Raw genomic sequence first — 108,057 nt, 5'->3', positions numbered from 1 at the left:
AAGGGCATCGGTCAGATCCTTGAAGCCCTCGAAGTCGATCATCGCCACATGGTCGATGCGCTGGTGGAACAGCGACTCGACGGTCTGCACCATGAGGGGTACACCGCCGTAGGCCAGGGCTGCATTGATCTTGGCCGTCCCGTATCCCGGGATTCCAACCCAAAGGTCGCGCATCAGGGAGACGGCATAGATCCGGGACCGGTCGGCGGGGATGTGGACCAGCATCAGGGTGTCCGCCCGCTGGTTGGAGTTGGTGCCGGACAGCGCTTCGCCGGGGGTCGCCCCGCGGCTGTCGCTGCCCATCACCAGGATGTTGAGTGCCCCGGCCGCTGCCGGCCCGCCCGCCGGAGTGCCGCCCTCAGCGGTGGTCCCACCGGCCGCCGGACCGGAACCGGGTGCCGCGCCTGTCACGTCCCCCGGAGCCCCGCCGGCCAATGGCTGGGCAGGCCGGGCGTTGGGGAGCGGACGCAGGGATTCATCGGGGAACGGGTTCTCGATGGTGGTGCTCTGGCTGTCAAAGTTCCGGCCCAGCGAGAACAGGAACGCCCCTCCGGCGGCCGGAATCAGGACCGCCACAGCCAGCAGCACGAGGAGGATCCGCCGCAGCCGGTGCCGGGGAGGCTTCCCGGGAGGGCCGGGAGCGGCGTTGCCTGAATAGGTCTGCTGGGTGCCCATCGCCGAAAATTACTGCGGCATGGGAGACGTTTCATCGGGGGAATCCGCAGGAAGCCCGCACAAAAATCCACACTCTACGGGCCTGCACCAGCCCTGCCGCGGGTCCGGGCCCGCGGCCGGGCTGCTTCGCGGGCGGTGCTAGGCGGAGGGTGCGTTCAGCCGGGCGTGGCGCAGGATGGACACGATGGCCGGGGCGAGCTGGTCCTCCATCTGCCGGTACACCGAGGGGTCGCGCCGGTACGGGTCCACGATGTCGTTCTCGCTCGAATCCGCCGGCAGGGACAGATGCCGGACCCCGGCCGCACGGGCGGGCAATCCGCGCCAATAGGCGGCGTTGGCAGCGAAGGGGGTGCCGCCGTCGTCCGCGTCTGCAGTGGAACGCCCGACGCCGGCCCCTCCTCCCGCGGCAGGCCCGCCGGCGTGCGGGTCAGCACCGGCGGAAGCGCGCTCGTCCAGCACGTCCAGCATCCGCGCGAACTCCCGGATGGTGAACGTTCGCTTCAAGAGGGAAGCATCCAGTTGGAGGACTTCGCCCCGATGGCCGGAGGTCATGGTGAGCACCAGGTCCACGCCGCGGAGGATCTTCGGCGAGAGCTGGCGGGCGGCGAAGTGGTCCGGGCTGCCGCCGAAAGTGCGCACGATGTCGACCGAGATGGGCTGCATCGGGTCGCCCACCATGGCCCGCGTGCCGGCGCTGGCCACCTCGAACCCGCCCGGCACCACCTGGTCCAGCCCTGCCTGCAGCAGCCTCTCGGCCACGGGCGACCTGCAGATGTTGCCCGTGCAGACGGTGAGGATTCTTACTGGTGCGGACGTGTCCAAGGAGTTCTCTTTCCAGCCGGCGCGCGGACCGTGCAGTCCGCGCATTTCAACTTAACACGGCCGCCCCGCGACCCTCTCTCACTTAACGCACCCCCTCCCGCGTTGCTCTATCAGTTGTGGTCCTTAAAACCCGGGTTTAGCGACCAAATCTGATAGAGCAACGGGAGGGAGGAGAAGCTACAGCTCGGCCAGCAGCTGCTTCATTTCCGCGATCTCAGCCTGCTGCGCGGCGACGATGTCGCGGCCCAACTGCACGGCGTCGGCGTTTTTGCCCGCGCCGATCTCCTGCTGGGCCATCTCCACGGCGCCCTCGTGGTGCATGATCATCTGCTCGAGGAACAGCTTGGCGGCTTCGGGACCGGGGGCGGCCTTCAGCTTCTCCATGCCGTCCGCGTCCACCATGCCGGACATGCCGTGGCCGGAATCGGTGGGCATCATGGTGGGCTGGCCCCAGCTCTCCAGCCACCCCGTCATCTTCTCGATCTCGGGGCCCTGGGCGTCCTTGATCTTCGTGGCCAGCGCGGTGACCTCGGCGGGCACGTCCTGCTTGCCCAGCACGATGTCGCTCATCTCCACTGCCTGGGCATGGTGCGGGATCATCATCTGCGCGAACATGGCGTCCGCCGCGTTGTGGTCGGCGTTGGCGTCGGGCATCATGCTGGCCGGGCTGGAGCCATGGTCCATGCCGGACATGCTGCTGCCGCCGGTGGGCGCGGAGCCCGAGCCGGAGGAGCAGCCGGCCAGGCCCAGGCTGGCGGCGAGGGCAGCGGTGACGGTCAGGGTCTTCAGTGCGGTGTTCATGCGGAATTCGTCCTTAAAGTTGAACCGGTTGTGGGCGGGGAACCTCGGTTCGGTTTACGTCCTGCTGATGGACAGGTCGCAGGGCGTGGGGCTGGACGGAATGTAGGAGTAGGCGGGGGCGGCAGCGTCAACCGGCGGGGCCATGCTGACGGCGGCCACCGGAGGCGTCACCACGGCCAGCGCTCCCGAGCTCGGCGAGGGAACACACGACGCCGACGGCTCCCCGGCCTCCGGGCAGCTGTCGGCGCAGGCAGCACCGGCGGAAAGTACGACGACGGCGACCCCACCCGGGTGCACCGGGTCGCCTGAGTGGGTGGTGCTGGAGTGGGCGGTGCTGGAGTGGGCAACATGGCCAGCCCCCGCGTGCGACGCATGGCTCCCCGTCATCACGTGCATCCCGAAGATCCCCGCGATGAGGGCCAGGACCCCAAGGAACACGGCGGCGCGCATCAGCACCAGCTGAGAGAGGGTCGCCCAAAAGCCCGCAGGGCCTGCGAGAGGGTCGCGGAAAAACCCGCGGGATGTGAGAGAGCGTCGGGGCATGGTGTGTTTAACGTACCTCGGCCGGGTTGAGTTTCACGCGGCGCAGCAGCTGGGCGTTCAGTGCCACCACGATCGTCGATGCGGACATCAGCACGGCCCCGGCCGCGGGCGAGAGCACTACTCCGGCGAACGCCAGCACGCCGGCGGCCAGCGGCACGGACAGGATGTTGTACCCCGTGGCCCAGACCAGGTTCTGCCACATCTTGCGGTAGCTGGCGCGGGAGAGGTCCACCATGGACAGCACGGCGCGGGGGTCGTTCCCGGCCAGCACCACGCCTGCAGATTCCATCGCCACGTCCGTGCCGGCCCCGATCGCGATCCCCACCTCGGCGCGCGCCAGGGCGGGGGAGTCGTTGACGCCGTCGCCCACCATGGCCACCTTGAGGCCGCGGGCCTGCAGCTCGGCCACCTTCTTGTCCTTGTCCGCGGGCAGGACCTCGGCAAACACCTCGTCGATGTTCAGGTCCTCGGCCACGGCCTGGGCCACTTGGCGGGCGTCGCCGGTGATCATGCCTACCTTCACGCCGCGGTTTTGCAGCGCGGCCACGGCTTGCCGGGATTCGGCGCGGACGGCGTCCTCCAGGCTGACGGCGCCCAGCACGCGGCCTTCGTCAACCACGTGCAGCACGGCAGCCCCGCGGTCCATCCACGCACGGGTGGATTCGGCCAGGGCGGAAGGCTCGACGACGGCCAGCTCGCGGAGCAGAGCCGGCCCGCCCACGTGGACAGTGCGGCCGTCCACGGTGGCACGCACGCCGCGGCCGGTCATGGAGGTGAAGCCGGAGACCGCAGGCAGGGTGAGGCCGCGCTCGCGGGCAGCCCGCACGATCGCCCGGGCCACGGGGTGTTCGCTGTCGGACTCCACCGCGGCGGCCAGGGCCAGGAGCCCGTCGGGGTCCACGCCCTCCGCGGCGGCCACGTCCTTCAGGTCCGGCTCGCCGGTGGTCAGGGTGCCGGTCTTGTCGAACATCACCACGTCGATGGTGCGCATCCGTTCCAGCGCCATCCGGTTCTTGATGAGCACTCCGGCCCGGGCGGCCTGCTCGGTGGAGATGGCAATGACCAGCGGGATGGCCAGACCCAGGGCGTGCGGGCAGGCGATGACCAGAACGGTCACGGTGCGGGTCACGGCGTCCGGGACGCTGCCCAGCAGGGTCCATGCGATGAACGTGATCACGCCGGCGCCGGCAGCGAAGTAGAAGAGGAAGGCGGCCGCCCGGTCGGCCAGGGCCTGGGCCCGTGACGAGGACGCCTGCGCCTCGGCGACCAGACGCTGGATGCCTGCCAGCGCCGTCTGGTCGCCCACGGCCGTGACCTGCACGCGGACCGTATTGTCCGTGGCGACGGTTCCGGCCACGACGGCGTCGCCCGGCCCGCGGGGCACGGTCTTGGACTCGCCGGTGATCATGGATTCGTCGAACTCGGCCTGGCCGTCCACCACGGTCCCGTCGGCCGGCATCCGCGCGCCGGACCGGACCAGGACGACGTCTCCCTCGCGGAGGTCCGCCACCGGCACTGTCTCCGTGCCGCCGTCGTCCGTGATGCGGTCCGCCTCGTCCGGAAGGAGGGCGGCCAGCGCGTCCAGGGCGCCCTGGGCGGAGCCGAGTGCGCGCATCTCGATCCAGTGGCCCAGCAGCATGATGGCCACCAGGAGGGCCAGCTCCCACCAGAAGTCGAGATCGAACCCGCCGATGCCCAGGCTGGTGACCCACGATGCCCCGAACGCCACGGTGATGGCCATGCCGATCAGCAGCATCATGCCGGGCTTGCGGTTCCTGATCTCCTGTACGGCGCCCTTGAGGAAGGGCTGGCCGCCGTAGAGGAAAATCACGGTGCCCAGGACGGGCGGAATCAGCGTGGAGCCGGGGAACATCGGGGCCATGTAGCCGAAGATGTGGCCCACCATGGGGCTGAAGTACACCACCGGGATGGACAGGGCGAGGGTCAGCCAGAACCGGTTCCTGAACATCGCGGTGCTGTGCCCGGCGTGCTGTCCGTGGGTGTGGACGGCGTGGTCGTCATCTGGCATGTGGCCGGCGTGGCCCGAAGGTGCGCCGCGGCCCGCGTGCCCCGAAACGCCGTGCGCGCCGTGCCCCACGTGCTCGGTGACAGTGGGCGCGAAAGGGGTGGCGCCGTCGTCGTGATGGTGGTTGTGGTCCTGCATGGTGCCGCCTTAGGAAAGGAGGGTGCCCGGGGCGCGCTGCCCCGGGCCGGAGTCAGAGCGCTGCGTAACCGGCCGCGGCCACCGCCTGGCGCAGGTCCGCGTCCGCGGCGGAGCCGGTCACCGTGAGCCGCGACCGCCCGCGGGGCACCAGTTCCACCTTCGCCGCGTCCACCCCTGCCAGGGCGCCCAGGGCCTTCTCCACCGTCTGTGCGCAGTGCCCGCAGGTGAGACCCTCCAGGGCAAATTCGCGGGGCGCGCCAGATGCCGGGGAAGGTACGACGGCGGGACGCGCCTGGGCGCCGGCGTCAGCCTTCGTGGCGCCCTCGGCAGGGCCGCAGCAGCTGCAGCCGCCCGCGGAGGCGAGGGGGAGGGTTGTCCGGATTTCAGTTCCACACATGTCAGTTTCCATTCCGTCGAGGGAGTGATGGCTGCTGGGGTTGAACGGCTGTGAGAGGCGGCGCGGGGCGCCTGCCGGGACATACCACTTCACTGACAACACCTTGAAGATACCCCTAGGGGGTATACAAGTCAAGGGTCTTAAGGCATAGCGTGGGGCGGGTTAGTGCACCTCACCAGAACGGAGAAGGACATGACACACCACATCAGCGCAATGCTCGGCTCGCACCCCGGAGCCGCAGGAACCCCTGCCGTCGACAAGGAAAAACTTGCCGCCTGCATCGCCGCCTGTTTCCAGTGCGCCCAGGCCTGCTCGTCCTGCGCGGACGCCTGCCTGGCCGAGGACATGGTGAAGGACCTGGCCGGCTGCATCCGCACGGACCTGGACTGCGCGGACGTCTGTGCCGCCACTGGCAGCGTCCTCAGCCGGCAGACCGGCACCAACGTGGAGATCGTGCGCTCGTTGCTGGAAGCATGCCGCACCGCATGTTCGGTCTGCGCCACGGAATGCGAGCAGCACGCGGGCATGCACGAGCACTGCCGGATCTGCGCCGAAGCCTGCCGCCGGTGCGAGGCCGCATGTGCGGAGCTGCTCGGCTCGCTCGGCTAACTCAGCCTCACCCGTGCTCCACCCAGCAGGCCAGGATGGTCGTGGCCAGCTGGTACGCCAAGGCGTTGCGGGTCACGGCATCCGGGCCCACGGCGGTGGGCAGGCCGGACGCGTCCACGGTCAGCACGAAGCTGTCCTTCTGGAACACCGCCTTGCCATCCGCTGTTTCGTAGGCAGGGAAGCCCAGGTTGGCCAGGCCGTCGATCGGGGTGGCGTCAGGGGCGAGGGCCTGCATGGCGTCGAAGTATTCCAGTGCGGTGGCTTCATCCCGGGCTTCCTGTACCGAGATGTCCAGCGATCCCGGCACCGCGGGCGACGCCTGGTCCAGGTGGTACGTGCAGGTGAACGTGCTGTCTGCCCAGTCGTTCACGGTGTGCGGGGGTGTGTCCAGTTTCAGGATGGCGACCAGGCGGTCCATCGGCTGGTCGCCGCACACCATTTTCGCGGCGTCGCTGGGGCCCTCGGCAGCCGCGCGGGCGGGGACGCCCGCGCTCTGGTGGTGGCCGCCGTCGTGCGTTCCCTGGCCGCCCGCCGGGTGGGTCGCAGCTGCAGCGGAGCAGCCGGTGAGCAGGACGGCGGACAGCATGACCGAGGCCACCAGTGGTGTGCGGTTTTTCATGGCAGATCCGTTCCGGCCGTCAGGCCTTGAGCTTGGCGTAAATTACGTAGTTGTCGTCGAAGAGTCCGGTGGCGGGGTCGTAGCCGTCGCAGGTGATGAGGCGCAGCTCGGAGCCGTCCGTGTTGCCGTACACCTCCAGCGTGGGGAAGTTGTCCTTCTCGTAGAGGGCGCCGCGTTCCACGGTGAACACCGCGGTGCTGCCGTCGGCGCGGGTCACGTTGATGTCTGCGCCGGGCTTGAGCCGGCGCAGGTCCGCGAAAACTCCCTTATTGCCGCCCAGCGCGTTCACGTGGCCCAGGATGACCGACGGGCCGCGTTCGCCGGGGGTGGGGGAACCGGTGTACCAGCTGGCGGGGGCGCCGTTGCCGGTGTCCTCCGGAACCTCGAGCGAGCCGTTCGGGCGCAGGCCCAGGTGGATCAGTTCCGTCCGCAGGCCCACCGACGGGATGTTCAGCGCCTTCGGTTCGGACCGGGGGAGGACAGGACGTACGACGGCGGCAGGGGCCTTGGGTGCGGCCGGCGCCTTTGCCTTGGGTGCGGCGGCTGTGGTGGCCGGAGCATCCGGGGCGCTGCTGGAAGGTGGGGCGGAAGCGGCGGGCGGGGTGCCGGCGTCGGACGTTCCGTTGTTGGCTGGACCGGCAGGGGTGCTGCACCCTGCAAGCGCGAGGGCCAGGAGAAGCCCGGCCGCCGCGGGGGCACGGAAGCCCCCGCGGCGGCCGGAATCCATGGATTTCACCTGTAGTGTCCGGCGGGCCTAGGCTGCGGAACCGTTGCGGCGGCGGACTACGTAGGTGCCGGCCGCGGCTGCGGCGAGCACCAGGCCGCCGCCCAGGGCGAGTGCTCCGGCGTCGTTGGTGGTTCCCTCGGTGACGCCCGTGTCAGCGCCGCCCACCGGCATGGCCATCTGGCCCGCCTGCAGGGTTCCGCACAGTGCCGGTGAAGTTGCTGCGAGCGGGAGGCTCGGGACGAGGTCGGACTTGGCGGCCTGGGCCTCCTTGCTGAGGGTGGCGGGATCCAGTCCGTGGACCACCACCACTGCGGTGCCCGCCTCGAGCGCCGCCTTGGTCTCGGGGTTGAGTTCGAAGGTGCGGTCAACCGTGTAGCTGGCGCCCTGGCCAGCCACCTTGAGGTCCAGACCGGCGGCTGGGCTGGTGTCGCCGCTGGTGGACAGCGTGGTCACGATCTCGCCGTAGCTGGGGTTGCCCTCGGTGGTGGAGATGACGCCGTCGCCGTTGGCGTCCGCACCCGGCGCAGGGCAGACTCCCTCAGCTCCGCCGTGGATGTGCTGGACGTGCGGGTAGGGCGCGTCGTTGAAGGTGGGGGCCAGGCCGGAGACCTTCAGGACCGCGTGGGCCTGGTTGCCGGTGACATCGACCGTAATGGTGCCGGAAGCGGAGCTGCCGTTGATCTGGCCCAGCGTTGACTGGTAATGCTCTGCGCCGTCGTGCGCCATGGCGGACGTGGCGGACAGTGCCAGGGCGCCGAGCGCCAGGGTGGGAACGGCCAGGAAGCGAAGTGTCTTGTTCTTGTTCATCGGAATGCGGTCTCCTCATACAAGTAATGGCGGTGCCCCGGATCGGGGCGGTCTCCCGGGTGGGGACGTGTCCCGGACAGGGGACACAGGCAATTCGGAGCCGTTCCCGTGACGGATGGGAAAATTGTGAATCGGGCCACTTTTTCCGCTGTGCTATGGCCGGCGGTTTGCCTTTCCGCAGCCGACCCCGGTTTGCGGCAGTGTGACCCGCGCCCCATAGAATGGGTTCCAGGTGCGCCGGGAAGTCTGGTCGGCAACAGCTTTGTCGAACCCGAAAATCAGAAGGATCCTTCATGAATTCAACGCCGCCACCCACCCCGCCGCGCGCCGGGTCAACCATCCTCGGACGCGGCAGTTACGCCGAAGCCCTCCGTATCGGCGAGATCCTCCGGAAGGAAACCGTAGGCGGTGCCCTGCTGGTTGTCGCTGCGGTGATCGCGCTCATCTGGGCCAACTCGCCGGCGTCGGACTCCTACTTTGCCCTGCGCGACTTCAAGGTGGGCTACGAGCCCTGGCACCTGGAGCTCAGCCTCGGCGCCTGGGCTGCCGACGGACTCCTGGCCATTTTCTTCTTCCTGGTGGGCCTGGAATTGAAACGTGAGTTCGTGGCCGGGGACCTGCGCCAGATCAACAAGTCGATCGTGCCTGTCGCCGCGGCCGCCGGCGGTGTCCTGGTACCTGCGCTGATCTATGTGGCCATCAACCTTGGCAGCCCGGGAACCCTGCGCGGCTGGGCCATTCCCACGGCTACGGACATCGCCTTTGCCGTGGCCGTGCTGGCCATTATCGGCTCGCATCTGCCCAGTGCGCTGAGGATCTTCCTGCTCACGCTCGCCGTGGTGGATGACCTGATCGCCATCACCATCATCGCTTTCTTCTACACCAGTGACCTGCACTTTGAACCGCTGCTGCTGGCGCTCATCCCGCTGGCCATCTACACGTTCCTGGCGCAGAAGTACCGGCACTTCTTCGGCCGGAAGGTCTTCGCTGCCTGGCTGATCCTGTTGCCCCTGGGCGTCGTGGTTTGGGCCCTGGTCCACGCTTCCGGCATCCACGCCACCGTGGCCGGCGTGCTGCTCGGCTTCGCGGTCCCCGTGATCAAGTCCCGGGCGCTCGGTCCGGAAGGCGGCCCCGGGCTGGCCGAGATCTTCGAACACCGCTTCCGGCCGATCTCCGCCGGTGTGGCCGTACCGATCTTCGCCTTCTTCTCCGCCGGCGTGGCCGTTGGCGGCTGGGACGGGCTGCTCTCGGCCCTGTCCGATCCCGTGGCGCTGGGCATCATCGTGGCGCTGGTCCTGGGCAAGCCGATCGGCATCCTGGGCACCACGTGGGTCCTGACCAAGGCCACTAAGGCGCGGCTGGACGATTCATTCAAGTGGATCGACATCTTCGGTGTCGCCCTGCTGGCCGGCATCGGGTTCACGGTGTCGCTGCTGGTGGCCGAGCTGAGTTTCGGCCTGGGCAGCCCGCATGACGACCACGCCAAGGTGGGCATCCTGGCTGCCTCGCTGCTGGCCGCGCTGCTGGCGACGGCCGTGCTGCGGACCCGCAACCGGCAGTACCGGGCCGAGGAGGAACGGGAAAAGGTGGACGCGGACCAGGACGGCATCCCGGACGTTTACCAGAAGTAGCCCGCGCTGTTTGGGGAGCGTACGGCGGCGCGCGGCCGGGTGGTACAGCTTCGGTTTCGGTGGTGCCCGCCTGAGGTTTGGCAGCGCCGGAGCATGGCGGCGCCGGAGCGCGGCAGCACCGGAGCACCCGGGGCCTGGCCGCGCCGGGTGCTCCGGGGTTTGAGGGCCTCTACTTGTGGGAGTAGGTGAGGCAGTCGGCGTTGTCGGCGCCGGGGCCGACATGCACCTCGGGGGCCTTGCACATCAGGTGGTCGTTGTGGATGCATTCGCCGCGCTGGCATGCTCCGACGTCGGCGAGTACCTTGGGCAGGCCGCCGTGGGATCCGGTGTCAATGAAGGTGGCGCAGTGCGCATGGTTTTCGGCGCCGCCGACCGTGATGGCGGCTGCGTTGCAGTTCGTGTGGTCGTTAAAGGAACAGTTCGTTACGCTGCAGTCAGCGACGTGCGTTGTCATGGAAAGTCCTCCTGCCAGGCCACCCCGGGCGGGCGGCTCCGTGGGACTACCGTAAACCCCCATCACCGGATCAAAAAGACCCAGTTGTGTTGCGTAATTGCTGGTCACTGCCCTGTAAAACACCTCCGCTTAGGAGTTCAATAGGAGTGTGGGCGGTTATCCGTCCACACGCCCGGAACGCCCGGTGCGTTCCCCGCGTCGAACAGGAAGGAAGGACCCAATGGAAAAGTGGCATCGTTGGCAGGATTGGGTCAGCGTGGCTGCCGGGCTTGTGGCAGCGGCGTCAGTCCTGTGGATGCGGCAGGAAGGCATGTCCACCACCCTGATGCTCGCGTTCGGCGGGCTTTTGGTAGTCAGCGGAATCATCAACCTGGCCATGCCCGGCACGCCGGTCATGGAGTGGGTGCAGGCGGTCCTCGCCGCCGGCCTGATCCTTTCCCCTTGGCTCGGTAGCTACTCAAGCACCGTGGGGGCTGCCTGGACTTCGTGGATCGCAGGTGGTGTGGCCCTGGTTGTGACAGCGGCCGCCATCAAACCGAGCACGGAGCTCCACCACCAGTACCGCATGTCCCACTAGGAGAAGCGTTTCCCGGATGCCCGGCCCGGCCGTCAAGGCCCGGCCCGCACCCGGGAAGCACGCTTGCGGAATTCACTCGCCCGAGTTATTCCATTTGTTGTCAGAACCCTTATTCGTCCGTTATGTATTCCGCGTTGGCGAGGGGCGATTCGGCATTTCGATATTTCGGCGGCAATGATTTTTGATTTTCCGCTATCACTTGCGCTCATACCGGGGCCGGAAGTAAGTATTAAGCGTAGACTGCAATTTATCGGGGGAATGCGGCTTTTGCGCTGGGCAAGGGCTGGGGGACTTCCGGGAGGCACCATGGGCGGCATACGCGTGGTTGTCATTGAAGACGATTTGGACATGCGGAACCTGCTGGAGGCAGTGCTGCATCAATCCGGCTATGAGGTGTTCTCCGCTGCGGATGGCCGCTCCGGAATTGAACTGGTGCGCACCGAACAGCCGGATGTGGTGACCGTCGACGCGGGCCTGCCGGACCTTGACGGAATGGAAGTCCTGCGGAAAGTCCGCGAGATCAGCTGCAGCCGCGTTGTCATGCTCACTGGCCGCGCCCACGCTGCGGACCAAGAAGCCGCACTCGAGGCCGGCGCCGCGGACTACATCATCAAGCCGTTCCGTCCCCGCGACGTTCGTGCCCGGATCGCAGCGCTGCTGGAGACATCCAAGCACTGACTACCATCCCTGGAACGGCCCTCGCCGCATTACTACTTTGCGGAGACCCTTTCATCAGCTTATTAAGGCTACTTATCATGATGGCTCCGGAACAGATCATTAGAGACGGAGATGAAGAACATGACCGATGCACCTGAGCACAAGGATCTGCCACTGCCCGATTACGACCATTTGCCGGTGGGAACTTTGCCCACCCGGATCGCCGGATTGAACCAGCAGGACCTGTCCCTGCTGGTCGCCTATGAAAAGGAGCACGGAAACCGCCTGCCCGTCCTGCAGATCCTCGAAAAGAGGGTGAAGGACCTGGAGGGCGGCGCCGTCCCGAGCGGTCCGGAGACTCCCGCGAGGCCGGAGGCAGGCTCGGGTGAGCCCAGTACCCCGCCGCCGGCCAACGTTCCAGGTCCGCCGGTCAATCCGCCGCCGCATGGCGTGCCGGGCAATCAGGATCGGCGATAGCTGCCAAGGGCGGCTATGCCCGCGTGCTGAACCCCTCAGCGAGGTTCTTGGGACCCTGCACGATGATCTGGTCCTCTTCGTAGAGCACGGTCTGGGCAGTGGTGTGCTGCCACGTTCCGCCGGGACGCTTCACCGCAACGATGGTGATCCCGTACTGGTCGCGCAGGCCCAGGACGCCGAGCGGACGGTCGCGGGCTTCGGACGGCGGCTGCGTGCGGATCATCACGAAGTCGTCCTCGAACTCCACGTAATCCAGGATCGCGCCGCGGACCAGGTGCGCCACGCGCTTTCCCATGTCATGCTCGGGCCGGATGACGTGCTGCACTCCCAGCTGGTCCAGGATTTCGGCGTGCGGCTCGCTGATGGCCTTGGCCCAGATCTCGGGGTGTTTGAAGGTCAGCAGGCGGGAGGTGGTGAGGATGCTGGCTTCAAGGTCGGAGCCGATGCCCACCACGGCCCGGTCGAACTCGTGGACCGAGAGCTGGCGCAGCACCTCTTCGCGGGTGGAGTCCGCGCGGACCACATGGGTGAGCCGGCCGTTGTAGGACTGCACGATTTCCTCATTGGTGTCGATGCCCAACACCTCGGTGCCCTGGGCCTCGAGCTCGAGGGCGAGTGCCCCGCCGAAACGGCCAAGGCCGATCACGGCCACGGAGTCCGTCTGCGCCACGCGCTCGGCCTTGCGGGAGAAGATGTCCTTAGCCAATGAGGGGCCTTTCCTTCGGGTATTCGAACAGTATGGGGCGGCTGCGGAGGGCCAGTGCGGTTCCCAGTGTCACGGGACCCAGGCGACCGATGAACATCAGCAGGATGAGCACCACCTGCCCGGCTGGCGGCAGCCCGGCGGTGATGCCGGTGGACAGGCCCACGGTGGCAAACGCGGAAATCACCTCGAAGAGGATCCGCTCCTGCCCGAAGTCGGTGATGAGCATCAGGAACATCGTGGAGGCCACCACCAGCGCGATGGCCAGCAGGACCACGGTAATCGCCTGCCGGTGCACCGCGCGGGAAAGGCGCTTGCCGAATATATTCACTGCGGTGCCGCCGCGCAGTTCCGTGGACAGGATGAAGAACAGCACCGCGAACGTGGTGACCTTCAGGCCGCCGGCGGTTCCGGCCGGGCCACCGCCGATGAACATCAGGATGTCCATCCCCATCCAGGAGACCGGGTGCATCTGCGAGATGTCGATGCTGTTGAAGCCCGCGGTGCGCGTGATGACGGATTGGAAGAAACCGTTCAGTATGCGGTCGCCCGGGGAAAGGCCTGCCATCGTGCCCGTGTTGGTCCATTCGGCGGCGGTGAGGAACAGGGTGCCGCCAGCCAGGAGCGTTGCGCTGCCGGCCAGGACCAGTTTGGTGTTCATGCTCCAGTGGATCGGGCGGCGGTACCGGCGTCGCAGTTCGAACAGCACGGGGAAACCGAGCCCGCCGATGATCACCGCGGCCGCCACCGGCAGCAGAACCCAGGGATCGGACGCGAACCCCATCAGGCTGTCCGAATACAGGGCGAAGCCGGCGTTATTGAACGCGGAGATCGAGTGGAAGGCGCCGAACCAGATGGCTTCACCGGCCGGGTAGTCGTACGCCAGCGCGAAACGCAGCGTCAGTACGGCGGCCAGGATGACCTCGGCCGCGACGGTGATCTTCAGGACCCCGAACAGCACCGACCGGACGTCACCAAAGCCCGTGCTCTTGGTTTCGGCGGCCGCCAGCATCCGGGAGCGCAGCCCCAGTTTCCGGGCCATGAGCACACCCAGGAGCGTACTGAAGGACATGACGCCGAAGCCACCGATTTGGATCAGTCCGAGGATCACGGCCTGCCCGAACCCGCTCCAGAACACAGGGGTGTCCACGGTGATTAGTCCGGTGACGCACACGGCGGAGGTGGCGGTGAACAACGATTCGAGGAAGGACGCGCCTCCCGGTCCGGGCGTGGCCACCGGCAGCATCAGCAGCCCGGTGCCCACTGCGATCGCCAGCAGGAAGCCCATGACGATGACTTGGGCCGGATGCCTGGGGACCAGCAGCTGGCCCACCTTGCGCAGCATGGCCACTTGCCTGCCTGCGAAGGATGCGGAGGAACGCCCGACGTCGGCGATAACCTTCCGCGGTTTTCTCTTCTTGGGGCGCTGCGGGATGGGGCCTCGCTGGTAGGCCTTGAGATGCATAGGCGTCACGGTACCACCGGCCGCCGTCGGAACCCATTTTGACGTGCGCGGTTATCGCTTGGGCAGCAATTCGACGGCGGAGGCGTCCTGGACGTCTGGCGTTACGGCCGGTTCTGCGGGGGAGTGGCCGGCGCCCGATCGGTACCGGTAGGTGATGTTTTCGTCCTGCACAATGAAGGTCTCGACGCCGCTGCGGTTCCAGTGGAGGACCAGCAGGCCATATCGCTCGGCGAGCTTGGCCAGGGTTGCGAACGTGGTCACCTCGATGACCGGTCGGCCTTGGGCTGCCGGCATGGGGTGGACGCGGACCAGGAGGTTCGCATAGCGGCGGAGGATGGCCGTGGCTTCGTCCATAGGGGTACTCCGGTTTGCCAGGAGGAGAACAACCGCGGCCGTGATGACGCCGGCGAGCAGCAACAGGGCGGACAGTATCCGGGCGGCTTCGGCGGTGATGCTCCACGCATCGGGGCCAATGGTCCTCGGCACCATGACAGTGCGCTGGTTGGTAGAGCTGTCCGTCACCGTGAGCCCTCCTTCGCCGCCGACCAGCGAGAGCTGAAGCGGAGCCAGGCTGAGTTTAAGTTCGGGACGGAACTCGGCGCTGGATTCCGTGTTGACTTCCGGGACGACGGCGAGCGAGACGGGGGAAATGGCCAGTCCGGTGGCGGCAGCAGCGGCGTCGGCCTTGGCCTCCAGGGCGTCGAGATCCAGCGTGACGGTGCCCTCGTAGGTGTTGCCGCTGAAGGACTGTCCTTCTGCCAGCGGAACCGTTGAGCGCCAACCGCTCGGCGAGGAGAGTTCGGCGTTGACTGCAATGGTCCCGGGCTCGCCCTCGTAGGCGAAACCGACCTGCACGGTGTCGGCGAGCTTGCGGAAGACCGGGTCCGGGGAAGCGGCGGTGGTGCCGTCGTACGCGGCGCTCCGGCCGACGTCGGCGGTGTAGGAGAACTTCATGCTGGTGCCGCTCTGGACTGCGGCTGAACTGGATTCCTCGAGCGGGCCCGCCCAGGCGGCGGCGCCCAGGGAAGCGCCCAGGACTGCCAGAACAGCGGCGGTACCTCCGGCGATGCGCAGGGAGGGGGACAGGCTGCTGATCGACAGGCGGGCATCCGGCAGTCGCTTCGCGGGGCGTTCGCTGAGGTGGCGGGACACTGCGGCTCTCCTTTTTCTGCGGTTCTTGCGGGTTGCGGCGGCGGTTCCGCCGCTGGCGATGAGGGCGAATGCGATGAGGGCAAGGACGGGAGGGCTGGTCAGGACGTTGAGCCACGTTCCGGCGTGGGGGACGTGCAGGATGGCCCGCCCCACGAGGTTGTCGGCCCCCGGCTGGAGGGGGTCGATGGATTCGTTGTTGTCGCCTTGGAAAACAAAGGACTGGGCGTTGCCGCCGACGATCCGGTGAAGGGCGACGTCGTATTCGTTGGAAAGCTTGTAGGCGGCGATGTCGCCAACGGAGTAGGACTTGGCCTTGGAGACGACGACCAGGTCGCCTTGGTAGTACGTGGGCTGCATGCTGACGCCCTCGGTTACTACGATCGCCAACTGGCCGCTGGCCAGCGCTGTTCCGACCAATGCAACAAGACCGGCAGCCAGTGCAATGAACACTCCTGAGAGGCGTCGGGCCAGTCGGTTGGTCATGAACGGTACCTATTCACTAGAGAAGGAGGAACGGCCCGCCCCCAATCAGACGGGCCGTTCCCAGTGGTGCTAGGCCGGGTTAGCTACCGAAACCGCGAGGCTCGTGAGGCCGGTGTAGCCCGATTCGGTGGCAGTTGCCGTGAACGTGCAGTTGGAAACGTTGGCCGTGGCCGCTCCGATTGCTTCACAGGTGAACGTGCCGCCGCTGCCGCCCGTAGTGGTGACCGTGACGGCCTTGCCCTCAGCGCCGGCAGCGAAGGTCAGGGCGATGCTATTGATTTCGTTCTGCGTGTCGGTGTCGTAGAAGCCATAGCCGACGTTCGTCAAAGTGGCACCGGACACGGCCTGGCTGACGGTACCGCCGACGAACTGGGATTCGCCGGCGTTGTTGGTCAGACCGGTACCGGTGAAGGCGGAGCCGGCAGCAACAGCGAGGCCGGCGACGGACAGGGCGGTAACGATCTTTGCGGATTTGCGCATGGGTGATTTTTCTCTTTCGGTTTGGTGGTGGCCCGGCTGACCCTGAGCGGTCCCGTGGCTTTGCGTCCCCGGCTTACGGCGGGTTTGCCTTTATCAATGAACCGGCCGTGCAGAAGAAGAAGTTTTTGCGTTTGGCTTGTTCCGATAAATCGAAGTTAGCAAGCAAAATGCGCCCAATTCCGGTATCTAGGGGGATCCTGCGGGAAGCTTTGGGGGATTAAATCCATCCAAGGGACTTATTGCGGAAAACCTGCGTTGGCTGTGGTTTCGTGGGGTTTTCGCTGCGCTGCCAGCGGGCGTCACTGCCGTCCCCGTGCCGAAGAACGCGTCGGACGGCGCGGCACGCCTGCCGCCGCCAGGTCGGCTTCCAGTCGCCCGGGTTCCATCAGGGCCGCCCAGTCCCACCGCACCATCTGCAGCCCGGCGGCGCGGATCCGGTTCTCGCGGTTCTTCTCCGCGACGACCGCCTGTGCTGTGGTGCGGCCCTTGAGGTATTCGGTCTTCACGTACTTCTCTACGCCATCGAACTCGCCCACCACCCTGGCCTCTTTCCAATAGAAGTCCGTATAGCCCAATGAGCCTTCCCTTGTCCGCACGTTGAACTGCAGGATTGGCGCCTCAAACCCCGCTACATGGATCAGTGCCCGGCTCAAGGATTCTCCTGGTGATCCCGAGTCAGGATCCGCGAACTTGATGACTGCCCGGATCCTGCGCGCCCCGGCCGTGGAGTAGTTCGAGCCAATGCCTGCTTCCAGTTCTGCCTTAGTAAGGGCGGGCAGGCCGCGCGCAGTATCCGGTTTCAGCACGTGGTCGAGGGGCGCGATCGCCTCGGTAAACGGGAGGAAAGCGGCCAAGTCCAGGAGGTGCGAAGGCGCCCGGTGACCAGCAGGCCCTCCCGAAGTACCCGATCCACGCTGCCTGGTGCAGCGAAGTGGCGGCGGACTCCCGCACGCGACCGGCCGCCGTCGTTCTTCTGCGTCAATGCTTCGACAGGATGGTGGTACCCGATAAAGGGAATGCCCCACACGCTTGCCGACGAACGCCGCGCAAAAACAGTGGGACTCTCGAAGGTCTCCGCGGCTGCCTGCACCCGGACCCGGTACTGCTCCCACGGCTTCAGGTCCCGCCAGGCCTGCCCGTCCACGTAGACCCCGTGCCGGACGCGGACCAGTTCGCCGTTACGCACGCGCTTACCGAGGTCCTCCGACGTCAGCCCATGCGCGACTCGGTCCCGGGCCAGAAGCAGTCGCGGAAGGTCTTGCATGGATCCACGGTGGCAGCGCCAAGCCGGCGGCAGGAGGGGAAAGTCCGGCTATGTGGATAACCAGCCCGCCCGGCGCCGCCGCCGCGGACATGTTTTCGACGCGCATATTTGTTCTCGACCCCGGCCTGCACTGGCGCACCTCATATATGGGCCGCGTCGGCGCACCTGCGAGTCGATTCCGAATATGCGCGTCAAAAACGGAGCAGCTGGCCCGGCAACGAACCACCCGCCCAACACGCTTGACGCCCCGCGCCCCTTCCGCATATCCTGAACGAACGGTCGGTAAATAATTCCGCACGTCCCCGAAGGTCATTGCATAGGAGCAACCATGGCAGCGCATACCCTGCAGTCAGTGCCCGCCGAGCCACCCGCCCAGAGCGGCCCAGGCCAGACGAACCAGGCGCAGCTGGACGCCGAAGGCCAGGCCAACTTCGACCGCATCATCGCCGAGGACTCGCGCATCGAGCCCAGGGACTGGATGCCGGCCGCCTACCGCAAAACCCTCCTCCGCCAGGTGAGCCAGCACGCCCACTCGGAAATCATCGGCATGCAGCCCGAGGCCAACTGGATCTCCCGCGCCCCCAGTCTGAAGCGCAAGGCCATCCTCATGGCCAAGGTCCAGGACGAGGCCGGCCACGGGCTCTACCTCTACTCCGCCGCCGAGACCCTTGGACAAACAAGGGACAAGATGATGGATGACCTCATCGCCGGCAAGGCCCGCTACTCCAGCATCTTCAACTATCCGGCCCTGACCTGGGCGGACATGGGTGCCATCGGCTGGCTGGTGGACGGCGCAGCCATCTGCAACCAGGTCCCGCTGTGCCGCGCCTCCTACGGCCCGTACGGCCGCGCCATGGTCCGCATCTGCAAGGAAGAATCGTTCCACCAGCGCCAGGGCTTCGAGATCCTCCTGGAACTCGCCAACGGCACCGAAGCGCAGAAGCAGATGGCCCAGGACGCCGTGAACCGCTGGTACGCCCCGGCCCTGATGATGTTCGGCCCGCCGGACGACGATTCCCCAAACTCCAAGCAGTCCATGGCCTGGAACATCAAGCGCTTCAGCAACGATGAGCTCCGCAGCCGCTTCGTGGGCATGATGGTGGAGCAGGTCAAGGTCCTCGGCCTCACGCTCCCCGATGACAAGATCCGCTTCAACGAGGACACGAAGAAGTGGGAGCACGGCCCGCTGGACTGGGAAGAGTTCCATGAGGTGCTCGCAGGCCGCGGCCCGTGCAACGCCCAGCGCCTTGAGCGCCGCCGGGAAGCGCACGACGCCGGCGCCTGGGTCCGCGAGGCAGCGGCGGCTTACGCAGCAAAACAGTCAGCCAAGGCAAAGGAATACGCAGCATGAGTCCCCACGGCAACCCGGAAGCCCCCGCAAGCGCCGCCGCCGAGATCAACCGCGAAGCGCCCAAGGCAAGCCCCGCCCCGGAGCACCACGACAGGAGCGCCTGGGGCCTTTGGGAGGTCTTCGTCCGGTCCAGCCGCGGCCTGAGCCACGTCCACGCCGGCAGCTTGCACGCTCCGGACGCCGCGATGGCCCTCCGCAACGCGCGGGATCTTTACACCAGAAGGAACGAAGGCGTCTCCATCTGGGTGGTCCCCGCGGAGGCGATCGCCTCCAGCGACCCGGACTCCAAGGGCGCGTTCTTCGAGTCGCCGCAGGGCAAGGACTACCGGCACGCCACGTACTACACCAAGAGCGAAGGGGTGAAGCACCTGTGAGCTCCACCCATACCGAAGGCCACGGCGACATCTCCACCGGCGTGGCTGCACCGAGCGGCAGCGGCGACTCCAACGCTTCCGCAACCCGCATCACGCCCGGCAACGCGCTCCGTCCCGAGGACATCGCCCTCGAGGTCAGCACCGGTGCAGCCCGGCCCAGCCAGGACGCCGCCGAGTACGCGCTAAGGCTGGGCGATGACGCCCTGATCCTCGCCCAGCGCCTGGGCCACTGGATCTCCCGGGCCCCGGAGCTGGAAGAGGACATCGCCCTGGGCAACATCGCCCTGGACCAGCTGGGCCACGCCCGCAGCTTCCTCACGTACGCCGGCGCCGGCATGCCCCGCGAGGACGGCACGCCCCGGACCGAGGACGACTTGGCCTACTTCCGCCGCGAGCACGAGTTCCGCAGCGTCCAGCTGTTCGAGCAGCCCAACGGGGACTTCGCGGCCACCATCGCCCGCCAGTTCGTGGTGAGCTACTACCAGTTCCTGCTTTACACAGAGCTCACCAGGTCCACAGACCACACGCTCGCCGCCATCGCAGCCAAGGCCGTGAAGGAAGTGGACTACCACCGGGACCACAGCGCCCAGTGGGTCCTGCGCCTGGCCGGCGGCACGGAGGAATCCCGCCAGCGGATGATCCACGGCCTGCGCACCATGTGGCCGTACGTCAACGAACTCTTCCAGGACGATGAACTGGTGACGCGCCTCGCTGAGGCGGGTGCCGCCGTCGTGCCTTCCACGCTCCGGGAGGAGTTTGACCGGCTCACCGGCGAAATCCTGGCCGGGGCGGAGCTGGACGTCCCGGACGTCCCGCCCGCACCCGGCGGCGGACGCCAGGGCAGGCACTCGGAGTACCTCGGCTATATTCTCGCGGAGATGCAGGTCCTCGCCCGCGAGCATCCCGGGGCGAGCTGGTGACCGTCATGACCATCGGGATTGACCAGCGCCAGAAGGCCTGGGACATCGCTGCCACGGTGTGCGATCCGGAGATTCCGGTGCTCACCATTGCTGATCTGGGCATCCTCCGCGATGTTGAGGTGACGCAGGGGACGGACGACGGCGGCACGCCCCGGGGCGTCCGGGTCACCATCACTCCGACCTACTCGGGCTGCCCTGCCATGGACGCCATCCGGGATGACCTGAAGACGGCCTTCGCGAAGGAGGGCTACCAGGACGTGCAGGTGGACCTGGTCCTCTCGCCCGCCTGGACCACGGACTGGATGTCGGACGAGGGCAAGGCAAAGCTGCAGGAGTACGGCATCGCCCCGCCCAGCGGCAACTCGAAGGCCGGCGGCCACTCCGGCCCCATCCGCCTGAGCCTGACCGTGAAGTGCCCGCAGTGCGCCAGCCTCAACACCAAGGAACTCACCCGGTTCGGTTCCACCTCCTGCAAGGCGCTGTATGTCTGCCAGGACTGCAAGGAACCGTTCGACTACTTCAAAGTCCTGTAAAGGAAGCACCCATGCCTGTTGTCCGCCAGACCGCCGCCGAAGAAGCGCAGGTGACCGGCCGCCGTCGTCCGTCCTTCCACACGCTCACCGTGAAGGAGGTCCGCCGGCTCACCGACGACGCCATTGAGGTCTCCTTCCACGTGCCCGCGGAGCTCGCCGGCCAGTTCGACTACCTGCCCGGCCAGTACGTTGCCCTGCGCACCACGCTCCCGGACGAGACCGGGGAGCCGAAGGAAATCCGCCGCAGCTACTCCATCTGCGCCGAGCCCAGGAGCTTCGCGGACGGCACCAGCGAGATCCGCGTGGCCATCAAGAAGGACCTGGGCGGGCTGTTCTCCACGTGGGCCAACGCCGAGCTCAAGGCCGGCGACACCCTCGACGTCATGAGCCCGATGGGCGCGTTCGTGTCCAAGCACGGGCGGGACGGCCAGTCGGTGGACCAGAACGTCATGAATTCGATGAACCACCCGGAGGAGCTGGCAGGGGAGTCGGGCAGCTTTGTGGCCATCGCGGCAGGCTCCGGCATCACCCCGGTGATCGCGATCGCCCGGACGCTGCTGGCCGCCAACCCGGACACCCGGTTCGACCTGATCTACGCGAACAAGGCCGCCATGGACGTCATGTTCCTGGAGGAGCTGGCGGACCTGAAGGACCGGTACCCGCAGCGGCTGGCCATCCACCACGTGCTGAGCCGCGAGCAGCGGATCGCGCCGCTGCTGTCCGGCCGGATCGACGCCGAGAAGCTGCAGCAGCTGCTGGGCACTGCCATCCACGCGGACGATGTGGACGAATGGTTCCTGTGCGGTCCGTTCGAGCTGGTGCAGCTGTGCCGGGACACGCTGGCCGAGCGCGGCGTGAAGCCGGAGAACGTCCGGTTCGAGCTGTTCACCTCCGGCAAGCCGGACCGTCCCGAGGGCAACGCCGGCCGTCCCGTGCTGGTGGACGAGTCCAAGGGAACCTACAAGATCACGTTCAAGCTGGACGGTCTGCAGGGCGAGGTGGCCAGCCCCACGCACGCCCGCGAGTCGATCCTGAACGCCGCGCTGCGGGTCCGCCCGGACGTTCCCTTCGCCTGCGCCGGCGGCGTGTGCGGCACGTGCCGGGCCAAGGTGGTCACCGGCAGCGTGACCATGGACGAGAACTACGCGCTGGAGCAGGATGAGCTGGACAAGGGCTATGTGCTCACATGCCAGAGCCACCCCACCAGCAAGGAAGTCACGGTCGACTTCGACGTTTAGCCTTTATTCCGCGATTTGAGGAGCTCCATGATTTCGCTGTCCATCAACAACCATGTTGCCGAGGTGGTGCTGGACGCGCCGCACAAGCTCAATTCGCTCGACGAGCAGGCGCTGAAGGATTTAGCACAGGCGTACGACGACGCCGCTGCCGCCGCCGAACGTGGCGAGGTGCGGGCGCTGCTCCTGCGCGGAGAGGGGCGCGCCTTCTGCGCGGGTCGGGACATCGCGGGCGTCACGCCGGAGAGCGACGACGCCGCAGCGTACCTGGGCGGGCTGGTGGAGCCCTTGCTGAAGAAGATGGCAGCGTTCCCCGCCCCGACCTTCGCGGCGGCGCAGGGGGCCTGCCTGGGCGTCGGGCTGGGGCTGCTGCTGGCCACGGACGTGGTGTACGTGGCGGAGAACGCGAAGTTCGGCTCGCCGTTCGCCAAGCTGGGGGCCACGTTGGATTCGGGCGGGCACTGGTACTTCGCGGAGCGGCTGGGCATGCACCGGACACTGGACCTGATCTACACCGCCGAGCTGATGTCCGGCGCCGAGGCCGTGGCGCAGGGAATGTTCAGCCGGGCGATGCCGGCCGGCTCGCTGCTGGAGACGACGCGGGGGATTGCTGGCCGGGTGGCTCTTGGGGCGACGGGGGCGTTCGTGGCGTCCAAGGAGCTGGTGGCGCACATCCGGGACCAGCGGCTGGGCCTGTGGGCGTCCATGCAGGAGGAGAACGCCGAGCAGGCACGACTCTGCAAGACGGATGATTATGCCGAGGGTTTCCGGGCTTTCCAGGAGAAGCGGGAGCCGCAATTCAAGGGCTAGTTTGACGGATGCGGGCAGCTACAGCGCGGTGTGGTGTCTTCGGGCCGACGCTGGTTCGCGCGCAGCTTTTCCACGCGCCTGCGCAGCTCCAGGGGGCTGAATGGTTTGGCCATGAGCTCGTTGACCCCCGCATCATAAGGGCTGTCCGCGAGTTCCCCGTGTCCGGTGAGCATCTTTACCGGCGTCTGACTGAACGTCCGGATCTGCCGGATGGCTTCGACACCATTGAAGTCCGGGAGCCCGAAATCGACAAGTACCACGTCGGGGCTGTACTTCCGCACGGCTTCGACGCCGGAGGCAGCGGTGCCGGTGGTCCGCACCTCCAGGCCTGCCCCGGTAGCTCGTGGGAAAACCGGTGCGCCTGTAACCATGCCACGCCATCGCCGGCCGGTGCCTTCGGCCTGCTCATGATCACCGGATGTTCCCCTTTGTTCCCGCGTGCAGTCCCTATGCAGAAGCTAGCACAGGCCTAAGGATGCTAAGGCTGAAGAGGAGGTTTAACAAGGTGAGTGGTTCCCTAGTGCAGAATGGCTCTGATCTCAGCTCGAATGAGCCGCTCGGCCAGTTCGCCAAGGTCCAGGTTCAGGACGGCTTTGAGGGCGCGAGCCATATCGGGCGCTGCCGCCACGAAGTCCGCCAGGCCTGGATCGGACTCCAGTTCCCTCCCAAGCTTTATCTTGACGTCATCAGCGGTCCAGTGGCTCTGAGTGTGCAAGCTGGTGAGTATGCTCTTGGCCGTCATGGCTGGTCCTTCGCTGTGCCCTGCAGCAGCCGTTGACGGCTGCTTCCGGATTCGCTTTATAGCTCTGACTATGCCGGACGGGGCTCAAGAACAGCGCCGGTAACAAGCCGGATTTAATCAGGATTTCCCCAAAATTCCGGAACCCGTGTCCGCGACCCATGACTTCGCTTTCCGTTGCTGATGTGTTGACCGCGATAGGAGTTGGGCGCACCGCAAATGCTGGCCCGCTGGATGTTCTGGTCCTAAGGGATTTAGCACAGGCGAACGATGGCGCCGCCGTGTATCCGGACACAATGCTGTGAGTTCAGGTGTATTGGCATATCGGCTGCTAAATTTCATGCAGTCGGGGGACAGCGGCTGACGTCGTACGTGGAGCGTGCGGTCGCAGGCAGTTTGCCTGTCTCCCAGTTCATGGCACTACAAGCGGAGGCCCCGAATGGATCGAATTTCCCATCTTTTCCTTGGTGTTGCGACTACGACGGTGCTGGTGGCTGCGATGGCGGTCCCCTCATCAGCCGCGACTTCATCGGATACCGCAACCACAGTGGTTGTTACTGGCGGTGGCTTATCCATTACGGCACCGGCGACGGCAGCTCTGTCTGATGCCGCCCCAAGTTCAACTGCCACTGCGAACATCGCGGGGGTGCAGGTTACCGACACCCGAGCAGGCACGATTGGATGGAGCGCCACGGTCAGGTCCACGGATTTCACGCCGTCCGTGGGAGGTGCAGGCAGTATTCCCGCAACAGCGGCTGCCTACATTCCTTCCGGCATGGCATCGGTGACAGGCCTAGCCGTGGTTACTCCTTCTAGCCAGTCTGATTTGTCGACGCCCAAAACCGTCCAGACGGCAACGATGGTGGTAGGCAACAACGCGGCGTCGTGGACCGCTGCGTTTCAGGTTGCGATCCCCTCAACCGCTGTAGCCGGCACTTATTCGGGCACGCTCACGCACTCGGTACTGTAACCGGTGCGTTATGCCGTAGCCATAGTCGCTGTTTTCCTCGCTGTCTTGCCGATGCCTGCGGCCTGGGCGTTCAGTCCGCAAGCGCCTGCCTCTCCGGAAGCAGCAGCAGTACTTTCTGACCCTGCGGGACTGGAGATACGGTTACTCGATATACCGGCGAAGGCAGCGGATGATCCCCGTGCGCGCGCCTATGTCGTGGATCGGGTTTCGCCTGGAACGGAAATCAACCGCCGGATCCAGGTCAGGAACAATACCGGGGCGCGCCAGTCGCTACACCTGTACCCCGGGGCCGCCCGCATCCAGGATGGATCCTTCATCGGAGAGGATGCAGGTACAGGGAACGAGCTGAGCTCCTGGGTCTCCCTGGAGACGCCGCGGATTGCACTTGGCTCAGGTGAATCCGCGGAGGTACGGACGACCATCCGGGTGCCGCGGAATGCCGCGGAAGCCGAGCACTACGGGGCCGTCTGGGCCGAATTGAGGAGCGCAAACCCGGACGCCCGGGCTGGAAGCGTCACAACGGTTAATCGGGTGGGAATCCGTGTCTACCTCTCCGTTGGCCCAGGCAACGGCAAACCGGCGGACTTCGCCATCGGTTCCCTCACCGCTGTCCGGGGCGTTGACGGCAAGCCCCGTCTGAGCGCGCTGGTAACGAACACAGGAGGACGGGCCCTGGACCTCCAAGGCAGCCTGACATTGGCTGACGGTCCAGGTGCCCTTTCTGCCGGCCCCTTTGACACCAAGAAGGCGTCAACCCTGGCCACGGGCGAGAGACGGGAGGTGGTCTTTGAACTTCCGGCGGAGATCCCGAACGGGCCGTGGACGGCTGAGGTGCGTTTGAAAAGCGGGCTGCTCGAACGTGTTGCGTCTGCCCGGATCACCTTCCCGGACGAGGGAGAGAACGCGGCCTCGGTCCCCGTTCCGGGATCCGGCGGGTTGCTGTTCATCCTGGGCGCGCTGTCCATATTCGTGCTGGCCTTGCTGCTGGCGATATTGATTCGACGGCACAGGCGGACCAGTCGGGTGCCCTAGTTCGTCCCGCAGTAACCGTCGTGAGAGTTGTGCCGATAGTTCAGCCGTGCCTTTGAAGGGAAACAGAGCGGGAGGTCACCGGCAACAACGCTCTTGGAAGCTTGTTGGTGCTGCCGACGATGGAACCGCGTCTCGGCAGCCCGTCGTCGTGCATCTTGCCCTGGTGGCCGCTGGCTGCCTGGCCGCTTTATCCGCAGCCTACGGTGCGGCCGGACCGGATGTTCAGGCTGCAGTTCCTGCCGGCTCTGCGATCCTTGGCGCCGAGGACCTCCCTGTGCACCAGCAGGATCTTCCGCTTCTGGTCACCAAGGAACGCCCCCTCCAGCCGCTGACGTACGTTCCGGGTGACTTGGTCTCCGTGGCCGGCACCCGGCTCACGGCGGGTGCTGCGCGGGACCTCGCATCCATGCTGAAGGCCGCCGCGGCCGATGGTGCACCTGTCCGAGTAATCAGCGGATACCGCTCTTATCAAGAACAGGACGCCCTGCATTCAGGATATGTGGCGAAGTTTGGCGCCGGGCGGGCATCGGAGTTGTCGGCGGAGCCGGGTCACAGCGAACATCAGGCCGGGCTCGCCGTGGACATCGCTGACCCCTCCGGTGGGTGTGCTCTGAGGCCGTGTTTCGCCGAGACGCCCGCCGGTGCCTGGGCTGCCGAGAACGCGTGGCGGTACGGGTTCATCGTCAGGTACCCGGCGGACGCGCAGGATGTCACCGGCTATAGCTATGAGCCATGGCACCTGCGGCATGTCGGCGTCACCACGGCGGCAAAGATGCACCGCGCTTCGGCAGCGACGCTTGAGGCGTACCTCCAGAGCCAGGAACGCCCTCCGGCGCACTGAAGCGGCTGGCGTCAGACCATTTGCCGGCTGAGTTCCCGGGCCCGGGCCAGCGCTTGCTGGCAGTCCTCGATGAGCTGGTCGCGGTGCCCGGTGGCCCGGTAGAGATCGCGCGCCCACTCGAATTCGGCTGCGGCATCACGGTAGCGTGCTTCGTCGAAGAACCGGCGGCCGATCTGGTGCCGGACGAGTGCTTCCCGGGCCCGGGTGCGTGCCTGGCGGAGTGCTTCTTCCTGGAGTCGGGCCGCTTCATGCCAGGAGTATTGCCGCTGGTAGGCGTGCGCGAGGACCAGCAGCGGACGTAACGGGTCTGTCGAGGCGTCCAAGAGCTGCCGGCCCTCGAGGATGGCTTCCCGTGTGCGGTCCAGCAGGCTGAGGATCCACACCCGTTCCAGCGGCGCGCAGTCCTCCAGGCGGGCTTCCATGGCGTCCCGGTCCAGAACGACGTCCCGCAGCGTCGCGGGGTCGGTCTGCCAGTTGCCCGAGGGTTCCGTCTCCAGGCCGGACGTCGCTGCCATGGCTTATGGTCTCCTTGCTGCTTACCCGGCGAGGGGAAGCTGGGCGCGTACCGGCCAGTTGCTGCCTTCAAGGACCACCTGTGCGCACTTTCCGCTGTCCGGGTTCACCACGATGGGCGCCATGAGGTTCACCGTGGTGCCTTCTTCCGCCGGGTTGGCCACCAGGAGGAACCGCACACCGGCGTCGCCGGGGGCCAGCGGTTCCAGCTGGGCAGCTGACAGGCGGGGCTGGTAATCCGGAGCGTAGATGGCAGGATCCAGCAGGAAGAGTCGAAGTGCTGCTTCGTCAGCCGAGCGGAGCGAATAAAGGCCCTCGGCTCCGTCAACGGCTTCGAGATCGAACTCTACGAACGGCGCAAGCCCGGGTAACGGCGCTGTGAAAGTCAAAGCGCTCATCGCAGGAAGTCCATGAGCGTAGGCTGCAGTACTTTCGCTGTCACGGCCAGAGCGGTCCGGTAATTGACCTCCTGGAGGTTCATTTCCAGGATGGCCTGCCCGGCGTCGACATCCTCGACACCGGAACGCTGGGCCTCCAGCAGGCCGGAAAGGTCCATGTTTATCTCTTCCGCACGTAGGAGCTGGGCATGGCGGGTGCCAATGTCGGCATATTGTCCAATGAAAGCTTCATGCCTGGCGTCGATGGGCGCAAGGTGCCTGCCAACATTCACACCGCCTCGAAGATCAGCCACGATGTTATCCACCAGGCTGAACACGGAGCCTGCGCCGGTGCCGAAAACTGCCGCGCCTTCAGCATCCACCCGGACGGTGGTGCCGGGAGCTATCCGACGCTCCACCGCGGCACCGGGAACGCCGGTAAAAGCCGGGGGATTGTCAGCGGTGAAGGCACCCGCCGCATCCGAGGTGCCGGCGAAGACGCTGCGGCCCAGGTACTGGGTGTTCGCCTGGCTAAGCAGGTCGGCGCGCAGGCCCTCAAGCTCGACGGCGATCGCCTGGCGCGCTGCCGGCGGCACCGAATCGTTCGCTCCCTGCAGGGTCAGGTCCCTGACGCGGTTGAGGATGCCCGTCGCAGTGCCCATCGCGGTATCAAGGGTGGTCAGCCAGCCGTTGCCGTTGGCGATGTTGCGGCCATACTGGCCCACGGCTGCCTGCTCGGCGCGCACCCTGAGGGACGCTGCGGTGCCCGAAGGGTCATCAGAAGGGCGGGTAATTTTTTGCTGCGAGGAGACCTTTTCCTGCAGGGCCGCCATCCGTGTCATGTTCGACTGCAGGTTCCGCTGCGCAGCGATGGTCAGGGTCTGGTTCGTTGAGCGCGCAATCATGGGTTACCTTCCTACCAGGCCGGTGCGGTTGATGAGCACATCCAGCATTTCATCTACAGCAGTCATGACCCGCGCTGCGGCTTGGTACGCGTGCTGGTTACTCAGGAGGTTGACGTTTTCCTCGTCCAGGCTCACGGCAGCCTGGGATAACTGGGCATCCTTCGCGGTGTTGGCAGCGGCTTCCGCCAGCACACCGCGCTGCAGTTCAGTCCTGGCGGCGGAACCGAGTTGGATCACGAAGGTGTTCCAGGCATCGTCCGGGGAGCCGGCGCCTGAACTGATCTGCGATACCGTGTCGGCGTTGCTGCCATCGAACGGTCCCGCGCCGGGCCTGCCGGTGGCGAGGCCGGAGGCATCCGTGGGTACAACGCGCAGGCCGGCCGCCGGGGCCAGGTCGGGGGCGAGGCCGAAAAAGTCCAGGCCGGTGCTGCCATCCACGCTGTTCCCTGAGCGGTGCACGGTGTTCACGGCGCTGGACAGCTTCTCCGCGAAGGCGTTGTAGGACGCTGCTGCCTCGGCGATGGCGCCTCCGGAACCGGCGCTGGCCGGGGCCAGCAGGGACAGGGAACCTGCCATTTCGCCGCTTTCAAGTCCGACGGCGGTACCCGGGCGGTGCGTCCACTCCAACTGGAGGGGGGTCGTGGACGCCTCTTCCATGCGGTTTGCCCCGGCGATCTGGACTGTCCGGTGCCGGTCGCCCGAGACTAGGCTGTTGCCGCCGACGAAAACATCTACGGTGCCGTCCGCATTGTCGCGTACGGTTCCCCCGGCCAGAGCGGCAATCTCCGCGGTGAGAAGGCTTCGCTGGTCCACCAGTTCATTCACGGAACCACCGGCGGAGAGCGCGGTGCGGATGCGGATATTCAGGTCTGCTACCTGCGATGCAGCTGCATTGAGCTGGTGGGCCATACCGGATACCTCGGAGCGGGTGCGGCTCCAGAGGGCGTCGATATCCCCATATCCTCGGCTGAGCTGGGCTGCCAGGGCCCCCGCTTCCTGGAGCACGGCATTGGTGGGTGCGGCTTCGCCGGCCTGGTTGGCCAGGTCCTGCCAGGCACCCCAGAACCGCTGGAGCTGGGCGCTGAGGCCGTTCTTGCCGGGTTCGCCCAGGACGTCCTCCAAGGAGGTCAGGACCTCGGCCCGGATGGCGGTGTAACCGGCCGTTGCGGTGCTGGCCCGGGCCCGTGCGTCGAGGTAGGCGTTACCCAGCCTGGCGATCGCGTCCACCGAGACTCCTTGGCCTGCGGAGGGCCCGCTGGCGAAAAGGCCGGTGCGGCCAACAGGCCCGGTGGCGGAAGTCTCCAGCCGTTGGCGCGTGTAGCCCTCGGTTCCCGCGTTGGCCACGTTCTGGCCTGCGACGTTGAGCGCCTGGCGGGCGGCGGACAGGCCCGTGTAGGCCGTATTGAGGCCGCTGAATGTACTCACGGATTTCCTTAAAGTTGCCGGTCCAGAAGGGACGTACCGGAAGTAGGAGAGGCAAGGCCTTGGGAGTCGTAGGTCCCTGCCTCGGTGCGGAGATTAGCCAGCGTTTCCTGGCTGGACTTCACGGCCGCCCGCAGGAAGATTTCATTGGCGTCGCGCAGCTCCTTGATGCGGCTGGTCAGTGCGAGCAATTCCCTGAGGTGCCCCTCGAAGATTTCCGCCCAGGGCCCGGCCGGCGCTTTCGCCACGATGTCCCGCAGCGTGGGCTGCTCGCCGAGGTTCCATTCGGCTGCAAGTGCCGCTACGGCCACTTCACGCGAGAGTGCCTCGGAGCGCAGGTGCTCCACCACCTGTTCCACCTCGCGGGTGGCGTGGTGGAGCCATTTGGTGTTGCCCGTAGTTAACAGCAGCTGTTCTTCTTCAAGCTTGAAGGTGAGGAGTCCCAGGAGCTCCCGTTCGCGCCAGAGCAGTGCCGACAGTTCATTGGCCGCCACGCGCCTATTCAACTCCCTTGGATGCCAGTGCAGTGATGCGTCCCGCACTTCTTACGCTGTTCACTGTCGTCCTGTATGCAACCGGCGTTAGGCATTGGGTCCAAGGGAAGGTGCAAGCTTGCATCAAGGTTAAATCAAGAATTTTTTTGTATCGGCTAACGGACGCGGGCGCCGCGGCGATAGTGCTTGGTGTCGCCCCACGGATGGAGCGGCTTAGTTTCACCCACATCACGGAGGAATTCATCATGGGTATGCAGATTAACACCAACATTTCCGCGCTTAACGCTCACCGGAACCTGTCCAACACGCAGAACGACCTGTCCAAGTCGCTGGAGAAGCTTTCCAGCGGCCTGCGCATCAACCGTGCAGCTGATGATGCTGCCGGTCTTTCCATCTCGGAGGGCCTGCGTTCGCAGATCAACGGCCTGAACGTTGCTGCGCGCAACGCCCAGGACGGCATCTCGGTCATCCAGACCGCTGAAGGCGCCCTGTCCGAGGTTCACTCCATCCTGCAGCGTATGCGTGACCTGGCCGTCCAGGCCGGTAACGACTCGAACAACGCAGAATCCCGTGACGCCATCAAGACTGAGATTGATGGCCTGGCTTCGGAACTGAACCGAATCCAGACCAACACCGAGTTCAACGGCATCAACCTCATGGACGGCTCCACTAAGTCGTTCCAGGTAGGGGCCAACGGTAACGCAGGCACGGACGTCTCCAACACCATCGCCGTCGATCTGACTGACCTCGCCACCGCTCTGACCGGCGTCGTCACCACTAACGCCACCGGTGGCGACGTGACTGCAACGATCACCGTAGACACTGCAGCTAACGCTGCTCTCGCGATCGAGGCGCTGGACACCTCCATCACGGCGATCAGCACCTCCCGCTCTGAGCTCGGTGCAAAGCAGAACCGCTTTGAGTCGGCGATCAACAGCCTGAACGTCACCCGCGAGAACCTGCAGGCCGCAGAATCCCGCATCCGCGACACCGACATGGCGGGTGAAATGGTCAGCTATACCCGCTCGAACATCCTGTCCCAGGCCGGTACCGCCATGCTCGCGCAGGCCAACCAGTCCAACCAGGGCGTGCTGCAGCTGCTGGGCTAATACCAGTAACACGGTAAGTAAACGCCGCCGGCAGTGGCCAGGAAGGACAAACAAAGTCTTCCTGGCCACTGCCGGCAGCGGTCCCGTCCGCAACAGCTGCTTCATCTAGTACATCCAAGGATTCTTATGGGCTTCGCGCTATCTGGTATCGCCACGGGAATGGACACCGCTGGGATCATCAAATCATTGATGAGGATTGAAGCAATCCCGCAGACGCTGCTCAAGAACCAGGTTTCGGCCTCGCAGAGCATGGTGACGTCCCTGCAGACGCTGAATGCCAAAATCGCGTCCCTGGCCGAGTTGAGCAAGGCAACTGCCAAGACTGGCGCCTTGGACCTCTTCGTGGCAACGTCCAGCACCGACGGCGTAACGGCCAAAGCCGGTCCCGGCGCCACCGCCGGTTCCGTTGACTTCACTGTTGATCGGCTGGCCCAGACCCATGCGGGCGTCAGCGCCGCCATGACTGCCTGGCCTAACGACCCGCCGGTCCTCACCTTCGTAGCCGCCGACGGCACCCGCACCGAGGTCACCGCAGCATCCACGAGTCTCGACGACGTTGTCTCCGCCGTGAACGCTTCAGCGGCGGCCGGAGTGACCGCGATGAAGGTCGCCACCGGCAACGGGGAGCACAGGCTCCAGCTGACCTCCGAAACTTCTGGTGCTGCAGGATCCTTTTCCGCCTACCGTGGCAGCATCGCTGACCTCGAGGCCGGTACCGCCACCGATCTCTTCGCAGAAACCGGCGCCGCCGTCATCAAGACGGGCCGGGACGCCCAGGTCACCCTGTGGGCCGGAACGGGCGCAGCGCAAGCCATCACGTCGTCGTCCAACACCTTTACGCGGTTGCTGCCGGGGGTAGACGTGACGCTCACCTCTGTGCCCACCGCGCCGGTCACCGTCACCGTTGCCGGAGACAGCGAACAGGTCACCAAGAAGGCCGAAGACCTGGTCAGCGCGCTCAACGGCATCTTCGCCTACATCAAGTCCAACAGCGCCGTCACCCCGGCGGCCGGATCCGCCGGCACCAAGGCGGGCAACTTCACCGGCGACAGCACGGTACGTGATGCCAACCACCGGCTGCTCTCGGCGGCATCCCAGCCGGTAGGTGGAAAATCACCCTCGGAGATCGGTATTACGATCACCAAGGACGGAAACTTCACCTTTGACTCCGCGAAGTTCTCCGCCGCGCTGGCAGCAGATCCCGCGCTTGTGGAGTCGACGCTGCAGACGATCGCTGGCCGGGTGGAAGCTGCTGCCACCATCAGCTCCGACAAGTACACCGGGCTGATCACCGCCAGTATTAACGGCCGGCAGTCCGTGGTTAAGAACATGCAGGACCAGATCCTGAAATGGGACGATCGTCTGGCAGTCCGTGAAGAGACGCTCAAGCGTGTCTACTCGGGACTGGAGGTCCAGATCAGCCGCATGAACTCACAGTCGGCTTGGCTCGCCTCCCAGCTCGCTACCCTTCCCCGAGGAGACTCAGGATCATGACAACAGCCGCAATCTTCAACCGGCAGCGTGACCAGCTCCGCCGTGAGGCCATCCTCTCGGCCACGCCGGCTCAGCTCGTGACCATGCTGTATGACCGTCTGCTAGTGGACCTGCGCCGGGCGGAAGCGGCCCAGGACGCTGCAAACTGGCCGGTTGCCTCCGAGAACCTGCTGCACGCCCAAGCCATCATCGCCGAGCTCACGGCGTCCCTGGACACCAAAGCCTGGGATGGCGCAGACAACCTGCTGGGCATCTACAACTACGTTTCCTCCGCCTTGGTCTCCGCCAACCTGCACCGGAGTGTGGACCGCACCCGCGAAGCCATCCGGCTCCTGGAACCGCTGCAGCAGACGTGGCATGAAGCTGCGGCGCAGCTGCCCGCCCGTACGCCGGCGACGGCATCCGGCGCGAGCCTTGGCATTGCCTGAGGTGGCAGGCCAAAAATCCGGTGCGGACGCCGACTGGGAGTCCGTGCTGGCCGATTTTGAGGCTGACCTGCTGTCCGCCCAGGATCGCGATACTGACGAGGCTCCCGTATCCGCACCGTGGAATGCCCCCCGGGACCTTGGCCCGCTGCCCGCGCGCCTCGCCGGAAGGGCCGACCGGATCCTCCGCGCCCAGCGACAGGCGCTCATCGCGCTGCAGCAGGCTAAGGAAGACACCGCAAAACACCTCGCTGCCCTGGACGCCATTCCCTCCGTCCGGCCGCCACTGCAGTCGGTTTACCTCGACGTCGAAGGCTAACCCAACCGACTGGTAACAAATCCCCGGATGCCGCTTACGTGCCCGGAAGCTGTGCCGATAGAACTAGGTGAGCACGGATGCCTCACCTCCCAGGCCATGGATCGGCCGCCACAAACTTCTGCACAAGTAGGGCTTCTCTGTGTTTAATTCGGTATCAGCCGTGGCGCTGGAAAGCGCCTTGGACGGGTTGGCGTTGCGCCAGCGCACCATTGCGAACAACATCGCCAACGTCAACACACCGAACTTCAAGGCCCAGAGGGTAGCGTTCGAAGCAGCCCTGGCCGGTTCCGTCAAGGCAGGCGATGGCCGCGCCCAGGCGAGCGTTGAGGGCTCCCTCGAACCCACGCGACTGGACGGAAACAACGTCAACCTCGAAACAGAGACGCTCTCCAACATCGACACCGTCCTGCGCTACCAGTTCGCCGCACGTGCGGCCGAGGGAAGCTTCTCCGCAGTGCGCGCAGCAATGAGGACCAACTGATGACCTTTGACGCCATCGGCATCGCCGGGACCGGCATGACCGTCCACCGTAAATGGCTCGACGCCGTCTCGGACAACCTGGCCAACATCAACAACGCTTCCTCTACAGACGGGGCTGCCTTCCAGGCCAGGTACGTCCTGGCCCAGGCCGGACAGGGCAACGCCGGCGTCTACGTCGCCGGAGCCGAATTCGGCGACGCCGAAGGCCGCGTGGTGCACCAGCCCGACCACCCGCTGGCCGACGAAGACGGTTACGTCCGCTACCCGGACATCGACATGGCCGAACAGATGGGCTCGCTCATCATGGCCCAGCGCGGCTACCAGGCAAATGCAGCGGTTGTTGACCGCGCCAAAGAGACCTACCAGGCCGCACTCCAGATCGGAAAATCCTGATGCCCATCAGCCCCATTGGCGCCGTCCAGTCCGTCGCGCCCACCGGTTACCTCGCCAATCCAGCAGCAGTCAGCCCCAGCGACGGGGACGGCTTCGCTTCTTCGCTGACGGGCGCCGTGGACAACCTCCAGCAACTGCAGGCCACGTCCAAGGAGCTGGCCATCAAGGCCGTTACCGGCGATCTTGACGACATCCACTCCGCCACCCTGGCGTCCACCAGGGCGCAGGTGACCCTGGAGCTTGTCGCTGCCGTGCGGAACAAGGGCGTTGACGCCTTTAACGAGATCATGAGGATGCAGGCCTGATGCCACCGAAGATTAACGGCTTCCTGCAGCGGGCAGGCGGGGTGGTCCAGGGCTTCAGCGTGGCCCAGCGCACCTTGGTGATCCTTGGTATCGCAGTACTGGCATTGGGCGGCTTCGCCCTGACCGCCGTGCTGACCAAGCCCTCCTACACGCCGCTCTTCTCCGGGCTCCAGGCCTCCGACGCCAGCACCATTGTGGAGCAGCTGCGGGCCGACGGCGTGCCCTACGAATTGAGCGGCGGCGGAAGCACCATCCTGGTGCCCGAGGCCAATGTCTATGACCAGCGGCTCAAGGCTGCCTCTGCAGGCCTGCCCTCCTCCACGGCCACCGGTTATGCCTTGCTCGATGACATGGGCGTGACGTCCTCCGAGTTCCAGCAGTCGGTCACCTACAAGCGTGCCCTCGAAGGCGAACTGGCTGCTACGGTGACCGCCCTGGAAGGCGTCAAGAAGGCGTCCGTCCGGCTCGCCATCCCCGAAGAGACCGTCTTCGTCTCTACCAAATCCGAGCCCACTGCGTCAGTCTTCGTGGAAACACAGAACGGCGTCACCCTCAGCGCAGACCAGATCCAGGCCATCGTGCACCTGACTTCTGCCTCAATCGAGGGTATGAAGGCCGAAAACGTGGCCGTCATCGACTCGAAGGGAACCGTTCTTTCCGCCGTCGGCGCAGGAGCCACCGGCTCGGCCGACAAGCAGGCCGCCGATTACGAAGAAAACGTCCGGAACTCCGTCCAGTCCATGCTGGACCGTGTGGTGGGACCCGGCAATGCCACGGTCGCTGTGGCAGCGGACATCAGCCGCGAATCCGCTGAACGGGTTGAAGAGGCTTTCACGTCACCCCGGGAAGACCTGGCCCTGAACGAGTCCACCAAGACCGAAACCTATGAGGGTACCGGCGGCCCTGCCGCGGGCGTCCTGGGCCCGGACAACATTGCCGTTCCGGGCGGTACCGGCGACGGCGGGACGTTCAACTCCGAAGAGAGCACCCGCAACAACGCCGTCAACAAGGTCACCGAATCCCGGAAGATTCCCGCCGGAACGCTGACCCGCCAAACCGTCTCCGTGGCCGTCAACGACGCCGCAGCCGCTGGAATCGACGTCGGCCGCATCACCGATCTGGTTCAGGCGGCCGCTGGCATCAACGCTGACCGCGGCGACGAGGTCACGGTTCAGGTCGTTCCTTTCAACACCGCAGGGGCCGATGCGGCAGCGGAGGCATTGGCAGCCGCCGACGCAGCCGCCGAGGCAGAAAGGATGGCGGGCCTCATCCGCACCGCCATCATCGTGGCCGGCGTCCTCCTCCTCATGCTCCTGGCCGCTGTCCTCTATGCCCGGCGCTCCCGCCACCAGCTCAGGGAACCGGTGGATCTGGGCGAACGCTACGACCCGCAGCCGGAACTCGTGACGGTCCCCGCCCCCATTGCCCTCGGTCCGCCCACGGCGGCCATCGACATCCAGGCCCTGCCGGTACCCCCGGTCGAAGCAGCCGACATTGAACTCAAGCGCGCCCAGATCGACGCGTTGGCGGGCAGCGATCCGGAACGGACCGCGGAATACCTCCGCAGCCTGATCGATGACAGGCAGCCGGTATGAACACCGTCCAAAAGGAACTGACCGGGATCCAAAAGGTCGCGGTGGTGCTGATGCAGATGAACCAGGACAAAGCCGTGCTGGTCATGCAGCAGTTCTCCGAGACCGAGGCGCAGGAAATTGCCGCGGAGATCGTCAAGCTGCGCAGGGTGGACGCCGGCGTTGCCGAAAGCGTCATCACCGAATTCCACGAACTGACGGTCAGCGGCCGCCGGCACGCCCACGGCGGCAAGGGATTCGCCGTCGGCCTCCTGGAGGCATCCTTCGGTGTGGAGCGCGCCGCAGGCGTGATGGACCGGCTGACATCCTCCATGGCCGGCAAGTCGTTCGAATTCCTGGACAACGCGGAGCCGGGCCAGATCATTGCAATGCTCGACGGCGAGCTTCCGCAGACTATCGCGCTGGTGCTCGCCCACCTGCCGCCGCACGCCGCCTCCGCCGTCATGTCCGGGCTGTCGGAGGGTTCCCGGACCGAGGTGGCACACTGCATCGCCACCATGGGCACCGCCACCCCGGAAGCCGTGGCCGCAGTGGCGGACACGCTCAAGGCCCGGGCCGGCGCCGTCGTTGCACCTGAACACGTAGACGCCGTGGGCGGCATCCAGCCGCTGGTGGAAATCATCAACCGTGCGGATGTCCTGACCGAAAAGTCCGTCCTGGACGGCCTGCAGGACCTCGACCCCGAGCTTGCCGAGGAAATCCGTTCCCGCATGCTCACCTTCGCTGACATCGTCAAGCTGGAGCGCCGCGACATCCAGCGCATCCTCCGCGGCGTCAACGTCTCCGTGCTTGCGTTGGCCATGAAGGGCGCCAGCCCTGCCGTGCTGGAAGCCATCCACACCAACGTGTCTGAACGCAACCTCGAAATCCTGGAATCCGAGATCAGTTCGATGGGCCCTGTCCGTTCTTCCCAGGTGGAGGAGGCCCGGTCCGAGATCGTCCGGTCCATCCGCGAGCTTGAGGCCGAAGGTTCCATCACCGTGCGCAGGGGCGACGAAGATGCCTTTGTCTACTAAGGACGGGTTCGCCCAGATGGCGTTTCCGCAGCTGCGCCGGCCGGAGCCGGAAATTCACGACGACGGGTACGTCCACGGGCATGCCGCCGGCTACACCGCCGGGCTCCGCGCCGCCGAAGCCGAGCGCCTGCGCCTGCTGGAGGAACTGGAAGCCGACCTGGCTGCGCGCCGCGACGAGCAGCAGCGTGAAGCCCGTTACCTGGCCCGGCTGCTACAGTCTGCAGCCGAGGTCCTTAGTGCGCGCACCGTTCCGACCGTTGCCGCCGCGGAGGAGACCCTGGTGGTTGCCGCCGTCGAGCTCGCCGAAGCCATCCTGGGCTATGAGCTGGCGGACCGCTCCAAGGCAGCCCGGGCGGCGCTGGACCGCGCCCTCTCCGGCAGCAAGGGGCTGGAGGTCGTCACCATCCGGATGAACCCGCAGGACCTCGATGTCCTGGAACGGGCAATGGCCGACGGCGTGTCCCCGGCCGGCGAACCTGGCCGGCCCGCCGTCGGACTCACTCCGGATCCCGCGCTCAGCTGCGGTGATGCCGTGGCGGAACTTCCGCACGGTTTCCTGGATGCCAAAATCAGCACTGCCCTGGCCCGGGCCAAGAGCGCACTGGCGGTGGAACAACCGTGACGATCCTCGACTGGCGGCCCCGGGCCGCCAACTTTTCTGCCGCGATCGGCGCAGCCCGGCCCGAGCGGGTGGGCACTGTCTCCTCTGTCCTCGGACTGGGGCTGGAAGCGGCCGGCATTGACGCCGCGATCGGTGACCTGGTCACCGTGGGCGACGGCGAAGGCATCGACGCCGAAGTGGTGGCCGTGTCAGCAACGGGCTTGCGGTGCATGCCGCTGGGCAGCATCGCCGGCATCAGCGCCGGGGACCCCGTCCGAACCAAGGGCGTGGCCCTGCTGGTGCCCACCGGCCGCGGACTGCTGGGCAGGGTGATCGACGGCCTGGGCCGGCCCATTGACGGCAAGGGCCCGCTCCGCACCGAGGCGCTGGTTCCGCTGGACCACCCCACCCCGTCGGCGATGCACCGCGCACGGATCAGCACGCCATTGCAAACCGGCGTGCGCGTCCTGGACACGCTCACCACCCTGGGCCGCGGCCAGCGGCTGGGTCTCTTTGCCGGCTCGGGCGTGGGCAAGTCCTCGCTGCTGTCCATGATCGCCCGCGGCACGGATGCCGAGGTGTCAGTGATCGCCCTGGTGGGGGAGCGCGGCCGCGAAGTGCGCGAATTCCTCGAGGACGATCTCGGCGCCGAGGGCCTGGCCCGGTCGATCGTGGTGGTCTCCACCTCGGACGAGCCTGCCCAGATGCGCCTGCGGGCAGCCTTCACGGCCACGCGCATCGCCGAAGCGTTCCGCGAAGGGGGCTCCGACGTCGTCCTGATGATGGATTCCCTGACCCGCGTGGCGATGGCGCAGCGCGAGATCGGCCTGTCCGTTGGCGAGCCGCCGGCCACCCGCGGCTACCCGCCGTCGACCTTTTCGGTGCTGGCCCAGCTGCTGGAACGCGCCGGTACCGACCGCGAAGGATCCATCACCGGCGTCTACACCGTGCTGGTGGACGGCGATGACCACAACGAGCCGATCGCGGATTCGGCCCGCTCCATCCTGGACGGGCACGTGGTCCTGGACCGCCGGCTGGCAGTCTCCGGGCACTTCCCCTCCGTTGACGCCCTGGCGTCCATCTCGCGGCTGGCCTCCAAGGTCAACCCGCCGGAGTATTCGGCAGCCGCGGCGAAGCTGCGGAAAGTCATGGCGGCCCGGAACGCCGCGCAGGACCTGATCGACGTCGGCGCCTACTCCCGCGGCAGCAACCCCCTGGTCGACGCCGCACTGGACCATGAAGGCGCCATCGCGGCGTTCCTGCAGCAATTCATGAACGAAAGCACCCCGGCGGACCACGCCTGGACGCAGCTGATCAACCTCACCACCACCCTCGGAGAATCCTGATGGCACGACCCTTCCCCCTCGCAGGCCTGATGCGCCTGCGCCGACTCCAGGAGGACGAAGCCGCGAGCACGCTGGCGGCAGCGAACCGGACTGCCGGACTGCACGCGGACCGGCAGCGGGCCGCCCGGCACGAACTGGACTCCACCAGCAGCGAAGCCAGCGGCACGCCTGCCCTGCTGGCTGTTGCCGCGGCCCGGGCATCGGCGCGCAGCATGCTCGCCACCCTGGACGCGCTGGCCGTCGAACATCAGGCCGCTGCCGCCGCAGCGCACGAAAGCTACCTTCAGGCGCGCCTGCACGCGGCCGGGATCGAAAAGCTGGAGGCCCGGCACCATGCTGCCGCCCGCGGCGAAGCGCTGCGCGCCGAACAGATCGGCCTGGACGAACTCGCAGTGCGCGGCCGGACGATCGGCGGGCAGCACTGATGCCGATGATCGAAGCCGTAGGACGGATGCAGGAAATCCGCGCTGCGCTGACGCAGATGTCGGGACAGACCCCTCCGGTGCAGCAGATCCAACAGCGCCCGGCTCCGGCCGGCACTGCCGCAGGACTTCCGGCCGACCCCGCGGCGTTTGACCAGGCCCTCGAAGCCCTGACCGCGTCCATGCCGGGCCTCGGCGGCACCGGCACCGCGGGCTTGAACCCGGCAACGCCCGCGGCCACGGCACCCGGCGCAGACGGCCCGCCCGCCAGCGCGGGCAAGATCGGCGAGACGGCGGCCAAGTACGTCGGCCTGCCCTACATCTGGGGCGGCAACGACCCCGCCGTGGGCCTGGACTGCTCCTCTTTCGTGCAGAACGTGTACCGGGACCTCGGTTACGAGCTGCCCCGCGTCACGTGGGACCAGATGAAGCAGGGCACGGCCGTGCCGTCCATGGCCCAGGCCAAGCCCGGTGACCTGCTGTTCAGCTTCAACGGCGGCCACGTTGCCCTCTACCTGGGGAACGGCAAGGCCATCGATGCGCCCCAGCCGGGGAAGACCATCCAGGTCCGCGACGCCTGGGAAACGGACGCGAACGTCACCGCCATCCGCAGGATCCTGCCCGCCGGCGACGTCGCGGCCGCTTCCGTGCCCGGCGGTGCCGGGACCGCGGGTGCTGGCGACCTTTCCGGGCTGCTGGCCGCGGCCCGTTCACCCCTGATGGCCGGTGCCGTCAGATGATAACCATTGACCAGTCCCGCCTAGGGACATCAGCTCCCCTGCCCCGCAAGGACAAATCCGCGGGCATGGGGGACGCCGGGTTCGGCGTCCAAATGCGGAAGGCTTTAGCAGCAGGGCCTTCTGAGCGCCGCGGGGACGGGGACCGCTCCGCGGCGTCCGCACCGGAACCCGCGGACCGCGGAGCCATTGAGAGGGCACGCCAGCGTGCCGTCGAAGATGCCCGCACTACGGCCCGGAACGACGCACGGAACAGCGGGATGGAGGGCGCCGGACCTGAGCCCGGCGCATCCGCACCCTCCGTGCAGAGGTCCGGGCGGGCTGGGTCCGCGGCGAACGAGGCAGTGCCGGCCGATGCAGCTACCGTAGCCGCGCAGGCAGGCATGGTCTCCGGTGCAGGTCCGGCAGCCGGGGAGTCCCTCGCGGGTCCGTCGGCTGCCGGGCCGCTTGCGGCGCAAACAGCTGCAGAAGCGGTGCCGTTTCCCCTTCCGGGAGGTCAGTCCGCAGGGACGGCCGCGCAGGGTTCCGAGGCAGCATTGAGCACGACGGCGGCCCGGCAGCTTCTGCAGCACGGGGCCACTGACGCCGCGGTCAGCGCCACTGCGGCAGCGCCCGGCCTTCCAGCGGCATTCGCCGTGTCTGGCGGCACGACGGGTTCCACCGGAACTCCGGGCACCACCTCAGCCACGGCCTTGAGCACGGCATCCGCCACCCCGGTGACGCAGCAGACTGCGGCTCCATTGGTGGGCAATGCGCAGGGTGCCGCCGGTAACTTGGGCGGAACCGCTGCCGATGGCGGGACCGCTGCCGGGGCCGCGGAGGGAAGCCTCGCCCCTGCAGTAAGCCTCGACCCTGCGGGAACTCTCGCCTCTGCGGCAACTCCGGCCGCTAGCGGGGGGAACATGCTCCCCGCCGCAGGTGACCTGCAGGAGCCGGCGCAACCCGCCGTCGTCGGCCCGGTCTCTGGAACACTCGGTCAAGGGACGCCAGCGCAGGCGCTCTCTCAGGCACCCGCGCCGGCAGCCGGGCAGGTTCCTGCCTCAGCCCACGCGCCGCTGGCAGGGCAGCTGGCCGGCCCGGTGTTTTCCCTGGCCACGGCAAAGCCCGGCCAGCACACCATGACCCTGAGCGTCACTCCGGAAAACCTGGGTCCGGTGACGGTCCGGGCGCACATCGGCGCCGAGGGCGTGCGGGTGGAACTGTTCGCCCCGAACGACGCCGGCCGTGACGCCCTCCGGTCCATCCTGCAGGACCTGAAGCGCGACCTCGCATCAGCGGGGCTCGGCAGCAACCTCGATCTCTCGGCCCGGAGCGGCCCGGACGACCATGCCCATGAAGGCGCCCAGGACGGTACTGGCGGCCGCCCCGCCGAACGTGCCGGCAACAGCCCGCGGCAGTTCCAGGCTGTCAGTTCCCCTGCCCTCCCCGGACAGGAAATCCACCCCCACCTCCGGTATGCCGGAACAACCGGCCTCGACGTACTGGCCTGAAGCAAGGAGAACCAAAGGATGCCAATTGAAGCTGTCACGGCCCCGCGGGATGCAGGCCTTTACACCGGGGCCCCGGCACGGGCCCCCAAGCAGACCATGGACGGGGAAGTGTTCATGCAGCTGCTGGTCACCCAGCTGCAGAACCAGGACCCCAGCTCGCCCATGGACACCAACGAGATGATCGCCCAGACCACCCAGCTGGCCATGATGGAAAAGCTGAACCAGCTCTCCACCAACGCCGAAGAGAACTTTTCCCTGCAGATGCGCTCCGCGGCGGCGGCCTTGATCGGACAGCAGGTCAGCTACACCGGAGCCGACGGCCAGACCGCCACCGGCCTGGCAACGTCCGTCTCCTACGCAGGCAAGGTCCCCTCGGTCACCGTGGGCGGCCAGGCCGTTGCCCTCGACGCTGTAACCGGCATCGCCGCCGGCGCTTCCTAACTTCAAGAATTCCTTCCCGAAAGGCACATACCATGCTCCGCTCCCTGTACTCCGGCATTTCCGGTCTCCGCTCCCACCAGACCATGCTGGACGTCACCGGCAACAACATCGCCAACGTAAACACCACCGGCTTCAAGGCCTCGGCCACCCAGTTCCAGGACACCCTGTCGCAGATGACGCAGGGCGCCGGTGCCGGTGGCGCCACGGTAGGCGGCACCAACCCCGCCCAGGTGGGCCTCGGCGTCCAGGTGGCGGGCATCTCCACCAACTTCGCCCAGGGGTCAGCACAGTCCACCGGCCGCTCCACGGACATGATGATTTCCGGGGACGGTTTCTTCGTCACCCGCAAGGGCGGCGAGCAGCTCTACACGCGCGCCGGCGCGCTGGACCTGGACGCCCAGGGCCGCTTTGTCACGCCGGACGGCGCGCTCCTGCAGGGCTGGAAAGGCGTCAACGGCAAGGTACCCACCGGCGGGGCCGTCGGAAACCTGACCGTTGACCCGCAGGCTACGGCACCCGCGGCCGCCACCACCGGTGCCAGCATGGGCGGCAACCTCCCCTCCGAAGCCGCCGTGGGCACGCAGCTGGTGCGCGACGTCGACGTTTTCGACGGCACCGGCAACGCCCGCACCATGGTGCTCACCTTCAGCCGCACGGCCGGCGGCTGGGCAGTAACGGGCGACGACGGCGCCGGGGCCACCGGGGCAACCAACCTCGCCTTCACCAACGGCAAGCAGACCGGCGGGGGCACCATGGCCGTCGGCGGCATCACCGTGGACCTCACAGCTGTCACCGGCTACGCGGGCCTGAACACCCTGGTCAACACCGGCCAGAACGGGCGTGCCGCGGGCACCCTGCAGTCCTTCACCCTGTCGCCCGACGGCACGATTGTTGGTTCCTTCAGCAACGGCGCCAAGGAAGCGGTCGGAAAGGTCGCACTTGCCACGTTCACCAACCCTGGTGGCCTGGAAAAGGCCGGCGCGTCGGGCTACCGGTCCACCCTTAACTCGGGCGGCGCCGTCATCGGCAGTGCGGGGGATCCGGGCGTGGGCACCCTCTCCGGCGGCTACCTGGAAATGTCCAACGTGGACCTTTCCCAGGAGTTCACCAACCTGATCGTGGCCCAGCGCGGCTTCCAGGCGAACTCACGCATCATCACCACCTCGGATGAGGTCCTCCAGGAACTGACCAACCTGAAGCGCTAGCCTTCGGGAGTCTTGTCCACTCAGAGGGCTTTGTCGGCCGTTTAGGGCCCATGTGGACAAAACCCGAATGCTAACGGCTGGCCCTGGACTGCCGAAAGTCTAGGGGGAAAGCCCGCCGGGCTCGGAATGCAGGAGTGGGCCCCGTGATCGTTGTAACCCGTCTGAATGGTGCGCAGTTTGCCGTCAATCCGGACCTGATCGAACGCATGTACGCCAGCCCGGACACCACGTTGGTGATGGTGGACGGGGCCAAATACATCGTCACGGAGCCGCTGGGCGCAGTCATTGACCTGATCGCCGACTGGCGTGCCCGGGTCCTGGCCACCGCCCGTGATCTTCCGGTCCTGGCCCCGGAGCCCGGAGCGCGGCCCCTGAGCATCGTCCACCCTCCGGCCCCCACGGCCGAGCAACCCCCCACACATTGAGAGTAACTATGGATCCCGCAACAATTATCGGCCTGCTGCTGGCGTTCGGCTCGCTCTACGCCATGATCACGCTCGAAGGCTCCAGCGTGAACTCCATCCTGCTGCCGGCGCCGATGATCATGGTCCTGGGCGGCACGCTGGCCGTGGGACTGGCGGGAACCACCATGCGTGAGGCGCTCCGCGCGTTCAAGTCACTGCCCAAGGCATTCATGGGCCGTGCCACCAAACCCCAAGACAGCATCGACCAGATCGTGGTCCTGGCGGAAAAAGCGCGCAGCGAGGGACTGCTCGCCCTTGAAGAGGAAGCCGGCAAACAGGAGGATCCCTTCCTGCGCGGCGCCCTGCAGAACGTTGCGGACGGCACGGACGGCGAAGACCTGCGCATCATGCTCGAGGACGAAATCGCCACCAAGGCAAAGTCGGACCACGCCTGCTCCAAATTCTTCATGGGCATGGGTGGCTACGCGCCCACTATCGGCATCATCGGCACCGTAGTGTCCCTGACGCACGTGTTGGAGAACCTCTCCAACCCGGACGAGCTGGGCCACATGATCGCAGCCGCCTTCGTTGCCACCCTGTGGGGTCTGCTGTCGGCCAACTTCATCTGGCTTCCCCTGGGCAGCCGCCTGGCCAAGGTCAACGAAATGGAACTGGCCCGGATGCAGCTGCTGATGGAAGGCGTCCTGGCGATCCAGGCCGGCAGCCAGCCGCTCCTGCTGCAGGAACGGCTGCGGGCCCTGGTCCCGGCCCACGCCCTGCCCAAGGAAGGAACCGGGAAGAAGGGCGCAGGGAAGGACGGCGTGCTGCCCCGCCTCGAGGACGCCGCCTGATGCCCCGCCGTCGCGGACGGCAGGCCTACGTCCCACCGGACGAGCACCCGGACGAACGCTGGATGGCCTCCTACACGGACATGGTCACGGTCCTGATGTGCTTGTTCATCGTGCTCTTCGCCATGTCCTCAGTGGATGCCCAAAAATTCGAGAAGCTGAAGAACTCTCTGGCGAGTGGTTTCGGGGTCGTGGATGAGGGCAAGGTGGACACCGCAGAAGGCGTGGTGGTTCCGCCCGAAAAGGTCGATGTAGAGCTCGAAGGCATGACGGACCTTGAACTTGCCATGGCCGAAACGGACGAACTGCTTGCCATCAAGGCCCGCATCAGCAAGGACCTCGCCCGGCAGGGCCTGCTGGATTCCGTCCGGTTCGCCATCGACGAGCGCGGGCTGAGCATCCGGCTGGTGGGCGCCGAGTCCTTCTTCAGGCCAGACTCCGCGGACCTGACGGACCAGACCGTGCGCGTGCTGGACACGATCCGCCCGGTGGTGTCCCTGACCAAGCGGGAGGTGGCCGTCGAAGGGCACACCGCCAAGGTCGCCGCACCAAACCCCCGCTACTGGGAGCTGTCCTCCGAACGCGCCACCAACGTGGTGCGGAACCTCATCAGGCCCGGTGGCATCGCACCGGAGCGCATCCGCGCCGTGGGGTTCGGTTCCGCGCGTCCGCTGACGCCCGGCAAAACGGCGGAGGAGTTGATGCTCAACCGGCGTACCGACGTCGTGGTCCTTTCGGATGAAAGCGAAACGGTCCGTGCCCTGATTCCCGGCGTGCTCAAATCACGCAGCACCTGACCGCCTTACGAGCGGCCGGCCGCGGCCGATAGTGGGAGCCGTGAGTCCACAGGAAAACCAGAATCCCAACCCGAGGGCGAGGGCACCCCGGACGGTGGAAGTCTATGACTTCCGGCGTCCCACCACCCTTGCCCGCGAGCATAGCCGGATCCTGGAACTGGCCTTTGAGACCTTTGCCCGGCAGTGGGGCACCCAGCTGACCGCCAAGGTCCGGGTCAAATCCCAGGTCACGTTCGGCAACGTCCTGATGCAGACTTATGACGCCTACGCCGCGTCCCTGCCGTCCACCACGGCCATGGTGCTGTGCCGGCTCGAGGGCCTGGACTCCAAAGCGGTGATCCAGTTTCCCACCGCCGCGGGCCTTGCCTGGGTTGGCCGGATGCTGGGCGGCAACGGAAGCCAGCCGGCGCCGGAGCGCAAATTCACGCAGATCGAGCATTCGCTGGTGCGGCGCCTGATGGAGGACGCCCTCGAGGACCTCCGTTACTCGCTGGGTTCACTCATGGAACCGGCCATCAGCCTCGAAAGCATTCAGCACAACTCCCAGTTCGCCCAGGCCGCCGCCACCACGGACCTCATGATCGTGGCTTCTTTCAGCATCCGGGTGGGCGAGGACGCGTCGGACGCAACCATCGCCATGCCCGCCGAGGTGCTGCTGGCGGGCCTCGGCGCCGCCAATCCCACTGCCTCAGCGGAGAACTCGAAGGACATGCTGCTGGAACAGCTGGGATACGTGCCCGTGGATGTCTCCCTGAGCCTCACCCCGGCCAGCGTGCGCCCCACCACCGTCCTGAACCTGGCGGTGGGGGACCTGGTTCCCTTGCCGCATCCCACCCACCGGCCGCTGGACATCACCGTGGAAGGCCGGGCGCTGGCACAGGCCGCGCCCGGAGCGAACGGTGCCCGGCTGGCCGCAGTTATCGTCAATACCCAGGAGACCCGCCGATGAGCGCAAACCACACCCTGCAAACCTCAGCCGCAGCTGCCCTGGTTGAGCTGCTGCCTACTCCGGTACCCCTGACTGCGGCTCCCGCCGCCGGCGCCCTTCCGCCAGGCGCCGCCGCCTCGGCTGTCAGCGCCAACTTCGTCGGCTCGGTTTCCGCGGACATCGCCTTGGCCCTGGTGGATGCCTCCTCAGTCCTTCCTGCCGGCGGCGGCGCAGGCCTGGTCACGGCCGCGAACGTGCTGCGGCCCGCCATGGAAAACGCCAGCGCGGCGCTCGGTTCAGGCGTCCTGGGCGAATGCCGGGACGAGGATGCCACCGCCCTGTTTAGCGACCCCGAGACAGTGGTGTTCGAGTTGCGGGACATGCAAAGCACCGCAGGCTGGTTCGGCATCCGTGTCCGGGAAAACGGGGTCCTTGGCGGGACCGCGTTTCCGTCAGCAGACAGCCACCAGCGCCAGCACGGCAGCATGGCCGGGAAGCTCGGCCGCATCAACAACGTAGAGATGGCGCTGACCGTGGAAATCGGCCGCACCCGCATGTCGGTACGCGACGTCCTGAACCTGGAGCCCGGCGGCGTGGTGGAGCTGGACCGTTCCGCGGGCGCGCCGGCCGATGTCCTGCTCAACGGACGGGTCATCGCCCACGGTGAAGTGGTGGTGGTGGATCAGGATTACGCCGTCCGGATCACGCGTATCCTCGACATTGCCGACGGCGTCCACTGATGGACGAGCTGATTCTCTGGCTGCGGGTTATCCTTTCGCTGGGAGCCGTATTGGCCCTGCTGTGGATCATCCAGCGGCGCGTTGGCAGGAACGCGGGGACCGCCGTCGGCAATTCCCGCCCCCTCCAGCTCATCGCCCGGCAGGGAATCGGCCAAAAAGCATCCGTCGTCATCGTCGAGGCGGACGGACAGCGCCTCCTGCTCGGTGTCACCGAGCAGTCCGTGACGGTGATCAACAGCACTGATGCCCGCACGGCCGAACCGGCCGCTGTCCAGGCTGCCCCGGCTGCGTCCTTCAGGGACGCGCTGGCGGCGGAAACGGGTGAAAGTACGACGGCGATCAGCCGGGAACGCCGTGAACGTCGCCGCACGCGCGGATCGCGCAACGGGCTGGAGGGCTCCATCCTCTCGCTCAAAACCTGGCAGGACAGCGCCGCGGCGCTGCGCACCGGAGCGGATGCGCTGAAAAACGGCACGGATGCCGTCCAATCAACCGGCACGGATGCCCTGACGAATGGTTCCAGGAACTGACCGTGCCCGCTTCATCCCTGCGCCCCCGGATCGGGGTGCTGCACCTTCTTGCTGCCGTTTTCGCGGCGGCGGCCCTGATGCTCCTGGCCTCCGCCACCGGCCACGCCGCACCGCTGCCGCCGGTGGACCCCACCCCGCCCTCGGATCCGGACGCTCCGGAGGACGCCAATGGCGGTTTCTCCGTCGAGATCAACGGCCCTGACGGGGCACCTGCGGGCGCCATCGTCACGCTGCTGGGCATCACCCTCCTTGCGGTGGCGCCCTCGCTGCTGCTGATGATGTCCTCCTTCACCAAGATCTTCGTAGTCCTGGCCATGGCCCGCAACGCCCTGGGACTGCCCTCCATTCCGCCCAACCAGGTGCTGGCCGGACTTGCCCTGTTCCTGTCCCTGTTCATCATGGGACCGGTCCTGACCCAGATCAACGAGACCGCCCTCCAGCCCTACCTTAACGGCGGAATGACGTTTGACACCGCCTACGAGACCGGGGTGAAGCCGCTGCAGGCGTTCATGCTCGCCCACACGCGGGAGGAGGACATCGCCCTGATGACGCGGGCAGCCAACATGGAGAACCCGGCCAGCCCGGAAGCGGTGCCCCTGCTGACGCTGATCCCCTCCTTCATGGTGTCCGAGCTCCGCGCAGCCTTCATCATCGGCTTCGTCATTTTTGTTCCCTTCCTGGTGATTGACCTGGTGGTGGCATCGGCGCTGATGTCCATGGGCATGATGATGCTTCCGCCGGTGATGATTTCGCTGCCGTTCAAGATCCTGCTGTTCATCCTGGTGGACGGCTGGGGCCTGATCATCAAGGCCCTCGTGGGCAGTTACGCGGGGACCTGATGAACACCAGCGCAGTCATGGACATCGGCCTGCAGGCCCTCTGGCTGGCGGCGAAGCTGTCCGCCCCGGTGCTGATCACGGCGCTCGCCGTGGGCTTCGGCATCTCGCTGCTGCAGTCCATCACGCAGATCCAGGAAGTCACGCTGTCCTTCGTGCCCAAGGCGATCGCCGTCGCGGTGGTCCTGATGGTGTCCGGGCACTGGATGATCTCCGAAGCCGTGACGTTCACCCAGATGCTGTTCGAGAAAATCCCTTCGCTGCTGGGGAACGGCTAGTAGTGGAAATCCCGCTTAACCAGGCATGGCTGGAAGCCGTCATGCTGGCATCCGTGCGGATGGTGACCTTCCTGGCCATCGCCCCGCCTTTCTCCTACAACGCCTTTCCACTGCGGGTCAAGGCCATGCTGGGCATCGGGCTGGCCTTGGCCGTCTCGCCGCAGACAGTGCCCGGCTACGAACCGCTGGACACCGCTGGATTCGTGGGCGCCCTGACCATGGAGATCCTCACCGGCGGCGTGCTGGGTTTCCTGGTCATGCTGGTGTTCTCCGCACTGCAGTCCGCCGGCAACCTGATCGACCTCTTCGGCGGCTTCCAGCTCGCCCAGGCCTTTGACCCACAGTCCATGGTCAATGGAGCCCAGTTCACCCGGCTGTTCCAGATGACCGCCCTGGCACTCCTGTTCGTGAGCGACGGCTACCAGCTCATCCTGGGCGGCCTCGCCCGCAGTTTTACGGCCCTGCCCATCGCCGGCACGGTGGACCTCGCCCGTGCCGGTGAGCTGATGGTCACCGGCACCACCGGCATGTTCCTGGCCGCAGTCCAGATTGCCGGGCCGCTGCTGGTTGTGCTGTTCCTGGCGGATGTGGGCCTTGGACTGCTCACCCGCGTGGCGCCGGCCCTGAACGCCTTCGCACTGGGCTTCCCGTTGAAGATCCTGCTGACCCTGATTTTCTCGGCCGTGATTTTCGTGGCGCTGCCAAGGGTGGTGGCTGCGATCAGCGGCGACGCCGTCAACACGCTGATGGGGGTGAGGTAGATGTCCCAGGACTCCGGCGAGCGCACAGAGCAGGCCACCGAGAAGCGCATGAAGGAGGTCCGGTCCAAGGGCCAGTTGTCCAAATCCCAGGACCTCACGGCGTGGCTGGGGATCGGTGCCGCGGCTGTGATGATGCCCTCCACCCTGGACCGGGCCGCGCAGGCAGCCAACGACCAGCTCTTCAACGTCTCTGCAGCGGTCCGCAGCCCGGACCCCGGAGAGGCGCTGCGCATGTTGGGTGATGGGCTCGGGTCCATGGGTGCCAGCCTCCTTCCGATGCTCGGGGTGGTCCTCGTGGCCGTGTTCCTCGGAGCGGCAGGCCAGGGCGGCATCAACTTCCGTAAGTTCCGCGGCAAGTTCGAGCAGTTCAACCTGGTCGCCGGGATGAAACAGACGTTCGGTACCCAGGCGCTCTGGCAAGGCGTCAAAGCCCTGCTGAAAACGGCGGTGGTGGGCCTGGTGCTGTACCTGGTGATCCAGGGCCTGGTGCCGGTGCTCATGACGGCCGGCGGCCTGTCGGTGGCATCACTGCTGGCCTCGGCCGGCGGCGGCATCGGCGCCCTCATCCAGTACGCCGTCGCCGCAGGCATTGTGCTGGCCATTGCGGACGTCCTGGTGGTCCAGCGCCGGAACCGGAAGCGCACCAGGATGACCAAGAAGGAGGTCAAGGACGAGCACAAGAATTCCGACGGCGACCCGCTGGTCAAGTCCCAGCGCCGGTCCCGGCAGCTTTCGATGAGCCGGAACCGGATGATCGCCGCGGTGGGCGAATCCGACGTCGTCATGGTCAACCCCACCCACATCGCCGTGGCGCTGCGCTATGAGGCCGGAAAGTCGGCCCCGCGGGTCACCGCCAAGGGCTCCGGACACATCGCGCTGCGGATCCGTGAAGAGGCGGAGGCCAAAGGCGTGCCGCTGGTCCGCGACGTGCCCCTGGCCCGCTCGCTGCACGCGTCCTGTGAGATCGGCCAGGAAATCCCGGCCGAGCTGTACAGCGCGGTGGCCGCGGTGCTGGCGTTCGTCATGCAGCTCAAGGCCCGCGGCTCCGCCGCCGGCACCCACGCCCTGAACACCCACCACACCCCCATCACACCCACTCCCGCAACCGGAAGGCGCGCACGATGAACCGCAACCTTGGCCGACTGGCGGTACCGGTCGGCGTCGTAGGCATCATCCTGATCCTGGTGGTGCCCGTCCCGGCAGCCCTGCTGGACTTCCTGATCGTGATGAACATCCTGTTCGCCCTGGTGGTCCTGCTGAACACGATGTTCGTCAAGAAGCCCATGGACTTCTCCGTGTTCCCGTCGCTGCTGCTGGTGGCCACGCTGTTCCGGCTGGGCCTCAATGTGGCCTCCACCAGGCTGGTCCTGGGCGAGGCGCACGCCGGCGCCGTCATTGATGCCTTCGGCCAGGTGACTGTGGGCGGGAACATGATCATCGGCATCGTGGTGTTCCTGATCCTGGTGGTCATCCAGTTCGTGGTGGTTACCAAGGGCGCCGAACGTGTGGCCGAAGTGGGTGCAAGGTTCACCCTGGATGCCATGCCCGGCAAGCAGATGGCCATCGACGCGGACCTGAACGCCGGCCTGATCACGGATGATCAAGCGCGCGAGCGGCGCTCGGAGGTTTCGGCGGAGGCCGACTTCTACGGCGCGATGGACGGCGCATCAAAATTCGTCAAGGGTGACGCGATCGTCGGCATCATCATCATCATCGTGAACCTGTTGGGCGGGGTGGCCATTGGCATGGCCCAGCGCGGCATGGAAATCATGGAGGCGCTGGACACGTACAGCCTGCTGACCATCGGAGACGGGCTGGTCAGCCAGATCCCGGCGCTGTTGATGGCCGTCGCCACCGGCATGATCGTTACCCGCTCCAACGCGGAATCGGACATGGGTTCCACTGCTTCCTCGCAGCTTGCCCAGTCCCGGAACGCCCTGATGATTACGGGATTGGCAGCGATCGTCATGGCCTTGATTCCGGGCATGCCGAAGCTGCCGTTCATCCTGGTGGGCGCATTCCTGCTGTTCGCCTCCCAACGGGTCAAGGCCGCCGCGGACACACAGGCAGCGGCGGACCTCGAAGCCGCAACAGAAAGCCAGGCCGCGGCGAAGCCGGATCCCACTGCAGAGATCATGGAACAGATGCGCGTACACGCACTGGAAATCCAGCTGGCCCCGGACCTGGTAGACATCGTCTCGGGAGCCTCTGACGACCTCCTGGCCCGGGTGCGTTCGCTGCGGCATAAGATCGCCATGGAACTTGGCATCGTCATCCCCCCGGTAAGGACGCGCGACAGCGTGGAGCTGCCGGCGTCCACCTACGTGATCCGGATCGCCGGGGTCGAGGCCGGGCGGGGCCAGGCCCCGTCGGGCCGCGTCCTGGCGCTGGGAGAGGGGCTGCAGGCGCTGCCCGGCACCATAACGGAAGAGCCCGTGTTCGGGCTCTCCGGCAAGTGGGTCCCTTCGGAAATGCGCCATGCGGCCGAGATGGCCGGTGCCACGGTCATCGACCGGGTGTCGGTACTGGTGACGCACCTATCAGCGATCATCACCGAGAACGCGCCGCGGCTGCTGAGCCGCGAGGACGTGCGGGTGCTCAACGAGGGCGTGAAGGAGCAGAGCCCGTCCGCCGTGGAGGAGCTGGTTCCGGGGCTGCTGACGCTGGCAGAGATACAGCGGGTGCTGCAGGGTCTGCTGGCCGAGCAGGTGCCCATCAACGACCTGCCCAGGATCTATGAGGCACTGACCCTGCGCGCCAAGGTCTCCACCGACCCCGAGGGCCTGATCGAGGCAGCCCGGCAGGGCCTGGGCCCAGTGGTGGCAGCCAAACATGTCAGCAATGGTTCCCTTGCGGTGCTCACCATCGAGCCGCTGCTGGAGCAAAGCCTGCTGGAGGGCATGCGCCCTTCGGAGCACGGCACGCAGATCATAATGTCGCCGGGACGGCTCGAGGCGCTGCTGGGGGCCGTGCGTGACACAGTGGCGCGGGCGGAGGCGGCCGGGCAGGCGCCGGTGCTGGTGTGCGCCCCGGCGCTCCGGCCTGCAGTCCACCGGCTGGTGTCTGCCCAGTCCGGCGGGCTGGTGGTCCTTTCCTACCAGGAGGCCACCGCCGCGAAGACCGGAATCGAGACCGTGGGCGTCGTCCGGATGGCCGAACCGATCTCCGCGTGAGGCGCTTTTGATGGCCTTGGAACGCGATAATTCGGCGGCTGGACGGATCCTGCGTAAAAACAATGGATAACCTGCGGCTGAGCGGGAATAACACCGGCAACTCGCTGGTAGCTTTATTCCCGGAGCCGCGCGTCACACAACTTGACACACTGGTTGGCTCAAAAAGTTTCTTGTCAAAATGGGGAAAAATGGATCGGAACGAACGCGACAGACTGGTGCTCGAAAACCTTCCACTGGTGGGATATCTGGTTTCGGATATTTGCGCCAAGGCCACACATATTTCTCGTGAGGACCTGGCATCAGTGGGCACCATCGCCCTCATCACGGCCGCCGATTCCTATGACCCGTCCCGAGGAGTCCCTTTTGGCGCCTACGCCCGGCGCCGGATCATCGGCTCCTTCGCTGACGACATGCGCTCCAGCGACTGGGCTCCCCGCTCTGCCCGGCGCCGGATCCGGGAGACCCTGGCCGTCCAGGAGACCCTGACCGCGGAACTTGGCCGGGCGCCGTCGTCCACTGAGATCGCCGCCGCCCTGGGCGTGGACCAGGCCACCGCGGATGCCGCCCTGGCGGACTCTGCACGGACGGTGTCCACCATCGACGGCACCATCGCCGAGTTCCTGGTGGCCGACGGCGGCGCCTCGCCGGAGAGCGAAGTCCTCCTTTCGGAGCGACAGGGCTTCCTGCGCACGGCCGTGGAGGCCCTGCCGGAGAAGATGCGCTTTATCGTGGAACAGGTGTACTTCGAGGACCGGACGGTCAAGGAGTTGGCGGAGGAACTGGGCCTGACCCACTCCGCCGTCTCGCAGCAGCGTGCCGAGGCGATCCGGCTTCTGCAGGACGGCCTGGCCACCCACTACACGGGCGAGGCCCCGGCCGCCGCGCCGCAGCTGCAGTCCCGCCTGTCTGCCAGCCGACGGACCGCCTACCTGGAGTCGCTGGGCGCCCACGCCCTGGGCGGCATCGTCCATGCAGGGCGCCGTCTTCCGGCTTTCGCGCCGGCACTCTAGACGTACCGATGGAAATCCAGCTCAGCGGCAGTTCCATGGAGGAACTGCGCGAACGGGTGCGGAGCCGGTACGGTCCGGATGCCCGGATTGTCAGCGCCGAGGCCGTCACCGTAGGCGGCATCAAGGGATATCTGGCCAGGCGCCATTATGAGGTGACGGTCCGCGTGCCCGAACTGCAACAGCAGCGCAGCGCCGCGGTCCGGCCGCGGGCCGGCATTGCCGCACTGCTTGCGGAGGCCGACCAGGTCGAAGCCGGCTCCGGTCCCGCGGCCGCCGCAGCGAAGGCCACCGCTCCGGCGGTTTCCACCATGTCCGGCGGCTTTGATGAGCTCGTCAAGGACCTCGCACGATCCACCGGTGCCATGGCCAAGCTGGAAGCCCAACCCGGGGACGGGGCGGCGCCCGGTGTCCGGGGACGCCGGGCATACCGGGCCCCGCGGCCAGGCAGGTATCCGGGGGACCTCACCGTGGTGGTGGGCCTCCAGACGGACGCCCTGAAGGTGTGCCAGGACATGGCGCAGGATGCTGCTGCGGCAGGCGGCGTGGGAACGGCCGACGTCTATACCCGAGGCGTGTACACGGGCGGCAGTCACGCGGCGCAGGGGTATCTTCCGCTGGGCAATCGGGCCGGTGCGGTGGCAGCACGCGCTGCGGGCGTCGAAGGCGGCTACCCGGTGTTCGTCGCTTGGGGGATCGGTTCCGCGCGCGGGGGAGGCATGGACTTTGCCGGGCTGGCCTCGCTCGCTGCGGACCAGGTATGGGTGGCGGTGGACGCGCGGATGAAGGAGGCGGACACCGCGTCGTGGGTGGGGGCCGTCAAAGCGGCCGTAGAGGTGACCGGTCTGGCCGTGGAGCACAGCCATGGGACAAGCACGCCGGAATCGGTGAACCGGCTGGAAGTACCGGTGGGCTGGCTGGACGGCAGGCCCTCGCCCGCTCCAAGGCTATGACCGTGGCCCTTTTGTATATAGCAATCAGCGCGATTTTGCGTTGGGATAGAGTGGCGCTGTGCTGGTACTAACACGCAAAGTCGATGAAAAAATTCTCATTGGTGACGACATTGTCATTACCGTTCTTGAGTCCCGGGGAGACGTGGTGCGGATCGGGATCGAAGCGCCCCGCGGTATCACCATCCAGCGTGAGGAAGTGGTGCGGGCCATCACCGAGGCGAACCTGGCGGCAGCCCGCCCGGATGACGACGCCGAAGCACGGCTTAAAGCGATTTTGGGACAGAAAAAGAACAACTAAAGCAAAGCCGCAGGCGAAAGGCCTGCCGCCAAGAGATGCAGCACCGTTTTTGGGGGAAACATGAATATCGGAAGTGGCGACGCCGTGGATGGGGCGCCAGGCAGCGGCATTCCGCTCGTGGATCCCCTGGTCCTGGCGGATCTTGCGGATAAGTTGGAGAGCCCGGACATCGCATGCCGCTTTGCGGCGGATTATGTTGCCCTCTGGGAGGCGCGCCGGTCCCGGCTTGCGGCTGCCCTGGTGCGCAATGATTTTCCGGCTGCGGTGGACGCCGTGATCAGCCTTCGGGTGGCGTCGGTGATGGTCGGCGCCGAACGGCTGGCATGGCTGGCACAGCAGGTCGAGGACGCCATCAACAGTGCAAACTTCGCGGCCGGGCGGGAGCTCATGGATGCGGTAGGTGTTTGCGGGACGGCAACCCTAGATGTGTTGGTGCTGCCGCGCAACCCCGAATTGGCATTGTGCAGCCGCCATTTGTAGGGTTCACCTATGACAACCGGGAAAAAAATCACCAAAGCCGTCATTCCTGCTGCCGGATTAGGGACCCGTTTCCTGCCAGCCACCAAGGCAATGCCAAAGGAGATGCTGCCAGTGGTGGACCGCCCCGCAATCCAGTATGTGGTGGAGGAGGCTGTGAACTCGGGCCTGAAGGACCTGCTGATGATTACGGGACGCAACAAGCGCTCCCTGGAGGACCACTTTGACCGTGAGCCGGGCCTGGAACGCGTGCTTGAGCTCAAAGGCGACAAGGACCGCCTGGAGTCGATCCAGTACGCTTCGGAGCTGGGCCCCATCCACTACGTCCGCCAGGGCGAAGCGAAGGGGCTGGGCCACGCGGTGCTGTGTGCCAGCCAGCACGTGGGCGACGAGCCGTTCGCCGTCCTGCTGGGTGACGACCTGATCGATGAGGCCGAGGACCTGCTGACCACCATGATGGAGGTGCAGCAGAAGACCGGCGGATCGGTGATCGCACTGATCGAGGTTGACCCGTCCCAGATCAGCGCCTACGGCTGCGCGGACGTCACTGCAGTGGAGGGCGAGGACTACGTCCGCGTCAACAGCCTTGTGGAGAAGCCATCGCCGGCAGAGGCACCCTCCAACCTGGCCCTGATTGGCCGGTACGTGCTGCACCCGTCCGTCTTCGGCGTGCTGGAAAACACCGAGCCGGGACGCGGCAATGAAATTCAGCTGACCGACGCCCTGCAGACCCTTGCCGCGGCCGAGGGTGAAGGTTCCGGAGTGTACGGCGTGGTGTTCAAGGGCCGCCGCTTCGATACGGGCGACAAGCTCAGCTACCTGAAGGCCGTTATCACGCTGGCCTCCGAGCGTGTGGAGTTCGGTGAAGAGCTGAAGACCTGGATGAAGGGCTTCATCAACGGCTAAGCCGCCGTTCGAGTTTCCGGGTCCCGTCGCCGCAAGGTGACGGGACCCGGCTCCTAAGCACGACGGCGGCCAGCGCCGCTCCGATGACAGCTCCGCTGGTGTTTGTGACAAGGTCCAGCGGACTGGGGAAGCGATTGTGAAGACACAGTAATTGTCCCAGTTCCAGGCAGGCGGAGATCCCCAGCCCGAAGGCGCCGATCAACCAGAAGGATTTTTTGGGAAAAGCTAGACAGCTGGCAAATCCGATGGGGATGAACAACGCGATATTGGCCGATGCTTCCAGCAATTCGTAATCTACCCAGTGGGGTATTCCGTGGCGGTGGAGAAATTTGAAGACGGCCGTCAAAGCGCCCTGGACGGGCTGGTCCACGGGTTGCGGCCAGTAGGCGACGAATGCCAGCAGGCCGAGCAGCGCGAAAAGAACAATTCGCCAGGCGCGCTGGTTGGAGAGGAAGGTCAAGATTGCCTCAGGAGGTCCGCAGGAGGGCGAAAATGGCCACCGCTAAGGCCATGGCTGCAAGAAGTGCCAACAGTGCGCAGCGCAGGAGCTGTGGCCGGGGGAAGGGTAAGGCGAAATCCAATTCGGGGAGTGCTTTCGCCGATGTCTCCCCATGATGTTTAGTGATACCACACGCTTGAAATATGAAGGGCTGGCAGTTCGAAAGAACTGCCAGCCCTTCATGACGTCGCGGTGAGCCTATGACTAGGCGACCTCTGCCTTGGCACGGCGGCGGACAACGACCACGGAGGTTGCACCTGCGGCCAATGCGCCAGCGCCGACCAGGCCCCAGAGAATCAAGCCAGAGTCTGCACCAGTGTTTGCCAAGTCTGCGCCTCCACCGGTGCTGGCCAATGCTGCTACTACAGTGACATAAACGGGACCTACAACGACGCCGGAGGTGTTGCCCGTAGCCGTGATGCTATAGGTGCCGGGTTCATGGATAGTAAGCGGAACAGCGATCTTGCCCTCTGCATCCGCGGTCGCACCGAGCGTCTGCGGTGCTTGGTAGACAGGGATCTTGCCGGACAGCGCAGTGCCGCCGGTGTTCGCTGCCCCGGTAGTGGTAAGCGCGATGGAGATAGTCACGGTTTCCCCTGGCAGAAAGCCCTGCGCGGTGAAGATGAACTCCTCGCCAACTACGACCGTTGCGTCACTGACAGTGGCGGCAGGCGGAAGCGGCGGATATTCGCCGGCCATTGCAGGCGAACCGATGAAGGTGATGGATCCCGCAAGTGCGATTGCCGCGAGCGTTTTTTTCATGTGTCCCCCCGGAGACTTTGTGAATTTTTTGAACCCGATGTTGGGGAGTTCCCCCTCCGCACGAGACCTGTGCAGAACCACGGATGTGTATCCCAACCAGAGGCTATCACCACACTGTAGTGTGAGCAATGTCAATCCACTCGGTTTACATATTGTTAACCGGCTGCGGAGCCTTTAGCCGCACGGCTCGGAGATGGCTGGGAGAATAACTTCCTTGACTGGCTGCACTGTCGGTGTGACAACCAAGTTCGGTTCCGTGTGCTGCACAATATCGCCGAAAGTAAACTCGACTGTTTTGCTTTCGCCGGGGGAAAGGCGGATGGAGAGCATACCCACGGGACGGTTGCTGTGAAGGTACGGCGCGAAATTAGTCCTTTGTCCATCGACTTTGGCCACTTCCACATTGGCCTGGACAGGCCCGTAGGCTACGAGGTTGGTTTGGACCGACCCCGCGGGAACGCCGTATGTCCCACCGCCCGTGACGTAAGGGGGCAAGGAATGGGCGGCGTCTCCAGGGGCGTTGTTGGTACTGATGATACGGACGGTAACCTGCTGATAACCGTCCCGAGTACATTTTTTGACTACTTGGGCTGTCCGTGTGACATAGTAGTCCATTTTTGCCCCCGTTCCGTCGTTGAAGTAGACCCCGAATTGAGCTGGTGATATCCCCGGCCCGTCGATGGAGCCGCTGAGTGGATGGGGGGCGAGTAACGATTGCTCCTTTGTATCCCGGGACCACACAAGGATCCGTCCTTCCTGGGCACCTTGGGCGATGGCCTCCAGAAGCTTCTTTGGGTCAGCTTTTCCCATGGAGAGGGCGCCGAATATGTCGGCGGCAACACTTGCGAAATATGCGTCCTGACTAACGGGTTCTTCAATGGCGCCGTATACATCGGAAAGAAGCGTTGCAACGACGTTTTGTGAGGTGAGCTTAACGGGTAACCCAGCTTCGGGGCCGGCCGGACTGGACACTTGGACCGGACCCGTGGCACCGAGGATGTAGCTTAAAGACACTGGGTCAATCGACACCACCCCATCGACTCTCTGGCTGGTCTTCTTCTCCCACATCGCTTGGGCGAGGCTCGCGGTAGTGGGAAAATCAGGGGTGAGGTTGACATCTTGGATGAATCGTCCCATTCGGCCTGAATAAATGGCTTTCTGCTCCGTTGGGACAGGGAGAGGCGGAGCGAGCAGACCCAATTCGGAGGCGCTGGACTGTGCCTTTAGCCCGATCTTGCCATTATCGATAGTGAGTACTGCAAGGGCTCCGGGTATCCCACCCGTTGCCCTGGATTCTGCGTTGTTCTGGATCAGCAGAAGATATTCTCTGGGCTCGTCAGAACCCATCATTCGGGGCAGGAGGGCCGCGGCGCTGGCTGCAGCGTCCAGACTCCTGCTCGTGGAGATCAGTTGGTCCCGCAGTTCCACCAGGGGCCCTGAGAGCTGGGGAACCAGGTCGCTGCTGTCGATGCTGTTGATTCTCTGTGCTGATGCCCGGACGGCGTGGGCTGCAGATGCGATTTTAGGCTCCGCGGCTTGCAAGGGGGCAAGGTCTACGCCGGTGCTCTTGGGCGCGACCAGGTTCCAATCAAGTGAATGGAACTCGGTCACCAACGGCGCTGCGCCCAGCCGCACCACGTCGTCTACAGAGGCCGTGATCTCGCCGGCAGCCTGAAAATTGGGACCCAGCCATGGGACTATTCCGGCCGCTGCCCAAAGCGGTCCGGCGGACTGCTCGCGCGCAGATGCAGTGTGCTGTTTCAGGCGGTTGACCGTCTCTATCGCCGCTTCAGGGTCATCTCCAGCAATTTCCGCCTTGAGCTGCGTCAGCAACTGTTTAGACGTCTCGAGTTCCATTCGAATCGTGGACGCTTTTCCAGCCAAGGAGGCGCCCGCCGCCAGAATCAGGCCGACCAGCAGAAGGCTGCCTGTTACCACTGCGATAAGACGGGCAGGGCGCTTGCGCCTTCGGCCGGACGGTTTCAAGGCCGTTCCTTCGTCGCGCATTTCTTGGGATTCGTACATGGAGTATTTGCCTTTAATCTATGCAGAAGGGTAGTGAAAGTCCGGTTAACCGGGAAGCTAGAAAGCACCCGTGGTTCGCAAAACAGCCGTGAAGGTCTTAAACAGAATCACGATGTCGCCCATGAGTGACCAGTTCTCGACGTAGTACAGGTCAAGCCTGATACTCTCCTCCCAGCTGAGGTTGGAGCGGCCGCTGACCTGCCAAAGACCACTCATGCCGGGGCTCACGTACAGCCGCCGATGTGCTGCGTCATCGTACAGGGCTACTTCTCCCTCTCGCTGGGGACGGGGGCCAACGAGGCTCATGCTCCCGCCGATAACATTGAAAAGCTGAGGGAGCTCGTCGAGGGAGTATTTCCGCAGAAACCGCCCGATGGGAGTCACGCGAGGATCATTCGCCACCTTAAAGAGAGGGGTTTCCGTCGAACCCTGCGCCTGTAGGAGTGCAAGGAGCTCTGCGTCCGCGCCCTCCCTCATTGACCGGAACTTGAGCATCTTGAACGTCGTGCCGTGAAGGCCCACGCGTTCCTGCTTGTAAAGAACGGGGCCTGGGCTGCTCATCCGTACGAGGACTGCCAGCACCAGCATCAACGGTGCGAGCCAGATGCAAAGCAAGATCGCGCATGCGATGTCGAAGGTGCGCTTGGCCACGCGTTTTCCGCCGGTGAGCTTCGGCGTCGAAACGTGGATGAGGGGCAGTCCCGCAACAGGCTGGGTGTGAATCCTGGGCCCGGCAACATCGGTGAGAGCAGGCGCCAGGATCATTCCGATGTCCCGTGCAGCGAGTTCCCACCCTAACTGCCGGAGGTCTTGCGGGGTCATTTGTACTCCAGCAGACACAGCCACCGCGTCGATTTTTTGGGAGTCTATGACCTCCAGGATGGAAGGCACGTCCGGTTGCACGCCGGTAACGGGCACACCCTGTTCCTTGAGTACGGCCGACGAGGAGCTGGCGCCGGGCAGATGCGCCGCTACTGGCAGATACCCCGCGGCGGGGACGCTCCTCAAAGACCGGATCAAGTGGTCGGTCGCCGGTGGACTTCCAACGATGAGGACCCGGGAGCTGCTGGTCCCCTTTTTTCTTTCGACCGTAAGATGCTGTCGCACAAGCCATCGCCCTAGGAGCAGACCCACAGCCCCCGCCGGAAAAGCCAAGCCGACGAAACCCCGGGCCGTATCGATGCGGAGGGCGTAGGAAAAGATGGCCAGGAATCCGAACAGCCAGGCAGACGTCGCGAAAACCCGCTTGTATTCTTCTGATCCGGCACCAAGAATCGTAGCGTCGCGAGCGCCCCAGAGTCCAAGCATCGCCCACCAGACGGCTGCAAGCGCAACCGAGAGGGCTATATATGGCCCTTCCTGCGCCGGTCCTTCCGGTAAATCGGCCAGTACGAAACGAACCCCGTACGCACCGGCCACGGCCCATGCGACAAGGCTCGCATCGACGATTTGAAGTCGCCTTACGTAACGTCTCCGCCAAGGATCCGGTTCCTGCAAAACCCGCATGCCTGATTCTTGCTGGTTCACCATGAGGAGAGCTTCGTGGTGCTGTAAAGCCTGCCAATGCTGCCCGCCCCAAAAGGCATCGTGGCCACTAACGGCAGCACCAAAAGATTCTCTAATCCGCCCTCGGCATCTGTCATCTTTCCGGAAAGAAGTCCGGAAGCATCCGTTTTCGCGTTCAAAGCCCCCCCTGTGACTCAAGCAGCGGCCGCACGCCCCGTAGCCAGCAGATTTTTACGGAAAGCCTACATGAGCCGGATGAGCCGCATGCACGGATACTTCATGATGCGAAGTTGCCTGCCTGACCCGCCATGTGTGCCCCTTTGGGACATTCGCAGTTTTTCCGGACTGCCGACACTGCTAACGTTGGTTCGTGGCGGGCGTTGGAATACGTCCATGTCGTCCGCCTGGAGGGTTGGGGGATTTCTTGGGCACCGGCAGTTTGGCATCTTGCAGCCAGAGCGTCGCCCATATTGGCGAATTCCAGCGGGGCGACGGTGAATAGCCGTTTTCTTGGCCGCGGCCTAGTTTACGCGTCGGTTTCCATTGCGCCCATCCTGATGAATTTTGTCGCAACACCCTTCGTGACGCGTGTTCTGGGGCCGGAGTCCTATGGCGTGGTGGCTGTCTCGGTGTCAGTCTTCCAATTCGGGATTGTGCTTCTTACCCTGGGGTTGGCCGCGTCTATTACACGCCAGGCCATCTTGGAGGACTCGGGCAGGTCCGGCGCCGTGGCGACTGTCCTGGCCGGCGCCGGCTGCGCGGCCGTCTTGTTTTGTTTGGCCGTGCTGCTGTTGCCATGGTGGGGGCCTGGTGTGCTGCAAGGGGCAGATCCGGCCATCCTGATCTATCCCCTCGTCTCCTGCCTCGGTTTGGCATTACTTCAAAACGCTCAGTCCCTTTTCCGTGCTGAGCAGCAAGTGGCCAGCTTTGTGCTGCTGGGGGTCGCAGCCTCCGTGCTCGGGCCACTGGTAGGTCTCCTGTTGCTGTTAAACGTCGAGCGGACTGCACCAACATATTTGAGTGGTCTCTCCGCAGTTCACTTGACCGTGGGAATCGTGGCGGTCCTAGTGTGCCTCCTGAGGCAACGGCCGCGGTTCGTGGGCATGGATTTTGCAAAGAGCCTTAGCATCGGGCTACCCACTGTTCCGCATCAAATGGCGGTAAGCTTCCTGGCCCTGCTTCTCGTGGCCGGAACTTCGCGGGTAGTTGGCCTCGAAGCTGCTGGTGGCCTCCAACTCGGGTTGCTCATCGGTTCAGCGCCGATGATGCTCCTGGGCGCGATTAACAATGCCTGGGCGCCGATGATCTACCGAACCCCAAGCGATAGCCGCGGAGATATATTGCGTTCCTCCTACGGAACCATGATGCTTATGGTCGTACTCCTTGTCTGCGGGTTTGTTGTTCTTGCCCCAGCGGTTGTTCCATTCGTTGCAGGTCCAGTCGCCAACGGGCACCTAGTTACCCAGGTTGCCCTCATCGTGGCATCGGGCACCCCGTTCATGACGGCTTACCTGGCCAACATTCACCTTGTATTCATTTCGGGGAGAACAGCCATCCTTGCAATAACAACCCCCGTTTCTGCGATCTTGGCATTGCTGCTGGTAGGCCTCTCCGTGTTGGCAGGCTTGCCGCTGGACATCAGAGTCCTGGCTGTCGCGGTGCCGCTGTTTCACGTGTGCCAACTGGCAATGAGCATCGCAATCCGGCGCGGACGGAGTGAAATAGAGGTGCCGGCACTAAAGCTTTTCCCGGAAATTTCCGTCATTGCGGCCCTGATCGTGGCCGGCCTCTTGGTACCGGATAACTTCATGCTGCTGCCAGTCCTGAGCTTGGGACTTCTCGCCACTCTCGCAGGTGTGCGCCGCAAACAGGTAGCCAGGTATGTGCGCCGCGTGGGGGTGCTTAATGCAGGATGAGTTTGGCGCCATATGCTTGGCCGTCTATAGACCAGATTTGCAGCTGCTGAAGAAGCAGGTCGCCTCAATTGCATGCCAGACGGTTCGGAATTGGACCTGCATCATCGGAATAGACGGTACTGATGCGGCCACTGCAGCCTACCTTCAAAGCATGGTTGGGAACGATGACAGGTTTGTAGTCCACGAATTCGGGAAGAGGGTTGGGTTCTATCGGAACTTTGAACGTATTCTTCGCCTGGTTCCGAATTCTTCCCACTGGATAGCTCTGTCCGACCAGGATGACTTCTGGTATGAACAAAAACTGAGCGTGTTGCTTGGACACCTCGACGACGCCTCCCTTGTCTCCGGCCAAGCCCGGATCGTCCGCCTACAATCCAAAGGAGACGCCCGGAAGCCGGTGGGAGTGACTGACCGCAGGTTTTTCAACGTCGGAGAACTCCTTCTGGACAATGTCATCAGCGGTGCCCTGGCCGTATTCCGGTCCGATCTCCTGACCAAAGCATTGCCTTTTCCCACGCCAACGGATGTTGCGTACCATGACCACTGGTTGGGACTCTGCGCGGCTCTCGATAGGGGCGTTCGGACGGTACCCGACATCGTGCAGGACTATCACCAGCATGAAGCGAATGTCATTGGCGAGGAGATGGGCCGAAACCCCCTATACCGGGCGGTCCGCCTCTGGCGGCGTTCACCGGGGCTCATTTCGTCTGTGCGCTACTTGGTTGATCACAGATGGCAGTGGCGGGTCAACATGTGCAGGCTGGCACTGGGCCGAAGCGAAAACCCCGCATCCCGCGAGGCAACCGTCCTCAGAGTATTCAGTGCCGGCCCTCCTACTCCTGCCTTTGCCGTTCTCTGCGCGCGTGCGTTTGTCCGCGGACGTTGTTCGCGCATGCGGGTGGCATCCCTCTTTGTTGCCTCTGTTCTGGCCCCCGTGCTGAAAGGAGTTCGCGATTGAATCAGGCCGCGTCCTCATGGACTTTGATTACCGTCACCTATAACAACCTGGAGGAACTCTGCACCTGGTGGCAGGGGGTGGAGTTGAACGGCGCACGTTGGATCGTCGTAGACAACAATTCCAGTGATGGAGGGCCCGAGTTCGCGGAACGCATGGGTGCGGAAGTTGTCCGGCTTGGCCAGAACTTGGGATTCAGCCGGGCGAACAACGTCGGGTTGAGGGCCGCCCGGAGCACCTATGTAGCTTTCGTCAATCCTGATGTGACGGTTGATACATCCTCACTGGAGATCCTGGAACGGGTAATCAGCGAGCGTGACGCCATTGTGTCTCCGCAACTGACCAATCCTGACGGCTCCATCCAGCCTAATGGCCGAGGACTACCGTATTTGGTGGACAAACTGGCACACCGCGGCATGGTTCTTCCAGGCAGCTCGGTCATGAACTACCTCCCTGACACGTCACGCGCACCCACGTACGTGGCGTGGGTGATGGGTGCAGGCGTGTGCGGGTCCACAGAACGGATCCGCGCCGCAGGTGGCTGGGACGAACGGTATTTCCTGTATTACGAGGACCACGCCTTCGGCCTGGATGCTTGGGCCCGTGGACAGGAGGTGATCCTGGTTCCCGGTGTTTCCTGGGTGCATGCATGGAAGCGTGATACCAAGAAATTCCGACTTCAGCCTTGGACTAGGGAGATCGCCTCGGCTTGGCGCTTTTACTCGAGGCATCCGGAATTGCTTATGGTGCCGCTCCCAGGGGCCCGCCGCAGGTGGCGGGGGCAGTTCCACAGATTTGGGGATCCCGTCGAGCAACAGGGTGATTTGTGAGCCGGTATCTGGGCGCTCAGGCCAAGAGTGGCGCCGCCCCTCTAAGCCGCTATTCGTTCCCGGCCCTTACATCACAAAAGTCATCCCTATTGGAGGTTTAGCAGTGTCCAACCTGTCGAGCGGGGTGCCGTCCCTGACTGTCGCATACTACCTGCCTCAGTTTCATCAGATTCCTGAGAACGACGAATGGTGGGGGCCCGGTTTTACAGAATGGACAAATGTCAGCAAGGCTACGCCGCAGTTTGATGGTCATGACCATCCACGGCAGGTCGAGACACTCGGGCAATACGACTTGCGGACCGTTGAAGTCATGCACCGTCAGGCAGCACTTGCCAAGCAGTACGACGTGGATGCCTTCTGCTTCTATTTCTACTGGTTTGATGGCCGCCGGCTACTGGAGCGTCCGGTCGACAACTACATCCGGTCAGGTCCGGAATTCCCCTTTTGCCTCTCATGGGCGAATGAAAACTGGACGCGACGCTGGGACGGCAAGGAGCACGAGGTTCTAGTGGGGCAAAATTACTCAGGCTCCACAGCGGAGGAGATTTTTGCAGATTTTCTTCCGTACTTTCGGGATGAACGTTATCTTCGGGTGGACGGCGCCCTGGTCCTTGTTATCCACCGAATCGATCACATCCCAAATGCTGCAGAGCTTGTGTCCCAATGGCGCGTTTTGGCGCAGGAACACGGACTTGGTGAGCTTCATGTTATTGCCGCCGAAACCAGGTTCGGAATCCAACCAGGGTGGTACGGTGTCGACGCGATCGCGGAATTCCCACCAGTGGGCTCGAACACCCTGGCATCAGCACAGCTGCTTCCGGTTAAGGGGCTCCGAGACGATTTCGCAGGCCGGATCATGTCCTATCAGCGCATGGCGAAACGGTTCATGCGCAGAAGGCAACCGTCATTCATCCGGTATCGGGGCGTTGCCCCTGGCTGGGACAATACGGCCCGCCGCGGAAATAAAGCCACGATTTACGTGGGCCATAACCCGAGGGTCTACGCGGAGTGGCTGTCCCATGCGAGAAGTACGGAGGATAACCGGCAAGGCACGGGACTCGTCTTCGTTAACGCGTGGAACGAGTGGGCCGAAGGCGCGTATCTTGAACCGGACGCCAGCTGGGGATTCGCATTTCTAGAGGCAACTCAGCGGAATTTCCGTCCTCTTCCAGCTTCGCCGAAGCCGGGAATCGGGGAACCCTCGTGGGCCTGGCTACGGTCGCTCGCACTGGCCGGCATGGGCAGCGTGCTAGCGGTGCTGCGCCGTGCCCGGCGCCCGGTGCAATGAGGGCTTGTAGTCCGGAGATGTCCAGCCTGGCCAAAGAGGTTGCAGACTCGCTGAAGCAAGGCGACCACCTGCGCCACCGCCACCAATGCCTTAGGGCCGTGGTGACTGCGGCAGTGCTGGTGGTTCTGCTCGTGGTGCCCGCACGTAGGCCAACTAAGCCCGTATCTGCGAAGCTTACTTTCGTCCTTGCAAATCCAGTCGCACATGGGGCGCGTCTTGGAGCCGCCGTTGTGGAGGCGCTTGGCGGCGTGACCGTAAACCTCGTGGGAGACACCAGGCTCGCAGATGCCCCCCTGTCCCGCGGAATGTACCATTTCCCCAGCCTTACTGTCCGGTCCTTTGGCCCGAGCCTCAGTCCCGCCCACCTGTGGCGTGCTCTTGGACTGCGTCGGCGGACGGTACTCAAGGCCACCCATTACCAGGGCCTTTCACAGATATACCTTGAGGTCCTTTTTGTCCTGCAGGCAGTGCGCTACGATTTCGCCCACTCATGGGTATCCAGTTTGCCCAAGGATCATTTATGGCTCGCGGACTTCGACCGGCCCGCTTATTGCCGGCCGCTGATTTGGCAGGCGAAGAAGCTCGGTCGGAAAACCGCTACCTTGGTGCATGGCAGTCCCAACCAAAACTATCTGCCGCCAGTCGCCGACCAGGTGCTGGTATGGGGTGACTCCCAGCTTCGGTGGTTTCGCGCGGCAAGCCCGCAAAGCCACTGCCACGTTGTCGGGAGACCGGAAATTCGAAAGTCGGTTGCACCCGCGCCGCCACGACGGCTGAGGGTCATGCATTCGATGGAACGGCTGTCCGAGACGGAACGGGAGTCCCTGGTCCGTCTCTGCGCGGCGGCCACGGGTTGGGGCCTGAAGTGCAGTATCCGGCCACACCCCAGTTTGTCGGGGGCAGACCTCGACGATGACTGGAAGGCCATAGCAGGCACTTTCCGGATTGAGGATGGTTCCGATTTCTGGGAGTCTCTCATTCCCGGCGACATTGTGGTAGGTATCAATTCGACGGCGCTCATTGATGCGCTGACCATCGGCGTACCCGCGCTGACTCTTGCGGATCCTGAAAGGGAGCTTCCGTGTGATCTGGACAATCTCCGGGAGGCCTCGATTCCGCTGAGGGCCGCGCTGTTGCGATTTGAGCGGGAGCCGGCTTTGAAACGTTCAGGGGCGGACATATTCACGCATCCGGGCCTGCTGGAGTTGGCGCCTTTGCTGGTCGCCGCTACCGGCACAAAGGCTGCAGGATTGGTGCGAGACACAGTCGCGGGGATGGTGGCCTAAGAAATTCCGTACTCCGGGGCATGTCGTACCGATGAAAAGGCGACTTGCGAGACATGGTCCGCCGACTCAGAAGTGCCTGGAAGCGCCAATTTCGGGAGCCGCGCCAGTAGCATGCCTTGGCCAAGGAACGGCAGTCCGCGTTCCATCTTCTCTCGGCAACTCCGATGACAGTTCTGCTGCCACAGGGTGCGCCCGACGGGACCTGGATGCGGCCATGGAACGACCACCCTTCGATGGCAATTCCTTCGAGTAGTACCCGTAGTTGTAGGCATCGGCGCCCTTGGCGGGGACGCGGTTGAGCACAACCCCCAGAAGATTGGCCTCGACCAGCCTGAGGTTCGAAAGGGATTTTTCGAGATCATGCCTCTTTATTTTTTGAACGCCTACCACAAGGACGACTCCCCCAACGTGCTGGGAAAGAACTGCCGCGTCCGTCACGGGCAGTAGAGGTGGCGCATCAATGATCACTGTGTCGAAAGCCTCTCCCAGCCGTTCGATCAGATGCTGCATCTCTGATGATCCAAGCAGTTCACTGGGGTTCGGGGGTATCTGCCCGGACGCAAGGACGTAGAGTTCGTCGTCGCCCCACGGCTGCAGCAGGTCATTCACGTTTGCCGCGCCGACGAGGGCTGTAGTGAGGCCGGCATTGCGCTCAAGCCCCAAGTATTCATCAACCATTGGGCGCCGCAGATCCGCGTCAACAAGGCAAACGGTGCGGCCGGCCTGAGCCAATGCGATCGCAAGGTTGGTCGCCGTTGTGCTCTTACCCTCCCCAGGGAGGGACGAGGTAATAAGCACGGTGTTTGCCGTCCCTGTCACGTTGGCGAACTGCAGATTCGTGCGCAGTTGCCGAAACGCCTCGGCCCTGGGACTTTGGGGGGCGTGCTGGGTAACCAAAGGCCTGCCCTCGGCGTCCTGGTCGTAGGAAATTGCTCCGAGCAGGGGACTCTCGGTCACTTGGCGAAGGTCGTCCTCATTGCGGATTCGGGCGTCCAGGGTAGTGCGCAACAGTGCAAACCCAACTCCGAGCAAAGTGCCTGTCAACATGCCAAGTATGAGGTCCAAGCGGGTATTCGGGGCAGAGGGGTATAGCGGCGCAACAGCAGGCTTTATCACCGAAAGACTTACCGGGGAAGTCCCTCCAGCCTTGGGCTTCTCAAGCATGTCCACGGCTTTGATCAGGCTGTCACCGACGGCAGCGGCAATGGCGGAAGCCTGGACAGGCGAATTATCCTCTACGGCAATGCTAATTAGCACCGTGTTAACGTCGGTACGCGCTTTTACTTTGCCTGCCAATTCTTCAGCGGTGAGAGTCAGCCCTAGGGTGTCTATGACGGGCTGCAGCACCACGGGGGAAACTACGGTCTTTACGTATGACTGGACACGCGCTTGGGTAAATGTGTTTCCCTGCTGTAATTCCTGAACCGTGCCGGAACCTTGTATAGCAACAAAAAGTTGGGTCTCAGCTGTGTAGGTGGGCTTCGAGAAAAGAGAAACCGCACCCCCCAACAGCAACCCGGCGAGGGCGAACGCAACAATAATTGTCCAGTTGCGGCGCAAAATCCGCAGGTAGTCGCGCAAGTCCAAGCCTGTTTCCCCCTGAGTAGACGCCCGTCAGCTCTGCCAATTATCCAGGCAGCCATTTGCGGATTTTTCGATTATACCTGTGGCGGCCGGCTCAGGACTCGGGGCTCGTTCAGATGTCTCGGGGTCATTGTGGTGCCAGCTCCCAAGATTCGCGCCTCTCCACGACGGGAGGATCTCGTCTGTCCAACTTGTCCTTCCGTGCTAAGTAGGGAACGTCAAAGCAACCGCATATTCAAGAAGTACGCAAGGCGGGTTCAAGGGGTTGTTGCAACACCTGGGTGATTGGTGGTGTTGTGGGACGCTTTGGTCGGCCGGAGATGTTGCGTGAGGTGGTCCGGGTTTTCTGGGAGGCGAGGTCGTCTGGATCATCTGATGAGGTCGCGGCAAAGGCGGCCGGCCTTTCCCTGTCAGCGGCCCGGCTGATCGTCCGTCAGCATGGTGGAGTGAATCCTGGAATTAGGCCTGCCAGCCGACGGTTCTTGTCCTTTGATGAACGCGAGCTGATTGCCGTATTGCGGGCGGCCGGTGCGGGGTGCGTGAGATCGGCCGGCGTTTGGGCCGGTGCCCGTCCACGATCAGCAGGGAACTGGGCCGGAACATCCGTAATGAAGGCAAGCGCCCTTATCTGGCGTCCTCGGCCCAAGACCGGGCACAGAAGCTGGCACGCGGGACTAAGACCCGGAAATTGGCTTCCAACGAGGCCTTGGCACTCTACGTAGCCGGGATGCTGACGGCCCGGGTACGGTTGTCCCTGGAACAGATCAGTGCCCGGCTGCGGATCGATTTCCCCGATGATGAGAGCACGCGCATCAGCCCCGAGACGATCTATCAGTGCATCTACGTCCAGGGCCGCGGCGGGCTGAAGACCGAGCTCGCCGCAGCCCTGCGCACCGGCCGGGCCGTGCGGCAGCCAAACCGGCGCGCGGGAGTGCGTCGGTGACCGTCTCCATCACTGCCACAAGTGCGCTCGACGGATCCGTGGTAGTCCAGGCATCAGCAGGCGGCGCAGCGAACCTAGTACCGTCCGGGGCGGGTCTTAATACTGATCTGTCCCGGATTCTTGGCTGCCGCAAGCCGCGCCTCCAGATCCCGTTCCCACGTCGGCACACGAGCGACCTTCGCCTTCCGCTCAGGGACGGGTGTCGGGGAAATCGACACGGCATCCTCTTTGCGGAGAGAACCGCAAAATCTGAGGACGAGGTACCAGAAGTAGATGACGAACATGTTCTCAATGCGGAGCATGATGCTCTCAGAATTGAAGTAGGCACAGGTCGCCACCAAGAACGCAATCTCCGGCAGACGACCAGCCTTGAACAAGTTGTAGACGGCGCGGGCAAACAACACCAACACCACAATGAACATCACCACACCGCCGCCCATGAGCAGGTGCAGGTAGGAGTTGTCCACAATAGTCACGGCCCGGTCGAACTGTTTCACGCTGGTACTGAGGACCACGTCGGCTTCGGTCAGTTCTGCAAGGAACCGTTCGTAAAGTATCGGCCGGTTACTCAGCAACCGGTTAGCCTGCCCATCACCCCACAGGGTGGCGACATAGAACGCCAGGCCAATGCATATCACTGGGGTGGCCATCACTGCTCCACGGAAAAACAGCGACCGGGACAGGGCCGGCATCAGGTACAGCGCGGCCACGAACAGGCCAAAAGCAAGGTAACCACCCCTGGCGTCCGTCAGTTGGAACAGGTAGGTCGTGGCAGCCACAGCACCCAACGCCACCCAGTGACGGCTCCGGAACCGATACTTGTGGAAATAGAACACCAGCATCGTGAACGCGCCGTAGACCAGGTTGAAGAAGAATGGGACACCGTTGGTCCCGAACGTCATCCTGCTGCGGTACTCGGTCACCGTGTTCTGCGTGATCCCCAGCCCAAGGAACACGAACACCAGCCCCAGTGAAAACAGGGAGCTCAACAAGAGCGCCTTCTCAAGGTCCCGTTCCTTGACCGCAAACATCAGGAACACCAGCACAAAAATGAAGATGTACGACAGCTGGTCAGGGTTCTGCCGCAACAGCATCATCAGCGTCGAGTACAGGATGAGCAGCATCACGCCCACCGGCATACGCACCCCACTGACAGCTAGAGAGAGCCCCACAAGCACGAGCACGCCAACACGGATGCCGTTCTTTAGGACGGATTCTTCCGAGGCGATCGTCTGAATCAGGACGGCGTTCGCGGCAATCGCCATCAGGCAGAACACCAGGACACGGGTAAGGCCACGGCGCCCATGAAGCAACCTGGGACCGGTCGTTGTTAAGGCGGTCACCACCGGCTACGCCACAGCGGATACCGCACCGCAGCAGCGAACCCGATCAGTGGCAGCACCAGCCACCACCCGAGCGACGCGCCCGCCAACCACACCACTATGACGGCTGCGAGCACCAAATAAACCCGGTTGGCACGCTGCTCGCTGGCCCAGTCCCCATCCATGCCCCAGATTCTACCCGCCCGCGGCGCGTGGTTTGAGTACCGTCCAAGTACTCCCCCGCGGAAGCGCCGAATGTAATGGAGTAGTCACCACGCTGGTTGGCACAGCTGCCAACAAATAGCTTCGCCACATGGATCAGACCGGACAGGCTCCGCGAGACATGAAGCGCCGCAGCCTTTTCAGAATTGGAACGCTGGTTGCCGCGTTCACAAGTGCCTCCGTCGCGTCCGCGAATGCCGCTTCAGGCAGCCCCGCACCGATGAACGAATATGTGCCAACAGCAGAAAAGGGCGCGCCGTCGGGAGTGGCGACACTGGACGGTGAAGCCCGGATACCACCCGCACAAATCCCAGACCTTTCAGCGAGTTATGGGCGCAAGACCGAAACGTTTATCGACGATTTTCCCAGGCTTGGCGCTGAGACCGATGACACGCCACGCTTGGGGCGCGCCATCGCTGCAGCGATTGCGCCCGGCGGCGAAAAGGTCATCCGGTTCGGCAGTAGTACGTACACGCTGAACGATAAGACAACTATCTCAGCCCCCGAAGTCCGCTTCATCGGCAACGGATTGTCGACCACCCTGACTAATGGCAACAACAAGACGATGCTGGACATCACCGGTGCTGGCTTCCAAATGCAGAACATGAGAATCAATGTCAGCGACGCAAACAGAACGAACTTCCCGATCACTGTCACCGGCGGTGTCCGTCCATTGTTCGACACCATCTACGTAAATGGGGCTACCAATGCGAATCGCTCAGGCATCCACTTCGTTAGCGGTTCGATGGGCACCGTGCAGAACAGCATCTTCAATCATTCGTGCATCAGGATCAGCACATGGGACGTGAAGATCGACAAGGTCTACATTTGGGCCATGTCGTGCGAGTACGGCATCGGGGTTTTTGACGGGGCCGGCAACACCACCCTCACTAACGTGGACGTCGTCCCGCCCTTGGCGGGCACCCCCCAGGGGCGGGCGGGGATCTACATCGACGGCGCCAGCGGCAATCCGTTCAACACCAAGATGTCCAACATCTATCTGGACGGGAACCCGACCCTGGACACGAGGATCGGCATCTACATCGGAGACGGTGCAGGGGCGACCCTGATGGAGAACATCAACGCCAATCGCATGGACTCCGACTGCATCGTGATTGACTCCGCGATCAACGTGACGCTGAATGGCTACAGCGGCCACACGAATAACGACAAAGGCCGCGGATCAAGGGAAGTCTTCGTCACCAGGACCGGGATCCAGGCTGTGGAGAACATCCGCCTTGTGAACATCCAATGTCTGAGAACCACGCCCGTGGCGGGCACCGCCGCGCCCGCCATCGAAGTAGCGCCCTCGGTTGACGGGTCCCAGGTCAGCATCGAAGGATTCGGGATCAAACAGCCCGGGACCGGTGGCGGCTACGCCGCTCCAGAGGTCAAGGTTGACGCCACAAGGACGTCTCTCTCCGGCCGGGGGCAGCTCTCCAAATATTCGGCGCAGGGATCGGCGGCCTTCGCTGCCGGCGCCACGGGAATCACCATCAACTTGTCCACTCCCTACCCAATGGCATATCGACCCCTGCTGTCGGACATATCCCTGACTTTCGATACAACCTTGCCGTCATCGCCACGGATCCAGATCCTCAGTAACAACAAGATCTACGTGGCATGGACCGGCAAGACGCCGCGTATGGGGAAGGTCTTCTGGCGGGTTGACCTCAGACGCTAAACGAAACTAACGGGGAGAGATGAGCGGGCGCGCGGGCCCCCACCCGCTCAGCGTTCCGCTCCTTTATCCGCAAGAAGGGCCACTCAACGAACCGCCAGGGACAACATCGAAAGAACCCATGGCAGGCCACTCAATAAGGGGGGCGCGGGCGAGCATAGGGATGGAATCAATCTTTGGGGAATGCAGGAACAGCGACATCACCGGGATGTGGCACTGATATAGGCCGTACGACCGCTTCCCGAAACGGGTCAGCAGCCGCCCCTGCATCCAACCTGCGCAAGTCCCAGCAGTAATAAACCAGATGATCCCAGCAGTGAGAAGCGCGCCAAATGGCTGCTTTGCGGTGTCTACTGAGCACCCGCAGGCGGGCATGGCGAATACTCAAGGGAGGGCTGTGCAAAGACTGTTTACTGGATAGGTGCCTGGAAGATTTCGGTCCCAGACTCGGCTCGTATCCGTACTGAGGCGAGGGCCCACAAGAGTTCCCGCTGCCATTCGACTGCACCCGTTCGTTTCAGGCCTGCCCGGCCGCCCGGAACTTTCGCGACCTGTGGGCACAACTGAGCCGAGATAGGGAAAAATAGTGGAATGGCCCGAAATCGGAACGGATCACTATAGCACCCAGCCTGCCCTACCGAGTGTCCAGATCCTCAAATACCAGGAACGTCTGAGTATCCAGCACACCCGGCATTGACTGCAGCTGGTCGAAGATGACTCGCCGCAGGTCCGTGTTGTCCGTCGTGCGGACCAGCAGGATCACGTCGAAGTCGCCGCCCACTAGGGCAATGTGGTGCACCTCCGGAATCGCGCGCAGCTGCTCGCGGAGCTCCCGCCATGAATGCTGCCGCACTTTCAGCGTCACATAGGCGGAAGACTTCAACCCGGCCTTGATCGGGTCCACCAGTGCCGTGAACCTGGTCAGGACCCCTTCGCCGGTCAACCGGGAGATCCGCGTGTAGGCGTGCGCCCGGGAAATGTGGACGTTCTCCGCCACCTGCGTCACGGACATCCTGCCGTCGCGGGTCAGCTCGGCGATAATTCTCCGGTCCACATCATCCAGCGGGACGGTTTCGTCCGCCGTCGGTTCCGTCAATTTGTCTCCAACTCCCGCCCGTAGCGCAGCTCACACTCGCAATTCGTCTTTCAGACTAGGCCAAATCGGCGCCCATCTCCACGATTCGGGGATCCACTGGATACGAAACAACCCGCAGGGCCATACTGTGAATGAATAGTGGCTACAGAAGGACGGACCAATGACGATCTCCGCAGACGAAGCTGTCAAGAAATTCGGGATCACCGTGGAGGATTACCTGCTGCCGGCGCGGCACATGATCCAGATGGTGGACCCGGATGGCCGGCTCCGGGCCGAGGCCGAGCAGGGCACCGAACCTGGCCATGAGTACCCACTCCCGGGTGATGACGAACTTCTGGCCGCCTACGAGCAGCTGGTGGTCGGACGCCGCGTCAATGACCAGAACTCCGCACTGGTCCGGCAGGGCCGCATGGCCGTCTACCCTTCCAGCCATGGCCAGGAGGCCTGCCAGGTAGCGGCCGCGCTCTGCCTCTCCGACGGGGACTGGATGTTCCCTACCTACCGGGACGCCGTCGCCGTGATGGCCCGCGGCGTGGACCCGGTGCAGGTGATGACGATCTTCCGCGGTGACTGGCACGGCGGCTACAACCCCTCGGAGCACAAGGTGGGCATCCAGTGCACCCCGCTGACCACCCAGCTGCTGCATGCCGTCGGCGTCGCCCACGCGGCCAAGCTCCGCGGCGAGGACACCGTGGTGCTGGCCATGTGCGGCGACGGCGCCACCAGCGAAGGCGACTTCCACGAAGCACTGAACTTCGCCGCCGTGTTCCACCTGCCCGTGGTCTTCTTCGTGCAGAACAACAAGTACGCGATCTCGGTGCCGCTGGCGCACCAGTCCGTGGCACCGTCGCTCGCCCACAAGGCCGTGGGCTACGGTATGGCCGGCGAACGCGTGGACGGCAACGACGTCGTGGCGCTCCTCGCCGTCCTGGACCGCGCCGTCAAGCTCGCCCGGGAAGGCTCCGGCCCGCTCCTGGTCGAGGCACACACGTACCGCATGCAGGCGCACACCAACGCCGACGACGCCACCCGCTACCGCGCGGACAGCGAAGTCGCCGAGTGGGTCGCCAAAGACCCGGTCACCAGGATGACCGCCTACCTGAAGGACCGCGGAATCCTCGACGCGGAGGAAGAAGCCCGGATCGCCGCGAAGGCGGAAGACGTGGCCACCCAGCTGCGCGAAGGCCTTAGCGAAGACGTCCCGGTGGACCCGCAGGAGCTCTTCCGGCACGTCTTCTCCAGCCTTACACCCCAGTTGGAGGAACAGTCCGCCATGCTCGCCGACGAACTGGTACGCGAAGCAGCATCAGAGGAGGCCGCGAAATGAGCCCCACCATCACCACCTCGTCCGAGGCGAATGGCAACGTCAGCGCCGCCACCGCCCGGGCCGCAGCCACGGCGGCTGCCACTGCCGAAGCCACCGGGCCGCAGCCGGTCACCATGGCCAAGGCACTCAACACCGCCCTGGCCGACGCCATGCGCGCCGACGAATCCGTCCTGGTCTTCGGCGAGGACGTGGGCATGCTGGGCGGGGTGTTCCGCATCACCGACGGGCTCACCAAGACCTTTGGCGAGCAACGCTGCTTCGATACACCCCTGGCCGAGTCAGGCATTGTAGGCATGGCCGTAGGCATGGCTATGAACGGCATGCGCCCCGTCATCGAAATGCAGTTCGACGCCTTTGCCTACCCGGCGTTCGAACAGATCGTCAGCCACGTGGCCAAGATGCACAACCGCACCAAGGGCGCCGTCAAACTGCCCTTGGTCATCCGTGTCCCCTACGCGGGAGGCATCGGGGGAGTGGAACACCACTGCGACTCTTCCGAGTCCTACTACGCGCACACGGCGGGTTTGAAGGTCTACACTCCGGCCACAGTGGCGGACGCCTACCGGATGCTGCGCGAGGCCATCGACTCCGACGACCCCGTCATGTTCATGGAGCCGAAGAAGCTCTATTGGTCCAAGGACATGGTGGACCTGGAGCAGTTGCGGGAACAGCACTTGGCCAACGCGGACGCCGGGACAAGCTCGGAAGGCCGCGCCGCCGTCGCGCGTTCCGGCACTGACGCAACGCTCATCGCCTACGGCCCGTCCGTCCCCACCGCGCTCGCCGCCGCTGCGGCAGCCGCCGAGGAGGGGCGCTCGCTGGAGGTCATCGACGTCCGCTCCATCGTGCCGTTCGACGACGAAACCGTCTCCGCGTCCGTCCGCAAGACCGGACGCGCCGTGGTGATCGCCGAGGCGCATGGGTTCGCGTCCGTGTCCTCCGAGATCGTTGCCCGGGTCCAGGAACGCTGCTTCCACTACCTGGCCGCGCCCATCCGGCGCGTCACCGGCTTCGACGTGCCCTACCCGGCGCCCAAGCTCGAACAGTATTACCTGCCCAGCGTGGACCGCATCCTCGACGCCGTAGACGACCTCCAGTGGGAGAACTGACCATGAGTGACACGAAAGTATTCCTCCTGCCGGACCTCGGCGAAGGCCTCACCGAAGCCGAACTGGTCAACTGGCTGGTATCCGTTGGCGATGAGATCCGCGTGGACCAGCCCATCGCCGAAGTGGAGACCGCCAAGTCCATGGTGGAGGTCCCATCCCCATATGCCGGAACCGTCGCCGAGCTGCACGGCGAACCGGGGCAGACGCTCGACGTCGGCAAGCCGCTTATCTCGGTGACTCCCGCAGGTGCCACGCCGCAGAAGCCCGAGGAGGCAGCTGCCGAGACCTACCGCGAGGAGGAGAAGGCTGGGTCCGGCAACGTCCTTATCGGCTACGGCACCCCCGGCGGACACGGCGCAACCCGCCGCACCCGTGCGCCCAAGCGGGCCGCGACTGCCACGGTCGGCGCACCTTCAAAGGAGGCTGCGGCTTCTGAGCCCGTCTCCTTGGGGACCGACCCTGCCGAGGCGCCGGAACTCACCCTGCTCCGGACCCGCGTTCCCGGGAAGATCGGCGCCGTCATCTCGCCCCTGGTCCGTCGTATGGCCCGGGAGCACGGTGTGGACCTGGGCTCCGTGAGCGGTTCAGGCGAGAGCGGTCTGATAATGCGCCGCGACGTGGAGGCAGCCATCCATACCCCATCGGTTAAGACCGTTGAAACTGCGCAGGTTGAACCCTCCACGGCTCCGGTGCTTGAGCCCGCCACTGCCAAACAGGTTTCGGAGCATACTGATGCGCGGACCGGGCTGGGCATCTCTTCGCGTACGCCGGTCAAGGGCGTCCGCAAGGCCGTTGCCGCCACGATGGCACGCAGCCGCTCCGAAATTCCCGAGGCAACCGTCTGGGTGGACGTGGACGCCACCGGTTTGCTGGAGCTTCGCAAGGGACTCAAAGCCGGCGGTTCCCAGGTGCCTGGGCTGCTGGCCTTCATTGCACGTTTTGTCACAGCCGGGCTAAAAAAATACCCGGAGCTCAACACCCGGATCGAAACTTCGGCCGACGGATCCCAGGAGATCATCGGCTTTGACGGGGTCAACCTCGGCATCGCCGCCCAGACCGACCGCGGCCTGGTGGTACCCTCGGTCCGTGCCGCGGAGAAGTTGACCGCCCGGGAACTGGACGCTGAGATCCGCCGGCTCACCGACGTCGCACGCCAGGGCAAGGCGACCCCCAGCGAACTGGGCAGCGGCACCTTCACGCTGAATAACTACGGCGTGTTCGGTGTGGACGGTTCCGCCGCGATCATCAACTACCCCGAGGTTGCCATCCTCGGCGTTGGCCGGATCATCGACAAGCCATGGGTGGTGAACGGTGAACTGGCTGTCCGCAAGGTCACCGAGCTGACGCTCACGTTCGACCACCGCGTCTGCGACGGCGGCACGGCGGCGGGTTTCCTGCGATTAGTGGCAGACGCGATCGAAAGTCCGCAGGGGCTGCTGGCGGAGATGTGATCAGGGGTACCCAGTCCTTGCGCAGGAGACACCCAGAGATGAGTCAGTTCCCCTGTGCTGCCTTCGGGTCGTCGAGCAGGTCCAAGAGGTATTGGCCATAACCGCTCTTAGCGAGGGGGAGAGCACGATCGCGAAGCTCGTCGTCGTTGAGAAAACCTAGCCTCCATGCGATTTCCTCAGGGCAGCCAATGGCGCGGCCCTGACGTTTTTGAACGGTGCGCACGAAGTCGGCCGCATCGTTGAGGTCGTTGAAAGTTCCCGTGTCCAGCCAAGCTGTGCCCCTTGGGAGGATTTCTACTTGGAGTTTTCCACGGTCAAGATAAGCCCGGTTCACATCCGTGATTTCGAGTTCGCCGCGGGGGGATGGCTTCAGATCGCGCGCGATTTCGATGACCTCGTTGTCGTAGAAGTAAAGGCCCGGGACGGCGTAGTGGCTTTTCGGAGCGGTCGGCTTTTCCTCGAGAGACACTGCCCTGCCGGTCGTATCGAACTCGACGACACCGTACGCTTTGGGGTCGGCCACGCGGTAGCCGAAGATGGCGCCGCCGTCTATCTTGTCGAAACGGCGGAGCTGAGCACCAAGTCCCTGGCCGTAGAAAATGTTGTCGCCCAATACGAGTGCAACTGGACCCGTGCCTATGTGCTCGGCGCCTAGGATAAACGCCTGGGCAAGTCCGTCAGGGGACGGCTGTTGGCTATAAGTCAGGTTTACGCCGAACTGGGAGCCGTCTCCGAGCAGTCGTTGGAACTGGTCTGCGTCATGGGGTGTTGTAATGATCAGGATGTCCCGTATCCCCGCGAGCATTAGTGTCGACAGAGGGTAGTAGATCATCGGCTTGTCATAAACCGGCACCAGTTGCTTGCTAATTCCCGAAGTAATCGGATGAAGTCTGGATCCGGTCCCCCCGGCGAGAATGATTCCACGCATAGGAACATCCTTGCCGCCATTCAGAGTTCGGCCAAATCCAGCTGCTGTGGAACGATGATTTACATGCAGAATTTCCTCGTTACCGGTGGCGCGGGCTTCATTGGTTCCAACTTCGTCCGCTACCTGGTTGACAACACTCCCCACCACGTCACCGTGCTCGACAAGCTGACCTACGCAGGAAATCTCGAATCACTTGCCGACCTCCCCGACTCGCGCTTTGCGTTCGTGCGCGGGGATATCGTTGATGCCGGGCTGGTCGACAGACTGGTGGCCAAGGCCGACGTCGTAGTTCACTACGCGGCAGAGTCCCACAATGACAATTCGCTGCAGGATCCCAGGCCATTCCTGAATACGAACATCATCGGGACATACACTCTGATCGAGGCTGCCCGCAGATACGGTAAGCGTTTCCACCACATCTCTACCGACGAGGTCTATGGGGACTTGGAACTGAATGCTCCGGACCGGTTCACTGAGTTGACTCCCTACAACCCGTCCAGCCCCTATTCCTCCACAAAAGCGGGGTCCGACCTGCTGGTGCGGGCATGGGTGCGTTCGTTTGGCCTGCAAGCCACGATCAGCAACTGTTCCAACAACTACGGCCCCTACCAGCACGTGGAGAAGTTCATCCCGCGCCAGATCACCAACGTCATCGACGGTATACGACCGAAGCTGTATGGCAAGGGGGAAAATGTCCGCGACTGGATCCACGCTAGTGACCACTCATCCGCGGTTCTTGCCATTATTGACAGGGGGACCATCGGCGAGACGTACCTCATTGGAGCAGACGGTGAGAAGAACAACAAAGACGTTGTGGAACTCGTCCTCAAGCACATGGGCCAGCCGTCTGATGCATACGACCACGTCATAGACCGACCCGGCCACGACCTCCGCTACGCCATCGACTCCACCAAGCTGCGAACGGAACTGGGCTGGCAGCCTGAGTTCTCAAATTTTGACGCCGGTATTGAAGACACGATCGAATGGTACCGGGACAACGAAGCATGGTGGCGTCCCCAGAAAGCCGCTACCGAAGCCCGCTACAAGGCCCAAGGCCAATAACGATGTCAATCGAGTTCTCCAAAAGGCTAGCTGCCCACGAAACGCCCATCCCCGGCGTAGTCCTCTTCGATTTGCCGGTCCACGGCGATAACCGCGGGTGGTTCAAGGAAAACTGGCAGCGTGAAAAGATGGTGGCGCTCGGGCTGCCGGACTTCCGCCCGGTGCAAAACAACGTCTCTTTCAACGCGAAGACCGGCACGACCCGGGGCATCCACGCCGAACCGTGGGACAAGTTCATCTCTGTAGCTACGGGGCGGATTTTCGGAGCCTGGGTGGACCTGCGTCAGGGCCCGTCGTTCGGTGCAGTTTTCACCGCTGAATTGGATCCCAGCCAGGCGATCTTCATTCCGCGCGGCGTGGGCAACGCCTTCCAGACCTTGGAAGACAACACGGCGTACACGTATCTGGTCAACGATCACTGGTCGGCGGACGCGCAAGGGAACTACACATTCCTCAATCTCGCGGACGAAGAGGCTGGGATCGGGTGGCCGATTCCCTTGGAACTGGCCGAACTCTCCGAAAAGGACAGGGCCCACCCGCGGATGGCCGAGGTGGCTCCAATGCGACCTAAGAAGATCCTGGTCATCGGCGCGGACGGGCAACTGGGTAAAGCGATGCGCAGCGTGTGGGGCGCCAATCCGTCGGTGGAGTTCGCATCACGAGCTGAGTTCGACCTCGCTGATGCAGATTCCTTCCGCAGCCGGAACTGGAACAATTACTCAACGATCGTCAACGCCGCAGCCTACACCGCGGTGGATGCAGCGGAAACGGCTGAGGGGCGGACAGCCGCCTGGGCGATCAACGTGACAGCAGTCGCGCAGCTTGCGCAGGTAGCGGTCGCCCACGATCTCACACTGGTTCACGTGTCGTCGGACTATGTCTTCGACGGCACCCAGGGATCGCACCGTGAGGATGAGCCGTTCTCCCCGCTGGGCGTCTACGGACAGACGAAGGCAGCAGGGGACGCCGTGGTCAGCGTCGTCCCACGGCATTACATTGTCCGTACGAGCTGGGTGGTGGGCGATGGACACAACTTTGTCCGGACCATGGCATCGCTAGCCGAACGCGGAGTTGAGCCCTCAGTGGTCAACGATCAAGTGGGCTGTCTCAGCTTTGCTAGCGACATTGCTGCGGGCATCGTGCACCTCCTGGAATCCCGGGCTGCGTTCGGAACCTATAACCTCAGCAACGACGGCCCGCCGCAATCATGGGCTGACGTTGCCGCCACGGTATACGAACGGTCCGGCAAATCCCCTGCAGCAGTTCGGGGAGTGAGCACTGCGGCGTACTTCTCCGGTAAGGACGCCGCCCCGCGCCCCGCAAACAGCGTCCTTGACCTCAGCAAGATCAGGGCCACAGGATACAATCCAAGGACGGCCGAAGATGCGCTGGCAGACTATCTGGGGAAGTAGGCCAAGCTCGCTGTAACGCAGATGGCTACGATGTTTGCACCCCGAGGATGACGCATCAAACCCCAAGATTTCCCCATCCCGCCAAAGCCCCGTGAAGGGTTTGCCTAGGTTATCCACATAAGCGCCTGTTTTTGCTTTCTTGGCGCCGGCGCCGTGCTCCCATGGAAGAAACCACCGTAAATCTCCGCCTCGCGGCGGCTTCCATGGGAGATCTTTTGGGGAAACATCTGGCACGGGCAGCTGCACGGCGCAAGGCACAGCAGCGGCGCAGCATCATCCGGCTGACCGTCGGCGCGGGAACGGCCGTCGTGGCACTCTCGGCCCTCGCGCTGACCGCCAACGGCGCCGTGGCCACCCCGCAGTCCGTACCGTCCAACGCCACTGCCGCGGACGGAGCCGCCGTAGACGCTCCCGAAGCCGGTGCAGCGGTGGCCGTCGCGGCGCCGTCCTCCGCTTCGCTGTCCTACACCCGCACCACCGTGGCCACCATGGCAAAACCGAAGCCCAAGAAGCTGAAGCTGGCCGTAGCCGCGGCCACCCCGGTGCGGCCCGCCGCCGCGACCGTCGCCCCGGCTGCCCCGGTGCGGCCTGCCGACGGAGCCCTGCTGGCGCCGCTGGAATTCCTCAACCCCAGCTCACCGTTCGGCCCGCGGACCAGCCCGATCACCGGCAAGCCCGGCGAGTTCCACTGGGGCAAGGACTTCGCTGCCCCCTGCGGCACCGGCGTCCACGCCGCCGACGAGGGCGTTGTCCGCGCTGCCGGCTGGGCCAAGGGCGGCGGCGGAAACCATGTTGCAGTGGACCACGGCAACGGGCTGGTCACCACCTACAACCACCTGGCAAGCATCGGCGTCCGCGAAGGCCAGGCCGTCAAGCCCGGCGAGCTCATCGCCACCGTGGGCACCACCGGCTCCTCCACCGGATGCCACCTCCACTTCGAAACCATCAAGAACGGAGCGCATACGGATCCGGCCGCCTGGGAACTGCTTCCCGTGCGCCCCGCGGCGGCCGCCGTACGGTAGCTCCCGGCGCTGGCTCCCCGAAACTCCATGCCCCGGTAGGTAGAATCGACGCCAAGACGAACGAACACTGCTTTGCCGGAGGTACGGAGAAACAATGTCAGAATGGCTCGAAGTCGGCGCGGACAACTATGTGCTGGTCACCGAAGGATCGCAGCTGAACACCGGACTCGTCGTCGGATCCGAACGGGCCATGGTCATCGACACCGGTTGCGGGCCGCGCCAGGGCAGGCAGATCCTCGATGCGGTGCGGGAAAAGACCCAGCTGCCCCTCGTCGTCGTCAACACCCACGCGCATTACGACCACTTCTTCGGCAACGCCGTGTTCGCCGAGGCCGGCGTCACGGAATTCTGGGCCCACCAGAACTGTGCCGCGGAAATCGACGAGCGCGGGGATCTGCAGCGCCGCTTCGTCGGCACCTTGGAACCCGAAATGTCCGCCGGCGAAGGCGAGAACGTGGAACTCGTTGTCCCCAACGTCATCGTCAAGGACCAGCCCATCCTCGTGGACCTGGGCGGGCTCACCGCCACCCTCTTCTACCTGGGCCGCGGCCACACCGACGGCGACCTTCTGGTGGGGACTCCCACCACCCTGTACGTCGGCGACCTCGTGGAACAGGGCGCCCACCCCTCCTTCGAGGACTCCTACCCGGAGGAATGGGCGGACGCGCTCCGGCATATCTCCGCCCTCCGCCACCGCTACGAATTCCTCATCCCCGGCCACGGCCAGCCCTGCAGCGACCAGTTCGTCAAGACCATGGCCAACACCATGAGCACCGCCGTCCGCCAGGCCAAACAGTCCATCCGGGACACCCCGTCGGACGCCACCAAGGCCATCCCCGTACTGCCCTACGGCCCCGAACAGTCCCGCTGGTTCATCAAGCGGCTGCAGGAGACCCGGCACGACCACTAAAGGCTCCGCGGGGCTCGCCTGTCACGAAGTTTGACGTGACTTGTCAAACGCGCGGAGGCCCGGTAGCGTCACGCGTGATCCGACATGGGGGATCGACCGCGACCACTGGAGGCACTGATGGCCTTGCACGACTATGCCCTGGCGCTCTGCGCGCTCCTCGGCACCTTGCTGGTTCCATTCGCCGTCCTGTACCAGCTGCTGCGGCATAAGCGCCGCACCGTCCCGGCTCCGGTCCCCGCCGCCCCGCAGAAGGACCAGGTGTAACCGTGCCGTACGTCGACATCAACCCGCACAAGAACCGGCCCAAATGGCAGGGCTACACCGTTCTGGTGCTCCTCCTGATGGTCACCGTTTCGGTGGTGGGAGCGGCGCTGACCCGCGTTTGACCACGGCATCCGTGCCAAAAACCCCTAGACTTACTGTGAAAAGCAGTGTTGCAGAACCTATGCCGAACGTCCGGGGGGACAGACATGCCTGATCCGGCGGATCACAACGCACGCGCCCATGCAGACGATGCAGGGCAGCCGCCGCTGCGCCGACGCCGCGACCTTCGTCGCGCCGCAGGCGACCTTGGCGATGCCCGGACAGGAACCATGCCAGCCGTACCCCCACCCCCTTCCAAAGCGCCCGACGCCGGCACCACAGACCTGCGCCGATCCTCCTGGGCGGAGGCGGCCGCCGCAGCCGGCGAGACAGAGACGGCGGGGGAGCCGCCGTCGTCGGACGCCGCTCCCGAAACCCGGACCTCCCGCCGCGCCCGCCCCACCGTGGCGGATACCATCGCCGGCAGCCCCATGCCGGACTTCATCAGCTCGCCCGGCCTCTTCGTCAAGGAGCAGAAACCGCGGCCCGTGGGCGGCGTCCGCGGGGCGTTGTACAGCCTGACCGGCGGCGCCGTGAACCTCGGCCCCGGCGCCCGGCAGCGCGAGGAAGAGGAACTGGAGCAGCGCATCTCGCGGCAGCTGCAGGGCCACTACAACACCGCGATCCTCAGCCTCAAGGGCGGAATCGGCAAGACATCCACCACCGTGGGCGTGGGCCTGACGCTTGCCCAGTACCGTGGCGACGCGCCCTGCGCCATCGACGCCAACCCGGACTCCGGCGACCTGGTGGAACGCGCGCTGGGGGAGGGCATCTACCAGCAGTCCGCTCCCCGCACCATCAGCGACCTGCTGGAAAACATCGACTCCGTGGACTCGCTCACCGCGCTGGCCCGATACATGCACCACGCCGGCCGGCTGCACCTCATTGCCGGCGAGCAGGACCCTGAGGTCTCGGACTCGCTGACGGCCGAGGAATACCTGCGGATCCGCCGGCTGATCTCCTCCTATTACACGGTGGCCCTGACCGACTGCGGCACCGGCGTCACCCACAACGCCATGCGCGGGATCCTGCAGTCCGCGGACAGCCTGGTCATCGCCGCCGGGTACGCCGTCAGCGGCGCCAAGCGCGCCCGCAGCACCCTGCACTGGCTGGCCAGCCACGGCTACGAGGAGCTGGCCCGCAACGCCATCGTGGTCATCACCGACAAGGACGCCGTCTCCTCCCGGGTGGACAAGGACGCCATCGAGGACCACCTCGCCGGGATCTGCCGCGAGCTGATCGCCGTGCCCCACGACCGTGGAGTGGCCGACGGCGACCTGGTCACCCTGGACGCGCTGCGCCCCGAAACGCGGCGGGCCTACAAGGAGATCGCCGCGGCCATCGTGGACGGGTACCGCTAAGGCCGCTCCCCGTGAGTGGCCCGTGCCAATAATGTTGACCGCGCTATGTCCAGGAGTTCCGTGCGGCTACCCCTGAGGCGAAAAACGGCCGAAAGCAGCAGATTGATATAGCCGTGCCCAACCCATGTGGAATCGTCTGCAAGTGCTGCCCCGATCGATTTCGGATCCAACGAAATAAACGTCAGCTCGCTCGACTCCCAGTCGTCCGGCGCAGCGCCTAGCTTTCGCGCGCTGTGAATCTCGGCATTTGTCCATTTGGTCTGGCTCAGATTCACATGGCCCAATAAGGCCCACTCGTATCGGGTTACGTCGCAGATCAGACTGTGAAAAGTAATCCTTTGCCGGACGTCGGGTTCCCCGCTCAAATCAATTCCGAGTTCCTCCTCAATACCGCGAAGCGCAGTCAGATAGGGATCAGGAAGGTCGGTCTTTGCGTTGATGTCTGCAAGCGCCATTCCCTCGTTGACCGAGACATGACGTAGGTTCTTCGCACTGCTGGCTTTGCCGCTCCGCTGGGTCAGCACCAAGTGGTCGTCTGCCGTCTCTACCGTGAGATTGATGCCGAAGGAATTGGACAGGCCGGGGAGAACGTCCCACAGGTCCTCTGCGGAGAGGTCCCGACCAGCGTCATCAAGGCTCTTATAGCGATTTTCCCAAGCCTCGGCGATGGCTTGAAATGAGGCGTAGTCGGTGACGGCGTAGCCGAGGTCAATGGTGGGTTCTTCATGGTTGCCTGTCCGGCTGATCCTGATTCTCCTCAGAGCGACTTTCTGCGCGTTCCAGGCTTCAGGAGCGGCCTCCAGTGCCATCCGTTTTTCCAGAATGGCTGCCTCGAGAACCGCAGGTGACGCCGGGCGCAGCGGTTCGCGAAGGCTTTGAATGAGACTTGGCGCTGGCTGGTCTGGAAGCCTGCTCGCGGTCAAGTGACGTTCGGAAAACCCGCGTGGGGCAAATTGCCGTATGTAGATCTGATGCTTGGCGGCACCAACCGCAAACGTTTCGGAAAGGCCGATTAGCTTGGCGTCCTGAGCCGTCCTGCGTCTGCGAAGAAATTTTCCGGCCGTGACATTCCAAACCGGGTGAATAACCCGGCTGGTGATATTAAGGAACTTCTCGGCAAGAATTCCTGCGACGGCACCACCTACAGTGGTTGATGCATAGGAGAGCGTTTCAAATAACCAAAGAGGCACGCAGCCAGCTTATGTGAACAGCGTGACCGTTTCGCTGGATGGTCGAATCGACACGGCGCAGTGCCCGGTCTAGACCCCTCCCTAACTCAGGCCGGGACGTCCGGTGCCTCCTCGTCGAAGCTGAAGCCGCAGGCGCAGCGGTAGGTGAGCGGGCCGCCGTCGTTCTTTTCGTCTGCCCGCTCTGGCGGATGTTCCGCGAGCAGCTGCATCGGCTCGCCGCAGTGGATGTGGGTGGCCATCATCTTCAGCAGCTGCGGGTCCTCCACGGGACGGTAATGGACGCGTGCGCTGGGCTGTACAGGGGTCATGGGTTGCTCTTTCCAAGTGTGTTCAGCAGGGACTGGCACGGGGCACTGCCGACCCGTCTATGTCCTGCTGATGGAAAGTTCCGCCAGTGTGAGCGCATGGGATTCCGGTTGCGCCGGCGGCCCGGTGGAGAGGACGGCGTCGCCCGGCAGCCGGTGGAACAGCTGCGGAGGATCCACCACGCCGGTGCGCAACGGGGCAGGTTCACCGCGCGGGGCGAACCTGCGCTCGGAATCGTCCGACAGCTCTTCCGGGTCACTCGAGGCGCCGGGCTCGTCAGAGCTGGTCACGGCGGCCGCAGCCGGGAAGTTGTTGCCGGGGAGGTCGTAGCGGGTGCCGTGCGAATAGGTGGCTGCCCCGGTCAGGAGGAGGGCTGCCAGGACGCACACGAAAAGGCTTCGCAGCGACCGGAGGCGGCGAAGCGGGCTGACAGCTGGCCGCCTCATCGCGGCCACTTTCCCGTTTCTCAAAAGCACCTCTTCCAGCGTAGCCCACGCCCATGTGCCATGGGTCACACCTTGGTTACTTTTGATCAGTCGCATCCGCCCCGCTTCGCTGCACCAAACGTCCGCTCGGGCTGGGACGCCCGGTTTTCTTGAGCGAACCTTTGGGCGGTTCTTCGGCGGTTCCTGAGCTTCCGGACTTACCTTAGGGCTAAGAATCCGGGCGCGGAGGGAGCGGTAGCAATGAGCATCACCGAATACGTTGTGGCCCTGGGCGGAATGCTGGCCTCCATCGGGGCGGCCGGGCTGGCTGCCGCGGGCGTGATCCGCTGGAAGGCCCGGCATTAGGCCCCGAGCTTGGAGCTATCAATTGACTTTCGATAGGTTTTGATCGAAGCTCAATCTATGACTGCAACTCGCCTGGCCGTGCCGGCTCTTCGGATCGTCCTGGTGGTGGCGTTTTTGCTGCTGCTCGTCTTCCAGACCCTGTCCCTGCCCGGGCAGTTCGCGCACATGGCCCGGGAGAACCCGAACGACGCCCCGCTCCAGTGGCCGCTGACCGTCTTTGCCGTGCTCGAGTTGGCATGCGTGCAGGTGGTCATCATCAGCACGTGGAAGCTGCTCACCCTGGTCCGGCACGATCGCATCTTCACCGCGGCCGCCATGGTGTGGGTCAATGCGATTGTTTGGGCCATCGCTGCCGCCTGGCTGATGCTCGCAGGGGTGAGTGCCGCCGTCGTACTCAATGCAGACGATCCGGGCCTTCCCATGCTGCTGATCCTGCTGCTGGTGGCCGGTGCCGCGCTGGGCCTTGTGGTGGTGGTGCTCCGCGCGCTGTTGAGCCAGGCCACGGAACTGCGCGCGGATATGGAAGCGGTGATCTGATGCCCATTGTGGTCCGGATCGACGTGCAGCTGGCGCGGCAAAAGATGAGCGTGGGAGAGTTCGCCGAGCGGGTAGGCCTGACGCCGGCCAATGTGGCAGTGCTGAAGAACGGGCGCGCCAAGGCGGTCCGGTTCAGCACGCTTGAGGCAATGTGCCGGGTGCTGGACTGCCAGCCCGGCGACCTACTGGAATTTGTGGAGGAATAGTCCCGCCTGCTGTGCAGCAGCGGGCGGTCGCTTCAGCTCCTGAGGCTGCTGGCCGTCACCTCGAATTCCTCAACGGCAACGATCTCCCGCTTCTCCGCCGCGCTCACTTCGTTCCTGATCCTGTTTGCGGCCTCGCGGCTGGCGGCGATACTTTCCTCGCTGTCCCAGAGCGTGATGGAAAGATCCTTGCCGTCTTTACCGCTCAGGTAATAGATGCCTTGGCAGCCGGGGATTGCCAGGACCGCTTGGACGGTCTCGTCAGGGACCGAATCCGAGACAGTCTCAGGCCCTGTTTTGTATGTGCTGACTCTTGCGAACATTGCAGTTCCGCCCCTTTGAATGCCTGGGATGGGCGGCCCCACTGGCAGGGCCGGTTTCTGAACCCAGCCCATAAGGCGAACTTTACGCCCGTGCCAGGGCTGCGGCTACGGCTTCCTGCAACCCTCGCAGCAGGCCTCTTCAGCCGCTGCGGCTGGGCCATCAGGCACAGCCGGAACGGTGCAGCAGGCGTCACCGCGCCAGGCGTTGATGCCCTCGCGGACGGCGATCGCGGCGATGGCCAGGGCGGCAACGGAGTCGGCCCACCACCAGCCCAGTGAGCTGTTCAGGAGCAGGCCAACCAGCAGCACGGCTGAAAGGTACGTGCACAGCAGGGTTTGCTTGGAGTCCGCCACGGCCGTCAGTGAACCGAGTTCCCGGCCCGCCCGCCGCTGCAGCCAGGACAGCAGCGGCATGATTGCCAGGCTGAGTGCGGCGATGACCAGACCAGGCGTGGAATGTTCCGCCCGTTCGCCGCCGATCAGAGCGCCCGCGGCATCAAACGCCACGAATGCAGCCAGCGCAAAAAACGAGAGGGCAATAATCCGCAGCGTGAGGTGCTCGCGGCGTTCCGGGTCCTTGGCGGCGAACTGCCAGGAAAGCGCGACGGCGGACGCCACCTCGATCAGCGAGTCCAGCCCGAAGCCGAGCAGCGCCGCGGAATCCGCCTCGCTGCCAGCCCACAGCGCCACTCCCGCCTCGACCAGGTTGTACGAAATGGTGAGCGCGGCGAAAAGGCGGATGCGGCGCGTGAGGAGGCTCCGCCGTCGTACGTCCAGTGCGGTGCTCACGCGCGGCATGTCCCGTCCGGAGCGCAGCAGGCGGGGTCCACGGCAAGCACGACGCCGATCAGGTCGCGGATGGCGTGGCCCAACCGGCCGTCGGCCAGTTCGTAGCGCGTTCGCCGGCCGTCCGGCACCGCCACCACCAGCCCGCAGCCGCGCAGGCAGGTGAGGTGGTTGGACATGCTCTGCCGCGACACCCCCAACGCCTCCGCGAGGTCCGAGGGGTAAGCGGCTGAACCGGACAGTGCCAGCAGGATCCGCGCCCGCGTGGGGTCCGAGACGGCGTAGCCGAACCGGGCCAGCACCGGGGCGTGGGTCAGTGTCTCCATACCTCCCAGAGTACATCCTGGGATGTACTAATCAGGAACCGCTCTGGTCGAACGCCCGCTTGGCCGCTGCCTGTGCGTCCTTGAGGGCCTGCTCGGCCGGCTTGGTGCCCAGGAGTGCGGACGCGATGGCGTTGTTGAGCTCGGTCTTGATGGCCTGGCCCGCGGGGGAGGCGCCCAGTGATTTCCCTTCCGGCAGGACGTCGTAGAACGTGCCGATGGTCTGGTCCAGTCCGGCGTTGCCGCTCGGCTTCACGAACTGCTCGCGCACCAGTTTGTCGGCAGAGGGTGAACCGGTGAAGAGTCCGGTGTTGACCGCGCCCGGCTTCGAAGCGATTTTCTCTGCCCGTGCCTTGCCGGCTGCCTCCCACGCGTCGTCGTTGACCAGGGCAGTCATCCATGCGCACGCGGCATCGGCGTTCTTGGCTCCGGCGGGTATGACGAACGAGGTGCCGCCGGCGACCGTGAAGGGCTTGCCCTCCTTGTCCTTGAACGGCGTGGCACCGATCTTGACGTCAGGGTTGGCCGAAGTCAGCACGTTCACGTACCACTGCGCGTTGACCTGCGCGCCCACCTGGTTTTTGGCGAACTGGTTGTCCTTGCCGAAGGTGTCGAACGAATCTGAGAAGCTCTTGGCCTTCGCGTAGCCGCCCTGCGCGTCGTAAATCTCCTTGAGGAAGTTGACCGCCTCAACGTTGGCCGGATCGTCCAGGGCCGGGGCGCCGTCGTCGTCCATCAGCTTTCCGCCCTGGCCCAGAAGCCACAGCTCGCCCTGGCCGCCGGCCACTGGATCAAAGCCCAGTGTGCCGGGCGTGCCGCCCTTCGCTTTGTACGTCTTCGCGATGGCTGCCAGCAGCTTGTCCTTGTCCGAGGTGTCGATGTCCTCCGCCGACACCCCTGCCGGTTCCAGTACCGCAGGGTTCGTGATGATTGCCGCGGGCTGGTAGAACTGCGGCACCGCCCAGATCTTGTCCTGGTAGGTGACCTGCTCGGTCACGGCCGGATAGAACTGCTCCGCCGGGTCCATCTCGTGGGCCTTGAAGCAGCCGTCGAGCGGCTTGATGAGGCCCTTGGCTGCATACGTCGCCACGAAGGCGCGGTCCATCTGCACCACGTCGGGCACGTCTCCGCTGGCGGCCCGGGTGGTGAACTTCTGGGCGTCGAAGGACGTCTCGTCCATGGTGATCTTGACGTCAGGCATCTGCGATGCGGCGTAGTCCATGCGGGCCTTCCCCACATCGTCGGCGTTATCGAAGGCCCACGCGCTGAGTGTGCCGGTCGCTTCTTTCTTGAAATCCGCCGCTTCTTCGGGGGAGTTTTCCTCTCCTCCACCACACGCGGTCAGGGTCAGGACGGCCATGGTGACAACTGCCAAACTCTTCTTGGGAAGACGTGCTTTCATAGGTTCCCGGTTCCATTCATCTCAGAGCTGTCAGGAAAAGCTTCGGCCTGGAGCTAATGTAAGTATGCTTACTCAACCGAAAGCTAGCTGAAGGAACATCCGGAAGCAAGCGCGGCCGATCGCGTCATCCGGCCTCGTTGGGGGCGGACCAGAGCGGGAGGAGATCTTATGGGAACGCGGAAGTACAACCGCCGGGAAGCGCTGGCGGGGTATCTCTTCATTTCTCCCTGGATCCTGGGATTCACCGTCTTCATGCTGGGGGCAATGGCCTACAGCCTGGTGATCTCCTTCAGCCGCTACAACCTGGCCACCGACGTGGCAAGGCCCGCCGGCATCAAGAACTACACGCTGCTCTTCGAGGACCCCAAGGTGGCCGTCTCCCTGGGCAACACCCTGTTCTACGCCGTCATGGCGGTCCCGCTGGAGATCTGCGTGGCACTCGCGCTGGCTCTGCTGCTGAACCAAGTGGGGCGCGGCGCCGGCTTCTTCCGCACGGTTTACTACCTTCCCAAGATGACGCCGTCGGTGGCCACGGCTGCGGTGTTCCTCCTGTTGCTCAACGGAAACACCGGCGCCATCAACCAGGTCCTGGGATTTTTCGGCATCGCGGGTCCTCAGTGGCTCATTGATCCCGCCTGGGTGAAGCCGTCCATCGTGCTGATGACCATCTGGGGCGTGAGCGGGACGATGGTCATCTTCCTGGCCGCGCTCAAGAGCGTGCCGAAGGAACTGTACGAGGTGGCTGCCCTGGACGGGGCGGGGCCCGTGCAGAAGTTCCTCAACATCACACTGCCGATGATTTCCGGGGCCATGTTCTTCAATGTGATCGTCCTGACCATCGCGGCCCTGCAGGTCTTCGACCAGGCCTACCTGCTGTTCTGGCGGGACCAGACCAACGCGTCCCCGGAGGCCTCGCTGTTCTACGGCATCTACCTTTTCCAACAGGCGTTCCGCGAGTTCAACTTCGGCTTCGCTTCAGCCATGGCGTGGGTCCTGTTCCTGATCATCCTGGGAATCAGCCTGGTCCAAGTGAAGCTTGGCAACAGATTTGTTTACTACGAAGGGGAGAAGCGCTGATGGCCACCACCTCTGTCCAGCAGCAGGCGCCGCAGCTCCCTAAAATCAGCTCGGGTAAACCCAGGGCTCGGCCCCGCTTCGGCAAGATTGCCTTGTGGGCGCTGTTGCTGGCCATCAGCGCGGCGTTCCTCTACCCGCTGGTGTGGCTCATCGCCGCCAGCCTCAAGCCACGCGGCGAGGTGTTCGACAACGCCCTGATCCCGCGCACGTTCACCCCCGAAAACTACATCCAGGTCTGGTCCGAACTGCCGCTGGTGAACTGGGTGACCAACAGCTTCCTGATCGCGGTACTTGCGGCCTCCTTCGTCACCATCAGCAGTGCCATGGTGGCTTTCGGCTTTGCATACTTCCGGTTCCCGGGGCGGAACTTCCTATTCGGACTGGTCCTGGCCACCATGATGCTCCCCGGCGCGGTGACGATGGTGCCCCAATACCTGATCTGGAAAAATCTCGGCGCTCTGGGGACCTGGATTCCGCTCTTCGGCATGAACCTCTTCGGTTCGGCGTTCTACATCTTCCTGCAGCGGCAGTTCTTCCTCGGGCTGCCGCGTGAACTATTCGAAGCGGCCCGGATCGACGGCGCGAGCTACTTCGGACTCTTCCGCCGGATCGCCCTCCCGCTGTCCGTCCCCTCGCTGGTAGTGATCTTCATCTTCGAGTTCCAGGCCAGCTGGAACAACCTGCAGTCGGCACTGATCTACCTGAACGCCGGGTCGGTGGAGGGCTTCACCGCGCCGTTGGGTATCGCTTATGCCATGACCAGGTACAGCCCCACCAACGGCGGCCAGGGCGACTACCAGTTCGTCATGGTGGCCACCCTTATCATCACCCTGCCCATGCTGCTGCTCTTCGCCTTCGGACAGCGGCACTTCATTGAAGGCGTGGCCACCGAGGGGCGCAAGGGCTGACGGGCGTCCGCGTCGCCGTTCAGTTTCACGGCGTCCTGTTTAAACCCAAAAGTGCAGCTACCCGTATCTTCAGGTACAGCTGCACTTCGGAGGTTTTAGCACGGCCTTGCGGCCAAAGTTTGGGGGCTTCCCTGGGCCCGTAGCTGGGCGCGGCGGGAGCCGGAACGTTTTATGCGGCGAGCGGCGCGGCTGCCTGCGCGGTGGCGCGGCGTGGTGCCAGGACGCTGATGGAACACGGCGCCTGCCCGGGGTCGATTTTGACCGGCAGGTGGTGGGTCTCCGAAGACGCCCGGAGCATTTCCAGGGCCGCCTCATCCACGCGGGCGTGGGAGATATCCAGTTCCAGATCGAGGCCGTTCTTGAGGGAGTTTGCCCTCTTGGCCACTACATACAGTGCGTTGACGCTGTGGACGGTGATATGCCCCTTTGCAATCACCTGCGCCTTGGCGTGGTCCAGATCCACCCGGACCACGATGTTGAGCTTCGAATTCATTTGTTGGAAAAACCTTCCCCTGCATTGGCTGCGACGCTGCAGCTTCTTGCCTTGGCCGTTTGCATCAGCCTCAACCAGAGTAGGGGCCGAGTGTGACGTGCGCAACATTTACGCGTTTATTACATCGGATGGGCATATTCGACTCTGGGCGTGGCACCCGTTCCGGCGCAGAATGGGGAGACCACACGGGGACGGGACGGGGCCGATGCAGCGGGATCCAATCGACGTACTGATCGTGGGCGCCGGACCCACGGGGCTGACCCTTGCCGTCCAGCTGGCCCTGCTCGGGGTGCGCATCCGGATCATCGACCGCAGCGCGGACCGGGTCCACGAATCCCGCGCGCTCGCCCTCCAGCCGCGCTCCCTGGAGGTCCTGGCCGGACTCGGCGTGACGGACGGACTCGTGGCGGCCGGCAACCGTGCCGTGCAGGTCAAGCTGCACCTCCGGGACCGGGTCCTCTCCGTGCCGCTGTTCGACCTGGGTCTCGAGGACACCGAATACCCCTACCTCCTGTTCCTGTCCCAGGCAGAGACCGAGCGCCTCCTCGAGGAACGGCTGGCCGGGCTGGGCATCACGGTGGAACGGCAGGTGGAGCTGACGGACCTCACCCAGGACGCCGGTTCCGTGACGGCGGTGCTGCGCCACGCTGGAACCGGCCCTGCCGCCGACGAGACTGTGCGCGCCGCCTACGCCGTGGGGTGCGACGGCGCCCGCAGTGCCGTCCGCCGCATCGCCGGAATCCCGTTCAAGGGCAGCACCTACCCGCAGACCTTCCTCCTCGCCGACGCCGAAGCGGACGGGCTCGAGCGCGGCGCCGCCCATGCGTTCGCCTCAGCGAAGGGCATTTTGCTGTTCTTTCCGCTGGGCTCCCCGGCCACGTGGCGGCTACTGGCCATCAAGCGGACGACGGCGGCCCGGCCACCGGGCGCTCCGGAGGCCACCTTGGATGAAGTCCAGGCAGCCGTCGATGACTACACCGGCGGCACGGTGCGGCTGCACGACGCCGCCTGGATCACGGAATTCCGTATCCACCTGCGCGCCGCCGCCCGCTACCGGTCCGGCCGGCTGTTCCTGGCCGGCGATGCCGCGCACATCCACAGCCCGGCCGGCGCGCAGGGCATGAACACCGGCATCCAGGACGCGGTGAACCTCGGTTGGAAACTGGCGCAGGCCCTCGCCGGCACCGGCGGCCCCAATCTGCTGGACACGTACCAGGCCGAGCGGCAGCCCGTGGGCAAGGCGGTGCTGCGCCTGAGCAACCGGCCGTTCCGGATCGCCACGTCCCTCAATCCGCTGGTCAGGTTCGCCCGGTCCCGGGTATCGCCGGTGGTGGCGCCCCTGGCCGCCAAAGCCACGTGGGGGCGTGCCCGGCTTTTCCGCACCATTTCCGAGCTCGGGATCGGTTACCGGCGCAGCGCGCTGTCGGTCAACGGGCCGGGCCCGCGGGTTAACTGGCGGCAGGTTAGATGGGGGCGCGTTAAATCGCGGCACAGCGGACTGCGTGCCGGAGACCGGCTGCCCGATACGCCCGTGGTCTACGAGGGTGAAACCACCACCCTGCACCGGGTACTCGCCGGCCCGGCATGGCACCTGCTGCACTGGCGCCTGCCGGATGGAGGCGCGGCTCACTACCTGGTGCGCCCGGACGGGTACATCGGCTACTGCTACATGGGAGATAACGACGAGGGGGCCGCCGGGCTGGCGGAGTACCTCAACCGCTGGGTGGGATGACGACGGCGGACGCATCCCGCCGTCGTACGTTCACCCCACCGTTTCCGGGAGCCTCCCGGTGAGCACCGTGACGGCGGCGGCGGACCAGCGCTCGCGCTCCGGTTCGTACGAGATGACCACCGACTCGTCCGACTCCTTTGCCTCATCCATGGACAACAACAGCGCATCCTCCACGTGCCTGGCATACTCAAGCCGGTCGGCGAGGCTGCCCTGGAGGTCGGCGTCGTCGATGAGCGCGTGGCCCTTGCCGTCCACGATGACCTTCAGGGAGTACCCCTGTTCCTCGTGCAGGGAACCCCTCGTGGACGTGATTTCGGTGATTCTGTCTGCCCGGACCAGCCCGTTGCCCAGCGTGCGGATCCATACATCACCCATGGAAAGACCTCCTTGTGGTTGGGGGCGCGGAACAGTGCCCCTAAGGCGAAATGTACTCCTCCGCGGCCCGTTTGTGACCCCCGGATTTTCGTGTGCCTGGCTGCGCAGCGACGCGCGGGCTCGCTGCGCAGGGACAGTCCCTGCGCACCGAACCCGGACCTCGGGCCGCAGGCAGGATCGGGGGAGTGGACCGCTATCCTCGAGACATGACTGAATCCGCCCTCGAGGCCCGGCCCGGCCCCGCACAGAAGGCCCTCTGGTGGCTGCAGGACTACCTGTACGCGGCGGGCTGGCAGGTGCGGGGGATGCTCTCGCGCGTGCAGCCGGGGTCGTTCCACCAGGGCCACCGCAGCCCCGTGGTGATCATCCCCGGTGTGTACGAGAACTGGCAGTTCATGCTCCCGCTCATCCATGCCATCCACGACGCCGGCCACCCGGTCCACGTGGTCACCGTCCTGCAGCGGAACAAGCTGGAGGTCCCGGTGGCGGCACGGCTGGTGGCCCAGCACCTCGAAGAAGCCGGGCTGCGTGATGCCGCGCTGGTGGCGCACAGCAAGGGCGGGCTGATCGGCAAGTACGCCATGCTGAGCCTGGACCCCGAGCAGCGGATCAGCCGGATGGTCACGGTGTGCACCCCGTTCCTGGGGTCGCGTTACGCCCGTTACATGCTGCTGCCCAGCCTCCGGATTTTCTCTCCGCGCAGCGCACTGACCCGGGAACTGGCGCGCGAGGAAACCATCAACAGCCGGATTACCTCGCTGTACGGGCCGTTCGATCCGCACATTCCCGAGGGGAGCGTCCTGCCCGGGGCCACCAACATCGAGCTGCCCGTGGCGGGGCACTTCCGGATCCTGGGCGACCCGGAAACCGCGCGGATCATCGTGGAGCAGCTGAACCTTCCCGGGCAATGACCTTCAACGGAAAATACAACGGCGGCCGGCAGGCGCCGCTGGAACCTGACCACTCGCCGTCGGGCAACCCGGCAGAGCGGCGGCAAAGCAGGTGGGCCACTGTCCTGGCGGTTCTGCAGCGGCTGCTGTACCTGCTGGTGACCGTCGCCGTGGGCTGGGCGGTGTACTACTTCTTCCTCGCGCGGCTGGCCCGCGGACCTGAACAGGCCTGGGTATTCCTGCCCGTGTGGCTGATCCTGGCCTACGCCCTGCTGCCGCGCATCCACAAAATCCTTAGCAGCCTGTACATCCCCGATTACTTCATCGGCCGGGCCAGGACAGGCGACGGTGTGCTCGGCGACCCCGTGAACCTGGCGGTGGTGGGGACCGGGGAGGAGCTGCGGCGGGCGATGCGGACCGCCGGCTGGGTGGAGGCGGATCCGATAACGCCGGGGACGGCGTGGCGGACGCTGACCTCGACGGTGCTGGGGCGGAGCTACCCGGAGGCCCCGGTCAGCGCGCTCTACGTCTTCGGTAATCGGCAGGACCTGGCGTTCCAGCGGGAGATCGACGGGAACCCGCGCAAGCGGCACCACGTCCGCTTCTGGAAGTGCCCTGACGGGTGGATGCTGCCGGGCGGCCTCTCCGTTGACTTCGTGGGGGCCGGGACCTACGACCGCAGCGTGGGGCTCTCGCTTTTCACATTCCAGATCACGCACAAAATCGCCGACCGGACCGACGAGGAACGGGACTTCATCATCGAAACGCTGCGGATAGCCAAGGCCGTGCAGTCCGTCCACGTCATCCGCAACTACTCGAGCGGCTACCACCACCGCAATGGCGGCGGCGACTCCATCCGCACGGACGGGCACCTGCCCATCATCGACCTCTACGAGCCCGGCCGGCCGGATGCGGGTTCGGCCGGATAGGCGTGGTTGCTAGCTGCAGCTGACGGTGCGGGTCAGCGGGGCGGCGCTGCGCCACGTGTTGGTGGAGCTTGCCCGCGTGTAGAGCCCGCGGACCGTGTACGTGTAGTCCACGGTGCTGCCCTTTGCGGCCGAAATGGTCAGCGTGTGTGACTCAATACTCCCGACGGGCTGGACCCGGTTGGTGCTCTCGGTCCCGCTGGTGATAGTGACGTCCAGGAAGTTGGCGTAGGGAACGGTCTCCCTGACGTTGACCGTCAGCGTGAGGGTTTTCTTGCTGGAGCACACCGGGACCACACTGGTGTCGGTGGGGGACCCGATGGTCGCGGTGCCCACCACGGCCTGGGCCACTGCCTGCGTGGTGAATGCCGCCTGGGCGGCCGGGGCTGCCGCAAAGCCAAACAGCAGGCACCCTGCCGAGGCGGCGGCGGCCCAGCACGCAACGGCGTCCCTGGCCGCGGGCCTAGCCATTCTTCCCGGTGGACAGGGCAGGCTCCCGTCGCCAGATGGAACGCAGCACACCAAGCACCAGGATCGCAGGCGCGCCGTACATCAGCGAGTTCAGCACTACAGGCTCGCGGAGGGCGCGGACGGCATGTCCAAGGGCGGGAACAGTGAATACGTGTCTGTGGACGGTTTTGCCGTTCAACGATGCTTCCCAGGGATCCACGCCGTTGTTGGCATCACCCTTGGTGCGGACCGCCGTCGAGCCGTCCGCGGCAGTGAACACCTTGGTGACCCGGTGTGTCTCCACCCTCCTGTCCTCAACCGGGATGCGGTACGTGATGATGTCCCCAGCCCGGATATCGGAGACAGGCACCGGGACGGTGACCACGACGTCGCCCGGATTGATCAGGGGGGACATGGACCCGGTCAACATGGTGGAAGTCTGGTAACCGAAGATCCGGGGACCGACGGCGAGGAACAGCAGGGCGGCGACGGATATGATGACCAGCCCCGTGGTGAGGACGCCGACGGCGCGGCGAACTACTGCCGGCACGGAAGAAGTCCCGCCGTCCACGTGGGGGGTGCGGGGACGGCGGGACAGGGTGGGGGCGCTGCCGGCGGTTACCGCAGGATCGGTTCCGATGCTCATCGCGGTGCAGCCCCCTGGGTTGAGTTTGTGATCCTGCGGTGGTGTTGCCCGGCGCAGCCAGCTTCTCGACGGCGCCGGGCAAATCTCGGTGGCCTAGCTGACCTTGCTGGTGCGCTGGGTGGCGTCGAAGGTGAACTTGATGGTGGTGGTCAGGCCCTGGAAACTGTTGTCCGCCGTGGCGGGCAAAGAGGTGGTGATCTTCAGGTTGTCCGAGGCCCCGGCCGTCACCGAGGCGAGGTTGCTAAGCGCGCGGGCGCCCAGGACGCCTGTGGTGGCCAGGACCGTTTGGGAAGTGCCGCCGCAGGTGTCGGGGCCGTCGGCTACGGTGGTCCACGTCGTGCTGCAGGACTCAATTTTCAGCTGAAGGCCGTTGGTGGCGTCGGTAGTGAGGACGTTCGCCGTGGCACCTGTCGGAAGCGCGGTGGTGAGCGTAACGGTGTTGAAGCCGGAAGTACCGGCGTTGCTGAGCGTTGCAACCCTCTCCACCGAGTCGCCGGGCAGGAGTCCCGTGACGGTGGTGGTGAGCGTGCCGTTGGCCAGATCGATGTTGGTGCTGCCGGCCGTGACCTGCTGGTCTGCTGCGGTGGTGCTGTCCGTGAATCCACCGTACGTGCCGAGGCCGGCTACTGCAGCCGCCGTTCCGACAAGTGCTGCTGAGGCCAGGACCTTGCCGGCCGTGGTGCTGATGCTGAGACCCATGAGAATGTCCTTTGTGTGTCAAAAGGCCCGCTCCCCACGCGGACCGGCCGCCCCCCAGTGGACCAGCCGTACGCCGAATTTTTTGGTTCCGGCACAACACATCCTTCCCGGGGCACATCAAATTACGCCGGTGTATTTCATCAAGGTTTGCTCAAATTTGGCGATGTTTTCGCAGGTCAGCGCGTTGACGCGTCCCGGCGCCGGGCGGCAAAAGCGAACAGCGACGTGGTGGCCACGGCGCCCAGATATCCTGCGATGACGATCAGCGCAATGCCCGCCCAGAAGTAGTTGGTGCTGCTGGCCTGCGGCCCCCCGGGCGCGATCAGGGCCAGCGAATACACGGCAACAGCAGCTGAGACCAGCCCGATGGCGACCGGCAGGGTCAGCCACATCCGCGCCGATCCCAGGTGCCGGCCAAAGCCTTCCCACGCGTTCCACATGCCGCGGCGCATGATCAGCCAGCCCGCCGGAATCATGAACGCGCCCACGACCAGGAAGGCGGCCACCACGTCGGCCGGCCGGTGCCACTGGTTGATCAGGGTGGACACGCCGGATGCGATCGCGAACGTCCCGCCGACGAAACCGGCCATCGGACGCCACCGCGGCGATGCCATCAGGAACACCGCAGCCGCCGCCGACGCAGCCAGCGTGGTGTGGCCAGAGGGGAGCGAATTCAGCTCCAGCGTGATCACACCCTTGTCCGGGCGGGCCGGGAGCAGCGCCTTGAGCACCTGCGTGGCCACGTTCGCGCCCACGCACGCGCTGATGGCAATCGCCGCCTCCGCCCAGTGCCGCCTGATGACGGTCACAAACAGGACCACGACGGCGGCCATCACCAGTGAGATGGTGGGCAGCAGGTCAAGGAACTTGGTGCTCGCCTTGCCGGCCGGACCGTGGATTTCCACCGCTTCCACCAGCGCGGACTCGTCGATGAACTGGCCCGTGGTCGTCTGGACAAAAAAGTAGTACGTGGCCACCAGTCCCGCGACGCAGGCCAGGGTGGCCATGGCGAACAGCGCCGCCGAACCCGGAGCAGGGCGCGCTGCTTCCCGGACCTGTGCCAGCCGTGAAAAAGTCATCGGATTAAGCGTGTCACAAAAAGCTGGGAGCCTGCTCCACCCAACTACGTCGCGCTAAGTGCCGCTTTGGGGGCCTCAAAACGGCACTTAGCGCTACCTAGTTGGGCTGGGAGGACGGTGCGGGGGCTGCGTCGAGGCGGGGGAGGGCTGCCGCCGCGATGAGCACCGCCAGCGCACCCAGCCCGAACGGGAGCACCGTCAGCGTGGCGACGCCGCCCACCAGAAGCGGCCCGCCGGCGTCGCCCAGTTCCCGGCCCAGCTCCGCCGAACCCATCGTCCGGCCCATCCGCTCCGGCGGCGTCGTGTCCGCCAGGTGCGCGAACGCCAGCGGGGTCGCCGCGCCAATGCCCGTACCGATTGCCGCAGCCGCAAGGAAAATGGTGACCGGACCGGGGGCTGCCGCCACCAGACCGACGCCTGCGGCGATAAGGAGGAGCCCCGCCGTCGTGCCCTTATTGTCCGAAACCCGGTGGAGGTCGCGCATGCGCCCCATCCATGGCTGCGCCAGGACGGAACCCAGCGCCACCACGCTCACCGCGGCAGTGCCGGCCACTGCGTCCATGCCGTGCCGCGTCGCCAGCGCCGGGAGGAAACCCACAGCCGCGCCGAGGGCCGCCGTCGACGCCGCCAAAACCAGCGTGGGCACCAGGAACCGCCGCTCGCCCACCTGCCGGGCCAGGTCCACGACCGTGTACCGCTGGCGGGGGAGCGGCTCAAGGTGCGGAACTGCCACGAGCACCCACACTGCAGTGACCGCAGCCAGCGCCGACAGCGCTCCGAACAGCAGCGGGAACCCGCCGGCGAAAATCAGCCCCGCACCCAGCAGCGGCCCGATGATGTAGCCCAGGCTCTTCCACGACCCGTAGCGCCCAAAGTAGGTGCCCGCCTGGCCGCCGCGCGCCAGCCTGGCCACCATCGCAGAGGACGACGGCGAGAAGGCCGACGCCGCCGCGCCCTGGCCGAGGCGGGCGAGGGCGAGCATGAAGGGATCCGCCGCCCACAGCCCGATCAGCGACAGTGCGGCGAAGCCCAGGAGGCCGCCCACGATCACCGGTTTGGGCCCGATCCGGTCACTCAACGCGCCGAAGACAGGCTTGAGGAACACCTCGGACACGTCGTAGAGCGCCAGCAGGATGCCCAGGTTCAGGAGGGTCAGGCCGATGTTGTCACTCTGCGCACCCAGGCCGGCCGCGATGCTGTGCGCACCGAAGGCCGTGACGAACCCGGCGGCATAGAGGGGCGCGGTGGCTGCTCTTGTCGTAGTGATGCTCATGCCCTTTTGGAGTAGTTGTGGTGCCTTAGGCGATCTGCTCCAGAATACGTTGGCTGCCCTCGACTCCCGGCAGTGACATGTGGCGGGTGGTGACGGCGGCGGCGAGGTTGTGGTCGTGGGTGACGAGCACCAGCCCCGCGTCATGCTCGGTGACCTGGTCCATCAGGCAGCTCATGGTTTCCTCCTGGGTGAGTAGGTCCAGGCGGGATGTGGGTTCGTCCGCGAAGAGCACTTTTGGTTTGACCAGCATGGCCCGGATGATCGCCAGGCGCTGCAGTTCCCCGCCGGAGACACTGGCAGGCCAGCGGTCCAGCAATGCGTGGTCGAGGCCGAGCCGGTCCAGGAGCACTCCGACCCGGCGCGGGTCTGCACGGTGGCGGCGGACCACGTCGTTGAAGCTGTCCTTGATCCTGACCCGGGGCGCGAAGGCGACGGCAGGGTCCTGGTAGAGCTTCTGTGCCTGGCCTCCGGACAAACCGTGGTGCTGGACCGTTCCCGTGTCGGGGCGGAGCAGCTTGAGCAGGATCCCTCCCAGCGTGGTCTTGCCGCAGCCGCTGGGGCCGGTCAGCGCGAGTCGTTCCCCGGCGGCAATCTTCAGGTCGAGGCCCTCGAAGAGGGGGCGGTCGCCGTAGGCTTTGCGCAGGCCCGTTGCCTCAATGAGGGTGGTGCTGCCGCAGTTAGGGGTGCCCCGCCAGGACGGGTTCCATTGGCTGGGCTCAGCCGCGAGCAGCCGGCGGGTCCATGGGTGGGCCGGCGCCGTGAGCACCTGGTCTGCGGGACCCTGCTCGACGATGGCGGCCTGTTGCATGACCAGGACTGTTCCGCCCAAGGCCCGCGCGAGGTCCAGGTCATGGGTGATGGTCAGCAGTGAGCCGCCGCGCCCGACGTGCTGGATAAGCATCTCGGCCAGGGCGTCCCGGGATCCATTGTCCAGGCCCTTGGACGGTTCATCGGCAATGAGCACTGCCGCCCCGCCCATGGTGGCCGCCGCGAACGCCACCCGTTGCGCCATGCCGCCGGAGAGGGTGTGCGGATAGGACCTGCCGACTCCGTCCAGGCCCAGTCCGGAGAGACGTTGCTCAGCCCGGGTGAGCGCCGTTCGCCGCCCGAGCCGGTTCTTGAGGAACGCGGGGTTTCCCTCGGCAACCTGGGCGCGCACCGGCATGGTTGGATCGAGCGCAAGGACCGGCTCCTGGGGAAGCAGGGCGAGGTGCCGCCCCCACAGCCGCTGCTGCGCGCCGGTGTCCGACAGGGAAGACCATTCGTCGCCGATGCGGAGCCGTCCGGTGACGTCCAGGCTCGACGGGAGGCTTCCCATCAGGGCGTGGGCCAGGAGGGACTTGCCGGACCCGCTTTCTCCTACGATGGTCACCGCCCGGCCGGGTTCCAGCGTCATTCCGGGGACGTCCACCAGGGTGCGGCGGTTGTGACTGACACAGACGTCGAGCAGTTCGATGGTCATCGGCGGTCCTCCTGGGAACGAAGTCCGAGCAGCCCCACCAGCAGCAGGAGCAGTACCGCAACAGGCGCCACCACCATCCAGGGGGCTTCGTGATAGTAGGGGAGGGCTTCTGTGATCAGCAGTCCCAGTTCAGCGGCAGGGGGTTTCAGGCCGACGCCGACATAGCTGAGCGTGGACATGGCCAGCACCGCGGTGACCAGGCCGAGTGTGGCCATGCTCAGCAGTACGGGCGCAAGCTCCGGCAGGAGGTGGCGCCGCACGATGTGCACCGGTCCCAGTCGCAGCATGGTGGCTGCCTCCACCGCGGGACTGGCCAGGATGCTGACGGAACGGGCCCGCACCACCCGGAAATACTCGACCCACTGGGCCAGTGCGATACCGAGGTAGATCGTCCACAGCTGCCCGGACGCCAGCGCCGCGAAGATGAGCACGATCAGCAGGGCAGGCAGCGCCAGGAAAACCTCCGAGATGCCGAGCAGCACCTGGTCCAGCCAGCCACGCCGCCATGCCGCGAGCAGGCCCAAGGAAATGCCGGCTATGGCGGCTGTGGCCACGCACAGTGCCGCCAGCCCTAGCGACAGCCTCGTGGCGTGTGCCAGCCGGGCCAGCACGCTGCGTCCCAGGTGGTCATGGCCCAAGGGCTCTATCGGCGAAGGGGGCTGCAGGAACTGGCTGAGGTCCTGTCCCGAATACTCTCGCCACACCAGCGGGCCGATGAGGGCAAAGAGCACCAGGGCTGTGAGCAGTGCGGCGGAAACCAGCCGGGCGGTGTCGGCGCTGCGGAATCGTTCCGCCATACTCCATTGGATGGCGGGCTGCAGTTGGGTGCGGGTGGTCATCGGTCCTCCCGGGTACGGGGGTCAAGGGCGAGTACGGCGAGATCCACTGCCGTCGAAACAACGACGACGATGAGGGCCAGCGCCAGGACGGTCGCCTGCATGGCGGGAACGTCACGCCAGAAAACTGCGTGCACCAGGGCGTGGCCCAGCCCGGGCCAGGCGAAAAGGCTCTCAACCACCACCACGCCTTCCACCAGGATGAGGACCTGCACGCCGACGTAGGCCACTAATGTCACCCCGGCGTTGCGCAGCACGTGCCGGGCAAGCACCATTTTCTGTGCCAGCCCCTTGGTCCGTGCGAAGTGGACCTGCTCGGACTGCAGGATCCGGGCAACAGTATCCCGGGTCACCCGCGCGAAAAGTCCGGACAGGCCGATGGCCAGGGTCAAGGCGGGGAGTACGATATTGCGGCCCTCGCCGTGGCCGGCTGCCGGAACCCAGCCCAGCTGGACGGAGAACACGATGATGAGCAGCAGTCCGAGGACGAAGGGCGGTAAAGCGCGGACGAGTGCAACGTAGGTGTCGGTGAGCCGGTCAAATGCCCCGCCCCGGGAGCGGGCAGCGAGTACTCCGATAACCGCGCCTACAGCGACCGAGACCAGCAGCGCCACTGCGGCCAGCTGCAGGGTGGCTGAAAGGTGATGGCCCAGTTCACCGATGACCGGGGCGCCGGTCACCAGGGAGGCTCCAAAATCCAGGCGCACCGCGTCCAGGATCCAAGCGCCGAGCTGCTCCCATGCCGGCGCGTCCAGGTTCAGGTCCGCGCGGACTTCGGCAGCGGTGGCGGCATCCACCTTGTCATAGCCGTAGCGCCCGGCCGCGATGCGGAAGGCGATATCGCCCGGCAACTGCTGGACGATGACGAAGCAGGTAACAGTGACCACCAGGGCCACACCGGCCGCCTGGGCGGCGCGGCGCACGAGGATCCGCGCGGCAGCGGCCGCAAGCGAAGGGCCGGCCGCAGCCTGGAGTGCGGTCACACTCATTTGGCGTAGGAAGCTGAGGCCAGGTTCCAGCTGCGCTCCAGCGGGTCAAGGACGAACCCCTCAACGGAATCGTTGACGATCACGCTCTGGCGGTACCAGGAGACGGGGATGACCGGCAGTTGGTCCTGCAGTGTGCCCGCTACTGCCTCCCGGGCGGACTGTGCCTTTTCGCCGGTGTGGTCAGGGTCCGTGGCCAGGCGGCCCAACGCATTCTGCATTCCCGCATCGCTCCAGTTCATGGCGCCCCAGTCGCCGCCGCCAGCAGCGTAGTCCTTCAGCAGGGTCACCGTGGGGTCCGGCACCAGGGCGAAGTTGCGGGTGAAGAGTGCCATGTCCAGCGAACCATCGGCGTGGCCTGCGGGAATCTCACTGGAGTTGTCCACCCGTACGTCGACGGTGACGCCTACCTCAGCCAGAGCCGCCTGGATGGCGGTGGCCATGGTCGGCAGTTCGGCACGGTCCGGGAACGTCAGCAGGGTCAGCCGGAGGGGTTTCCCGTCCTTCTCCCGGACGCCGCCGGAACTCTTGGACCAGCCGGCTTCATCCAGGAGGGCAGCGGCACGGTCAAGATCCTGGGCCAGGGGTTCCAGTGCCTTGTCATGCCACGCCTCCAGGGACGGCGGGAACATCTGCGTGGCGGCGATGTCGGGGTCCCGCAGCACGGCAGTGGCCATCGCCGGACGGTCCAGGGCCAGGGACAGCGCCTTGCGCACCCGCTCATCGGACAGGGCGGGATGTTCGGCGTTGAGCTTCAGCACGATGGTACGCGGCAGCAGCGCGGATTCCACCCGGACCCCTGGCTTGCCCTTGATCCGCTGCAGGCTGGTCGGGTCCATCCCGAAGGTGATGTCGGCCTGTCCGCTCTCGGCCATCAGGGCGCGATTCTCAGCCCGGCCCACGCTCTTGTAGACCACCCCCTCAACGGCAGGTGCCTGTCCCTCGTAACCGTCAAAAGCTTTCAGCTCGATCCGTGCGGGCGGCGCCACCTCCACCACTTTGTACGGGCCGGACCCCACCACCTGCGTCACCGTTCCGTCCTTGGCGTAGGAGGACGGGGCCAGGATCTGGGTGCTGGTGGCGGCAAGGACTGCCGGTAGCGGGGCGAACTGCTTAGACAGCTCGATGACGACAGTTTCGCCGTGGGCACGGACTGCCGTGATCGGTGCCGTGGCGAGGGTGTTGGCTTCAGAGGTTCGGGCCTTTTCCAGGGCTGCGACGACGGCTGCCGCATCTACCGGAGTTCCGTCGTGGAACGATGCCCCTTCCCTTAGCGTGAATTCCCAGGACAAGCCATTTCCTGCCGCCTTCCAGTGAGTGGCGAGGCCGGGGCGGAGGCGGCCGGCGCCGTCGGCGTCCACCAGGGTTTCAGCTACCTGGAGGCGGGTGAAGATGCCCTCCGCGGCAGCGGGGTCCAGGCTGTGGACTTCGTAGGGGCCGATGACATCAAGCACGTCCTTGCCGGCGGCGCCTCCCGCATTGTGGGGAGTGCTGCCGCAGGCCGTCAGCGCAGCAAGGGAAAAGGTGACTGCGGCGGCGGCCGACAGCAGGAAGGAGCGCAAAGGCATGGGTGTTTCCTAGGTTGAAAGGTGTGCGGGTGCGGGCACGGGCGCCGCGGTCTTGCTGACGTCTGGATCTACTGGGCGCCCGAAGGGGTGGGCGCAGACCGGAGCGGCGGCTGCGGGCAGCAGGGGGCTGCGCATGACGCTTCGGCTGCCCGCCGGTCCTCCCGCTCCCGGTCGAGGGCCTGTTTGGCTTTCTTGCGCACTTTGCTCTTGGGCATGGGTTCCTAAACGTGGATAGCGGGGGCGGGCCCAAGGAACTCTATATGAGAAGGATTCTCATTAGCAAAAGGCGACTGACATCTCTGTACGGAAATGCGTAACTTTTGGCAGTGAGTCCGGCTCCAGCCGCCAACCCAGGGTCCGCCCCGGCCCGCGGGCCCCAAAAGTTACGCAAACCCGCAGGGGGCGCTCGGTACAGTGAACGGATGCCCCCGCTTTCCGCCGCTGTCCCGCCAGAAATGCCGCCGCTCGAACAACTCCTGGCCGGCGCACACGTGGTCAGCCTTCCCATGCGGGTAAAGTTCCGCGGCGTGACGGCCCGGGAGTCGCTGCTGATTCAGGGCCCGGCGGGATGGGGGGAATTCTGCCCGTTCCCCGAGTATGGCGACGCGGAGGCCTCCCGCTGGCTAGCAGCTGCCGTCGAGGCCGCCTGGCAGGGTTTCCCTGCGCCGCTGCGCGACAGTATCCCCGTTAACGCCACGATTCCGGCCGTCCCCGCGGACCGTGTGCCGCAGTTGCTGGCCCGCTTCGGTCGCGTGGACGCTGTGAAGATCAAGGTCGCGGAGCAGGGTCAAAGACTCGCCGAGGACGTCGCCCGCGTGGAGGCCGTCCGCGCAGCCCTTCCGCAGGCCGCCCTCCGGGTGGACGCGAACGGAGGCTGGGACGTGCCAGGGGCTGTCGAGGCACTGACCCGACTCGCCGCCGTCGGCCTTGAATACGCTGAGCAGCCCGTGCCGTCCATCGAGGGGCTGGCGGCCGTGCGCGCTCAACTGCGGGACGCCGGGACGCCTGTCCTGATCGCCGCGGACGAGAGCGTGCGCAAGGAAACCGACCCCCTCCGCGTGGCCCGAGCCGGCGCGGCGGACCTGATCGTGGTCAAGGTGGCGCCGCTTGGGGGAGTGCGGCGCGCGCTGGAGATCGTGGCGCAGGCCGGGCTGCCCGCCGTCGTAAGTTCGGCGCTGGACACGTCCGTGGGAATCCGCGCCGGCCTGGCGCTCGCTGCGTCCCTGCCGGAATTGCCGTACGCGTGCGGGTTGGGGACAGTGTCGCTGTTCGAGTCGGACGTAACCCTGGACCCCTTGACGGCCGACGAAGGCGCCATCCGCCTCCGCGACGCGGCCCCCGACGCCGGGCTGCTGGAGCGCTATGCGGCTCCCGCGGAACGGCGCGATTGGTGGCTGGCCCGGCTCCGCCGCGTCCACGCCCTGCTCTGAGAGCGTTCCTGTAGGCAACTCTCAGTTCACCTGGACTTCACCTTGGCGACCCCTGCGTGTAGGAAACGGCTGGCAGGGTGGGCGGGACCCCACAAAGGATTTTGGAAGGCCCCCATGTCTGAAACGACTGCCCGTAAGTTCCCCCTCCTGCCGATGCTCGGCCACACCAAGG

121 protein-coding genes, 1 pseudogene and 1 riboswitch (2 of these 123 running past the window's edge) are annotated in these 108,057 nt (G+C 65.1%); of the genes and pseudogenes, 72 read left to right on the top strand and 50 right to left on the bottom strand.

The window, feature by feature from the left end:
• The 6 genes from ACIQC0_RS10290 to ACIQC0_RS10265 all read right to left on the bottom strand — a co-directional run.
• Positions 1 to 675, bottom strand: partial view of an LCP family protein gene (locus tag ACIQC0_RS10290; protein WP_400534727.1) — the 5' portion only. 498 nt of this gene lie to the left of the window's left edge; only the first 675 of its 1,173 coding nucleotides appear in the window; the start codon lies at positions 673 to 675; its stop codon lies off the left edge, out of view.
• A gap of 138 nt (positions 676 to 813) precedes the next feature.
• Positions 814 to 1,497 (bottom strand): low molecular weight phosphatase family protein, encoded by a 684-nt coding sequence (locus ACIQC0_RS10285; protein WP_400534833.1) that lies wholly within the window; start codon positions 1,495 to 1,497, stop codon positions 814 to 816.
• 177 nt (positions 1,498 to 1,674) lie between these two features.
• Positions 1,675 to 2,298 (bottom strand): DUF305 domain-containing protein, encoded by a 624-nt coding sequence (locus ACIQC0_RS10280; protein ID WP_400534725.1) that lies wholly within the window; start codon positions 2,296 to 2,298, stop codon positions 1,675 to 1,677.
• Positions 2,299 to 2,352: 54 nt separating this feature from the next.
• Entirely contained in the window at positions 2,353 to 2,754 is a 402-nt protein-coding gene (locus tag ACIQC0_RS10275; RefSeq protein ID WP_400534723.1) for a hypothetical protein, read from the bottom strand.
• A 94-nt stretch (positions 2,755 to 2,848) separates the two neighbouring features.
• The gene (locus ACIQC0_RS10270; protein WP_400534721.1) at positions 2,849 to 5,005 is read right to left on the bottom strand and encodes a heavy metal translocating P-type ATPase; all 2,157 of its coding nucleotides are present in this window, start codon (positions 5,003 to 5,005) and stop codon (positions 2,849 to 2,851) included.
• Positions 5,006 to 5,057: 52 nt separating this feature from the next.
• The gene (locus ACIQC0_RS10265) at positions 5,058 to 5,495 is read right to left on the bottom strand and encodes a heavy-metal-associated domain-containing protein (RefSeq protein WP_400534719.1); all 438 of its coding nucleotides are present in this window, start codon (positions 5,493 to 5,495) and stop codon (positions 5,058 to 5,060) included.
• Positions 5,496 to 5,594: 99 nt separating this feature from the next.
• Between ACIQC0_RS10265 and ACIQC0_RS10260 the strand changes: the two genes are divergently transcribed.
• On the top strand, positions 5,595 to 6,011 hold the full coding sequence (locus tag ACIQC0_RS10260) for a four-helix bundle copper-binding protein (RefSeq protein ID WP_400534717.1): 417 nt from the start codon (positions 5,595 to 5,597) through the stop codon (positions 6,009 to 6,011).
• Between the two features lie 7 nt (positions 6,012 to 6,018).
• On the opposite strand, the gene ACIQC0_RS10255 is transcribed toward ACIQC0_RS10260, so the two are convergent.
• From ACIQC0_RS10255 to ACIQC0_RS10245, 3 genes are read right to left on the bottom strand one after another with little or no spacing between them, the layout of a single operon-like run.
• Positions 6,019 to 6,630, bottom strand: a complete 612-nt coding sequence (locus tag ACIQC0_RS10255) for a hypothetical protein (RefSeq protein WP_400534715.1) — start codon at positions 6,628 to 6,630, stop codon at positions 6,019 to 6,021.
• Positions 6,631 to 6,649: 19 nt separating this feature from the next.
• Complete coding sequence (locus ACIQC0_RS10250; protein WP_400534713.1) at positions 6,650 to 7,357, bottom strand: class F sortase; 708 nt, start codon at positions 7,355 to 7,357, stop codon at positions 6,650 to 6,652.
• Between the two features lie 27 nt (positions 7,358 to 7,384).
• Positions 7,385 to 8,164, bottom strand: a complete 780-nt coding sequence (locus tag ACIQC0_RS10245) for a hypothetical protein (RefSeq protein WP_400534711.1) — start codon at positions 8,162 to 8,164, stop codon at positions 7,385 to 7,387.
• A 293-nt stretch (positions 8,165 to 8,457) separates the two neighbouring features.
• On the opposite strand from ACIQC0_RS10245, the gene nhaA reads away from it, so the two are divergent.
• The gene (gene nhaA, locus ACIQC0_RS10240; RefSeq protein ID WP_400534709.1) at positions 8,458 to 9,795 is read left to right on the top strand and encodes a Na+/H+ antiporter NhaA; all 1,338 of its coding nucleotides are present in this window, start codon (positions 8,458 to 8,460) and stop codon (positions 9,793 to 9,795) included.
• 169 nt (positions 9,796 to 9,964) lie between these two features.
• Here the strand turns inward: nhaA and ACIQC0_RS10235 are convergent, their stop codons facing one another.
• Entirely contained in the window at positions 9,965 to 10,249 is a 285-nt protein-coding gene (locus tag ACIQC0_RS10235; protein ID WP_377214446.1) for a DUF1540 domain-containing protein, read from the bottom strand.
• Between the two features lie 220 nt (positions 10,250 to 10,469).
• On the opposite strand from ACIQC0_RS10235, the gene ACIQC0_RS10230 reads away from it, so the two are divergent.
• The 3 genes from ACIQC0_RS10230 (at position 10,470) to ACIQC0_RS10220 (ending at position 11,960) form a co-directional block, all read left to right on the top strand.
• Positions 10,470 to 10,826, top strand: coding sequence for an SPW repeat protein (locus ACIQC0_RS10230; protein WP_377214447.1), 357 nt, complete (start codon positions 10,470 to 10,472; stop codon positions 10,824 to 10,826).
• Between the two features lie 306 nt (positions 10,827 to 11,132).
• Positions 11,133 to 11,504, top strand: a complete 372-nt coding sequence (locus ACIQC0_RS10225; protein WP_377214448.1) for a response regulator transcription factor — start codon at positions 11,133 to 11,135, stop codon at positions 11,502 to 11,504.
• 120 nt (positions 11,505 to 11,624) lie between these two features.
• Positions 11,625 to 11,960 carry a hypothetical protein gene (locus ACIQC0_RS10220; RefSeq protein WP_377214449.1) on the top strand — a complete coding sequence of 112 codons (336 nt, stop codon included), beginning with the start codon at positions 11,625 to 11,627 and terminating at the stop codon, positions 11,958 to 11,960.
• Between the two features lie 13 nt (positions 11,961 to 11,973).
• Here ACIQC0_RS10220 and ACIQC0_RS10215 read toward each other — a convergent pair whose 3' ends face one another.
• The 6 genes from ACIQC0_RS10215 to ACIQC0_RS10190 all read right to left on the bottom strand — a co-directional run bounded on the left by ACIQC0_RS10215 (position 11,974) and on the right by ACIQC0_RS10190 (position 17,507).
• On the bottom strand, positions 11,974 to 12,666 hold the full coding sequence (locus ACIQC0_RS10215) for a potassium channel family protein (protein WP_377214450.1): 693 nt from the start codon (positions 12,664 to 12,666) through the stop codon (positions 11,974 to 11,976).
• A complete protein-coding gene (locus tag ACIQC0_RS10210) occupies positions 12,659 to 14,008 on the bottom strand; it encodes a TrkH family potassium uptake protein (RefSeq protein ID WP_377214917.1) in 1,350 nt (449 codons plus the stop codon). The genes ACIQC0_RS10215 and ACIQC0_RS10210 overlap by 8 nt, the downstream gene beginning before the upstream one ends.
• A 171-nt stretch (positions 14,009 to 14,179) precedes the next feature.
• Positions 14,180 to 15,763 (bottom strand): signal peptidase I, encoded by a 1,584-nt coding sequence (locus ACIQC0_RS10205; RefSeq protein WP_377214451.1) that lies wholly within the window; start codon positions 15,761 to 15,763, stop codon positions 14,180 to 14,182.
• Between the two features lie 69 nt (positions 15,764 to 15,832).
• Complete coding sequence (locus tag ACIQC0_RS10200; RefSeq protein WP_377214452.1) at positions 15,833 to 16,243, bottom strand: hypothetical protein; 411 nt, start codon at positions 16,241 to 16,243, stop codon at positions 15,833 to 15,835.
• 23 nt (positions 16,244 to 16,266) lie between these two features.
• A riboswitch (cyclic di-GMP riboswitch) is annotated at positions 16,267 to 16,342 on the bottom strand.
• A 200-nt stretch (positions 16,343 to 16,542) separates the two neighbouring features.
• On the bottom strand, positions 16,543 to 17,097 hold the full coding sequence (locus ACIQC0_RS10195; protein ID WP_400534705.1) for a hypothetical protein: 555 nt from the start codon (positions 17,095 to 17,097) through the stop codon (positions 16,543 to 16,545).
• A complete protein-coding gene (locus tag ACIQC0_RS10190) occupies positions 17,043 to 17,507 on the bottom strand; it encodes a hypothetical protein (RefSeq protein ID WP_400534703.1) in 465 nt (154 codons plus the stop codon). Before ACIQC0_RS10190 ends, ACIQC0_RS10195 begins: the two co-directional genes overlap by 55 nt.
• A gap of 328 nt (positions 17,508 to 17,835) precedes the next feature.
• Between ACIQC0_RS10190 and paaA the strand changes: the two genes are divergently transcribed.
• The 6 genes from paaA to ACIQC0_RS10160 are packed head-to-tail and all read left to right on the top strand — an operon-like array spanning position 17,836 to position 22,730.
• Complete coding sequence (gene paaA, locus ACIQC0_RS10185; RefSeq protein ID WP_400534701.1) at positions 17,836 to 18,858, top strand: 1,2-phenylacetyl-CoA epoxidase subunit PaaA; 1,023 nt, start codon at positions 17,836 to 17,838, stop codon at positions 18,856 to 18,858.
• Complete coding sequence (paaB, locus tag ACIQC0_RS10180) at positions 18,855 to 19,232, top strand: 1,2-phenylacetyl-CoA epoxidase subunit PaaB (protein ID WP_377214456.1); 378 nt, start codon at positions 18,855 to 18,857, stop codon at positions 19,230 to 19,232. Before paaA ends, paaB begins: the two co-directional genes overlap by 4 nt.
• Complete coding sequence (gene paaC, locus ACIQC0_RS10175; RefSeq protein ID WP_400534698.1) at positions 19,229 to 20,152, top strand: 1,2-phenylacetyl-CoA epoxidase subunit PaaC; 924 nt, start codon at positions 19,229 to 19,231, stop codon at positions 20,150 to 20,152. The genes paaB and paaC overlap by 4 nt, the downstream gene beginning before the upstream one ends.
• 5 nt (positions 20,153 to 20,157) lie before the next feature.
• The gene (gene paaD / locus ACIQC0_RS10170; RefSeq protein WP_400534696.1) at positions 20,158 to 20,685 is read left to right on the top strand and encodes a 1,2-phenylacetyl-CoA epoxidase subunit PaaD; all 528 of its coding nucleotides are present in this window, start codon (positions 20,158 to 20,160) and stop codon (positions 20,683 to 20,685) included.
• An 11-nt stretch (positions 20,686 to 20,696) separates the two neighbouring features.
• Positions 20,697 to 21,923, top strand: coding sequence for a 1,2-phenylacetyl-CoA epoxidase subunit PaaE (gene paaE, locus ACIQC0_RS10165; protein ID WP_400534695.1), 1,227 nt, complete (start codon positions 20,697 to 20,699; stop codon positions 21,921 to 21,923).
• Between the two features lie 27 nt (positions 21,924 to 21,950).
• Positions 21,951 to 22,730, top strand: a complete 780-nt coding sequence (locus tag ACIQC0_RS10160; RefSeq protein ID WP_377214460.1) for an enoyl-CoA hydratase/isomerase family protein — start codon at positions 21,951 to 21,953, stop codon at positions 22,728 to 22,730.
• On the opposite strand, the gene ACIQC0_RS10155 is transcribed toward ACIQC0_RS10160, so the two are convergent.
• Both ACIQC0_RS10155 and ACIQC0_RS10150 read right to left on the bottom strand, forming a co-directional pair.
• Positions 22,727 to 23,101 carry a response regulator transcription factor gene (locus tag ACIQC0_RS10155; RefSeq protein ID WP_377214461.1) on the bottom strand — a complete coding sequence of 125 codons (375 nt, stop codon included), beginning with the start codon at positions 23,099 to 23,101 and terminating at the stop codon, positions 22,727 to 22,729. The two genes, ACIQC0_RS10160 and ACIQC0_RS10155, sit on opposite strands and share 4 nt — an antisense overlap.
• 146 nt (positions 23,102 to 23,247) lie before the next feature.
• Positions 23,248 to 23,472: a hypothetical protein gene (locus ACIQC0_RS10150; protein ID WP_377214462.1), complete on the bottom strand. Its 225-nt coding sequence runs from the start codon at positions 23,470 to 23,472 to the stop codon at positions 23,248 to 23,250.
• A gap of 436 nt (positions 23,473 to 23,908) precedes the next feature.
• Here ACIQC0_RS10150 and ACIQC0_RS10145 point away from each other — a divergent pair, with 436 nt between their 5' ends.
• The 3 genes from ACIQC0_RS10145 (at position 23,909) to ACIQC0_RS10135 (ending at position 26,312) form a co-directional block, all read left to right on the top strand.
• Positions 23,909 to 24,439 (top strand): hypothetical protein, encoded by a 531-nt coding sequence (locus tag ACIQC0_RS10145; protein WP_377214463.1) that lies wholly within the window; start codon positions 23,909 to 23,911, stop codon positions 24,437 to 24,439.
• 195 nt (positions 24,440 to 24,634) lie between these two features.
• Positions 24,635 to 25,471, top strand: a complete 837-nt coding sequence (locus tag ACIQC0_RS10140; RefSeq protein ID WP_400534692.1) for a hypothetical protein — start codon at positions 24,635 to 24,637, stop codon at positions 25,469 to 25,471.
• A 148-nt stretch (positions 25,472 to 25,619) separates the two neighbouring features.
• Positions 25,620 to 26,312 (top strand): D-alanyl-D-alanine carboxypeptidase family protein, encoded by a 693-nt coding sequence (locus ACIQC0_RS10135; protein ID WP_400534690.1) that lies wholly within the window; start codon positions 25,620 to 25,622, stop codon positions 26,310 to 26,312.
• A gap of 11 nt (positions 26,313 to 26,323) precedes the next feature.
• On the opposite strand, the gene ACIQC0_RS10130 is transcribed toward ACIQC0_RS10135, so the two are convergent.
• From ACIQC0_RS10130 to ACIQC0_RS10110, 5 genes are read right to left on the bottom strand one after another with little or no spacing between them, the layout of a single operon-like run.
• A complete protein-coding gene (locus ACIQC0_RS10130) occupies positions 26,324 to 26,827 on the bottom strand; it encodes a hypothetical protein (RefSeq protein ID WP_377214466.1) in 504 nt (167 codons plus the stop codon).
• Positions 26,828 to 26,848: 21 nt separating this feature from the next.
• Complete coding sequence (locus ACIQC0_RS10125; protein WP_377214467.1) at positions 26,849 to 27,223, bottom strand: flagellar assembly protein FliW; 375 nt, start codon at positions 27,221 to 27,223, stop codon at positions 26,849 to 26,851.
• The gene (gene flgL / locus ACIQC0_RS10120) at positions 27,220 to 28,107 is read right to left on the bottom strand and encodes a flagellar hook-associated protein FlgL (protein WP_400534688.1); all 888 of its coding nucleotides are present in this window, start codon (positions 28,105 to 28,107) and stop codon (positions 27,220 to 27,222) included. The genes ACIQC0_RS10125 and flgL overlap by 4 nt, the downstream gene beginning before the upstream one ends.
• A gap of 3 nt (positions 28,108 to 28,110) precedes the next feature.
• Positions 28,111 to 29,532 (bottom strand): flagellar hook-associated protein FlgK, encoded by a 1,422-nt coding sequence (flgK, locus tag ACIQC0_RS10115; protein WP_377214469.1) that lies wholly within the window; start codon positions 29,530 to 29,532, stop codon positions 28,111 to 28,113.
• A gap of 8 nt (positions 29,533 to 29,540) precedes the next feature.
• Positions 29,541 to 30,023, bottom strand: coding sequence for a flagellar protein FlgN (locus ACIQC0_RS10110; protein ID WP_377214470.1), 483 nt, complete (start codon positions 30,021 to 30,023; stop codon positions 29,541 to 29,543).
• A 245-nt stretch (positions 30,024 to 30,268) separates the two neighbouring features.
• On the opposite strand from ACIQC0_RS10110, the gene ACIQC0_RS10105 reads away from it, so the two are divergent.
• The 32 genes from ACIQC0_RS10105 (at position 30,269) to galU (ending at position 56,334) form a co-directional block, all read left to right on the top strand.
• Positions 30,269 to 31,132, top strand: coding sequence for a flagellin (locus ACIQC0_RS10105; RefSeq protein ID WP_377214471.1), 864 nt, complete (start codon positions 30,269 to 30,271; stop codon positions 31,130 to 31,132).
• Positions 31,133 to 31,258: 126 nt separating this feature from the next.
• Positions 31,259 to 32,626 carry a flagellar filament capping protein FliD gene (fliD, locus tag ACIQC0_RS10100; RefSeq protein ID WP_400534685.1) on the top strand — a complete coding sequence of 456 codons (1,368 nt, stop codon included), beginning with the start codon at positions 31,259 to 31,261 and terminating at the stop codon, positions 32,624 to 32,626.
• Positions 32,623 to 33,054: a flagellar export chaperone FliS gene (gene fliS / locus ACIQC0_RS10095; protein ID WP_377214472.1), complete on the top strand. Its 432-nt coding sequence runs from the start codon at positions 32,623 to 32,625 to the stop codon at positions 33,052 to 33,054. Before fliD ends, fliS begins: the two co-directional genes overlap by 4 nt.
• Entirely contained in the window at positions 33,041 to 33,370 is a 330-nt protein-coding gene (locus ACIQC0_RS10090; protein ID WP_377214473.1) for a hypothetical protein, read from the top strand. The genes fliS and ACIQC0_RS10090 overlap by 14 nt, the downstream gene beginning before the upstream one ends.
• 139 nt (positions 33,371 to 33,509) lie before the next feature.
• The gene (gene flgB / locus ACIQC0_RS10085; RefSeq protein WP_377214474.1) at positions 33,510 to 33,851 is read left to right on the top strand and encodes a flagellar basal body rod protein FlgB; all 342 of its coding nucleotides are present in this window, start codon (positions 33,510 to 33,512) and stop codon (positions 33,849 to 33,851) included.
• Complete coding sequence (locus ACIQC0_RS10080) at positions 33,851 to 34,243, top strand: flagellar basal body rod protein FlgC (protein WP_377214475.1); 393 nt, start codon at positions 33,851 to 33,853, stop codon at positions 34,241 to 34,243. Before flgB ends, ACIQC0_RS10080 begins: the two co-directional genes overlap by 1 nt.
• Positions 34,243 to 34,548 (top strand): flagellar hook-basal body complex protein FliE, encoded by a 306-nt coding sequence (gene fliE, locus ACIQC0_RS10075; RefSeq protein ID WP_377214476.1) that lies wholly within the window; start codon positions 34,243 to 34,245, stop codon positions 34,546 to 34,548. Before ACIQC0_RS10080 ends, fliE begins: the two co-directional genes overlap by 1 nt.
• A complete protein-coding gene (gene fliF / locus ACIQC0_RS10070) occupies positions 34,548 to 36,143 on the top strand; it encodes a flagellar basal-body MS-ring/collar protein FliF (RefSeq protein ID WP_377214477.1) in 1,596 nt (531 codons plus the stop codon). Before fliE ends, fliF begins: the two co-directional genes overlap by 1 nt.
• Positions 36,140 to 37,156, top strand: a complete 1,017-nt coding sequence (gene fliG / locus ACIQC0_RS10065) for a flagellar motor switch protein FliG (RefSeq protein ID WP_377214478.1) — start codon at positions 36,140 to 36,142, stop codon at positions 37,154 to 37,156. The genes fliF and fliG overlap by 4 nt, the downstream gene beginning before the upstream one ends.
• On the top strand, positions 37,140 to 37,778 hold the full coding sequence (locus ACIQC0_RS10060; protein WP_377214479.1) for a FliH/SctL family protein: 639 nt from the start codon (positions 37,140 to 37,142) through the stop codon (positions 37,776 to 37,778). The genes fliG and ACIQC0_RS10060 overlap by 17 nt, the downstream gene beginning before the upstream one ends.
• Positions 37,775 to 39,103 (top strand): FliI/YscN family ATPase, encoded by a 1,329-nt coding sequence (locus tag ACIQC0_RS10055; RefSeq protein WP_377214480.1) that lies wholly within the window; start codon positions 37,775 to 37,777, stop codon positions 39,101 to 39,103. The genes ACIQC0_RS10060 and ACIQC0_RS10055 overlap by 4 nt, the downstream gene beginning before the upstream one ends.
• Positions 39,103 to 39,528, top strand: coding sequence for a flagellar export protein FliJ (locus ACIQC0_RS10050; protein ID WP_377214481.1), 426 nt, complete (start codon positions 39,103 to 39,105; stop codon positions 39,526 to 39,528). The genes ACIQC0_RS10055 and ACIQC0_RS10050 overlap by 1 nt, the downstream gene beginning before the upstream one ends.
• Entirely contained in the window at positions 39,528 to 40,265 is a 738-nt protein-coding gene (locus ACIQC0_RS10045; protein ID WP_377214482.1) for a C40 family peptidase, read from the top strand. Before ACIQC0_RS10050 ends, ACIQC0_RS10045 begins: the two co-directional genes overlap by 1 nt.
• Complete coding sequence (locus ACIQC0_RS10040) at positions 40,262 to 41,752, top strand: flagellar hook-length control protein FliK (RefSeq protein WP_377214483.1); 1,491 nt, start codon at positions 40,262 to 40,264, stop codon at positions 41,750 to 41,752. The genes ACIQC0_RS10045 and ACIQC0_RS10040 overlap by 4 nt, the downstream gene beginning before the upstream one ends.
• Before the next feature lie 18 nt (positions 41,753 to 41,770).
• Positions 41,771 to 42,193, top strand: a complete 423-nt coding sequence (locus tag ACIQC0_RS10035; protein WP_377214484.1) for a flagellar hook assembly protein FlgD — start codon at positions 41,771 to 41,773, stop codon at positions 42,191 to 42,193.
• Between the two features lie 32 nt (positions 42,194 to 42,225).
• Positions 42,226 to 43,398, top strand: coding sequence for a flagellar hook protein FlgE (locus tag ACIQC0_RS10030; protein ID WP_377214485.1), 1,173 nt, complete (start codon positions 42,226 to 42,228; stop codon positions 43,396 to 43,398).
• A gap of 143 nt (positions 43,399 to 43,541) precedes the next feature.
• Positions 43,542 to 43,823 (top strand): flagellar FlbD family protein, encoded by a 282-nt coding sequence (locus tag ACIQC0_RS10025; RefSeq protein ID WP_377214486.1) that lies wholly within the window; start codon positions 43,542 to 43,544, stop codon positions 43,821 to 43,823.
• An 8-nt stretch (positions 43,824 to 43,831) separates the two neighbouring features.
• Complete coding sequence (locus tag ACIQC0_RS10020; RefSeq protein WP_377214487.1) at positions 43,832 to 44,653, top strand: motility protein A; 822 nt, start codon at positions 43,832 to 43,834, stop codon at positions 44,651 to 44,653.
• Entirely contained in the window at positions 44,653 to 45,447 is a 795-nt protein-coding gene (locus tag ACIQC0_RS10015) for a flagellar motor protein MotB (RefSeq protein ID WP_377214488.1), read from the top strand. Before ACIQC0_RS10020 ends, ACIQC0_RS10015 begins: the two co-directional genes overlap by 1 nt.
• Before the next feature lie 40 nt (positions 45,448 to 45,487).
• A complete protein-coding gene (locus ACIQC0_RS10010) occupies positions 45,488 to 46,396 on the top strand; it encodes a flagellar motor switch protein FliM (protein ID WP_377214489.1) in 909 nt (302 codons plus the stop codon).
• Positions 46,393 to 47,115: a flagellar motor switch protein FliN gene (gene fliN, locus ACIQC0_RS10005; protein ID WP_377214490.1), complete on the top strand. Its 723-nt coding sequence runs from the start codon at positions 46,393 to 46,395 to the stop codon at positions 47,113 to 47,115. Before ACIQC0_RS10010 ends, fliN begins: the two co-directional genes overlap by 4 nt.
• Positions 47,115 to 47,645 (top strand): FliO/MopB family protein, encoded by a 531-nt coding sequence (locus ACIQC0_RS10000; RefSeq protein WP_377214491.1) that lies wholly within the window; start codon positions 47,115 to 47,117, stop codon positions 47,643 to 47,645. Before fliN ends, ACIQC0_RS10000 begins: the two co-directional genes overlap by 1 nt.
• A gap of 77 nt (positions 47,646 to 47,722) precedes the next feature.
• Positions 47,723 to 48,484: a flagellar type III secretion system pore protein FliP gene (fliP, locus tag ACIQC0_RS09995; RefSeq protein WP_377214919.1), complete on the top strand. Its 762-nt coding sequence runs from the start codon at positions 47,723 to 47,725 to the stop codon at positions 48,482 to 48,484.
• On the top strand, positions 48,484 to 48,759 hold the full coding sequence (fliQ, locus tag ACIQC0_RS09990; RefSeq protein ID WP_377214492.1) for a flagellar biosynthesis protein FliQ: 276 nt from the start codon (positions 48,484 to 48,486) through the stop codon (positions 48,757 to 48,759). The genes fliP and fliQ overlap by 1 nt, the downstream gene beginning before the upstream one ends.
• A 2-nt stretch (positions 48,760 to 48,761) precedes the next feature.
• Positions 48,762 to 49,520: a flagellar biosynthetic protein FliR gene (locus ACIQC0_RS09985; protein ID WP_377214493.1), complete on the top strand. Its 759-nt coding sequence runs from the start codon at positions 48,762 to 48,764 to the stop codon at positions 49,518 to 49,520.
• Positions 49,521 to 50,645 carry a flagellar biosynthesis protein FlhB gene (locus tag ACIQC0_RS09980; RefSeq protein ID WP_377214494.1) on the top strand — a complete coding sequence of 375 codons (1,125 nt, stop codon included), beginning with the start codon at positions 49,521 to 49,523 and terminating at the stop codon, positions 50,643 to 50,645.
• A complete protein-coding gene (locus ACIQC0_RS09975) occupies positions 50,642 to 52,693 on the top strand; it encodes a flagellar biosynthesis protein FlhA (RefSeq protein ID WP_400534676.1) in 2,052 nt (683 codons plus the stop codon). The genes ACIQC0_RS09980 and ACIQC0_RS09975 overlap by 4 nt, the downstream gene beginning before the upstream one ends.
• A 188-nt stretch (positions 52,694 to 52,881) precedes the next feature.
• A complete protein-coding gene (locus ACIQC0_RS09970) occupies positions 52,882 to 53,703 on the top strand; it encodes a sigma-70 family RNA polymerase sigma factor (RefSeq protein WP_400534674.1) in 822 nt (273 codons plus the stop codon).
• A gap of 8 nt (positions 53,704 to 53,711) precedes the next feature.
• Positions 53,712 to 54,653 carry a hypothetical protein gene (locus tag ACIQC0_RS09965; RefSeq protein ID WP_400534672.1) on the top strand — a complete coding sequence of 314 codons (942 nt, stop codon included), beginning with the start codon at positions 53,712 to 53,714 and terminating at the stop codon, positions 54,651 to 54,653.
• Positions 54,654 to 54,711: 58 nt separating this feature from the next.
• Positions 54,712 to 54,951: a carbon storage regulator CsrA gene (gene csrA, locus ACIQC0_RS09960; RefSeq protein WP_377214498.1), complete on the top strand. Its 240-nt coding sequence runs from the start codon at positions 54,712 to 54,714 to the stop codon at positions 54,949 to 54,951.
• Between the two features lie 60 nt (positions 54,952 to 55,011).
• Positions 55,012 to 55,431 carry an Hpt domain-containing protein gene (locus ACIQC0_RS09955; RefSeq protein WP_400534671.1) on the top strand — a complete coding sequence of 140 codons (420 nt, stop codon included), beginning with the start codon at positions 55,012 to 55,014 and terminating at the stop codon, positions 55,429 to 55,431.
• A 9-nt stretch (positions 55,432 to 55,440) separates the two neighbouring features.
• Entirely contained in the window at positions 55,441 to 56,334 is an 894-nt protein-coding gene (gene galU, locus ACIQC0_RS09950) for a UTP--glucose-1-phosphate uridylyltransferase GalU (protein ID WP_377214500.1), read from the top strand.
• On the opposite strand, the gene ACIQC0_RS09945 is transcribed toward galU, so the two are convergent.
• From ACIQC0_RS09945 to ACIQC0_RS09930, 4 genes are all read right to left on the bottom strand, one after another.
• Positions 56,324 to 56,794, bottom strand: a complete 471-nt coding sequence (locus ACIQC0_RS09945; RefSeq protein WP_400534669.1) for a VanZ family protein — start codon at positions 56,792 to 56,794, stop codon at positions 56,324 to 56,326. The two genes, galU and ACIQC0_RS09945, sit on opposite strands and share 11 nt — an antisense overlap.
• A 243-nt stretch (positions 56,795 to 57,037) precedes the next feature.
• Positions 57,038 to 57,595, bottom strand: a complete 558-nt coding sequence (locus ACIQC0_RS09940) for an LPXTG cell wall anchor domain-containing protein (protein WP_377214502.1) — start codon at positions 57,593 to 57,595, stop codon at positions 57,038 to 57,040.
• 174 nt (positions 57,596 to 57,769) lie between these two features.
• Positions 57,770 to 59,620: a DUF4012 domain-containing protein gene (locus ACIQC0_RS09935; RefSeq protein ID WP_400534667.1), complete on the bottom strand. Its 1,851-nt coding sequence runs from the start codon at positions 59,618 to 59,620 to the stop codon at positions 57,770 to 57,772.
• Between the two features lie 57 nt (positions 59,621 to 59,677).
• Positions 59,678 to 61,150 (bottom strand): sugar transferase, encoded by a 1,473-nt coding sequence (locus ACIQC0_RS09930; RefSeq protein WP_400534665.1) that lies wholly within the window; start codon positions 61,148 to 61,150, stop codon positions 59,678 to 59,680.
• Between the two features lie 446 nt (positions 61,151 to 61,596).
• On the opposite strand from ACIQC0_RS09930, the gene ACIQC0_RS09925 reads away from it, so the two are divergent.
• From ACIQC0_RS09925 to ACIQC0_RS09905, 5 genes are all read left to right on the top strand, one after another.
• On the top strand, positions 61,597 to 63,042 hold the full coding sequence (locus ACIQC0_RS09925) for a lipopolysaccharide biosynthesis protein (protein WP_400534663.1): 1,446 nt from the start codon (positions 61,597 to 61,599) through the stop codon (positions 63,040 to 63,042).
• On the top strand, positions 63,032 to 64,000 hold the full coding sequence (locus ACIQC0_RS09920; RefSeq protein ID WP_400534661.1) for a glycosyltransferase: 969 nt from the start codon (positions 63,032 to 63,034) through the stop codon (positions 63,998 to 64,000). The genes ACIQC0_RS09925 and ACIQC0_RS09920 overlap by 11 nt, the downstream gene beginning before the upstream one ends.
• Positions 63,997 to 64,827 (top strand): glycosyltransferase, encoded by an 831-nt coding sequence (locus tag ACIQC0_RS09915; protein ID WP_377214507.1) that lies wholly within the window; start codon positions 63,997 to 63,999, stop codon positions 64,825 to 64,827. Before ACIQC0_RS09920 ends, ACIQC0_RS09915 begins: the two co-directional genes overlap by 4 nt.
• Positions 64,828 to 64,930: 103 nt before the next feature.
• A complete protein-coding gene (locus tag ACIQC0_RS09910) occupies positions 64,931 to 66,115 on the top strand; it encodes a glycoside hydrolase family 99-like domain-containing protein (protein ID WP_400534659.1) in 1,185 nt (394 codons plus the stop codon).
• A gap of 17 nt (positions 66,116 to 66,132) precedes the next feature.
• Entirely contained in the window at positions 66,133 to 67,401 is a 1,269-nt protein-coding gene (locus tag ACIQC0_RS09905; RefSeq protein ID WP_400534657.1) for a hypothetical protein, read from the top strand.
• A gap of 66 nt (positions 67,402 to 67,467) precedes the next feature.
• Here ACIQC0_RS09905 and ACIQC0_RS09900 read toward each other — a convergent pair whose 3' ends face one another.
• Positions 67,468 to 68,988, bottom strand: coding sequence for a polysaccharide biosynthesis tyrosine autokinase (locus tag ACIQC0_RS09900; protein WP_400534655.1), 1,521 nt, complete (start codon positions 68,986 to 68,988; stop codon positions 67,468 to 67,470).
• 532 nt (positions 68,989 to 69,520) lie between these two features.
• Here ACIQC0_RS09900 and ACIQC0_RS09895 point away from each other — a divergent pair.
• Both ACIQC0_RS09895 and ACIQC0_RS09890 read left to right on the top strand, forming a co-directional pair.
• Positions 69,521 to 69,577 (top strand): annotated as a pseudogene (locus ACIQC0_RS09895) (helix-turn-helix domain-containing protein); the annotation flags it as partial.
• Positions 69,578 to 69,673: 96 nt separating this feature from the next.
• Complete coding sequence (locus ACIQC0_RS09890; protein ID WP_400534844.1) at positions 69,674 to 69,928, top strand: hypothetical protein; 255 nt, start codon at positions 69,674 to 69,676, stop codon at positions 69,926 to 69,928.
• 74 nt (positions 69,929 to 70,002) lie between these two features.
• On the opposite strand, the gene ACIQC0_RS09885 is transcribed toward ACIQC0_RS09890, so the two are convergent.
• Together ACIQC0_RS09885 and ACIQC0_RS09880 are read right to left on the bottom strand one after the other, a co-directional pair.
• The gene (locus tag ACIQC0_RS09885) at positions 70,003 to 71,193 is read right to left on the bottom strand and encodes a hypothetical protein (protein ID WP_400534653.1); all 1,191 of its coding nucleotides are present in this window, start codon (positions 71,191 to 71,193) and stop codon (positions 70,003 to 70,005) included.
• A 74-nt stretch (positions 71,194 to 71,267) separates the two neighbouring features.
• Positions 71,268 to 71,435, bottom strand: coding sequence for a hypothetical protein (locus tag ACIQC0_RS09880; RefSeq protein WP_400534651.1), 168 nt, complete (start codon positions 71,433 to 71,435; stop codon positions 71,268 to 71,270).
• A 128-nt stretch (positions 71,436 to 71,563) separates the two neighbouring features.
• On the opposite strand from ACIQC0_RS09880, the gene ACIQC0_RS09875 reads away from it, so the two are divergent.
• Complete coding sequence (locus ACIQC0_RS09875) at positions 71,564 to 73,156, top strand: hypothetical protein (protein ID WP_400534649.1); 1,593 nt, start codon at positions 71,564 to 71,566, stop codon at positions 73,154 to 73,156.
• 631 nt (positions 73,157 to 73,787) lie between these two features.
• Here the strand turns inward: ACIQC0_RS09875 and ACIQC0_RS09870 are convergent.
• Complete coding sequence (locus tag ACIQC0_RS09870) at positions 73,788 to 74,249, bottom strand: Lrp/AsnC family transcriptional regulator (protein WP_400534647.1); 462 nt, start codon at positions 74,247 to 74,249, stop codon at positions 73,788 to 73,790.
• Positions 74,250 to 74,409: 160 nt separating this feature from the next.
• On the opposite strand from ACIQC0_RS09870, the gene pdhA reads away from it, so the two are divergent.
• Genes pdhA through ACIQC0_RS09855 form a run of 3 tightly spaced genes read left to right on the top strand, consistent with a single transcriptional unit; the run spans position 74,410 to position 78,136 of the window.
• The gene (pdhA, locus tag ACIQC0_RS09865) at positions 74,410 to 75,576 is read left to right on the top strand and encodes a pyruvate dehydrogenase (acetyl-transferring) E1 component subunit alpha (RefSeq protein ID WP_400534645.1); all 1,167 of its coding nucleotides are present in this window, start codon (positions 74,410 to 74,412) and stop codon (positions 75,574 to 75,576) included.
• The gene (locus ACIQC0_RS09860; protein WP_377214515.1) at positions 75,573 to 76,685 is read left to right on the top strand and encodes an alpha-ketoacid dehydrogenase subunit beta; all 1,113 of its coding nucleotides are present in this window, start codon (positions 75,573 to 75,575) and stop codon (positions 76,683 to 76,685) included. Before pdhA ends, ACIQC0_RS09860 begins: the two co-directional genes overlap by 4 nt.
• A 2-nt stretch (positions 76,686 to 76,687) precedes the next feature.
• Positions 76,688 to 78,136 (top strand): dihydrolipoamide acetyltransferase family protein, encoded by a 1,449-nt coding sequence (locus tag ACIQC0_RS09855; RefSeq protein ID WP_377214516.1) that lies wholly within the window; start codon positions 76,688 to 76,690, stop codon positions 78,134 to 78,136.
• A gap of 43 nt (positions 78,137 to 78,179) precedes the next feature.
• Here ACIQC0_RS09855 and rfbA read toward each other — a convergent pair whose 3' ends face one another.
• Positions 78,180 to 79,064, bottom strand: coding sequence for a glucose-1-phosphate thymidylyltransferase RfbA (rfbA, locus tag ACIQC0_RS09850; RefSeq protein WP_377214517.1), 885 nt, complete (start codon positions 79,062 to 79,064; stop codon positions 78,180 to 78,182).
• A gap of 63 nt (positions 79,065 to 79,127) precedes the next feature.
• Between rfbA and rfbB the strand changes: the two genes are divergently transcribed.
• The 6 genes from rfbB (at position 79,128) to ACIQC0_RS09820 (ending at position 85,194) form a co-directional block, all read left to right on the top strand.
• The gene (gene rfbB / locus ACIQC0_RS09845) at positions 79,128 to 80,126 is read left to right on the top strand and encodes a dTDP-glucose 4,6-dehydratase (RefSeq protein WP_377214518.1); all 999 of its coding nucleotides are present in this window, start codon (positions 79,128 to 79,130) and stop codon (positions 80,124 to 80,126) included.
• Between the two features lie 2 nt (positions 80,127 to 80,128).
• Positions 80,129 to 81,538, top strand: coding sequence for a sugar nucleotide-binding protein (locus ACIQC0_RS09840; RefSeq protein WP_377214519.1), 1,410 nt, complete (start codon positions 80,129 to 80,131; stop codon positions 81,536 to 81,538).
• Between the two features lie 161 nt (positions 81,539 to 81,699).
• Complete coding sequence (locus tag ACIQC0_RS09835) at positions 81,700 to 82,560, top strand: M23 family metallopeptidase (RefSeq protein WP_377214520.1); 861 nt, start codon at positions 81,700 to 81,702, stop codon at positions 82,558 to 82,560.
• A 94-nt stretch (positions 82,561 to 82,654) separates the two neighbouring features.
• Positions 82,655 to 83,470, top strand: a complete 816-nt coding sequence (locus tag ACIQC0_RS09830) for an MBL fold metallo-hydrolase (protein WP_377214521.1) — start codon at positions 82,655 to 82,657, stop codon at positions 83,468 to 83,470.
• Positions 83,471 to 83,587: 117 nt separating this feature from the next.
• On the top strand, positions 83,588 to 83,734 hold the full coding sequence (locus ACIQC0_RS09825; RefSeq protein WP_377214522.1) for a hypothetical protein: 147 nt from the start codon (positions 83,588 to 83,590) through the stop codon (positions 83,732 to 83,734).
• 206 nt (positions 83,735 to 83,940) lie between these two features.
• On the top strand, positions 83,941 to 85,194 hold the full coding sequence (locus tag ACIQC0_RS09820) for a MinD/ParA family protein (protein WP_377214523.1): 1,254 nt from the start codon (positions 83,941 to 83,943) through the stop codon (positions 85,192 to 85,194).
• On the opposite strand, the gene ACIQC0_RS09815 is transcribed toward ACIQC0_RS09820, so the two are convergent.
• The 3 genes from ACIQC0_RS09815 to ACIQC0_RS09805 form a co-directional block, all read right to left on the bottom strand.
• Positions 85,191 to 86,384 (bottom strand): hypothetical protein, encoded by a 1,194-nt coding sequence (locus ACIQC0_RS09815; protein WP_377214524.1) that lies wholly within the window; start codon positions 86,382 to 86,384, stop codon positions 85,191 to 85,193. The two genes, ACIQC0_RS09820 and ACIQC0_RS09815, sit on opposite strands and share 4 nt — an antisense overlap.
• A gap of 86 nt (positions 86,385 to 86,470) precedes the next feature.
• Complete coding sequence (locus tag ACIQC0_RS09810) at positions 86,471 to 86,692, bottom strand: hypothetical protein (protein WP_377214525.1); 222 nt, start codon at positions 86,690 to 86,692, stop codon at positions 86,471 to 86,473.
• Between the two features lie 57 nt (positions 86,693 to 86,749).
• A complete protein-coding gene (locus ACIQC0_RS09805) occupies positions 86,750 to 87,136 on the bottom strand; it encodes a hypothetical protein (protein ID WP_377214526.1) in 387 nt (128 codons plus the stop codon).
• A gap of 402 nt (positions 87,137 to 87,538) precedes the next feature.
• On the opposite strand from ACIQC0_RS09805, the gene ACIQC0_RS09800 reads away from it, so the two are divergent.
• Together ACIQC0_RS09800 and ACIQC0_RS09795 are read left to right on the top strand one after the other, a co-directional pair.
• Entirely contained in the window at positions 87,539 to 88,018 is a 480-nt protein-coding gene (locus tag ACIQC0_RS09800; RefSeq protein WP_377214527.1) for a DUF2975 domain-containing protein, read from the top strand.
• The gene (locus tag ACIQC0_RS09795; protein WP_377214528.1) at positions 88,018 to 88,224 is read left to right on the top strand and encodes a helix-turn-helix domain-containing protein; all 207 of its coding nucleotides are present in this window, start codon (positions 88,018 to 88,020) and stop codon (positions 88,222 to 88,224) included. The genes ACIQC0_RS09800 and ACIQC0_RS09795 overlap by 1 nt, the downstream gene beginning before the upstream one ends.
• Positions 88,225 to 88,256: 32 nt before the next feature.
• Here ACIQC0_RS09795 and ACIQC0_RS09790 read toward each other — a convergent pair whose 3' ends face one another.
• From ACIQC0_RS09790 to ACIQC0_RS09775, 4 genes are all read right to left on the bottom strand, one after another.
• The gene (locus ACIQC0_RS09790) at positions 88,257 to 88,544 is read right to left on the bottom strand and encodes a hypothetical protein (RefSeq protein ID WP_377214529.1); all 288 of its coding nucleotides are present in this window, start codon (positions 88,542 to 88,544) and stop codon (positions 88,257 to 88,259) included.
• A 105-nt stretch (positions 88,545 to 88,649) separates the two neighbouring features.
• The gene (locus ACIQC0_RS09785) at positions 88,650 to 89,342 is read right to left on the bottom strand and encodes a cation transporter (RefSeq protein ID WP_377214530.1); all 693 of its coding nucleotides are present in this window, start codon (positions 89,340 to 89,342) and stop codon (positions 88,650 to 88,652) included.
• Positions 89,330 to 89,656, bottom strand: coding sequence for an ArsR/SmtB family transcription factor (locus tag ACIQC0_RS09780; RefSeq protein WP_377214531.1), 327 nt, complete (start codon positions 89,654 to 89,656; stop codon positions 89,330 to 89,332). The genes ACIQC0_RS09785 and ACIQC0_RS09780 overlap by 13 nt, the downstream gene beginning before the upstream one ends.
• A gap of 31 nt (positions 89,657 to 89,687) precedes the next feature.
• Positions 89,688 to 91,055, bottom strand: coding sequence for an ABC transporter substrate-binding protein (locus ACIQC0_RS09775; RefSeq protein ID WP_377214532.1), 1,368 nt, complete (start codon positions 91,053 to 91,055; stop codon positions 89,688 to 89,690).
• A 168-nt stretch (positions 91,056 to 91,223) separates the two neighbouring features.
• On the opposite strand from ACIQC0_RS09775, the gene ACIQC0_RS09770 reads away from it, so the two are divergent.
• Positions 91,224 to 92,132: a carbohydrate ABC transporter permease gene (locus ACIQC0_RS09770; RefSeq protein WP_400534637.1), complete on the top strand. Its 909-nt coding sequence runs from the start codon at positions 91,224 to 91,226 to the stop codon at positions 92,130 to 92,132.
• Complete coding sequence (locus ACIQC0_RS09765; RefSeq protein ID WP_377214534.1) at positions 92,132 to 93,040, top strand: carbohydrate ABC transporter permease; 909 nt, start codon at positions 92,132 to 92,134, stop codon at positions 93,038 to 93,040. Before ACIQC0_RS09770 ends, ACIQC0_RS09765 begins: the two co-directional genes overlap by 1 nt.
• Positions 93,041 to 93,209: 169 nt before the next feature.
• Here ACIQC0_RS09765 and ACIQC0_RS09760 read toward each other — a convergent pair whose 3' ends face one another.
• On the bottom strand, positions 93,210 to 93,533 hold the full coding sequence (locus tag ACIQC0_RS09760) for a hypothetical protein (RefSeq protein WP_377214535.1): 324 nt from the start codon (positions 93,531 to 93,533) through the stop codon (positions 93,210 to 93,212).
• Positions 93,534 to 93,738: 205 nt separating this feature from the next.
• Between ACIQC0_RS09760 and ACIQC0_RS09755 the strand changes: the two genes are divergently transcribed.
• Complete coding sequence (locus ACIQC0_RS09755; RefSeq protein ID WP_400534634.1) at positions 93,739 to 95,265, top strand: FAD-dependent monooxygenase; 1,527 nt, start codon at positions 93,739 to 93,741, stop codon at positions 95,263 to 95,265.
• Between the two features lie 30 nt (positions 95,266 to 95,295).
• On the opposite strand, the gene ACIQC0_RS09750 is transcribed toward ACIQC0_RS09755, so the two are convergent.
• Entirely contained in the window at positions 95,296 to 95,640 is a 345-nt protein-coding gene (locus ACIQC0_RS09750) for a hypothetical protein (protein WP_377214537.1), read from the bottom strand.
• Between the two features lie 206 nt (positions 95,641 to 95,846).
• Here ACIQC0_RS09750 and ACIQC0_RS09745 point away from each other — a divergent pair, with 206 nt between their 5' ends.
• Positions 95,847 to 96,551 carry an esterase/lipase family protein gene (locus ACIQC0_RS09745; RefSeq protein WP_377214538.1) on the top strand — a complete coding sequence of 235 codons (705 nt, stop codon included), beginning with the start codon at positions 95,847 to 95,849 and terminating at the stop codon, positions 96,549 to 96,551.
• A complete protein-coding gene (locus ACIQC0_RS09740) occupies positions 96,548 to 97,459 on the top strand; it encodes an LssY C-terminal domain-containing protein (RefSeq protein ID WP_400534632.1) in 912 nt (303 codons plus the stop codon). Before ACIQC0_RS09745 ends, ACIQC0_RS09740 begins: the two co-directional genes overlap by 4 nt.
• Positions 97,460 to 97,468: 9 nt before the next feature.
• Here ACIQC0_RS09740 and ACIQC0_RS09735 read toward each other — a convergent pair whose 3' ends face one another.
• The 9 genes from ACIQC0_RS09735 to ACIQC0_RS09695 form a co-directional block, all read right to left on the bottom strand.
• Positions 97,469 to 97,927, bottom strand: a complete 459-nt coding sequence (locus tag ACIQC0_RS09735) for a hypothetical protein (protein ID WP_400534630.1) — start codon at positions 97,925 to 97,927, stop codon at positions 97,469 to 97,471.
• Entirely contained in the window at positions 97,920 to 98,552 is a 633-nt protein-coding gene (locus tag ACIQC0_RS09730) for a signal peptidase I (protein ID WP_400534628.1), read from the bottom strand. The genes ACIQC0_RS09735 and ACIQC0_RS09730 overlap by 8 nt, the downstream gene beginning before the upstream one ends.
• Before the next feature lie 93 nt (positions 98,553 to 98,645).
• Positions 98,646 to 99,251, bottom strand: coding sequence for a TasA family protein (locus tag ACIQC0_RS09725; protein WP_377214542.1), 606 nt, complete (start codon positions 99,249 to 99,251; stop codon positions 98,646 to 98,648).
• Between the two features lie 176 nt (positions 99,252 to 99,427).
• The gene (locus ACIQC0_RS09720) at positions 99,428 to 100,330 is read right to left on the bottom strand and encodes a phosphatase PAP2 family protein (RefSeq protein ID WP_400534625.1); all 903 of its coding nucleotides are present in this window, start codon (positions 100,328 to 100,330) and stop codon (positions 99,428 to 99,430) included.
• 97 nt (positions 100,331 to 100,427) lie between these two features.
• On the bottom strand, positions 100,428 to 101,603 hold the full coding sequence (locus ACIQC0_RS09715) for an MFS transporter (RefSeq protein WP_400534623.1): 1,176 nt from the start codon (positions 101,601 to 101,603) through the stop codon (positions 100,428 to 100,430).
• A 25-nt stretch (positions 101,604 to 101,628) separates the two neighbouring features.
• Complete coding sequence (locus tag ACIQC0_RS09710; protein WP_400534621.1) at positions 101,629 to 103,065, bottom strand: ABC transporter ATP-binding protein; 1,437 nt, start codon at positions 103,063 to 103,065, stop codon at positions 101,629 to 101,631.
• Positions 103,062 to 103,904: an ABC transporter permease gene (locus ACIQC0_RS09705; RefSeq protein ID WP_400534619.1), complete on the bottom strand. Its 843-nt coding sequence runs from the start codon at positions 103,902 to 103,904 to the stop codon at positions 103,062 to 103,064. Before ACIQC0_RS09705 ends, ACIQC0_RS09710 begins: the two co-directional genes overlap by 4 nt.
• Positions 103,901 to 104,890: an ABC transporter permease gene (locus ACIQC0_RS09700; RefSeq protein WP_400534617.1), complete on the bottom strand. Its 990-nt coding sequence runs from the start codon at positions 104,888 to 104,890 to the stop codon at positions 103,901 to 103,903. Before ACIQC0_RS09700 ends, ACIQC0_RS09705 begins: the two co-directional genes overlap by 4 nt.
• Complete coding sequence (locus ACIQC0_RS09695) at positions 104,887 to 106,455, bottom strand: ABC transporter substrate-binding protein (protein ID WP_400534615.1); 1,569 nt, start codon at positions 106,453 to 106,455, stop codon at positions 104,887 to 104,889. The genes ACIQC0_RS09700 and ACIQC0_RS09695 overlap by 4 nt, the downstream gene beginning before the upstream one ends.
• Before the next feature lie 422 nt (positions 106,456 to 106,877).
• Between ACIQC0_RS09695 and ACIQC0_RS09690 the strand changes: the two genes are divergently transcribed.
• Both ACIQC0_RS09690 and ACIQC0_RS09685 read left to right on the top strand, forming a co-directional pair.
• Complete coding sequence (locus ACIQC0_RS09690; RefSeq protein WP_400534613.1) at positions 106,878 to 107,885, top strand: o-succinylbenzoate synthase; 1,008 nt, start codon at positions 106,878 to 106,880, stop codon at positions 107,883 to 107,885.
• Between the two features lie 114 nt (positions 107,886 to 107,999).
• On the top strand, positions 108,000 to 108,057 hold the 5' end (the start) of the coding sequence (locus ACIQC0_RS09685; protein WP_400534611.1) for a PhoX family protein. Its footprint extends 2,018 nt past the window's final position; the window shows 58 of its 2,076 coding nt (coding positions 1–58); the start codon lies at positions 108,000 to 108,002; its stop codon lies off the right edge, out of view.

Origin of the sequence: Pseudarthrobacter sp. NPDC092419 (assembly GCF_044755045.1) — a bacterium.
Lineage (GTDB): Bacteria > Actinomycetota > Actinomycetes > Actinomycetales > Micrococcaceae > Arthrobacter.
The sequence above is the reverse complement of the archived record's forward strand: the minus strand, read 5'-3'. Positions and strand labels throughout refer to the sequence as shown.

Excerpts from the sequence above, each read along its gene's own strand:
- galU (WP_377214500.1), top strand. The coding sequence starts at position 55,441 with ATGACAACCGGGAAAAAAATCACCAAAGCCGTCATTCCTGCTGCCGGA.
- fliQ (WP_377214492.1), top strand. The coding sequence starts at position 48,484 with ATGAACACCAGCGCAGTCATGGACATCGGCCTGCAGGCCCTCTGGCTG.
- ACIQC0_RS10245 (WP_400534711.1), bottom strand. The coding sequence starts at position 8,164 with ATGAACAAGAACAAGACACTTCGCTTCCTGGCCGTTCCCACCCTGGCG.
- ACIQC0_RS10105 (WP_377214471.1), top strand. The coding sequence starts at position 30,269 with ATGGGTATGCAGATTAACACCAACATTTCCGCGCTTAACGCTCACCGG.
- ACIQC0_RS09855 (WP_377214516.1), top strand. The coding sequence starts at position 76,688 with ATGAGTGACACGAAAGTATTCCTCCTGCCGGACCTCGGCGAAGGCCTC.
- ACIQC0_RS09935 (WP_400534667.1), bottom strand. The coding sequence starts at position 59,620 with ATGTACGAATCCCAAGAAATGCGCGACGAAGGAACGGCCTTGAAACCG.
- paaD (WP_400534696.1), top strand. The coding sequence starts at position 20,158 with ATGACCATCGGGATTGACCAGCGCCAGAAGGCCTGGGACATCGCTGCC.
- ACIQC0_RS09830 (WP_377214521.1), top strand. The coding sequence starts at position 82,655 with ATGTCAGAATGGCTCGAAGTCGGCGCGGACAACTATGTGCTGGTCACC.
- paaA (WP_400534701.1), top strand. The coding sequence starts at position 17,836 with ATGGCAGCGCATACCCTGCAGTCAGTGCCCGCCGAGCCACCCGCCCAG.
- ACIQC0_RS09745 (WP_377214538.1), top strand. The coding sequence starts at position 95,847 with ATGACTGAATCCGCCCTCGAGGCCCGGCCCGGCCCCGCACAGAAGGCC.
- ACIQC0_RS10270 (WP_400534721.1), bottom strand. The coding sequence starts at position 5,005 with ATGCAGGACCACAACCACCATCACGACGACGGCGCCACCCCTTTCGCG.
- ACIQC0_RS10260 (WP_400534717.1), top strand. The coding sequence starts at position 5,595 with ATGACACACCACATCAGCGCAATGCTCGGCTCGCACCCCGGAGCCGCA.
- ACIQC0_RS10045 (WP_377214482.1), top strand. The coding sequence starts at position 39,528 with ATGCCGATGATCGAAGCCGTAGGACGGATGCAGGAAATCCGCGCTGCG.
- ACIQC0_RS09885 (WP_400534653.1), bottom strand. The coding sequence starts at position 71,193 with ATGGCGATTGCCGCGAACGCCGTCCTGATTCAGACGATCGCCTCGGAA.
- ACIQC0_RS09980 (WP_377214494.1), top strand. The coding sequence starts at position 49,521 with ATGTCCCAGGACTCCGGCGAGCGCACAGAGCAGGCCACCGAGAAGCGC.
- ACIQC0_RS10220 (WP_377214449.1), top strand. The coding sequence starts at position 11,625 with ATGACCGATGCACCTGAGCACAAGGATCTGCCACTGCCCGATTACGAC.
- ACIQC0_RS10155 (WP_377214461.1), bottom strand. The coding sequence starts at position 23,101 with ATGGTTACAGGCGCACCGGTTTTCCCACGAGCTACCGGGGCAGGCCTG.
- ACIQC0_RS09750 (WP_377214537.1), bottom strand. The coding sequence starts at position 95,640 with ATGGGTGATGTATGGATCCGCACGCTGGGCAACGGGCTGGTCCGGGCA.
- ACIQC0_RS10130 (WP_377214466.1), bottom strand. The coding sequence starts at position 26,827 with ATGGCAGCGACGTCCGGCCTGGAGACGGAACCCTCGGGCAACTGGCAG.
- paaE (WP_400534695.1), top strand. The coding sequence starts at position 20,697 with ATGCCTGTTGTCCGCCAGACCGCCGCCGAAGAAGCGCAGGTGACCGGC.
- rfbB (WP_377214518.1), top strand. The coding sequence starts at position 79,128 with ATGCAGAATTTCCTCGTTACCGGTGGCGCGGGCTTCATTGGTTCCAAC.
- ACIQC0_RS09700 (WP_400534617.1), bottom strand. The coding sequence starts at position 104,890 with ATGAGTGTGACCGCACTCCAGGCTGCGGCCGGCCCTTCGCTTGCGGCC.
- ACIQC0_RS10200 (WP_377214452.1), bottom strand. The coding sequence starts at position 16,243 with ATGCGCAAATCCGCAAAGATCGTTACCGCCCTGTCCGTCGCCGGCCTC.
- ACIQC0_RS09730 (WP_400534628.1), bottom strand. The coding sequence starts at position 98,552 with ATGAGCATCGGAACCGATCCTGCGGTAACCGCCGGCAGCGCCCCCACC.
- ACIQC0_RS10040 (WP_377214483.1), top strand. The coding sequence starts at position 40,262 with ATGATAACCATTGACCAGTCCCGCCTAGGGACATCAGCTCCCCTGCCC.
- ACIQC0_RS09785 (WP_377214530.1), bottom strand. The coding sequence starts at position 89,342 with ATGCCGCGCGTGAGCACCGCACTGGACGTACGACGGCGGAGCCTCCTC.
- ACIQC0_RS09695 (WP_400534615.1), bottom strand. The coding sequence starts at position 106,455 with ATGCCTTTGCGCTCCTTCCTGCTGTCGGCCGCCGCCGCAGTCACCTTT.
- ACIQC0_RS10250 (WP_400534713.1), bottom strand. The coding sequence starts at position 7,357 with ATGGATTCCGGCCGCCGCGGGGGCTTCCGTGCCCCCGCGGCGGCCGGG.
- ACIQC0_RS10160 (WP_377214460.1), top strand. The coding sequence starts at position 21,951 with ATGATTTCGCTGTCCATCAACAACCATGTTGCCGAGGTGGTGCTGGAC.
- ACIQC0_RS09805 (WP_377214526.1), bottom strand. The coding sequence starts at position 87,136 with ATGAGGCGGCCAGCTGTCAGCCCGCTTCGCCGCCTCCGGTCGCTGCGA.
- ACIQC0_RS10145 (WP_377214463.1), top strand. The coding sequence starts at position 23,909 with ATGGATCGAATTTCCCATCTTTTCCTTGGTGTTGCGACTACGACGGTG.
- ACIQC0_RS09770 (WP_400534637.1), top strand. The coding sequence starts at position 91,224 with ATGGGAACGCGGAAGTACAACCGCCGGGAAGCGCTGGCGGGGTATCTC.
- fliN (WP_377214490.1), top strand. The coding sequence starts at position 46,393 with ATGAGCGCAAACCACACCCTGCAAACCTCAGCCGCAGCTGCCCTGGTT.
- ACIQC0_RS10030 (WP_377214485.1), top strand. The coding sequence starts at position 42,226 with ATGCTCCGCTCCCTGTACTCCGGCATTTCCGGTCTCCGCTCCCACCAG.
- ACIQC0_RS09825 (WP_377214522.1), top strand. The coding sequence starts at position 83,588 with ATGGCCTTGCACGACTATGCCCTGGCGCTCTGCGCGCTCCTCGGCACC.
- ACIQC0_RS09740 (WP_400534632.1), top strand. The coding sequence starts at position 96,548 with ATGACCTTCAACGGAAAATACAACGGCGGCCGGCAGGCGCCGCTGGAA.
- ACIQC0_RS09835 (WP_377214520.1), top strand. The coding sequence starts at position 81,700 with ATGGAAGAAACCACCGTAAATCTCCGCCTCGCGGCGGCTTCCATGGGA.
- fliS (WP_377214472.1), top strand. The coding sequence starts at position 32,623 with ATGACAACAGCCGCAATCTTCAACCGGCAGCGTGACCAGCTCCGCCGT.
- ACIQC0_RS09705 (WP_400534619.1), bottom strand. The coding sequence starts at position 103,904 with ATGACCACCCGCACCCAACTGCAGCCCGCCATCCAATGGAGTATGGCG.
- fliP (WP_377214919.1), top strand. The coding sequence starts at position 47,723 with ATGCTCCTGGCCTCCGCCACCGGCCACGCCGCACCGCTGCCGCCGGTG.
- ACIQC0_RS09940 (WP_377214502.1), bottom strand. The coding sequence starts at position 57,595 with ATGAAAAAAACGCTCGCGGCAATCGCACTTGCGGGATCCATCACCTTC.
- fliF (WP_377214477.1), top strand. The coding sequence starts at position 34,548 with ATGCCACCGAAGATTAACGGCTTCCTGCAGCGGGCAGGCGGGGTGGTC.
- ACIQC0_RS09720 (WP_400534625.1), bottom strand. The coding sequence starts at position 100,330 with ATGACTTTTTCACGGCTGGCACAGGTCCGGGAAGCAGCGCGCCCTGCT.
- nhaA (WP_400534709.1), top strand. The coding sequence starts at position 8,458 with ATGAATTCAACGCCGCCACCCACCCCGCCGCGCGCCGGGTCAACCATC.
- ACIQC0_RS09920 (WP_400534661.1), top strand. The coding sequence starts at position 63,032 with ATGCAGGATGAGTTTGGCGCCATATGCTTGGCCGTCTATAGACCAGAT.
- fliG (WP_377214478.1), top strand. The coding sequence starts at position 36,140 with ATGAACACCGTCCAAAAGGAACTGACCGGGATCCAAAAGGTCGCGGTG.
- ACIQC0_RS10190 (WP_400534703.1), bottom strand. The coding sequence starts at position 17,507 with ATGCAAGACCTTCCGCGACTGCTTCTGGCCCGGGACCGAGTCGCGCAT.
- ACIQC0_RS09930 (WP_400534665.1), bottom strand. The coding sequence starts at position 61,150 with ATGGTGAACCAGCAAGAATCAGGCATGCGGGTTTTGCAGGAACCGGAT.
- ACIQC0_RS09840 (WP_377214519.1), top strand. The coding sequence starts at position 80,129 with ATGTCAATCGAGTTCTCCAAAAGGCTAGCTGCCCACGAAACGCCCATC.
- ACIQC0_RS09780 (WP_377214531.1), bottom strand. The coding sequence starts at position 89,656 with ATGGAGACACTGACCCACGCCCCGGTGCTGGCCCGGTTCGGCTACGCC.
- ACIQC0_RS10205 (WP_377214451.1), bottom strand. The coding sequence starts at position 15,763 with ATGACCAACCGACTGGCCCGACGCCTCTCAGGAGTGTTCATTGCACTG.
- ACIQC0_RS09715 (WP_400534623.1), bottom strand. The coding sequence starts at position 101,603 with ATGAGCATCACTACGACAAGAGCAGCCACCGCGCCCCTCTATGCCGCC.
- ACIQC0_RS09690 (WP_400534613.1), top strand. The coding sequence starts at position 106,878 with ATGCCCCCGCTTTCCGCCGCTGTCCCGCCAGAAATGCCGCCGCTCGAA.
- ACIQC0_RS09800 (WP_377214527.1), top strand. The coding sequence starts at position 87,539 with ATGACTGCAACTCGCCTGGCCGTGCCGGCTCTTCGGATCGTCCTGGTG.
- pdhA (WP_400534645.1), top strand. The coding sequence starts at position 74,410 with ATGACGATCTCCGCAGACGAAGCTGTCAAGAAATTCGGGATCACCGTG.
- ACIQC0_RS09725 (WP_377214542.1), bottom strand. The coding sequence starts at position 99,251 with ATGGGTCTCAGCATCAGCACCACGGCCGGCAAGGTCCTGGCCTCAGCA.
- ACIQC0_RS10125 (WP_377214467.1), bottom strand. The coding sequence starts at position 27,223 with ATGAGCGCTTTGACTTTCACAGCGCCGTTACCCGGGCTTGCGCCGTTC.
- ACIQC0_RS09905 (WP_400534657.1), top strand. The coding sequence starts at position 66,133 with ATGTCCAGCCTGGCCAAAGAGGTTGCAGACTCGCTGAAGCAAGGCGAC.
- fliE (WP_377214476.1), top strand. The coding sequence starts at position 34,243 with ATGCCCATCAGCCCCATTGGCGCCGTCCAGTCCGTCGCGCCCACCGGT.
- fliD (WP_400534685.1), top strand. The coding sequence starts at position 31,259 with ATGGGCTTCGCGCTATCTGGTATCGCCACGGGAATGGACACCGCTGGG.
- ACIQC0_RS09775 (WP_377214532.1), bottom strand. The coding sequence starts at position 91,055 with ATGAAAGCACGTCTTCCCAAGAAGAGTTTGGCAGTTGTCACCATGGCC.
- ACIQC0_RS10035 (WP_377214484.1), top strand. The coding sequence starts at position 41,771 with ATGCCAATTGAAGCTGTCACGGCCCCGCGGGATGCAGGCCTTTACACC.
- paaB (WP_377214456.1), top strand. The coding sequence starts at position 18,855 with ATGAGTCCCCACGGCAACCCGGAAGCCCCCGCAAGCGCCGCCGCCGAG.
- ACIQC0_RS09975 (WP_400534676.1), top strand. The coding sequence starts at position 50,642 with ATGAACCGCAACCTTGGCCGACTGGCGGTACCGGTCGGCGTCGTAGGC.
- ACIQC0_RS09755 (WP_400534634.1), top strand. The coding sequence starts at position 93,739 with ATGCAGCGGGATCCAATCGACGTACTGATCGTGGGCGCCGGACCCACG.
- ACIQC0_RS10235 (WP_377214446.1), bottom strand. The coding sequence starts at position 10,249 with ATGACAACGCACGTCGCTGACTGCAGCGTAACGAACTGTTCCTTTAAC.
- ACIQC0_RS09735 (WP_400534630.1), bottom strand. The coding sequence starts at position 97,927 with ATGGCTAGGCCCGCGGCCAGGGACGCCGTTGCGTGCTGGGCCGCCGCC.
- ACIQC0_RS09810 (WP_377214525.1), bottom strand. The coding sequence starts at position 86,692 with ATGACCCCTGTACAGCCCAGCGCACGCGTCCATTACCGTCCCGTGGAG.
- ACIQC0_RS10225 (WP_377214448.1), top strand. The coding sequence starts at position 11,133 with ATGGGCGGCATACGCGTGGTTGTCATTGAAGACGATTTGGACATGCGG.
- ACIQC0_RS09970 (WP_400534674.1), top strand. The coding sequence starts at position 52,882 with ATGGATCGGAACGAACGCGACAGACTGGTGCTCGAAAACCTTCCACTG.
- ACIQC0_RS10020 (WP_377214487.1), top strand. The coding sequence starts at position 43,832 with ATGGATCCCGCAACAATTATCGGCCTGCTGCTGGCGTTCGGCTCGCTC.
- ACIQC0_RS09710 (WP_400534621.1), bottom strand. The coding sequence starts at position 103,065 with ATGACCATCGAACTGCTCGACGTCTGTGTCAGTCACAACCGCCGCACC.
- ACIQC0_RS09955 (WP_400534671.1), top strand. The coding sequence starts at position 55,012 with ATGAATATCGGAAGTGGCGACGCCGTGGATGGGGCGCCAGGCAGCGGC.
- ACIQC0_RS10080 (WP_377214475.1), top strand. The coding sequence starts at position 33,851 with ATGACCTTTGACGCCATCGGCATCGCCGGGACCGGCATGACCGTCCAC.
- ACIQC0_RS09820 (WP_377214523.1), top strand. The coding sequence starts at position 83,941 with ATGCCTGATCCGGCGGATCACAACGCACGCGCCCATGCAGACGATGCA.
- ACIQC0_RS09790 (WP_377214529.1), bottom strand. The coding sequence starts at position 88,544 with ATGTTCGCAAGAGTCAGCACATACAAAACAGGGCCTGAGACTGTCTCG.
- ACIQC0_RS10050 (WP_377214481.1), top strand. The coding sequence starts at position 39,103 with ATGGCACGACCCTTCCCCCTCGCAGGCCTGATGCGCCTGCGCCGACTC.
- ACIQC0_RS10000 (WP_377214491.1), top strand. The coding sequence starts at position 47,115 with ATGGACGAGCTGATTCTCTGGCTGCGGGTTATCCTTTCGCTGGGAGCC.
- ACIQC0_RS10060 (WP_377214479.1), top strand. The coding sequence starts at position 37,140 with ATGCCTTTGTCTACTAAGGACGGGTTCGCCCAGATGGCGTTTCCGCAG.
- rfbA (WP_377214517.1), bottom strand. The coding sequence starts at position 79,064 with ATGCGTGGAATCATTCTCGCCGGGGGGACCGGATCCAGACTTCATCCG.
- ACIQC0_RS09875 (WP_400534649.1), top strand. The coding sequence starts at position 71,564 with ATGGATCAGACCGGACAGGCTCCGCGAGACATGAAGCGCCGCAGCCTT.
- ACIQC0_RS09765 (WP_377214534.1), top strand. The coding sequence starts at position 92,132 with ATGGCCACCACCTCTGTCCAGCAGCAGGCGCCGCAGCTCCCTAAAATC.
- ACIQC0_RS09795 (WP_377214528.1), top strand. The coding sequence starts at position 88,018 with ATGCCCATTGTGGTCCGGATCGACGTGCAGCTGGCGCGGCAAAAGATG.
- ACIQC0_RS10230 (WP_377214447.1), top strand. The coding sequence starts at position 10,470 with ATGGAAAAGTGGCATCGTTGGCAGGATTGGGTCAGCGTGGCTGCCGGG.
- ACIQC0_RS10210 (WP_377214917.1), bottom strand. The coding sequence starts at position 14,008 with ATGCTGCGCAAGGTGGGCCAGCTGCTGGTCCCCAGGCATCCGGCCCAA.
- ACIQC0_RS09965 (WP_400534672.1), top strand. The coding sequence starts at position 53,712 with ATGGAAATCCAGCTCAGCGGCAGTTCCATGGAGGAACTGCGCGAACGG.
- ACIQC0_RS09860 (WP_377214515.1), top strand. The coding sequence starts at position 75,573 with ATGAGCCCCACCATCACCACCTCGTCCGAGGCGAATGGCAACGTCAGC.
- ACIQC0_RS09880 (WP_400534651.1), bottom strand. The coding sequence starts at position 71,435 with ATGGATGGGGACTGGGCCAGCGAGCAGCGTGCCAACCGGGTTTATTTG.
- flgL (WP_400534688.1), bottom strand. The coding sequence starts at position 28,107 with ATGATTGCGCGCTCAACGAACCAGACCCTGACCATCGCTGCGCAGCGG.
- ACIQC0_RS09760 (WP_377214535.1), bottom strand. The coding sequence starts at position 93,533 with ATGAATTCGAAGCTCAACATCGTGGTCCGGGTGGATCTGGACCACGCC.
- ACIQC0_RS10255 (WP_400534715.1), bottom strand. The coding sequence starts at position 6,630 with ATGAAAAACCGCACACCACTGGTGGCCTCGGTCATGCTGTCCGCCGTC.
- ACIQC0_RS10280 (WP_400534725.1), bottom strand. The coding sequence starts at position 2,298 with ATGAACACCGCACTGAAGACCCTGACCGTCACCGCTGCCCTCGCCGCC.
- ACIQC0_RS10150 (WP_377214462.1), bottom strand. The coding sequence starts at position 23,472 with ATGACGGCCAAGAGCATACTCACCAGCTTGCACACTCAGAGCCACTGG.
- ACIQC0_RS10015 (WP_377214488.1), top strand. The coding sequence starts at position 44,653 with ATGCCCCGCCGTCGCGGACGGCAGGCCTACGTCCCACCGGACGAGCAC.